The sequence below is a fragment of the Pseudomonas sp. NPDC088322 genome, assembly GCF_044740745.1.
Lineage (GTDB): Bacteria > Pseudomonadota > Gammaproteobacteria > Pseudomonadales > Pseudomonadaceae > Aquipseudomonas > Aquipseudomonas shirazensis.
The window spans coordinates 1-115343 of record NZ_JBIURK010000008.1; the positions used below are offsets into that span (position 1 = coordinate 1).

Genomic DNA, 115343 nt, shown 5'->3' on the forward strand with positions numbered 1-115343 from the left:
AAACTCAAGGAGTTTTCCGCTCCAACTACGCTGGAAGTGGGGCGCATTATAAGCGCTTACAGAAACCCGTCAACCGTTAATTTCAGCTTTGTGCAATATCACTGGAGCAAGCCTCTCACACCGCCCTGCCCCGCCTGCCGATCAACCGCGGAACGCGCCGCGCCACCAGCGGAACCCGCAGCAGCAACAGCAATGCGCCGATCGAGGCATAGATCGCCCACTCTTTAAGGTCCGAACGCACGATCCACAGGAAATGCAGCAAACCCAGCCCAAGAATCACGTACACCAGCTTGTGCAGCTTCTTCCAACGCGCACCCAGGCGCCGCTGACTGTAACGATTGGAAGTCAGCGCCAAGGCCAGCAAGCCGAGGAAGGCCAGCGCACCGACAATGATGTACGGCCGCTTGCGCAACTCAACGCCGAACTGCCCCCAGTCCAGGCCGAGGATGAACACCATGTAGGTAATCATGTGCAGCACTATATAAGCAAAGCTCCAAAGCCCCAGTTGCCGGCGGATCACGATCCACCCCGACCAGCCCGTAAGCCGCTGCAGTGGCGTCATGCTCAAGGTGATCAACAGGAAGATCAGCGCCCCCAGGCCCAACCGGTCCATGATGATCTTGCCCAGGTCGGGGCCGAGCTGGTTGGTCGCCGCCTCATACAGCCACCAGCTGGGGAACAGGCAGCCCAGCACAAAGATGCCCAGGCGCAACCAGGGATAGCGCATCAGTAGTTCTTCCGCAGATCAAGGTCGCTGTACAACGACGCGACTTCATCGCCATAGCCGTTGAACATCAAGGTGTCGCGCACGTTCGGGCTGAACAGGCCACTCGGCAGCCGCCGCTCACGGGCCTGAGTCCAGCGTGGATGATCGACCGTCGGGTTGACGTTGGCATAGAAGCCATACTCGGTCGGCGCCAGGCGCTCCCAGGTGGTTTGCGGCTGCTCCGCCACCAGGCTGATGCGCACGATCGACTTGATGCTTTTGAAGCCGTACTTCCACGGCACGATCAGCCGCAGTGGCGCACCATTCTGGTTAGGCAGTTCACGTCCATACATGCCCACCGCAAGAATCGCCAATGGGTTCATCGCCTCGTCCAGGCGCAGGCCTTCCACGTAGGGCCAGTCGATCAAGGCAAACGATGAGCGCTGGCCGGGCATTACCTTTGGGTCCTGCAGGGTTTCGAAACGCAGGTAGCGCGCCTTCGAAGTCGGCTCGACCTGCTTGAGCACCTGCGCCAGGCTAAAGCCCAACCACGGGATCACCATCGACCAGGCCTCGACGCAGCGCAGCCGATAGATGCGCTCTTCCAGCTGATAGGGTTTGACGAAGTCTTCCAGCGCATAGCGCCCTGGCTTGGCCACCTCGCCATCCACCACCAGGCTCCACGGCTCGGTTTTCAGGCTGCCGGCATTCGCGGCTGGATCACCCTTGTCGGTGCCGAATTCATAGAAGTTGTTGTAGTGGGTGGCGTCCTTGAACGGCGTGATCGCCTCGTTCTCCACCATCACTGCGCCCCACCGGGTAGCGCCGAGCTTGTCCTTGAACCAGCCCGGCGCGGCGCCAGGTTCGACATCGGCATAGCGCGAAGGCTCGGCGCCAAGCGCAACGCCAGGCAATGCGGCCACGGCGGCACCCGCCAGGGAAGCACCCAGCATGGTACGGCGAGAAAGGTAGATACCTTCAGGGGTGATCTCCGACGCTTTGCAGTCGGATGGACGAGCGATCTTGATGAGCATAACGGCTCCACAGTACGGGCAACTGATGTACCCGTAAGACTATGGAGCCGGAAGGTTATTCCGTCATTAAATCAACTTCAGTTTTTTTGCCGACGCACCCGCAGCAGATACTGCACCGGGCCCGACACGGCATAACCGAGGAAGATCAACAGCAGAATGCGCGGCGGGTCGCTGAATACCACGGCAAACACCAGCACAACTGCAAGGATCGCCACGAACGGCACCCGCCCACGCAGGTCGAGTTCCTTGAAACTGTTGTACTTGACGTTGCTGACCATCAGCATGCCCGCAGCCGCCACCAGCAGCGCCACCAGGAACGACAGCTTCGAGCCCTGAATGCCGAAATCGCTGAAGGCCCATACGGTACCCGCCACCACGCCTGCCGCAGCCGGGCTGGCCAGGCCGATGAAGTAACGTTTGTCAGCAGTGCCGACCTGGGTGTTGAAGCGTGCCAGACGCAGGGCAGCACCAGCGACATAGATGAAAGCAACCATCCAGCCGACCTTGCCCATGTCACCCAGTGCCCAGCCGAATGCCAGCAGCGCCGGCGCCACGCCGAAAGCGACCATGTCCGACAGCGAGTCGTACTCAGCGCCGAATGCGCTCTGGGTGTTGGTCATACGTGCTACCCGGCCATCCAGGCCGTCGAGCACCATGGCCACGAAAATGGCGATAGCGGCAAAGGCGAAGTACTTGCTCGCCTCGCGCGGGTCACCTGCGCTCATGGCGCTCTGCGCGCTGATCGAGCTGATGATCGAGTAGAAGCCGGCGAACAGGTTGGCCGTGGTGAACAGGTTGGGCAGCAGGTAGATACCGCGGTGACGGACCTTGCGCCCTTCGGCGTCATGCCCTTCTTCAACGTGCTCATCTACAGGTAGCAGGCTTTCGGCGTCGGAGGGCGTGTTCGGCTCTTCGGGACGTTCGCTCATGAAAATTACCTTGATTGGAAAATGTTCGATACAGGCTTGCGAAGCACAAACTGACGGCAAGCCACTGGTCGCTTTATACCAGAAGCGCGCCGCTTAAACGAAAAAACGCGGCCTAAGCCGCGTTTTTCATCTCATCGCAAAGACTCAGTTCTTGGTCTTGTCGACGATTTTGTTGGCCGAGATCCAAGGCATCATGGAACGCAGCTGCTCACCGATCACTTCGATACCGTGGGCGGCGTTGTTACGACGCTTGGCGGTCATCGATGGGTAGTTGGTAGCACCTTCGGAGATGAACATCTTGGCGTATTCGCCGTCCTGGATGCGCTTCAGAGCGTTGCGCATGGCCTGACGCGATTCGGCGTTGATGACCTCAGGGCCAGTCACGTACTCACCGTATTCGGCGTTGTTGGAGATCGAGTAGTTCATGTTGGCGATACCGCCTTCGTACATGAGGTCAACGATCAGTTTCAGTTCGTGCAGGCACTCGAAGTAGGCCATTTCTGGCGCGTAGCCAGCTTCAACCAGGGTTTCGAAACCGGCTTTGACCAGCTCGACGGTACCGCCACACAGAACAGCCTGCTCGCCGAACAGGTCGGTTTCAGTCTCGTCCTTGAAGGTGGTTTCGATGATGCCGGTACGGCCGCCGCCGACGCCTGCAGCGTACGACAGAGCAACGTTCTTGGCGTTGCCCGAGGCGTCCTGGTAGATAGCGATCAGGTCAGGGATGCCGCCGCCTTTGACGAACTCGGAACGCACGGTGTGGCCTGGGGCCTTCGGCGCGATCATGATCACGTCGAGGTCAGCACGTGGCACGACCTGGTTGTAGTGGATCGCGAAGCCGTGGGAGAAGGCCAGGGTGGCGCCTTTCTTGATGTTCGGCTCGATTTCGGTCTTGTACAGAGTGCCCTGGAATTCGTCCGGGGTCAGGATCATGACCAGGTCGGCAGCAGCGACAGCCGAAGCCACGTCAGCCACTTTCAGGCCGTGAGCTTCTGCCTTGGCAACGGTAGCCGAACCTTTACGCAGACCGACAGTTACGTCTACACCGGAGTCTTTCAGGTTGCATGCCTGAGCGTGGCCTTGCGAACCGTAGCCGATGATGGCGACTTTCTTACCCTGGATGATGGAAAGGTCGCAGTCTTTGTCGTAGAAAACTTTCATGAAATACCCCTGTTAGATCTCGGCCCCTGCGGAGCCATCGCTATTTGTTTAAGTTAGACGCTGAGCACTTTGTCGCCACGGGCAATGCCGGTAACGCCGCTGCGCACGGTTTCGAGAATCGATGCAGTGCCGATCGCCTGGATGAAGCTGTCCAGCTTGTCGCTGGTGCCGCTCAGTTGCACGGTATACACACTGGCGGTGACGTCGACGATCTGCCCACGGAAAATATCCGTGGTGCGTTTGATCTCGGCGCGCTGGGCGCCGGTTGCCTTGACCTTGACCAGCATCAATTCGCGCTCGATGTGCGCGCTCTCCGACAGGTCGACCAGCTTCACCACTTCTACCAGCTTGTTCAGGTTCTTGGTGATCTGCTCGATCACCTCGTCATGACCAACGGTAGTCAGGGTCAGGCGCGAGAGGGTTGGGTCCTCGGTCGGCGCCACGGTCAGGCTTTCAATGTTGTAGTTGCGTTGGGAAAACAGGCCGACCACGCGAGACAAGGCACCGGGTTCGTTTTCCAGCAGCAGGGAAATGATGTGCCGCATATCAGGTACGCTCCGTCTTGCTCAGCCACATGTCGCGCATCGAGCCGTCTTTGATCTGCATCGGGTAGACGTGCTCGGTGCGGTCAATCGCGATATCGATGAACACCAGCCGGTCTTTCATGGCGAACGCTTCTTCCAGCTTGGGCTTGAGGTCCTTGAGGCTGGTGATGCGGATACCGACGTGGCCATAGGCCTCGACCAGTTTGACGAAGTCCGGCAGCGACTCGACATACGAATGCGAGTGACGGCCGTTGTAGGCCATGTCCTGCCACTGGCGAACCATGCCCAGCACACCGTTGTTCATGTTGACGATCTTCACCGGCAGGCCGTACTGCATGCAGGTAGACAGCTCCTGGATGTTCATCTGGATGCTGCCTTCGCCGGTCACACAGGCCACGTCCTGGTCGGGGAAGTTGAGCTTGACGCCCATCGCCGCCGGGAAGCCGAAGCCCATGGTGCCCAGGCCACCGGAGTTGATCCAGCGGTTCGGCTTGTTGAAGCGGTAGTACTGCGAAGCGAACATCTGGTGCTGGCCGACATCGGAGGTGATGTAAGCATCGCCATTGGTCACTTCACACAGGGTTTCGATCACGGTCTGCGGTTTGATCACGCTGCCGTCGCCCTTGTCGTAAGGGAACAGGCCGCGGTCGCCACGCCATTCGTCGATCTGCTTCCACCAGGCATCCAGCGCGGCCTTTTCAGGCTGCTGACCGATTTCCTTGAAGATCGCCAGCATCTCGCTGAGCACGCTGTCGACTGGACCTACGATCGGCACGTCGGCCTTGATCGTTTTCGAGATGGACGCCGGGTCGATGTCGATGTGGATGATCTTGGCATTCGGGCAGAACTTGGCCGGGCCGTTGATCACACGGTCATCGAAACGCGCGCCGACAGCCAGGATCACGTCGGCATGGTGCATCGCCTGGTTGGCGGTGAAGCTGCCATGCATACCGAGCATGCCGAGGAACTGGCGGTCGGTACCGGGGAAGCCACCCAAGCCCATCAGGGTGTTGGTGACCGGCAGGTTCAGCGACTTGGCGATCTCGGTCAGGGTCTCGGAGCCACCACCGAGGATCACACCACCCCCGGAGTAGACGATCGGACGCTTGGCGGCGAGGATCATCTCGGCTGCCTTGCGGATCTGCCCCGAGTGACCACGTACGGCCGGGCTGTAGGAACGCAGCTTGACCTTCTTCGGATAGACGTACTCGAACTTCTCGGCCGGGTTGGTCATATCTTTTGGAATGTCGACCACGACCGGGCCAGGACGACCGGATTGCGCCAGGTAGAAGGCCTTTTTCATGACTTCGGGGATTTCCGAGGCATGCTTAATCATGAAGCTGTGCTTCACGATCGGCCGGGAAATACCGATCATGTCGGTTTCCTGGAAGGCGTCGGTGCCGACCATGGTGCTAGGCACCTGGCCCGACAGGATCACCATCGGAATCGAGTCCATGTACGCGGTGGCAATACCGGTGATGGCATTGGTTGCACCCGGGCCGGAAGTCACCAGCACTACGCCAGCCTTGCCGGTGGCACGGGCATAGCCGTCAGCCATGTGGGTTGCAGCCTGCTCGTGACGAACCAGGATGTGCTCGACTTCCGGCTCTTTGAACAGCGCGTCGTATACATGAAGGAGAGCACCGCCAGGGTACCCGTAGATGTGCTTAACGCCTTCGTCACGCAAGAAGCGGACGACCATCTCAGCGCCAGATAAAAGCTCCACGTTGTTCACCTCTAAAACGCCAGAATACCGTCCCTGATGGACGGGTCTTAATAGGTTTACTGCCAAGCAGAGCACGAGCGAACGTCAGCACTGACTGAGCAAGTATTGGGAGCGCCCCAGAGTGTTGCGGGGTTTTCCCACCCAGCGCGAGGTAACGCGTTGCGGGGTGTTACAAGTCGGCGCGGGTATGCGCCTCATGATCTGCTTAGCGGGTCTGCTTCTGGCAGTCCCTCTAAAGCGGAACCTGATTCTTGTGATTCGCCGAGGTTATGTCAAGAAAAATTATTGCCAATTTTTCCTCGAGATGAATTTGTTCCACCACGAATACAGTTCACAGCAGCAGAAAACCAAACAAAAACCAAAAAAAGAGCCGCAATCTGCGGCTCTAGTCTGAAAAAGAGCAGAAATCAGGCGGATGTGCCGATCAATTGGTCAAATTCAGCCAATAGTCGGCGCAGCTCGCGACCTTGCTCCGGGCGATCACTGAAAACCGTTTCAGCCATGACCAGAATGCCCGAGGCGTTCGGCAGCGGCTGGGCGTGTTCGAGGATGAACGCCATGCGTGGCAGGAAAATCCACTGCAGCCACTGCTCAAAGCTCATCACATCGACCGCAAACGGCGTGACACTGGCCAGTGCTTCGGCACTGGGTGCCTGCTCGCTCCACCAGCCCTGACTGCGCAACTCGTGCTCAATCAGCAGCAAATGGTCGGCGATGTCGAGAATGCGTTGCTCGACCATTACAGATTGACCCGGGCTTTCTGCCGAGCCAGAGCGGCACCGGCGCTGTCACCCTGCTTCTCACGGGCCTGGGCAATGGTGTTCCACAGCTCCGCTTGTAAGCTTGGGCGACCATTGGCGTAGGTCAGCGCGCGGCGTGCGAGTTGCTCGGCCTGGGCCGAATCACCCTGGGCCAGGCGCACCTGGGCCAGGCGGAACAGCACCTGCGGCTCGCGCGGGGCAATGCGCTGGGCGCGCTCAAGGCTCGACGAAGCGCCATTGAGGTCGCCACCGCCTTGTTGCTGCTGGGCCGTGGTCAACAGCGCCAGCACCGGGCCATCGAGCTGCTCGTCAGCCGACAGGCCGCCAGCTGGCGCGCTGCGCGGGATACCGGTAGGCGCACTGGTCGCCGCCGGGGTGCTGTTCATCGAGGCGATGTCGAAAGGCTCGTCGGCAATCGGGTTGGGGTTGGTGGTAATCGGCGTGGTATCGATCGGCGCGCTGCTGATCGGCGCCGCGTTGCCAGCCGGGAAGGTCTGGATCGACGAAGCACCGGCGCCTTGCGGGATCATCACGGTCACGCCGGAGTCCTCAGGCAGCGACTGCGCCTGGCTGGTGCCATTGGCGGTAACCGGCGTGCGCTGGTTGGCGGTGACCCGCTCGCTGTTGGATACCCGGGTGCTCGAGTCGACCACCGGAATGTTGCCGCGTGGAACGCTGGCGCAGCCATGGAGCATGGCCAGCGCGGTCAAGGCAGGAAGCCACCACTTGTTCACTTGTTACCCTCTCTAAATGCGGCTACGGGCCAGTGGGTCATCCCCGCCGGCCCGCAGTGCTCAATTCATCCAACCCTTGACCCAATCCATGACCGAGTCGGCCGGTTGCTGTTCACCACCGCAGGCAGCGCCAGCGGCCGGTTCGCTGCCGCGAATATACGGCATCTGCACTGCTCCCGGACAGCTGCTGTCCGAGCCCTGCCCGCTGTATGGGTCGATCCAGGCCTGGACGATGTTGTCCGGCTGCGGCATGTCCAGTGGCAACGGATCGGCCTTGCGCATGAAGCTGGTCCAGACCTGCAACGCACCGGTGGCGCCGGTGAATGGTGTCTTGCCGTTGTCGTCGCGGCCGAGCCAGACCACCGCCAGCAGATCCTGGCTGAAACCGGAGAACCAGCTGTCGCGCGAATCGTTACTGGTGCCGGTCTTGCCGGCCAGCGTCAGCGAGCTTGGCAGGACACTGTAGACCGAACGCCCGGTACCTTCACGCATGACCCGCTGCATGGCGTTCTGGACCAGATAAATGGCACCTGGGTCGAAGCTCTGCTGGATCTGGAACGGGTAGCGCTTGAGCGGCTCGCCTTCGGCGGTGAGCACACTGCGAATGCCGCGCATCGGCGTGTTGAAGCCACCGTTGGCGATGGTTTGGTACATGGTCGCGACCTGCATCGGCGACATCCCGCCAGCGCCGAGCAACATCGACGGGAACGCCGGCCAGTCGACATTGACGCCGAGCCGACCGATGGTCTTGAGCACGTTCGGCACGCCGACTTCCAGGCCTAGCTTGGCGGTCGACAGGTTGTACGAGTTGGCCAGGCCTTGATACAGGTAGATAGTGCCATGCGCACGGCGGTCGTAGTTCTGTGGACGCCAGACCTGGCCATCCGCACCCTTGACCGAGAACGGCTCGTCTTGCAGCCAACTGGTCAGGGTGTACTTGCTCGGTTTTTCCAGTGCACTGAGGTACACCGCCGGCTTCACCAGCGAGCCGATCGGGCGCACTGCATCGATGGCGCGGTTGAAGCCGGCAAAGCCGGACTGGCGGCTGCCGATCAAGGCCTGGACTTCGCCGGTTTCCGGATTGGTCACGACCATCGCCGATTCGACCGCATCCGAGCCCTTGCGCCCGGCCAGACGCTTGAACGTCTCGCTCATGGCAGTCTCGGCCTTCATCTGCAGGATCGGGTCGAAGCTGGTGAAGATGCGCAGGCCTTCTTCGGTCAAGTCTTCGTCACGATAGTCCTGGCGCAGCTGACGCTTGACCAGATCAAGGAAGGCCGGGAACGAGCTATCGGCGAGGCTGCCGCGCTTGGTCACGCCCAGTGGCATTTTCTTCGCCGCGTCGACTACTTCCTGGCTGGCCACGCCCTGCTCGGCCAACAGGTCGAGGACCAGGTTACGGCGCACCAGCGCACGCTCAGGCGAGCGCCGCGGGTTGTAGTAGGACGGGCCCTTGACCATGCCCACCAGCAAGGCGATCTGGTGCAGCTTGAGCTCTTGCAGCGGCTGGCTGAAGAAGAACTGGCTGGCCAGACCGAAGCCATGCACGGCACGTTGGCCATCCTGACCGACAAAGACCTCGTTGAGGTAGGCCTCGAGAATCTCGCGCTTGTCGTAGTGCATTTCGAGCAATACGGCCATCATCGCTTCGGTCAGCTTGCGCGTCAGGCTGCGCTCGCTGGTCAGGTAGAAGTTTTTCACCAGCTGTTGAGTCAGGGTACTACCGCCCTGGCGCATGGCGCCGGACGAAGTGTTGACCCAGATCGCCCGGGCGATGCCCTTGGGTGACACACCAAAGTGGCTGTAGAAGTCGCGGTCTTCGGTGGCAACCAGGGTTTCCAGCAGGTACGGAGGCACCTGATCGATCTTGATCAGGATGCGATCTTCGAGGTTTTTCGGGTAGATGCCGCCGATCATCAGCGGCTCGAGCCGGACCACATCTAGCTTGCTGCCATTGGCGCCAGTCATGCCGGCCACATAATCGCCCGAGAAGCGCACACGCACGAACTGCGCAGGTTCCAGGCCTTCATAGAATTGGAAGCCGCGGGTGTTGAGGTCGACATTGTTGCCGTTGACCGACGCCGCGCCTGGGCCATTGGCCGCGGTTTCACGGCGGTAGCCAAGGGCGTCGAGTTCGGTGAGGAAGTCGTCCTTGCTCAGCTTCTGGCCGACGAACAGCTCCAGCGGCCGGGCATACACTTTGGCCGGGATGGTCCAGCGCTTGCCGGAGAATTTCTCCTGGACGATGGCATCGAGGTAGATAGCAAAGCCGGCGAGCAGCACCAGGCCGACCAGGCTCAGTTTGAGAGCCCAGCCCAGCCAGACGCGCGAGCGACCAGGCGAGCGTTTTTGCGCAGTACGGGAATTTCGGGATCGAGTCATGGCGGCGGATTATACGCACTTTAGTCAAGGCAGGCCCGGCGGTATGCAGGGACGGCACCATTGACCATAATGGCGCATTCGAATTCCCTTATCCCGGAAGGATTGCCCGTGAGCCAAGCCCTCATCAGTGCCCTGCAGAACCCCGCCCTTTACCCGCACCCGGTCAGCGGCTTCCAGCTTATCGAGACGCACATCTCCTGGGTCCTGCTCACCGGTGAGTACGCCTACAAGATCAAGAAACCGATGAACTTCGGTTTTCTCGACTTCACCGGCCTCGACCAGCGTGAACACTTTTGTAACGAAGAACTGCGCCTGAACCAGCGCCTGACCGACGACCTGTACCTGGACGTGCTGCCGATCACCGGCAGCGCCGAGGCGCCGCAACTGGGCGGCGCAGGTGCACCGATCGAGTTCGCCCTGCGCATGCGCCAGTTCCCCCAGAGCAACATGCTCAGCACGCTGCAGGCCAACGGTGAACTGACCGCCAGCCACATCGACCAGATGGCGCGGCAGATTGCCGAGTTCCACCAGCAGACGCCAAAGGTCGCCGCCGAGCAGCCATTCGGCACCCCGGACAGCGTGATGGCACCGGTCGAACAGAACTTCGAGCAGATTCGCCCGTTCCTCAGCGACAAGGCCGACCTGCAGCAGCTAGACAACCTGCAAGCCTGGGCCCGCAGCAGCTTCGACCGCCTGCATGGCCTGTTCGAGGCGCGCAAGCGTGACGGCTTCATCCGCGAATGCCACGGTGACATCCACCTGGGCAATGCCACGGTGATCGACGGCAAGGTGGTGATCTTCGACTGCATCGAGTTCAACGAGCCATTCCGCATGACCGATGTCTGGGCTGACACCGGCTTCCTCGCCATGGACCTCGAAGACCGTGGCTTGAAGTGTCTGGCGCGGCGCTTCGTCAGCCAGTACCTGGAACTGACCGGCGACTACCAGGGCCTGGAGCTGCTCAACTTCTACAAGGCCTATCGCGCCCTGGTGCGGGCCAAGGTCGCCCTGTTCAGCATGCCGGCCGACGCCGATGGCGTGCAGCGCGCCACCACCCTGCGCACCTACCGCAACTACGCCAACCTGGCGGAAAGCTACAGCGCCATCCCTTCACGCCTGCTGGCGATCACCCATGGCGTTTCGGCAGTAGGCAAAAGCCACGTGTCGATGCGCCTGGTCGAAGCACTGGGGGCGATCCGCTTGCGCTCCGATGTCGAGCGCAAGCGCCTGTTCGGTGAACAACTGGCTCAGGCTGCCGGCCAACTGCAAGGCGGCATTTACGCCGAAGATGCCAGCGCCGCTACCTATAAGCGTCTGCATCAACTGGCCGACGTGATTCTGCGCGCGGGCTTCCCGGTGGTGCTCGACGCCACCTACCTCAAGCGCGAGCAGCGCCAGGCCGCCGCCAGCGTCGCCAACCAGACCGGGGTGCCATTGCTGATCCTCGATTGCCACGCGCCGGATGCGGTCATCGAAAGCTGGCTGGCACAGCGTCAGGCTGAGCAGCTTGACCCTTCCGACGCCACCCTTGAAGTGGTCAAGGCTCAGCAGGCCAGCCGCGACCCGCTGGACGAGCAGGAGCTGCGCGACAGCACCCGCGTCGACACCCAGCAGGGCGCCGCCATGGACGCCGTGATCGAGCAGATTCGTCAGCGCCTGCCCGGCCTGTAACATCTCCAAAGCGCGGGGCAGCAATTGCCCTGCGCTGCCCTGCCCGCCGCGCACGGCGGGCTTTGCGGGCGAATTCGCCAACCCCCGCTACACTCCTGTCTGACCTGCTCACGATTTTCGATATGCCCCCGTTCAGCCATCGCAAGGAGGCTCGATGAACGATGAGTTGCAGCACCTGAAAAATCTCGGCAAGACCTCTGCGCAGTGGTTGCATGCGGTCGGCATCCACAGTGCATCCGACTTGCGCAGGCTCGGCGCGGTCGGCGCTTATCAGGCAGTGAAGAGTAGAGGCTTTCGCGCGTCCAAGGTCCTGCTGTATGCAATCGAGGGGGCGTTGCTCGACATGCATTGGAATGATTTGCCGGCCGAACGCAAGGAAGCACTGAATCAACAGCTGGACGCAAAATGCACGCTGCAGAAAAATCTTAAATAAATTGCAGCGAAGGGATTGACGCAGAAATGAGAATCGTTATGATTATCACAACTGGTCGCGAGACTGGTTGGGTAATTTGAAAGACCTTGGTTCGGACTCTCAGATTATCTCCTCATCAGGCTAATCACGGTTATTGACCCGGCTTTTTGCCGGGTCTTTTTTTGCCTGCGATTTGGGCTCAAGCGCCGCCGCTAGCCGCGGATGATCAATGCTGGCTGCGCAACTGGGCGCAGTAGTCCTGCTCTGGCAGCGCCGCCGTAAACCAGACATAGTCGGCCATGCCCGGCTGCACTTCGCTGCCAACTTCGGCCAGCAACAAGACTTTGCTCGCGCCCTTGGCGCCGAGATCAGCCAAATGCAGCGGCACGCCGAGGTCGTTGCGCACGTGGGCACTGCCGGCGAACAGTAACGCCGGTTGCGCTGCCGCCAGCAACCGCTCGGCGATACGCCGGTCGCGTTGCTGCTGCACCGCGAGCATTGCCGGCAACTGGCTTTCAGGCAGCAGCCCGCAATGCCCCTCACGCACTTGCTTGAGCAGTTCGGCTTTGACAGCAGGCGCACTCGAGCGCTGGCCACTCAGCGCAGCAGGCTGCCGGTAGGCCTGGCGCATTTCGCTGGTGGACAGATTGGCCGCCAGCAGCGGGGTCGACTGCTGCAACGCCTGGCGCACGATCGGGCCGTACAGCGCCCAGTCCCAGCCGTCCTCCCAGGCCAGGGCTTTGCCCAGGTCGGCCGGCAGTTGCGCGGCGCCAGCCACCGCGTCGACCCGCGCCTGCTGCTCGGGCTGGAGCATTTCCAACAGCAGGCTGCCTTGCGCTCGGCGCGCCTGCAGCGCCTTTAGCAGCCACAGCTGCAGCGCGTGGTGATCAGGGTTGTCGTGCTTCTCTCCAACCAGCACCCGCGGCGCCTGCGCCAACTCATCCAGCAGTTGCTCAGGGCTGAGCAGGCGGCCACTGGCGAGTTCGCGAATCTGCCCCAATTGCGCACTGGTGCGGCCCTCGCTGGCTTGCCAGACGGGCAGCGGCGGCAGGCTGGCCTGTCGCGCCTGACAGCCGCCAAATACAACCAGCAAACCAAGCAACAACAGGCGACAGATCATGGGCAAGCTCCTTAGCGCATGATGATCAGCGGGTGGCCGCGTTCAGGATGATCCTGCACCAGCACATCGATGCCGAACACAGCCTTCAGCGCCTCTGGCGTCAGGACCTCGCGCGGGCTGGCCAGGGCGTGGCAACGGCCTTGCTCGAGCAGCATCAGCTGGTCACAGTAGCGCGCGGCCAGGTTCAGGTCATGCAGGATTACCAGTACCGCCGCGCCGCGGTCGGCAAAGCTGCGCACGGCCTGTAAGGTGGTGTGCTGGTGCAGCGGGTCGAGCATCGAGGTGGGTTCATCGAGCAGCAGCGTAGCGCCCGCCTCGCCTGGCCATAATTGCGCCAGCACCCGCGCCAGATGCACACGCTGGCGCTCACCGCCCGACAACGCCAGGTAACTGCGCGCAAGCAGGTGCTGGGCATCTGCGGCGTGCAGCGCAGCTTCGATGATCTCGCGGTCACGCTGCTGGCCGCTGGCATGGGGCAAGCGGCCAAGACCGACCACTTCTTCAACGCGAAAGGCAAAGCCAAGGCTGGACACCTGCGGCAGCACCGCCAATTGCCGTGCCCGCGCCTGCCCGGCCCATTCGGCCAGGCCCCGCCCGCCAAGGCGCACCTGGCCCTGGCTGGGGATCAGTTCACCACACAGCGCGCCGAGCAGGCTGCTCTTGCCAGCGCCATTGGGGCCCAGCACACCAAGGATCTGCCCAGGCTTCACGCTCAGGCTTATATCGTGCAGCACTTCGGTGCTACCACGCTGCAAGTGCAGGCCTTTGGCTTCGAGCATCAGTGGCGCCCCTTGAGCAGCAACAGCAAAAAGAACGGCGCCCCAATGAACGCAGTAACGATGCCGATCGGCAATTCGGCGGGCGCCAGCGCCAGCCGTGCGACCAGGTCAGCGAACAGTAGCAGCGAGCCGCCGGCAAGCAATGAGGCTGGCAGCAGCACCCGGTGATCAGGCCCGGCCAGCAGCCGCACCAAGTGCGGCACCACCAGCCCGATAAAACCGATCAGGCCGGCGGCGGCCACTGCTGCGCCTACGCCCAAGGCGGTGCAGAACACCAGCTCGCGCTTCAGTGACTCGACCTCGACGCCCAGATGCCGCGCCTCCGACTCGCCCAACAGCAAGGCATTGAGTGCCTGCGCCCGCCTGGGCAGCCACAGCGCCACGGCGAGGGTCACCACCAGCAACGGCCACAGCCGGGCATAGCTAGCGCCGTTAATGCTGCCCAGGTTCCAGAAGGTCAAGGTGCGCAGGGTGGCGTCATCGGCCAGATAGGTGAACAAGCCCACTGCCGAGCCGGCCAGGGCAGTCAGCGCGATACCGGCCAGCAGCATCGTGGCGACATTGGTTTGACCGTCACGCCGGCCCAGCCGGTAGACCAGCGCGGTGACTCCAAGGCCACCGGCAAAGGCACATACCGACAGCAGATACGGCGCAAACCACTCCGGGATACCGCCCAGCCAACTGCCGCCGACAATCGCAATAGCGGCGCCGAGCGCAGCACCGCTAGCCACGCCGACCAGCCCTGGGTCCGCCAGCGGGTTGCGAAACAGGCCTTGCATGGCCACTCCGGACAACGCCAGCACGGCGCCCACCGCCAGCCCGAGCAAGGTCCGCGGCAGGCGGATCTGCCCCAGGATCAGCTCGGCCTGCTCCAGCCCATCAGCGGCAATCGGCACGCCGAGCAGGCGCAAGCCGGCGCGCAGGGTATCCAGCAATGGCAGGCTGACCGGCCCCAGCGCCAGCGACAGCCATACTGCGAGCAGGCAGAGCAGGCTCAGGCCGATGAACAAGGTGCGCGGCTGAACCCTCTGTTTCATGGGGCGAAGCTGGCCTTGGCCTGTGGATAGAACTCACCCGCCAGCTGCTGCAGAGTCGCCGGCAGACGCGGGCCGAGGCCGCCCACCAACAGGGTTGGGTCCAGCGACACCAGGCGCTTCTCGCGCACCGCGCGCGAGCTGGCCAGGCCTGGATTTTCCTTGAGCAGCGCTTGCACCGCCTGCTCCCCACTCAAGCTGCGGTCGGCAATCACCACCACGTCGGGGTCGAGCGCTGCCAGTGCTTCGACCGAGAAGTTCTTGTAGCCCTGATGCTCGGCCAGGTTACGCCCGCCGGCCTGGCCCAGCAGCCAGTCCCCTGCCGTAGCCGCGCCGGCGATCAATGGCTTGGCACCGGCATGGCCGACCAGCAGCAACACACCGGGCGCTTTCTGCGCAGCCTGCGCCTTTTTGACCTTGGTCTGTACGGCGTCCAGCTCATGATGGAACTGTCCAGCGAGCAGCCCGGCGCGGCCGTCCTCGCCAAGCAGACGGCCCAGTTTCTCAAGGTTGGCATCCAGCGCCGCCAGCTCAGGCTTGCTCGAGAACACCTCGACCCGCACCCCGGCCTGGCGAATCTGCGCCAGCACCGGCGGCGGGCCCATTTCGTCGGTGCCGACCAGCAGATCAGGACGCAGGCTGAGGATGCCCTCGGCCGACAATTGGCGCTGATAGCCGATGCTCGGCAGCGCAGTCAGTGCCTCGGGGTGCTGACTGGTGGTATCGACGCCGACCAGCCGCTGCTCACCACCCAGCGCGCTGATCCACTCACTCAAGGCACCGCCGGCACTGACCCAGCGCTGCGGTAGTTCGGCAGCCGCCGTCTGAGTGGACATAACAAGTGCAGCGCACAGGGCAAGCAGAGCAGCAGGACGGCGCATAAGCGGATTCCTTTACAGAAGACAGGCCGCGCGCCTTGTGGCACACGACAGAACTGCGCACCATAGTCGGCCAACGCAACAGCGCACAGTTTGATAATTATTCTCATTGAGCGTCAAGCGCTGCCTTGTGCCAACCTTTTACCGCAGGACGATTTCCCGCGATGCAGCTTCTATGTGCTTCCGAGCAACTTGCTGAAGGCCACAGCCGTGCATTCAACGTAGCAGGCCAGGCGCTGTTTGCCGTGCGTCGCCACGGCCAGGTGTTTGTCTATCGCAACCGCTGCCCGCACAAGGGCATCCCGTTGAACTGGGCAGACGACACGTTTCTGGATGCCAGTGCCAGCCTGATCCACTGCGCCCAGCATGGGGCGCTGTTTCTGATCGAGAGTGGCGAGTGCGTGGCCGGCCCGTGCGAGGGCGAGCAGTTGCACGCCCTGGCCTGCCATGAAGACAGCCAGGGCATCTGGCTCAGCGCGTGAGCAACACCGGCAGCGGGCGGTCGATGCGAATCTGCTGGGCATCCAGGCAGGTGCCGTAGGCGATCACCTCGACGCCTTCGGCAACAGCTGCGCGCAGCGCCGTGGCGTAGGCGGCATCGATTTCTTCGGCAGGCCGCACCGCTTCGATCCCGCTGAGATTGACGCAATACAGCTGCACCGCACGAATCCCCTGGCGGGCCAGTGCCGCCAGCTCGCGCAGATGCTTGGCACCGCGCTGAGTGACGGCATCGGGAAACGCCGCCACTGCGCTGTCCGGGTAGCCGAGGGTGACACTCTTGACCTCGACATAGGCAGGCCCACTGGCAAACTCCAGACGAAAATCAATCCGGCTGCGCTCGCTGCCATAGGCCACCTCGCGCTTGAGTGCGGTAAACCCGGCCAGCTCGCTGATCACCCCGGCGTGCAAAGCCTCTTCAACCAGTGCGTTAGCCCGCCCGGTATTGATACAGGCCAGCCGGCCCTGTGGCGTCTCGCTGATTTCCCAGGTGCCGGGCAGCTTGCGCTTGGGGTCGTTGGAGCGACTGAACCAGACCTGCCCGCCTTCGCGCATGCAGTTGAGCATCGAACCGGTATTGGGGCAGTGAATGGTCAGCTGCTCGCCGTTGGCCAGTTCGATATCGGCCAGAAAGCGCTTGTAGCGGCGCAGCAGGCGGCCCTGTTCCAGTTGAGGAAACTGCGCCATCAGCCTTGCCAACTACGCAGGCCGCGGGCCAACCGCTCAACCGCCTGTTCCAGCCGCGGCAAGCTCTGGGTATAGGCGAAGCGCACATGGTGCCCAGCCTGATGGCGGCCGAAGTCCAGGCCCGGAGTAAACGCCAGATGTTCGGTTTCGAGGAAGTGCCGGCAGAAGGCGAAGGCGTCGCCACCGAACTTGCTGATGTCGGCATATAGATAGAAGGCGCCTTGCGGCTCGACGGCAATGCAGAAGCCAAGGTTGCGCAACGCCGGCAGCAAATAGTCGCGGCGCTTGGCAAATTCGCCACGGCGCTGTTCGAGAATGGCCAGGGTGTCATCCTCGAAACAGGCCAGCGCGGCGTGCTGGGCCATGCTTGGGGCGCTGATGTAGAGGTTTTGCGCAAGCTTCTCCAGATCGGCCACCGCCTGCGGCGGCGCGACCAGCCAGCCCAGGCGCCAGCCGGTCATGCCGAAATATTTGGAAAAACTGTTCAGCACAAAGGCGTCATCGGCCACTTCGAGCACACTCGGCGCATCCATACCGTAGGTCAGGCCGTGATAGATCTCGTCCACCACCAGATGGCCATCACGGGCGCGTATCGCTTGCGCCAGGCCGGCCAGTTCATCGCGGTCGAGCACGGTACCGGTGGGGTTGGCCGGCGAGGCCACCAGCGCACCGACGCTGTCCTGGTTCCAGTGCTGCGCGACCAACTCGGCGGTCAGCTGGTAATTGACCTCTGGCCCGACCGGCACCAACTGCGCCGCGCCCTCGACCAGCCGCAGGAAATGCCGATTGCACGGGTAGCCCGGGTCTGCCAGCAGCCAGTGTTTGCCGGGGTCGACCAGCAAGCTGCTGGCCAACAGCAACGCGCCCGAGCCGCCTGGCGTGATCAGGATGCGCTGCGGGTCGATGTCCAGCCCGTAGCGCTTGCCATAAAAGGCAGAGATCGCTTCGCGCAGTGCGGGTAGCCCGCGCGCGGCGGTGTAACGGGTATGCCCCGCCGCCAGCGCAGCCTGGCCGGCAGCCACGATCGGCGCGGCGGTGGTGAAATCCGGCTCGCCGATTTCCAGATGGATCACGTCATGGCCGGCGGCCTGCAGCTCGTTGGCGCGGGCCAACAGGGCCATGACATGGAAAGGTTCGATGGCGCGGCTGCGCGCGCTGTAGGACTGAGCCATTGTGGGCCTTCTATGAAATGCATCTAGACTGGTGAATCAAGCGTCAACATGCCACTGAACGCGTAGCGCGGGCCGCTGTCAACAGTGAGATCGGCCGGGGTAGCGCACCCCCGATCTATCTGGTAAGTTCGGCGGCTCGCAGTCGCAGGGCCGGCGGTCGCCGGAGATGGAGCATCCTGCGCATTGGATCAGATGAGTGAGAGGCGGTCTATTCATGTCCACCCTAGAAAAGCAAAAAGCCAGTCAGAACCTTTATGGGGTTGAGCCCTATCAGGAGAGCAAGGGTGAAGAGTACATGGGTGAACCCATGCGCAAGCACTTCACCAAGATCCTGAGTGCTTGGAAGCAAGAGTTGATGATCGGCGTCGACAAGACCGTTGACCATATGAAAGAAGAGGCGGCCAACTTTGCCGACCCAGCGGACCGTGCCTCGCAAGAGGAAGAGTTCGCCCTTGAACTGCGCGCCCGCGATCGCGAGCGCAAGCTGATCAAGAAGATCGACAAGACCCTGCAATTGATTGTCGACGAGGAATACGGCTGGTGCGAAGCCTGTGGCATCGAGATCGGCCTGCGCCGTCTGGAAGCTCGCCCTACCGCTGACCTGTGCTTCGATTGCAAGGAAGTGGCAGAGAAGAAAGAAAAGCAGGTCGGCAAAGCCTGATCGTGCTTTTCATCGAACGGGGCGCTCAGGCGCCCCGTTTTTCATTGTGAAGATGACGTAAACCATGACTGCCTCCCCCTACGTCGGGCGCTTCGCCCCTACCCCCAGTGGTTTCCTGCACTTCGGCTCGCTGGTGGCCGCCCTGGCCTCGTGGCTGGACGCCCGCGCCGTCAATGGCCGCTGGCTGCTGCGCATGGAAGACACCGACCCGCCGCGCGAGATGCCCGGCGCCCGCGATGCGATCCTGCGCACCCTCGAAGGCTACGGCCTGCACTGGGACGGCCAGGTGGTGTACCAGAGCCAGCGCCATGCTGCCTATGCCGACGTGGTCGAGCACCTGTTCCGTCAGGGGCTGGCTTACGCCTGCACCTGCTCGCGCAAGCAACTGGAGGGCAGCAACGGCATCTACCCTGGCACTTGTCGCAACGCCGGTCACGCCCGCGAGGGCGCGGCGATCCGCTTGCGCGTGCCGGAGCTGAGCTATCGCTTCGATGACCGTGTGCAAGGGCCGTTCGCCCAGCACCTGGGCCGCGAAGTCGGCGACTTCATCATCCAACGCCGCGATGGTTTGTACGCCTACCAGCTGGCGGTGGTGTTGGACGATGCCTGGCAAGGCGTTACCGACATCGTGCGAGGCGCCGATTTGCTCGACAACACCCCGCGTCAGCTGTACCTGCAAGAACTGCTGGGGTTTTCCCAGCCGCGCTACCTGCACATCCCGTTGCTGATCCAGCCCGACGGGCACAAGTTGGGTAAATCGTACCGCTCGCCACCGCTGGCACCTGAGCAGGCCACCCCTCTCCTGCTGCGCGCGCTGCGTGCACTGGGCCAAGCGACCGAGCCTGCGCTTGAGCAGGCCAGCCCGGCTGAGGTGCTGGAGATCGCGCGCCAGCGTTGGCGCCCTGAGGCCATCGCCCGCCAGCTGACCCTGGCCGAGGCTGATCTGCGCTAGTTGCCGGTCCCGCGCCGTGGGCTCGCTGCAGCCCTTGGCGCGCGGTAAAAATCGAGCAAATTCAATTTCTTGCCCACAGCCGTAGAATCCCGCTAGCATCGGCCCGGCCGTTGGCGCCGATTTGCGCCAATAATAAGTGCAAATCCGCAGCGCCCACTCATCGAGGCCCGCATGTACATCTATCGCTTGGTCCTGCTGCTGGTGGTCGGGATCTACCTGTTCTCGCCGGCCATCATGGACTGGTGGATCGAGCCCACCGGCGCCTGGTACCGCCCGTACCTGCTGTGGCTGATCCTGATCGTCGTCACCTTCATCCTGCAGAGCCAACGAGATGCCGATGAGCTTTAGCCTGACCCAGATGATCCTCATCAGCGCCGGGTACCTGCTGGTACTGTTCGGCGTCGCCTGGATCAGCGAGCGCGGGCTGATCCCGCGTTCGGTCATCCGTCACCCGCTGACCTATACCTTGTCGCTCGGCGTCTACGCCAGCGCCTGGGCCTTCTACGGCTCGGTCGGCCTGGCCTATCAGTATGGCTATGGCTTTCTTGCCTGTTACCTGGGCGTGTCGGGGGCGTTTCTGCTGGCGCCGGTGCTGCTCTATCCGATCCTGAAGATCACCCGCACCTACCAGTTGTCATCCCTGGCCGACCTGCTCGCGTTTCGCTTTCGCAGCACCTGGGCCGGCGCGCTGACCACCATCTTCATGTTGATTGGCGTGCTGCCGCTGCTGGCCCTGCAGATCCAGGCGGTGGCCGACTCGATCAATATCCTCACCGGCGAGCCGGTCAAGGCCCGGGTCGCGTTCGCCTTTTGTGCGCTGATCACCCTGTTCACCATCTTCTTCGGCTCGCGCCATATCGCCACCCGCGAGAAACACGAAGGGCTGGTGTTCGCCATCGCCTTCGAGTCGGTGATCAAGCTGATCGCCCTCGGCGGGGTCGGCCTGTATGCGCTGTATGGTGTGTTCGGCGGCCCACACGGCCTGGAAGTGTGGCTGCTGCAAAACCAGACCGCCCTCGCCGCGCTGCACACGCCACTGCAGGAGGGCCCATGGCGCACGTTGCTGCTGGTGTTCTTCGCCTCGGCGATCGTCATGCCGCACATGTACCACATGGCCTTTACCGAAAACCTCAGCCCGCGCGCACTGGTCAGCGCCAGCTGGGGCCTGCCGTTGTTCCTGCTGCTGATGAGCCTGGCCGTGCCGCTGATCCTGTGGGCAGGGCTGCGGCTGGGCGCGAGCACCAACCCCGAGTATTTCACCCTCGGCCTGGGCATTGCCGCCAATAATGAAGCACTGGCACTGCTGGCTTACGTCGGCGGTTTGTCGGCTTCCAGCGGGCTGATCATCGTCACCACCCTGGCGCTGTCGGGCATGGCCCTCAACCACCTGGTGCTACCGCTGTATCAGCCACCAGCCGAAGGCAATATCTATCGCTGGCTGAAGTGGACCCGGCGCGCGCTGATCGTCGCCATCATCACCGCCGGCTTCGTCTTCTACCTGACCCAGAACAACCACCAGAGTCTGGCCAACCTCGGCATCGTTGCCTTTGTCGCCACCTTGCAGTTCCTCCCCGGCGTGCTTTCGGTGCTGTACTGGCCGACCGCCAACCGCCGTGGCTTCATCGCCGGCCTGCTGGCGGGCATGCTGGTGTGGATGGTGACAATGCTGTTGCCGCTGCTGGGCAACCTGCAGGGCTTCTATATCCCGCTGCTGGACATGATCTATGTGCTTGACGATACCAGCTGGCACATGGCGGCGATTGCGTCGCTGGCCGCCAACGTCTTGCTGTTCACGCTGATCTCGCTGTTCACCAACGCCAGCAGTGAAGAAGTCAGCGCCGCTGAAGCCTGTGCGGTCGACAACGTGCGCCGGCCACAGCGGCGTGAACTGCACGCCGCTTCGCCGCAGGAGTTCGCCACCCAGCTGGCCAAACCGCTGGGCGCCAAGGCCGCGCAAAAAGAAGTCGAGCAAGCCCTGCGCGACTTGTATCTGCCGTTCGACGAACGTCGCCCTTACGCCCTGCGCCGTCTGCGCGATCGCATCGAGGCCAACCTGTCCGGTCTGATGGGCCCAAGCGTTGCGCAGGACATGGTCGAAACCTTCTTGCCGTACAAATCCGGCAACGAAAATTACGTAACCGAAGATATCCACTTCATCGAAAGCCGTCTTGAGGATTACCACTCGCGCCTGACCGGCCTGGCCGCCGAGCTCGATGCGCTGCGCCGTTACCACCGCCAGACCTTGCAGGAACTGCCCATGGGGGTCTGCTCGCTGGCCAAGGACCAAGAGATCCTGATGTGGAACAAGGCCATGGAAGAGCTGACCGGGATTGCCGCCAAGCACGTGGTCGGCTCGCGCCTGGTCACCATCGCCGAGCCCTGGCGCGGGCTGCTACAGGGCTTTATCGACCTGCCCGACGAGCACCTGCACAAGCAGCGCCTGGGCCTCGACGGCCAGACCCGCTGGCTCAACCTGCACAAAGCCGCCATCGACGAGCCTTTGGCACCGGGCAACAGCGGCCTGGTACTGCTGGTCGAAGACCTCACCGATACCCAGGCGCTGGAAGACAAGCTGGTGCATTCCGAGCGCCTGGCCAGTATTGGCCGCCTTGCCGCCGGGGTCGCCCACGAGATCGGCAACCCGATCACCGGCATCGCCTGCCTGGCTCAGAACCTGCGCGAAGAGCGTGAGGACGATGGCGAGATCACCGAGCTGTCCAGCCAGATCATCGAGCAGACCAAACGCGTCTCGCGCATCGTCCAGTCATTGATGAGCTTCGCCCATGCCGGCGGCAGCCACCAGAACAACGAAGAGCCGGTGTGCCTGGCCGAGGTCGCCCAGGATGCGATCGGCCTGCTGGCCCTCAACCGGCGCAATTTCGAGGTGCAGTTCTTCAACCTGTGCGACCCGGATCACTGGGCCGAGGGTGACCCACAGCGCCTCGCCCAGGTGCTCATCAACCTGCTGTCCAACGCCCGTGATGCCTCGCCCGCCGGCAGTGCCGTGCGCGTGCGCAGTGAAGTCAGCGAGCACACCGTCGACCTGGTGGTCGAGGACGAAGGCAGCGGCATTCCGAAAAACATCATGGACCGCCTGTTCGAACCGTTCTTCACCACCAAGGACCCTGGCGAGGGAACCGGACTGGGGCTTGCACTGGTCTATTCCATCGTGGAAGAGCATTATGGGCAAATCACCATCGACAGCCCCGCCGATATCGAACGGCAGCGTGGCACCCGGATCCGCGTGACCCTGCCCCGGCATGTCGTAGCGACGTCCCCTGAAATTCGCGACCGTCGAGAGAATTGAATCAATGCCGCATATTCTGATCGTCGAAGACGAAACCATCATCCGCTCGGCCTTGCGTCGTCTGCTTGAACGCAACCAGTACCAGGTCAGCGAAGCGGGCTCGGTGCAGGAAGCCCAGGAACGCTTCAGCATTGCCACATTTGACCTGATCGTCAGCGACCTGCGCCTGCCTGGCGCCCCCGGTACCGAGCTGATCAAGCTAGGCCAGGGCATCCCGGTGCTGATCATGACCAGCTACGCCAGCCTGCGCTCGGCGGTCGACTCGATGAAAATGGGCGCGGTCGATTACATCGCCAAGCCGTTCGACCACGACGAGATGCTGCAGGCAGTTGCGCGCATCCTGCGTGATCGCCAGAACGCCCCGGCGGCCGCCACCAGCAGCCTCGAGCCGCGCAGCAACGGCAAACCGGCTGTTGCCGACAAAGGCAGCCATAATGCCGCCAATGGCGAGATCGGCATCATTGGCACCTGCGCGCCGATGCAGGACCTCTACAGCAAGATCCGCAAAGTGGCACCGACCGACTCCAATGTGTTGATCCAGGGTGAGTCGGGTACCGGCAAAGAACTGGTCGCACGCGCACTGCACAATCTGTCGCGACGGGCCAAGGCGCCGATGATTTCGGTCAACTGCGCAGCCATCCCTGAAACCTTGATCGAGTCGGAACTGTTCGGCCACGAAAAAGGCGCGTTCACCGGCGCCAGCGCCGGGCGTGCCGGTTTGGTCGAAGCAGCTGACGGCGGCACGCTGTTCCTCGATGAAATCGGCGAGCTGCCACTCGAAGCCCAGGCGCGCCTGTTGCGCGTGCTGCAGGAAGGCGAGATCCGCCGGGTTGGCGCGGTGCAATCGCAAAAGGTCGACGTGCGCCTGATCGCTGCGACCCACCGTGACCTGAAAAACCTGGCCAAGGTCGGCCAATTCCGCGAAGACCTTTATTACCGCCTGCACGTGATCGCCCTCAAGCTGCCGGCCTTGCGCGAGCGCGGCAGTGACGTCAACGAAATCGCCAGCGCCTTCCTCGCCCGCCAGAGCGCACGCATCGGTCGCGATGACCTGCATTTCTCCAGCGAGGCCGAGCAGGCGATTCGTCATTACAGCTGGCCGGGTAACGTGCGCGAGTTGGAAAACGCGGTCGAGCGCTCGGTGATCCTCAGCGAGAGCCCGGAAATTTCCGCCGAGCTGCTGGGCATCGACATCGAGCTGAGTGACCTGGACGACGATGACCTGCTTGACGGCATGTCCGCCCTGGGCAGCGTCAGTGCCGGTAACGCCAGCCACGAGCCGACCGAGGATCTGTCGCTGGAAGACTACTTCCAGCACTTCGTGCTCGAGCATCAGGACCACATGACCGAGACCGAACTGGCGCGCAAGCTTGGCGTCAGCCGTAAATGCCTGTGGGAGCGGCGCCAGCGCCTGGGCATCCCACGGCGCAAGAGCAACGCCACCAGCGACAACTGATCGGCGCCCAATAACGGGGCAAGCCGTCTACCACGGGGTTACCGTGGCAGAGGGCTTGCCCCGTTTGCGTTTGTGCAGGTAACACCCAGCGCGCCTGCAAAAATCTGTTACCCATCCCCGCCTGCCGTAACAGCTACCGAGGCGTACGGTAACGAAATTTCTACATTTGCTCCGCTCTCGACCTGAGCAAAACCCGGAAAACCCCCGTATTTGCTGGGTTTTCAAAAGTTGGCACGGCACCTGCTATATCTTTGGTACAAGAACAATAACAAGCATTGCAACTCAGAATAAGAACAAGACGAAACGGCTCACGCACAATAAAAACAAGACGGCGGAGGCGCAGCTAACTGATTCTTTTGGAGAGGAGTTGTGTTTGGGGCTTGCCCCACGACCAGGCAGAGAACAACAAAAACTGCACTAAAGCAGCGCCTACACTGGTTGGATCGACAGATCAGCATCACCTCAGCGGCCAAAGCAATCCGTTTGCTCTTTACCCCCGGTTTGGGGGTCGTCCACAAGTTTCGCGCTTTGTGGGCAGGGCACTCAACAAAAACAAGAAGCCCAGCAGAAAAACAATAAGAGCACGCAACGACTTCTTGGGGAGCTTAGGCTCCCCTTGTCGTTTCCGCCTCCCGCGCAAGCACCCGTGGCATACCGCCTACACCATCCCCGAAGTAAATGCTAGAATCCCCGCCCATCATGCGGCCATTCTCTATCCCTTGGCCGAACATTCCTTCAAACAGTGCATCCCATGCTGAAGAAGTTGTTCCAGTCGTTCCGTCCTCCCGTTAGTGGTCAACACCACAGGCGCACCACGCCTGAAGTGATCAACAAGAGCCAGCACTCGCTGCAGCGCAGCCAGTTCAGCCGCCATGCGGTGGGCATTGTCGATCGCCTGCAGGCTGCCGGATACCAGGCTTACCTGGTTGGCGGCTGTGTGCGTGACATGCTCCTGGGCATCACGCCCAAAGACTTCGATGTCGCCACCAGCGCCACGCCTGAACAGGTCCGTGCCGAGTTTCGCAATGCGCGAATCATTGGCCGCCGCTTCAAGCTGGTTCACGTGCATTTCGGCCGTGACATCATCGAAGTGGCCACTTTCCGTGCCCACCACAGCGATGAAGACGAGGGCGACAGCCACCGTTCGTCGCATAATGCCAGCGGTCGTATTCTGCGCGACAACGTCTACGGCACCCTCGAAGACGACGCCCAGCGTCGCGACTTCACGGTCAATGCGCTGTACTACGACCCGGTCAGCGAGCGCATCCTCGACTACGCCAACGGCATGCCCGATGTGCGTAACCGCCTGCTGCGCCTGATTGGCGACCCGGTCCATCGTTACCAGGAAGACCCGGTGCGCATGCTGCGCGCGGTGCGCTTTGCGGCCAAGCTCAACTTCGGCATCGAAAAGCACACGGTGCAGCCGATCCGCGAGCTGGCACCGATGCTGCGCGATATCCCGCCAGCACGGCTGTTCGAGGAATGCCTCAAGCTTTTCCTCTCCGGCCACGGCGCCATCGCCTTCGAAATGCTGGTTGACCTGCATCTGTTTGAACCGTTGTTCCCAGGCAGCAGCCACGCCCTGGAAGAGCGCCCAAGCTACACCCACACGCTGATCAGCAACGCCTTGATGAACACCGACCTGCGCGTCAAGCAGGGCAAACCGGTAACGCCGGCGTTCCTCTTCGCGGCCATGCTCTGGCCGGCCCTACCGGGCCGTGCACTGTACCTGCAGAGCCAAGGCGTACCGCCGATCCCGGCAATGAACCAGGCCGCCCACGACCTGATCGCCGAACAGTGCCAGCGCATTGCAATCCCTAAGCGTTTCACCCTGCCGATCCGCGAGATCTGGGACATGCAGGAGCGCCTGCCACGGCGCAGCGGCAAACGCGCCGACATGCTCCTGGACAACCCGCGCTTCCGCGCTGGCTACGACTTCCTGCTGCTGCGCGAGAGCGCCGGCGAGGAAACCGAAGAGCTGGGCCAGTGGTGGACCGACTACCAGGACGCCAACGACAGCGAACGCCGGGCCATGATCGCCGAGCTGGGTAGCCGTGATGACGGCAGCGGCGCCGCGCCACGCAAACGCAAGCGCAGCGGTACCAAGCGCAAGCGCAGCGCTGACGAAGCGTTCGACTGAGCATGAGCGTGCGCGTGTACATCGGCCTGGGCAGCAACCTGGCCGAACCTGCCCAGCAACTGCGCAGCGCCCTCGATGCCTTGGACAAGGCCGAGGGCACGCGCCTGGCAGCGGTTTCCGGCTTCTACGCCAGCGACTCGCTGCTGCCCGGCCAGCCGCGCTACACCAATGCCGTAGCCGCGCTCGACACCACGCTCGAGCCGCTGCAGCTGCTTGATGCGCTGCAGGCGATCGAGAACGATCAAGGGCGCGTGCGTCAGGAACGCTGGGGCCCACGCACCCTCGACCTGGATGTGCTGCTGTTTGGCCAACAGGTGCTCGACAGCCCGCGCCTGACCGTGCCGCACTACCATATGCACGCGCGCCCGTTCGTGCTCTACCCGCTGGCTGAGCTGGTGCCTGCCGACTTCGTCCTCGCCGATGGTCGCAGCCTTGCGCAAATGCTCGCCGCCTGCCCGTTCAGCGGCCTCGAACGCCTGTAATTCGGGCGATCTTGACGGCGGTAACGCCAGTAACACCCTTGCCGTAACAATGCGGTAACAGGGTGATTGACTTCCCTCCCCTCGCTCACGACTATAGGCATCCCGTGGCCTCGACGCGCCACACTTAACCTATTTGGGCCCGGGCGGGTCTGAACATCACGAACGATGATGTGCCGCTCCGCATCGCACCTGCGCAAGGTTGTACCCAGGTCGATTGCACAGCGCCTGAACGAGGACTTTCTACATGCCTGAAGTAACCCTGACCACCCTGCATGGCCTCAAGGCCAAGGGTGAGAAAATCGCCATGCTGACCTGCTATGACGCCACCTTCGCCAAGGCTGCCAGCCAGGCCGGGGTCGACGTGTTGCTGGTGGGTGACTCGCTGGGAATGGTCCTGCAAGGGCATGACAGCACGCTGCCGGTGACCACTGCAGAAATGGCCTACCACACGGCCTGCGTCAAACGCGGCAACGACGGCGCACTGATCCTCGCCGATCTGCCGTTCATGGCCCACGCCACGCCTGAGCAGGCCTTCGCCAACTGCGCCAGCCTGATGCAGGCCGGCGCGCACATGATCAAGCTCGAAGGCGCGGCCTGGCTGAGCGAGACCATTCGCCTGCTGGCCGAACGTGGCGTGCCGGTGTGCGCGCACATGGGCCTGACCCCGCAGACGGTCAACGTGCTCGGCGGTTACAAGGTGCAGGGCCGGCAGGAAGCCCAGGCGCGGCAGATGCGCGCCGACGCGATTGCTCTGGAGCAAGCCGGTGCGGCCATGCTCCTGCTCGAATGCGTGCCCAGCGAGCTGGCTGCGGAGATCACCCAGGCCGTGGCCATTCCGGTGATCGGCATCGGTGCCGGTAACGCCACCGACGGCCAGGTGCTGGTGCTGCACGACATGCTCGGCCTGTCGCTGACCGGGCGCATGCCCAAGTTCGTCAAGAACTTCATGCTCGGCCAGGCCGATATCCAAGGCGCCCTGAGTGCTTACGTGGCGGCGGTCAAAGACGTCAGCTTCCCGGCTGCAGAACACGGGTTCAGCGCATGAATACCGTCAAGAGCGTCCGTGAACTGCGCGCAGCCGTGGCCCGCGCCCGCAGCGAAGGCAAGCGCATCGCCTTTGTCCCGACCATGGGCAACCTGCACAGCGGCCACGTCGCCCTGGTGACCAAAGCCACCCAGCGCGCCGACTTCGTCGTGGCGAGCATCTTCGTCAACCCGCTGCAGTTTGGCGCCGGCGAGGACCTCGACAGCTACCCGCGCACCCTTGCCGCTGACCAGGAGCGCCTGCTCGAGGCAGGCTGTCATTTGCTGTTCGCGCCGACCGTGGATGAAATGTACCCCGACGGCACCACAGTGCAGACCCGGGTCAGCGTGCCGCAACTGTCCGAAGGCCTGTGTGGCGCCAGCCGCCCGGGGCATTTCGAAGGCGTGGCCACGGTCGTCAGCAAGCTGTTCAATATGGTCCAGCCCGACTTGGCCGTGTTCGGCGAAAAGGACTACCAGCAACTGGCGGTGATCCGCGCCATGGTGCGCGACCTGAACATGCCGATCCAGATCATCGGCGAGCCGACCGTACGCGCCGACGATGGCCTGGCGCTGTCCTCGCGCAACGGCTACCTGACGCCCGAGCAACGCGCTGCAGCGCCGGCGCTGTACCGCGAGCTGAGCGTGATGGCCGACGCCATCCGCCATGGCCAGCGCGACTTTGCCGAGCTGATCGTGGCCGGTCAGGCCCAACTGCTGGCGGCAGGCTTTCGCCCGGACTATCTGGAAGTGCGCCACGCACTGACCCTGCGCCCGGCCATGGCCGATGACCGCGACGTGGTGGTAATTGCCGCAGCGTACCTGGGCACCACACGCCTGATCGACAACTTGTACCTGCATCTGGACGAGCCCACCGCCTGATTGCAACCCGGGGCCGCCACGCGGCCCCAAATTATCCCCGCCTGACCCCATTCCCCCCGCGCCAGCCATGCCTATAATGATCAACTGCCTGCAACTGCCAGCGGCTGCCAGTTGTCCAAGGCCAGATCATGCATCAAGGAAACCCTTCGCAATGGCGTATTACCGTACCCCCCATGATGTGACGACGCTGCCAGCCTGGCAGGCGCTGCAACAACACCGCGACGCCATGCAGGATTTCAGCATGCGCGACGCCTTCGCGGCCAACCCGCAACGCTTCGATCAGTTCTCCCTGAGCAGCTGCGGGCTGTTTCTCGATTACTCGAAAAACCTGATCAACGATGAGACCCGCAAGCTGCTGGTCAACTTGGCCACCGACGTCGACCTGGCAGCAGCCATCAAGTCGATGTTCAGCGGCGAGATCATCAACGCCTCCGAAGGCCGCCCGGTACTGCACACCGCCCTGCGCCGCCCGGTTGGCGACAAACTCAGCGTCAACGGCGTCAACGTGATGCCCGAAGTGCACAAGGTACTCAACCAGATCACCGAGCTGGTCGGCCGCATTCATGACGGGCTGTGGCGCGGCTACAGCGAAAAACCGATCACCGACGTGGTCAACATCGGCATCGGCGGCTCGTTCCTCGGCCCTGAGTTGGTTTCCGAAGCCTTGCTGCCGTACGCCCAGCGCGGCGTGCGCTGCCACTACCTGGCCAATATCGACGGCAGCGAATTCCACGAGCTGTCGGCCAAGCTTGCGGCCGAGACGACCCTGTTCATCGTTTCGTCGAAGTCGTTCAACACCCTCGAAACCCTGAAGAACGCCATGGCCGCCCGCACCTGGTACCTGGCCCAGGGTGGCTCCGAAGCCGAGCTGTACCGTCACTTCATCGCGGTCTCGAGCAACAAGGCCGCAGCCGTCGCGTTCGGTATCCGCGAAGAAAACATCTTCCCGATGTGGGACTGGGTTGGCGGGCGTTACTCACTGTGGTCGGCGATTGGTTTGCCAATTGCGCTGGCCATCGGCACGGCCAACTTCAAGGAGCTGCTGTCGGGCGCCTACACCATGGACCAGCACTTCCAGACCGCGCCGTTCGAGCAGAACATGCCGGTGCTGCTGGCCCTGCTTGGCGTCTGGTACGGCAACTTCTGGGATGCGCGCAGCCACGCGATCCTGCCGTACGACCATTACCTGCGCAACATCACCAAGCACCTGCAGCAGTTGGACATGGAGTCCAACGGCAAGAGCGTGCTGCAGGATGGCAGCCCGGCGCCAACCGCGACCGGCCCGGTGATCTGGGGCGGCGTTGGCTGTAACGGCCAGCATGCCTATCACCAGTTGCTGCACCAGGGCACCCAACTGATCCCGGCCGACTTTATCGTGCCGGTGGTGAGCTTCAACCCGGTGGCCGACCATCACCAGTGGCTATACGCCAACTGCCTGTCGCAGAGCCAGGCACTGATGCTCGGCAAGACCCGCGAAGAAGCCGAGGCCGAGCTGCGTGGCAAGGGCCTGAACGAAGCCGATGTGGCCAAGCTGGCGCCGCACAAGGTCATCCCTGGCAACCGCCCGAGCAACACCCTGGTGGTCGAGCGGATCAGCCCGCGTCGCCTCGGCGCGCTGGTGGCGATGTATGAGCACAAGGTGTTCGTGCAGAGCGTGATCTGGGGCATCAATGCCTTTGACCAATGGGGCGTCGAGCTGGGCAAAGAGCTCGGCAAAGGCGTGTACCAACGCCTGGTCGGCGCTCAGGAAGAAGCCGCTGAAGACGGCTCCACCCAAGGCCTGATCAATTACTTCCGCGGTCGTCACCGCGGCTGATCAAGCCCTGCTGCAAGCCCCGGCGCGGGGCCAGCTTGTCTCCTGCAGTAGCGTTCGATTGAGCGGTACTGCAGGGGGCAAGCTGGCCCCGCGCTTTGCATTGCGCCGGCAACCCCGGAGGAACACCCGCGCCGACTACACTGTCCATCGAATAGCCGTTGCACTTCATCCTGCCTTGCGCGCCGCGGTGAGGTGCAGTCCCTTGCCACGACAAGAGCAGGACCACCCGCCATGTTCGATCTCAGCAAGTACCCCACCGCCCTCGCCGTCAGCCAGGCCGCCGAGCTCAGCGCCGACGACTATCAACGCCTCTATCGACAGTCGATCGATGACCCGGACAGCTTCTGGGCCGAGCAAGCCAAGCGGCTGGACTGGATCAAGCCCTGGAGCAGCGTGCAACAGGCCGACCTTGCCAGCGGCGATGCCAAATGGTTCGCCGGCGGCAAGCTCAACGTCAGCTACAACTGCATCGACCGCCACCTGGCCAAACGGGGTGAGCAGACCGCGCTGCTCTGGGAAGGCGACGACCCCAAGGATTCGCAGGCCATCAGCTACCGCGAGCTGCACCGCCAGGTCTGCCGCCTGGCCAACGCACTGAAGGCGCGCGGGGTGAGCAAGGGCGATCGGGTGTGCATCTACATGCCGATGATCCCTGAGGCGGCTTACGCCATGCTTGCCTGCAGCCGCATCGGCGCGATCCACTCGGTGGTATTTGGTGGCTTCTCGCCCGACGCCCTGCGCGACCGCATCCTGGATGCCGACTGCCGCACGGTGATTACCGCTGATGAAGGCGTGCGGGGCGGCAAACGTGTACCGCTCAAGCAGAACGTCGACAAGGCCCTGGCCAGCTGCCCGGCCGTCAGCAGCGTATTCGTGGTGCGCCGCACCGGTGGTGAAGTGGCCTGGGACAACCAGCGCGACCTCTGGTACCACACCGCCACCGAGCTTGCCGGTGACGACTGCCCACCCGAGCCGATGGATGCCGAAGACCCGCTGTTCATCCTGTATACCTCCGGCAGCACCGGCAAACCCAAAGGCGTGCTGCACACCACCGGCGGCTATCTGCTGCAGGCCGCGATGACCTTCAAGGTGGTATTCGATTACCGCGACGGCGAAGTGTTCTGGTGCACCGCCGATGTCGGCTGGGTCACCGGCCACAGCTATATCGTCTATGGCCCGCTGGCCAACGGGGCGATCTCGCTGATGTTCGAAGGCGTGCCCAACTACCCCGATAGCTCGCGTTTCTGGCAGGTCATCGACAAGCATCAGGTGAATATCTTCTACACCGCCCCTACCGCCCTGCGCGCCCTGATGCGCGAAGGCCCAGGCCCCCTACAGGACACCTCGCGGGAAAGCCTGCGCCTGCTCGGCAGTGTCGGCGAGCCGATCAACCCGGAAGCCTGGGAGTGGTACTTTCATCAGGTTGGCAAAGAACGCTGCCCGATCGTCGACACCTGGTGGCAGACCGAAACCGGCGGCATCATGCTCAGCCCGCTGCCGGGCAATGGGCAGATCAAACCGGGTTGCGCCACCCAGCCGATGTTTGGCGTGCAACCGGTACTACTCGATGACAAAGGCGCAGTGATCGACGGGCCAGGTTCGGGCCTGCTGGCAATCAAAGCCAGCTGGCCGGCGCAGATCCGCAGCGTCTACGGCGACCAGCAACGCATGGTCGACACCTACTTCAAGCCCTTCGCCGGCTACTATTTCACCGGCGACGGCGCCCGCCGCGACGCCGATGGCGACTACTGGATCACCGGGCGAGTCGATGATGTGATCAACGTCTCCGGCCACCGGATCGGTACGGCAGAAGTGGAAAGCGCGCTGGTGCTGCACGACGGCATCGCCGAGGCGGCCGTGGTCGGCTATCCGCACGACCTCAAGGGCCAGGGTATCTATGCCTTCGTCACGCCGATGAATGGCGTGAGCGCAGACGACGCCCTCAAGGCTGAACTGCTGGCGTTGGTCAGCAAGGAGATCGGCAGCTTCGCCAAACCGGAGATGATCCAGTGGGCACCGGCCCTGCCCAAGACCCGCTCGGGCAAGATCATGCGGCGTATACTGCGCAAGATCGCCTGCAACGAGCTGGACTCGCTGGGTGACACCTCGACCCTGGCCGATGCCAGCGTCGTGCAGGGCTTGATCGATACTCGCCTCAACCAATAGCTAGAGGTAGCCCATGGCGGGCTGCCGCGCATTGCAGGTCGCCATGGAAGCCTTACGCCGTCGTATCGAAACCCAGGTCATGAGCCTGACTGGCCTGGCCCTCGGCCAGCTTGACCTGGAGTCACCCAAGGGTGACCCCGGCCTGTTTGGCCCCGACAGCGTCAGTTGGCAGGTCCACGGCGATTTCCCGAGCATGCTGGTCGGCGGTATCAGTGCCTTGATGCTGCAACTGCTGCACCCGCTGGCCCTGGCCGGGGTGTGGGATCACTCCAACTTTCGCGAAGACCTGCTCGGGCGCCTGCGCCGCACCAGCCAATTCATCTCCGGCACCACCTTTGGCTCGACCCGCGACGCCAACTGGTTGATCGACAAGGTACGCACCATCCACCTCAAAGTCGTCGGCACCGCCGCCGATGGCCGGCCTTATGCCGCCAGTGACCCAGACCTGCTGACCTGGGTGCACGTTGCCGAAGTTAGCAGCTTCATGGCCGCTCACCTGCGTTACCGCAACCCGCATCTGGCGCAGGCTGATCAGGACGCGTACTACAACGAAATCGCCCTGATCGCCGAGCGCCTCGGCGCGCGCGACGTGCCACGCTCCTGTGCGCAAATCGAGGCCTACCTGCAACGCATGCGTCCGCAGTTGCACTGCGATGCGCGCAGTCTGGAGGTGATCGATATCCTGCTCAAGGCACCGGCGCCAAGCCGCTTGGCAGCCCCCGTGGGCAAGCTCATGCTGCGGGCGGGCATCGAACTGTTACCAGGCTGGGGCCGGGATATGCTTGAGCTGCAGCAAGGGCCGCTGAGTCGGCGCTTGATCCGGGTAGGTATCGAGCGCACCGCGCCAGTCCTGCGCTGGGCCATGCGCGACAGCTCGGCGCACCGCGCGCGGCGGCGAATGGGCATCGAATAAGGTCATTCGGCTGATTCTGCGGAACCGATTTAACGTGCCATACTCCAAGCACTCCCGCTCGGACAGACGATGCTGCACATGCCCAAAGGATTGACTCGCGCCCTCGGCGCCATGCTGGCCCTCGTGGCCTTGTACAGCCTGCTCGGCTTCTTCATCCTTCCAGGCATTGGCCTACGCATTGCCAATCAACAGCTGGCCCAATACGCGACGGTGCCGGCGCAGCTGCAACGCATCGAATTCAACCCGTTCAGCCTAGAGCTGACCCTGTGGGGTTTGCAGGTCGGCGAGCCGGGCAAAGAGCAGCTGGGTTTTGAGCGCTTGTACGCCAACCTGTCGCTGGACAGCCTGTGGAGCGGCGCCCTGCACCTGGATGCAGTGGAGCTGGACAAACCGCGCAACGAAATCCTCTTCGGCAAAAACGGCAGCCTCAACCTGACTCAGCTGTTCAAACTGCCGCCCAGCGAAGCCAAGCCAGACGAGCCAGCCAGCGACCCGTTCCCGCTGCGTATCGGCAGCATCAAGCTCACTGAAGGCTACCTGCACTTCCAGGACCTGCGCCCGAGCGAGCCGATCGAGTTTCTTTACGACTCGATGAATTTCGAGCTAAAGAACCTCAGCACCCTGCCCGACGACAGCGCCGACATGACCTTGGTCGCCATCGGCCCCGCCGGTGGGCGGATCGACTGGAAAGGCACACTCGGCCTGGCGCCGATCAGCTCGCAAGGCACCCTGAAAATCACCGACGGCAACATGAAGGCGTTCTGGCCTTACGTGCGTGACGCGGTGCCGCTGGTGCTGGAAGAAGGCGTGATCAGCCTCGATACCCACTACACGCTCAACCTGTCGAAACAGACCGAGCTGCTGCTCGACAACACTCAGGTACGCATCGCGCCGTTCGCCATCAAGGCACCGGACGGCAGGCAACTGGCGCGGCTGGCCAGTCTCGAAGTCAGCGAAACCTCGATCGATCTGGCCAAGCAACTGGTCACCGTAGGCAAGGTCCGCAGCAGCAAGCTGGAGACCTGGGCCGCCTTGGAACAGGACGGCCAGCTCGACTGGCAGACGCTGTTCGCCAGCCAGCCAGCCAAAGCTACCCCCCAGGAGAAAGCCGAACCTGCCGCGGCCGAGCCGACAGCGCAGGAAAAAGCAGCCGCCGCGCCGAGCAAGCCGTGGCAAGTACTGCTCAAGGACGTTCAAGCGCGCGATTACATGATTCACCTGGCAGACCGCAGCCAGAAAGAACCGGTCACCCTGGATGTCGGCCCGCTCAACCTCGACATGCAGGGCTATGACAGCCTCAACAAGTCGCCGTTTACCCTCAAACTGGATACCGCCGTCGGCAAGCAAGGCAAACTGCAAGCCTCCGGCCAGGTCAACCTGGCCCCGGTCACCGCCAAGCTCGATGTCAGCACCCGCGACATCGACCTGCGCATCGCCCAGGCCTACATCAGCCCGTTCATTCAGCTTGAACTGCGCAGCGGCATGCTCGCCAGCGAGCTCAAGGTCGATCTGCAAAATACGGCGCCGCTGGCCTTTACCGTCACCGGTACCGCAACCGTCAACCAGTTGCATACCCTCGACACGATCAAGGACCGCGACTTCGTCAAATGGCAGCAGCTCGACCTCAATGGGTTGTCATACGTGCACGGCGATGCGCTGACCATCGACCAAGTCAAGCTGCTGCAGCCATATGCGCGTTTCATCATCAACGAAGACCGCACCACCAACGTTGATGACCTGCTGATTCCGCAGCCAGCCGGCGCTACCAAAAGCACCGCAGAAAAACCGGTGACTCCCAGCAACAGCAAGCCACTGGGCATTCGTATCGGCAAGATCGACATCAACGACGGCTCGGCCAACTTTGCCGACCTGACCCTGACGCCAAACTTCGCCACAGCCGTGCAGCAGCTCAATGGCCAGGTCGGCACCATCGACAACCGCCAGCCTGCGCCGGCCAAGGTCGATATCAAGGGCAAGGTCGACCGCTATGCACCGGTCACCATCAAGGGCGCGCTCAACCCGTTCAACCCGATGGCCAGCCTGGACATCGCCACCAGCTTCAAACGCGTCGAGCTGACCACACTGACGCCCTACTCCGGCAAGTTTGCCGGCTTTCGCATTCGCAAGGGCCGGCTCAACCTGGACGTGCACTACCTGATCACCAATGGCCAGCTCAAGGCAGAAAACAAGCTGGTGATCGAGCAACTGCAACTGGGTGAGAAGGTCGACAGCCCCGACGCCGTCGACCTGCCGATCCGCCTGGCGGTGGCGCTGCTCAAGGACACCGACGGCACCATCTCGATCGAGCTGCCGGTGACCGGCGACCTCAACAACCCGCAGTTCAGCGTCATGCCGATCGTTTGGCAAACCCTGCGCAATCTGGTCCTGCGTGCCGCCCAGGCGCCGTTCAAGTTCATTGGCGGGCTGGTCTCCGGCGGCAGCTCGCAGGACCTGGGTACGGTCGCGTTCAGCGCCGGCTCCAGCGACCTCAGCGGCGATGCCCAAGCGGCCTTGGACAAACTGGCGACCGCGCTCAACGAACGCCCTGAATTGCGCCTGGAGATCGAAGGCACCAGCGCCCAGACCAGCGATGGCCCGTTGATCGCCGAGCAGCGCCTGGAGCGTGAGTATCAGTCGATCTGGTACAAGATACTGCAGCGTCGCGGCGACAAGGTGCCGGCCAATGCGTCGATGCTGGTGGTGGATGCTGACGACAAGCCGGCGATGCTCGAAGGTATCTACCGCACCCGCCTGAAACAACAGCCGCCTGCTGAATGGCAGCAGCTGGGGCGTGAAGAGCGTAGCGCCAAGTTGCGTGAGGCGGTGATCAAGTCCTGGGCCGAGAGCGCTGCGCTGCTGCGCCAGTTGGGCCAGGCGCGGGCCGGTAACATCAAGGATTACCTGGTCGACAAAGGCAAGTTGGCGGATGACCGGGTGTACTTCATCGATACCACGCTGGGCCAGGCCGAATCGGATGGGCGCGTGATCACGCCGATGCACCTGGATGCTGAATAAGCGTCTGCACTGAGCGCAACAACGAAAAAGCCCCGGCATGTGCCGGGGCTTTTCGTTATGCGTTGGCCAGATCCATCTGGCCTGCGCAGCAATCCTTATTCGGCTTTCAGGCCAGCAGCCGAGACGTCTTTAACGCCTTTGATAGCCTTGGTGATTGCTACTGCACGCTCTTTTTGCGAATCGGTGACTTTCACATCGGACGACAGCGAAACTACGCCTTGATTGGTTTCGACTTTGATATCGCCGCCTGGGATGCCTTTCTCGGTCAGCAGATCAGCTTTGACCTTGGTGGTGATCCAGGTATCGGAGCCATCTTGCTTGGCGCTGTCGACAGTGTTGGCAGCCAGCATAACTGGAGCCTGAACGGCTTGCTGAGCGAAAGCAGCGTTAGCCATGGTCAGAGTCAGAGCGGTAGCAGTAGCGGCAGCAATAGCGAACTTCTTCATACGGGTCACTCCTGTTGTCGAAAGGTCTGCGCCGAGTCAGTTGGCGTCAGATGAATAGACTATTGCAGGGGCTGTGCCAACTTTTCAAAGGCCATAAAACCAATATAAATCAGTAACTTATCAATTTTCTGAAATCCACTCTCTCGTGCATTTTGCAAGCCGGAGCAAAATCCTGCATGCAAGATGCATGTACCCCAGAGTTTTCGCCATCTCGAAATGGGCGCGGAAAATGTAGGAGCGGCCTTGTGTCGCGAAAGGGGTGCGCAGCGCCCCCGGCAATTCTGCGGCGTTGCCTAAATTGTAGGGCCGCTACGCAGCCCTTTCGCGACACAAGGCCGCTCCTACACGGGGCAGTGTTTGACAAATAAAAAAGGCCGCTGTGTGACCCATCGCGACCCAAGATCGCAATGGGCCGCACAGCGGCCCCTATGCGCTGAACATCAGCGCAACCCCGAAGGGTTTATTTCATACCACTACAGCTGGCTTAAACGCCGGAAGCCTTGGCTGCCGCAACGTCTTTGATCGACAGCTTGATACGGCCGCGGTTGTCCACGTCCAGTACCAGTACTTCAACCTCTTCGCCTTCTTTCAGCACGTCGGTGACCTTCTCTACGCGCTCATTGCTGAGCATCGAGATGTGCACCAGGCCGTCTTTGCCAGGCAGGATGTTGACGAATGCGCCGAAGTCGACGATGCGTTCAACCTTGCCGACGTAGATCTTGCCGATCTCGGCCTCGGCAGTGATACCCAGGACGCGCTGGCGAGCTGCTTCAGCGGCTTCTTTGGTTTCGCCGAAGATCTTGATCGAGCCGTCGTCTTCGATATCGATCGAAGCCTTGGTCTCTTCACAGATACCACGGATGGTCGCGCCGCCTTTACCGATAACGTCACGGATCTTGTCGGTGTCGATCTTCATGGCGATCATGGTCGGCGCGTTGGCCGACAGCTCGGTACGCGAAGTACCAATGATCTGGTTCATCTGGCCGAGGATGTTCAGGCGCGCTTCCAGGGCCTGGCCCAGGGCGATTTCCATGATCTCTTCGGTGATGCCGTTGATCTTGATGTCCATCTGCAGCGCGGTAACACCTTTGGCGGTACCGGCTACCTTGAAGTCCATGTCGCCGAGATGGTCTTCGTCACCGAGGATGTCGGTGAGGATGGCGAACTTGTCGCCTTCCTTGACCAGGCCCATGGCGATACCGGCAACTGGCGCCTTCATCGGCACACCAGCGTCCATCAGGGCCAGGGAAGCACCGCAGACCGACGCCATCGAGCTCGAACCGTTCGACTCGGTGATTTCCGATACCACACGGATGGTGTACGGGAACACGTCAGCAGCAGGCAGCATGGCCTGAACCGAACGACGGGCCAGACGGCCGTGACCGATTTCGCGACGGCCAGCACCACCCATACGACCACACTCACCTACCGAGAACGGTGGGAAGTTGTAGTGCAGCATGAACGGGTCTTTCTTCTCGCCTTCGAGGGTGTCGAGCAGCTGAGCATCACGCGCAGTACCCAGGGTCGCAACGACCAGGGCCTGGGTTTCGCCACGGGTGAACAGTGCCGAACCGTGGGTCTTCGGCAGAACGCCGACTTCGATGTTCAGCGGGCGTACAGTCTTGGTGTCGCGACCGTCGATACGTGGCTTGCCGTTGACGATGTTTTCGCGCACGGTGCGGTATTCGATTTCGCCAAAGATTTCTTTGACCACGGAAGCCGAAGGCTGGCCTTCTTCACCGGAGAACTTGGCGATCGCCTGATCACGCAGCTCGCCCAGACGCGCATAGCGGTCGGCCTTGACGGTGATGGTGTAGCCCTGCGAGATGCCTTCGCCGAATTCAGCGCGGATGGCGTTGAACAGCTCGGTGTTGGCAACGGCTGGTTTCCAGTCCCAGGTCGGCTTGGCAGCTTCGGCAGCCAGCTCTTTGACAGCCTGGATGACCGACTGGAATTCGTCGTGGGCGAACAGTACGGCGCCCAGCATCTGGTCTTCGGTCAGCTCTTTGGCTTCCGATTCAACCATCAGCACAGCGCTGTCGGTACCGGCTACGACCATGTCCAGGCTCGAGGCAGCCAGTTGCTCGTAGGTTGGGTTCAGCAGGTAGCCGGTGCTTTCATGGAAGGCAACACGGGCGGCGCCGATCGGGCCTTCGAACGGGATGCCGGAGATTGCCAGGGCAGCCGAAGTACCGATCATCGCAGCGATGTCCGGATCGGTTTTCTTGCTGGTCGACACGACGGTGCAGACAACCTGCACTTCGTTCATGAAGCCTTCTGGGAACAGCGGACGGATCGGACGGTCGATCAGGCGCGAGGTCAGCGTCTCTTTCTCGGAAGGACGGCCTTCACGCTTGAAGAAACCACCAGGGATCTTGCCAGCGGCGTAGGTTTTTTCCTGGTAGTGCACGGACAGCGGGAAGAAGCCTTTGCTTGGGTCTGCGTGCTTGGCACCGACCACGGTCACCAGCACGGTGACATCGTTATCGACGGTGACCAGGACTGCGCCGGTGGCCTGACGGGCAATGCGGCCCGTTTCGAGGGTAACGGTCGATTGACCGAACTGGAATTTCTTGATTACCGGGTTCACGGTTTCCTACCTTTTCAATGGCTCTGGGGGAACTGGTTTCTTGCGAATTCTTGGGCAGAACGGGGAATCGGCCCCATTGACCGTCCAGATACAACTCGAGGCTGGGAGCCTGGTTACCGGGCGGATAAACCGCTCGGCAAGACCAGGCTGCCAACCTCGAAGATACGCATGACGTGCCCGTCGGCAACGCTGAAGCAGCGCTGCCAAAGCTTGCGACCCGCCACGCCCACCACTAGCCAGGCCGCTATTAGCGACGCAGGCCCAGACGACCGATCAGGGTGCTGTAACGGGTGGTGTCTTTGCCCTTCAGGTAGTCCAGCAGCTTACGACGCTGGTTAACCATACGGATCAGGCCACGACGCGAGTGGTGGTCTTTACCGTTGATCTTGAAGTGACCTTGCAGTTTGTTGATGTTGGCAGTCAGCAGTGCAACCTGCACTTCTGGGCTACCGGTGTCGCCGACGGCTTGCTGGTAGTCGGTAACGATTTGTGCTTTTTCTTCAACGCTGAGGGCCATTTGGCATCTCCAGTTAAACGGATCCCGCAAGCGGGGTCCAATAGGCCAGGGACGAACCCTGTATTAATAAAAGAGCTGTGACCGTGCCTACTGACAGCCACCCTCGTGTCTTGCGCTGTCGGCTCATGCCGGCAACGCAAGTATCGGTCATTCCGACCGAATCAAGCGACGTGGCGCAACGCGCCCGTCTTCGCTCACTTCACCGATACCGATGAAGCGACCATTGTGATCCTGCACCCGGACCATGCCGAATTGCGGCGCATCCGGTGCACGTACTGCCTGGCCATGCAGCCAGTAGAACGAGCTGTGCTCTGACAACTGCACCACAGGCCAGTCGAGCAGACCGCTGTCGGACGGCATCAGGAAGCGATCGAGCGCTTCGTTGCCACCGTCGGCGTGGGCTTGCTCGAGCTCTTCGAGCGTCACTGTCTGTGCCAGCTCGAAGGGCCCAGCCTGGGTCCGACGCAGCTCGGCAACATAAGCGCCACAGCCCAACACTTCACCGATATCCTCCACCAGGGTGCGAATATAGGTGCCTTTGGTGCAATTTACCGTCAGACGCGCACGGGTGCCTTCGCACTCGAGCAGCTCCAAGCGGTTAATAGTAACAGAACGCGCCTCGCGCTCCACTACCTCTCCCGCACGGGCCAGTTTGTACAAGGGCTGGCCATCACGCTTGAGGGCCGAGTACATCGGCGGTATCTGGCTGATCGGGCCGCGAAATTGAGGCAGGGCTGCCTCGATGTCGGCGCGACCAACGGTCACCTCACGGGTCTGCAGGACCTCACCTTCGGCGTCTGCCGTAGTGGTGGTCTGCCCCATCTGCATGACGGTTTCGTAGCCCTTGTCGGAATCGAGCAGGTACTGCGAAAACTTGGTCGCTTCGCCAAAGCACAGCGGCAGCACGCCACTGGCCAGTGGGTCGAGGCTGCCGGTGTGACCGGCCTTCTCGGCATTGAGCAACCAGCGGACCTTTTGCAACGCTGCGTTGGAGGTAAACCCCAATGGTTTGTCGAGCAGGATGATGCCGCTGACGTCGCGGCGGATTCGTTTGACCTGGGCCACCGATTACTCCTTGGTGTCCGGCTCGACGGGATCCTGGTGCTGGCGGTCTTCTGCCACGGCACGCTCGATCAGTGCCGACAGGTGAACCCCGCGGCTGACGCTCTCATCGTAATGGAAGTGCAGTTGCGGCACGCTGCGCAGCTGCATCGAGCGGCCCAGGTGCAGACGCAGGAAGCTCGCAGCGTTGTTCAACGCCTTGACCGACTGCTTGACCGCATCAGGTTCCTCTTCCTGGCCCATGACGGTGATGAACACCTTGGCATGGCCAACGTCGCGGCTGACGTCGACGGCGGTGATGGTCACCAGGCCGACGCGTGGATCTTTCACTTCACGGCGGATCAGCTCGGCAAGCTCGCGCTGCATCTGATCGCCAATGCGTTGGGTACGGCTGTATTCTTTTGCCATTCGTTGCTACCTGTAACTTAAAGCGGCAAACGCCCGGCCAGGCGTGAAGCCTGACCGGGCGCTACCTGCAGAGGCGTTGCCAACCGCCCTGGGGCGGGGCATCTGCCAGCTCGACCCTTACAGGGTACGAGCCACCTGGACTTTCTCGAAGACTTCGATCTTGTCGCCGACCTTGACGTCGTTGTAGCTCTTGACGCCAATACCGCACTCCATGCCGGCACGAACTTCGGCAGCGTCGTCCTTGAAGCGACGCAGCGATTCCAGCTCGCCTTCGAAGATCACAACGTCTTCGCGCAGAACGCGGATCGGACGGTTGCGGTACACGGTACCTTCGATGACCATACAGCCAGCGACGGCGCCGAACTTCGGCGAACGGAACACATCACGTACTTCTGCAACGCCCAGGATGTTCTCGCGAACATCACTGCCGAGCATGCCGGTCAGGGCTTTCTTGACGTCTTCGATGATGTCGTAGATCACGTTGTAGTAACGCATATCCAGACCTTCCTGCTCGACGATCTTGCGCGCGCCGGCATCGGCCCGCACGTTGAAGCCGAACAGCACCGCGTTGGACGCCAGGGCCAGGTTGGCATCGCTCTCGGTGATACCACCGACACCGCCACCAATCACACGGACCTGCACCTCGTCGTTGCCCAGACCGCCGAGCGAACCCTGCAGTGCTTCCAGGGAGCCACGAACATCGGTCTTGAGGACGATGTTGAGGGTCTTCTTCTCTTCCTGACCCATGGTCTCGAAGATGTTTTCCAGCTTGCCGGCGTGAGCACGGGCCAGCTTGACCTCGCGGTATTTGCCTTGACGGAACAGGGCAACTTCGCGGGCTTTCTTCTCGTCGCCAACTACCGACAGCTCGTCACCGGCTTCCGGAGTGCCATCGAGGCCGAGGATCTCGACCGGGATCGATGGGCCGGCTTCTTTGACTGGCTTGCCGTTCTCGTCAAGCATGGCACGCACGCGGCCATAGTTGGAGCCGACCAGGACCATGTCGCCCTGACGCAGCGTACCGTCCTGAACCAGGATGGTAGCGACCGGGCCGCGGCCCTTGTCCAGACGCGATTCGACAACCACACCACGACCAGGCGCGGTTGGGGTAGCCGACAGCTCGAGGATCTCGGCCTGCAACAGAACGGCTTCAAGCAGTTCGTCGACGCCGGTACCCATCTTCGCCGAAACCTTGACGAATGGAGTGTCGCCACCCCAGTCCTCGGAGGTCACGCCTTCTACCGACAGTTCGTTACGAATGCGGTCGAGGTCAGCGCCTGGCTTGTCGATCTTGTTCACTGCAACAACCAGTGGCACGCCAGCGGCTTTCGCATGCTGAACAGCTTCACGGGTCTGCGGCATCACGCCGTCGTCCGCCGCCACCACCAGGATGACGATGTCGGTCGCCTTGGCACCACGGGCACGCATCTGAGTAAACGCGGCGTGACCAGGGGTGTCGAGGAAGGTGACCATGCCACGGTCGGTTTCGACGTGGTAGGCACCGATGTGCTGGGTGATACCACCGGCTTCGCCAGCAGCAACCTTGGCACGACGGATGTAGTCGAGCAGCGAGGTTTTACCGTGGTCGACGTGGCCCATTACGGTCACGACCGGAGCACGCGAGGTAACTTCACCTTCGAACTTCAGCGATTCGGCCAGGGAATCTTCCAGCGCGGTGTCGCTGACCAGCGTGACCTTGTGGCCCAGCTCTTCAGCTACCAGCTGTGCAGTTTCCTGGTCGAGGACCTGGTTGATGGTGACCGGAGTACCCATCTTGAACATGAACTTGACCACTTCAGCGCCTTTGACGGACATCTGGTTGGCCAGCTCGGAGACGGTGATGGTCTCGCCGATGCTCACGGCACGGATAACCGGGCCGGTAGGGCTCTGGAAGCCATGCTGATTGCGCTTCTTCAGTTTGCCCTTGCCACGGCCACCGCGACGGAAGCCATCGCTTTCTTCTTCGGTGGTACGCGGAGCAGCACGCGGAGTCGGGGTCTTTTCTTTCTCTTTGACCTTGACCTTGACCGACACGCGCGGCGCTTCGCCACGCCCGCGACGGTCTTCGTTGCGGGCACGGTCTTCGGTGCGGCGCACTTCTTCTTTCTTGCGCTCGGCGGCGCGAACCGCTGCTTCCTCGGTCAGAGGCTCTTGCGGCGCAGCTGCCGGTGCCGGTGCAGCGGCTGCAGGAGCAGCGGCGGCAACAGGCTCAGGCTTGCTCGCAACAGCACCCTGCGGGGCGTCACGCTCGGCGATACGCTGACGCGAATCGATGTTGGCTTTTTCGCGTGCGGCGTTTTCAGCCACGCGACGCTCTTCCAGCTCACGCGCCTGCTCAGCCTGGATTTCTTCCGGGCTGCGCTGAACGAAAACTTTCTTCTTGCGTACTTCTACGCTGATGCTCTTGCTACCGGCTACACGCAGGGTGCTAGTGGTTTTGCGCTGCAAGGTAATCTTGCGCGGCTCTTCCGCTTTAGCCTTGTGGCTGCTCTTCAGATGAGTCAGCAAAGCCTGCTTCTCATTGTCGGTCACTACCTGACCGGCGTCGGTGTGCGGCAAACCCGCCTCACGCATCTGCTGCAGCAGGCGCTCAACCGGTGCAGCGACCTCTTGGGCCAATTCTTTCACCGTGACTTGCGTCATGCACTTCTCTCCTCAGGCCGCGCCTAATTACTCGAACCAGTGGGCTCGGGCGGCCATGATCAACTTGCCGGCACGCTCTTGGTCGATGCCGTCGATGTCGAGCAGGTCGTCAATCGACTGCTCGGCCAGGTCTTCGCGGGTAACCACGCCGCGCACCGCCAGTTCAACCGCCAGGTCATTGTCCATACCCTCAAGAGAGAGCAGGTCTTCGGCCGGATGGGCGTCTGCCAGTTTTTCCTCGGTAGCGATGGCTTTGGTCAACAGGCGGTCCTTGGCACGAGCGCGAAGCTCGTTGACGATATCCTCGTCAAAGCCATCGATGTTGAGCATTTCTTCCAACGGTACGTAGGCAATTTCTTCCAGGCTGGTGAAGCCTTCGTCGACCAGCACCTGGGCCAGTTCTTCATCGACTTCCAGCTCGTCGACAAAGTTGCGCAGGATATCGCCAGTCTCGGCTTGCTGCTTGGCCTGGATGTCCTTCTCGGTCATCACGTTCAGGGTCCAGCCGGTAAGCTGGCTTGCCAGACGAACGTTCTGACCACCACGACCGATGGCCTGGGCCAGGTTGTCCTCGCCAACAGCGATGTCCATGGCGTGGGCATCTTCATCGACGATGATCGCCGCGACTTCAGCCGGCGACATAGCGTTGATGACGAACTGCGCTGGGTTCTCGTCCCAGAGGACGATATCCACACGCTCACCGCCCAACTCGCCGGACACCGCCTGCACACGCGAACCGCGCATGCCGATACAGGCACCTTGCGGGTCGATGCGCTTGTCCTTGGAGCGAACGGCGATCTTGGCGCGCGAACCCGGGTCACGGGAAGCGGCCATGACCTCGATGAGGCCTTCGGCAATTTCCGGCACTTCGATAGTGAACAGTTCGATCAGCATCTGTGGCGCAGTGCGCGACAGGATCAGCTGCGGACCGCGGTTCTCGGTGCGGATTTCCTTCAACAGTGCGCGCAAGCGCACACCGACACGGAAGGTCTCGCGTGGAATGATGTCTTCACGAGCCAGCAATGCTTCAGCATTGTTGCCCAGGTCGACGATAACGTTGTCGCGGGTGACCTTCTTGACGGTGCCAGAGATGATCTCGCCCACGCGTTCGCGGTAAGCGTCGACCACCTGGGCGCGCTCGGCCTCGCGGACTTTCTGCACGATGACCTGCTTGGCGGTCTGAGCGGCGATACGACCGAACTCGATCGAGTCGATCTTCTCCTCGATCACGTCACCAACCTTGGCTTCAGGGTGGGTCTCGTGGATCTTGTCCAGCCAGGTTTCGATCGCCGGATCATCAAGATCCTGCTCATCGACCACGGTCCAGCGACGGAAGGTCTCGTAGTTACCGGTGTGGCGGTTGATTTCCACACGCAGGTCGACTTCGTCTTCAAAACGTTTTTTGGTTGCAGTGGCCAGAGCCACTTCCAGCGCTTCGAAGATCACGCCCGGTGGGACGCCCTTCTCGTTGGATACCGATTCAACAACCAGCAGTACTTCTTTGCTCATCGTACGCCTCGCCTTGCGCAAGCCATTGGGTCCGGTCTAGTCACCGGGCCCGGCACGTCTCAGTCAAAACTGGGAATAATATTGGCCTTTTCGATCGAGTCGATCGGTAGCAGGAACTCTTGATCATCGACCTGGACGATCACATCCTGTTCCTCCACGCCGCGGAGAAGGCCCTGGAAGTTGCGACGCCCCTCGAAGGGTGAACGCAGCTTGATCTTCACTTGTTCGCCGGCATGCGAGGCATACTGTTCAAGCGTGAACAGTGGGCGTTCCATGCCAGGAGAGGACACCTCGAGGGTATATTCGGAAGTGATTGGGTCTTCGACATCGAGAACGCCGCTGACCTGACGACTGACAATTGCGCAGTCATCCACCAGCACGCCGCCTTCCTTGTCGATATAGACACGCAAGACCGAATGCTTGCCCTGGGCGATGAATTCCACCCCCCAGCATTGATAGCCCAGACCCTCGACAACCGGGGCCAACAAGGCCTGCAACTGTTCTAGCTTGCTCGACACCTGAACCCCCTCGTGCATGCTGTGCAAATAAAAAATGGGCGAAGCGCCCATCCCTGAAAGCGCCGTTGGACAACGACGCCAAAACTGTTCGGCTAGCAAAAAGCCCCTGAAAAGGGGCTCCGCTCAAAACTGGTTGCGGGGGCTGGATTTGAACCAACGACCTTCGGGTTATGAGCCCGACGAGCTACCAAGCTGCTCCACCCCGCGACAAAGCTGGGGCGAAAGTATAAGACTGAACCCCTGGCGGGGTCAATCAGACTTCCACCGACAAGAAAGCCCGCTAAAGCGGGCTCTCTTGCTTCAATTGGTACCGAGAAGGGGACTCGAACCCCTACACCCTATGGGCACAACCACCTCAAGGTTGCGTGTCTACCAATTCCACCACCTCGGCAATACTACAATTTGAAACCCGTTACTTCTGCTCTTCGGTTGGAGGAACTACATCACCCGCTGGGGCAGTGTTGCTCTTCTGTTCCTGGAGCACCGGTACATCATCATTAACTGCCGGCTTAGGCTGCTGAACTTCCAATACTGCTGGATTTGGCAAACCTGCTTGAGTCAGCTCGTGAGCCTTCTCCTTTGCGAAGTATCCTAACCCAAGTGCAGTTAAAAAGAAAGTGGCAGCGAGTACAGCAGTGAATTTACTTAGGAAGGTTGCCGAGCCCTGGCTTCCGAACACAGTGTTTGAGGCCCCTGCGCCGAAAGATGCTCCTGCTTCTGCACCCTTACCTTGTTGCAACAAGACCAACGCTACCAACGACAGCGCAGCCAACAGATGAAAAACAACTACGACGGTTTCAATCATTTGATCAGTGTCCTGCGGCGCGACAAATTGCACCGAATTCGTCTGCGTTCAGGGAAGCTCCACCAATGAGCCCCCCATCGATGTCCGGCATGCCGAACAGTTCGGCCGCATTGGCCGCTTTCACGCTACCGCCGTAGAGAAGTCGCATATTATCAGCAACTTCCGCGTCCAGCACCTGCAATTGAGCGCGGATGGCAGCGTGCACATCCTGAGCTTGTTGCGGCGTGGCCGTCAAACCTGTGCCAATCGCCCAAACAGGCTCATAAGCAATTACCGCATTGGCCAAAGCCTTAACACCGCACGCGTCGATGATACTGCTTAGTTGACGCCCAACAACTTCAAGCGTCTTGCCCGCTTCACGCTCCTCGAGGGTTTCCCCTACACAGAGCACTGGCGTTAAACCACCAGCCTGTGCCGCTGCAAACTTGCGATTGAGCACTTCATCTGCTTCGCCAATGATCTGACGACGCTCCGAGTGACCAATCAACACCAACTTGCAACCGACTTCAGCCCACTGACTCGGTGCAACTTCGCCGGTCAGCGCGCCTTGCTCAGGCTGTATAGCAGAATTCTGTGCACCTACGGTAATCCCTTTACCCTGCAGGCCGTTAATCACCTCAGTGACAAACAGCGCGGGTGGAAATACCGCAACTTCGACACCGGCTGGCAGGGACAAATTGCCCAGGCCTTCGGTCAGCTCAGCGACGCTAGCGCGGGTACCATGCATCTTCCAGTTACCAGCTACCATGGGGCGACGCATGCTTTACCTCGTCGGTCAAAGTGGGCGCAGATCTTACCCAACCAGATCTGCGCTGGCAAGAGCCTTTCAAGCACAAACTTCAGCAACCACCTTGGCCAAGGCTTCGGCATGGCCGCGGACCTGACTTTCGTCATCACCTTCGACCATTACCCGCACCAGCGGCTCGGTGCCGGACTTGCGCAGTAACACACGGCCACGACCGGCCATCGCCTCGGTCGCCTTGGCACTGGCTTCGATCACTGTCGGGTGCTCCAGCGGGTCGGCCTGGCCAGCAGCAAAGCGCACGTTGATCAACACCTGTGGGCACTTGCGCAGGGCCTGACGGGTTTGCGCCAGGTTCTCGCCCCGGCGCTTGAGCGCCATCAGTACCTGCAGCGCTGCGATGATCGCGTCGCCAGTGCTGGTGTGGTTGCAGCACACCACGTGACCGGAGTTTTCCCCGCCGATCAGCCAGTCGCGCTCGGTCAGCTCGGCCATCACGTAACGGTCACCGACCTTGGCCCGCACGAACGGGATGTCCAGGTCCTTGAGGGCCAGCTCCAGACCGAGGTTGCTCATCAGGGTACCGACCACCCCGCCCTGCAGCTTGTTACGCTCCTGCAGGTCTCTGGCAATGATGAACAGCAGCTCGTCGCCATCGACGATGGCCCCGGTGTGGTCGACCATCAGCACGCGGTCGCCGTCACCATCGAAGGCAATGCCAAGATCGGCATGACCGACCAGCACCGCCGCCTGCAGCGACTCGATGTGCGTCGAGCCGCAGTTGAGGTTGATGTTGAGCCCGTTCGGCTCGGCATGCAGCACGGTGACATCCGCCCCCAGCTCACGGAACACGCTTGGCGCGACTTTGTAGGTGGCACCGTGGGCGCAGTCGATGACCAGCTTGAGGCCTTCGAAACTGGTGCTGCTGGGCACGCTGCTCTTGCAGAATTCGATGTAGCGACCGGCAGCGTCGTTGATGCGCGAAACCTTGCCCAGCTTGCTCGACTCGACTACCTGCATCGGCTGATCGAGCAGCTCTTCGATCATCAGCTCAACTTCGTCAGGCAGCTTGGTGCCCTGGCCGGAGAAGAACTTGATGCCGTTGTCGTCGTGCGGATTGTGCGAAGCACTGATGACGATCCCCGCCTCGGCGTGGAAGGTGCGGGTCAGGTAGGCGATGGCCGGAGTCGGCATCGGTCCGAGCAGCATCACATCGGCGCCGGCCGCAGACAACCCGGCCTCCAGCGCAGACTCGAACATGTAACCGGAAATCCGCGTGTCCTTGCCCACCAGCACGCGGCAGGCGCCCTGCTTGCGGAAGGCCATGCCGGCCGCCCAGCCAAGCTTGAGCATGAAGTCAGGAGTAATCGGAGCGACGCCAACGCGACCGCGGATACCATCGGTACCAAAGTATTTTTTGCTCATAGGAACTCCAATGTTCTTATTCGGCGTTTTGCACGGCAGCGATCATGCGCACCACGTCGACGGTCTCAGCCACATCATGCACACGCAGGATGCTTGCACCCTTGGTCATGGCCAGCGCGGCCAGGGCCAGGCTGCCATACAAGCGCTCACCGACCGGGCGATTCAAGGCCAGGCCGATCATGCTCTTGCGCGAGACACCGACCAGTAACGGCCGCCCCAGGCGATAGAGCGCTTCCATGTGCTTGAACAGGCTGAGGTTGTGATCCAGCGTCTTGGCGAAACCGAAACCGGGGTCGAGCACGATGCGCTCGGCACTGATTCCAGCCGCGGCACAGGCGGCCATACGCTGCTCAAGGTAACGCGTCACGTCGACGGTCACGTCGTCGTAATGCGGGTTGTTCTGCATGTTGTCCGGGTCGCCGCGCATGTGCATCAGACACACCGGCAGGCCGGTCGCGGCGGCGGCATCGAGGGCCCCGTCACGCTCCAACGCGCGCACATCGTTGATCAGCCCGGCCCCAAGCCTGGCTGACTCACGCATCACTGCGGGCGTTGAGGTATCGACCGAGATCACCACATCGAGGCGGCTGCTGATTGCCTCGACCATGGGCGCAACGCGCTCGAGCTCTTCGGTAACCGATACCGCACGGGCACCCGGACGAGTCGACTCGCCACCGATGTCGATCAGGCTTGCGCCGGCGGCGACCATGGCTTCTGCATGACGCAGGGCCTCGTCGCGCTGGCTGAAGCGACCGCCATCGGAGAACGAATCAGGGGTGACATTGAGGATACCCATGACATGGGTATGCGACAAATCAAGAACCCGGTTGCCGCAAGGCAACCGGGTCGGGTACAGCTGTGAGGTCATGATAAACCTTAGATTTGAGCCGCTGGACCGCCGATCGGCGACTCCGGACGATCATCCTGGGAGGCCGACGTACCCGATGGACCGGTATCGTTGTTATCCCAATCACGAGGTTCACGCGGAGTACGGCCATTCATGATGTCGTCGATCTGATCGGCATCGATGGTTTCGTACTTCATCAAGGCCTCGGCCATGGCGTCGAGCTTGTCGCGATTATCGGTGAGGATCTGCTTGGCCGTGGCGTAGCAGTGGTCGATGATGCTGCGCACTTCAGAGTCGATCAGCTTGGCGGTTTCGCCGGAAACGCTGGTCTGCTGTGCACCGGCACTGCGACCGAGGAACACTTCGCCGTCTTCTTCGGCGTACATCAGCGGGCCGAGTTTTTCCGACAGGCCCCACTTGGTAACCATGTTACGAGCGATCTGGCTGGCACGCATGATGTCGTTGGAGGCACCGGTGGTGACGCCATCGAAGCCCAGGGTCATCTCCTCGGCGATACGGCCGCCGTACAGCGAGCAGATCTGGCTGATCAGGGCACGCTTGGACAGGCTGTAACGGTCTTCCTCAGGGAGGAACATGGTCACACCCAGGGCACGGCCACGCGGAATGATCGAGACCTTGTAGACCGGGTCATGCTCAGGCACGACGCGACCAACGATGGCGTGACCGGCTTCGTGGAAGGCCGTGTTGCGCTTCTCTTTCTCGGACATGACCATGGTTTTGCGCTCGGCGCCCATCATGATCTTGTCTTTGGCCAGCTCGAATTCTTTCATCTCGATGACGCGCTTGCTCGAACGTGCGGCAAACAGCGCGGCTTCGTTGACCAGGTTGGCCAGGTCGGCACCGGAGAAGCCTGGAGTCCCACGGGCGATCACACCGGCATTGACGTTGTCGCCAATCGGCGCTTTGCGCATGTGCACCTTGAGGATCTGCTCACGGCCACGGATGTCCGGCAGACCCACCACAACCTGACGGTCAAAACGACCAGGACGCAGCAGCGCCGGGTCAAGCACGTCAGGGCGGTTGGTTGCAGCAATGACGATGATGCCATCGTTGCCTTCAAAGCCGTCCATCTCGACCAGCAACTGGTTGAGGGTCTGCTCACGCTCGTCGTGACCACCACCCATGCCGGCGCCACGGTGGCGACCGACGGCATCGATTTCGTCGATGAAGATGATGCACGGCGCGTGCTTTTTAGCTTGTTCGAACATGTCGCGAACGCGGCTTGCACCGACACCCACGAACATTTCGACAAAGTCGGAACCGGAAATGGTGAAGAACGGCACCTTGGCTTCGCCGGCAATGGCCTTGGCCAGCAGGGTTTTACCGGTACCTGGTGGGCCTACCATCAGCACGCCACGCGGGATACGGCCGCCCAGGCGCTGGAACTTGCCCGGATCGCGCAGGAACTCGACCAGCTCGCCGACTTCTTCCTTGGCCTCGTCGCAACCGGCGACGTCAGCCAAGGTGGTTTTGACCTGATCTTCTGACAACAGCCGCGCCTTGCTCTTGCCAAAGCTCATCGGCCCGCCCTTGCCGCCGGCACCGCCCTGCATCTGGCGCATGAAGAACATGAACACCGCGATGATCACCAGGATCGGGAAGCTGGCAACCAGCAGTTGAGTCCAGATGCTTTGCTGCTCAGGCTGCTTGCCTTCAACAACCACGTTGTTGTTGACCAGGTCACCGATCAGGCCGTTGTCGGCGATGGCCGGACGCACGGTCTTGAAGGTGTCGCCGTCAGAGCGTTTGCCGGTAATGATGGCGCCGTCGACGGTGACGCGCTCGACCTTACCGTCCTTGACCTGCTGAATGAAGTCAGAATAGTTGAGGGTTTGCGGCTCGTTCGGGCTGGAGAAGTTGTTCATCACCGTCACAAGGACGGCAGCGATGATCAACCACAGGATCAGATTCTTTGCCATGTCGTTCAATTAGCTACCCTCTGAGGCCGGCGCAACGACGCAGCCGTGCCTCGCATGATATTCATCGCCCTAACTTACTACATTACCTGCGCAACCGCAGGCACCGTCTGTAACCCTTTGTGAAACCAGACTACACGAAGTTCGGACGATCCTGACGCAGCGGCTGATTGGATTTACCTATCGGCAGCTGCTCAAGCCGCTATCTCACGCCCCTTTGAAGCCTTTAGCCACCATGTATTGCTCACGGGAGCGATCTCGGGACGAGCTCGGCTTGCGCATCTGTACCTTGTCGAATTTGCGACGCACGTCTTTGAGGAACACATCAAAACCTTCACCCTGGAAGATCTTGATCACGAAATCTCCGCCTGGGCGCAACACCCGGGTGCTCAGATCAAGCGCCAATTCGCAGAGGAACATGGCTTTGGGCATGTCTACCTCAGGCGTACCACTCATGTTGGGGGCCATATCGGAAATCACAAGGTCCACATGCGAATCACCTACCGCGGCAAGAATGCTCTGCAGTACCGAATCCTCGGTAAAATCGCCGTGAATGAAGGTGACATCCGGGATCGAGTCCATCTCGAGAATGTCGGACGCGATCAGGCGGCCCTTGCCACCAATCAGACGACTGGTCACCTGCGACCAGCCACCTGGCGCCGCGCCGAGGTCGATCACGCTCATGCCAGGACGGATCAAACGGTCCTTTTCCTGGATCTCCAGCAGTTTGTAGCTCGCACGCGAGCGGTAGCCGTCCTTCTGCGCCTGTTTGACGAAAGGATCGTTGAAATGCTCTGTCAGCCAGTTCTGGCTGCTTTTGGAACGCTGTACCAAGGGGCACCTCGATGAATAGCTTCGTGATTGACTGGGCGCAGCCACGGGCGCTCGGGTAAAATGGCTTCCAATTTTACAGAATCAGACGAAAAGGGTCAGATTATGCCGCTCAACAACGAGCAGAAGAAGCAGTACAAGTCTATTGGTCACGACCTCAAGCCGGTCCTGATTGTCGCCGGCAACGGTCTTAATGAAGGCGTGATCGCTGAACTGGATCGTGCTCTGGCTGACCATGAGCTGATCAAAGTCGAAATTCGCTCGGAAGATCGCGAAGAACGCAAAGCCGCGATCGCCGGGCTGTGCAAGGCTGGCCGTGCTGAACTGGTGCAGACCATCGGCAAAAAAGCGCTGATCTACCGCAAGAACCCACAGCCAAACAAGCAACTCTCGAACATCCACCGCAACAAGTGACGGTGGCTCCGCTCAGCGGCGCGCCTGGCGCGCCCTGACCGGGACGGGCTGGGCTACCAGCACGATGCCGGAAAAGCCCAATACCAAAAAGCAGAACATCTGCCAGCGCTCACCTACGGATATACCGTAGCGTAGCGTGTAATAGCTGACGCAGGCAGCAAAGCCGAGCAACAACATCTGCCCGCGAAACTGCCGCCACCAGGCCGGCAGGCCATCGACCCTCGCCAGCACCGCCAGCTGCACCATCAAACCCAACCAGGCCACGCCGACCAACCAACGGTCGATCTGCGTTGCGACGTCCTGCACCAGCAACGGCGCAAGCCCGGTGACCTTGAGTGCGGGCACCAGCCCTACATGGAATACCCACAGGCCGCCGACCCAGAAAACCTGGGACAGCTGCCAGAGAATCCCCTCGAGGGAAGGCGCCCGCAGGCGCCGATCAGATGTGTTTGACTTCGACAATCTCGTACTCGACCGTGCCGCTAGGCGTCTTGATCACGACAGTATCGCCTTCTTCCTTGGCGATGATGGCGCGAGCGATAGGTGCACCGACCGAGAGCTTGCCGAGTTTCACGTTGGCTTCATCTTCACCAACGATCTGATACGTCACGCGTTCGTCGGTTTCGGTGTTGGCCAGCTCGACGGTGGTGCCGAAAATGACCTTGCCCGTATGCGGGATGGTCGTCACGTCGATCACCACGGCGTTTTGCAGACGGCCTTCGATGTCGCGGATACGCGCCTCGACCATGCCCTGCTCCTCACGGGCGGCATGGTACTCGGCGTTTTCCTTGAGGTCGCCCAGCTCGCGCGCTTCACCAATCGCTTGGCTCAGGCGCGGACGCTCGGTCTTGCTCAGAAACAGATGCTCTTCTTCCAGGGCGCGCGCGCCCTGGACGGTCATCGGGTATTTGGTAATGCTCATGCTTTGAGTCCTGCATGCAGATCCTGCAAGCGCCGCACGGTCTTTTCAGGGCCGAACTTCAGCGCTTCACAGATGGCTTCACCGGCCGCAATGGTAGTGGTGCAGTAAATCTTGTGCTGCAGCGCATTGCGACGAATCGAGTAGGAATCGGCGATCGACTGGCGGCCTTCGGTGGTGTTGATGATCAGCGACACTTCGTCGTTCTTGATCATGTCGACCACGTGCGGGCGACCTTCGGTCACTTTGTTCACGCGACGTACTTTCAGGCCAGCGGCTTCGATGAGCTTGGCGGTGCCAACGGTGGCAACCAGCTCAAAGCCGAGGTTGATCAGGTCGCGGGCAACGCCAGCCACTTGTGGCTTGTCGTCGTCACGTACGCTGATGAACGCAGTGCCGCCGGTTGGCAGTACTTCGCTGGCCCCCATCTGGGCCTTGGCGAAGGCTTCACCGAAGCTGTCGCCGACACCCATGACTTCACCGGTGGATTTCATCTCAGGGCCGAGGATCGGGTCAACCCCTGGGAACTTGGCGAACGGGAACACGGCTTCCTTGACGCTATGGAAGTTAGGAATGATTTCCTTGGTGAAGCCGATTTCCTTGAGGGTCTTGCCGGCCATGACGCGGGCGGCAATCATCGCCAGCGAGGTGCCGATGCACTTGGACACGAACGGTACGGTACGCGAGGCGCGCGGGTTGACTTCGATCACGTAGATCTTGTCGCCCTGCAGGGCCAGCTGCACGTTCATCAGGCCAACCACGCCCAGTTCCAGTGCCATCTTCTTGACCTGCTCGCGCACTTCGTCCTGCACATGAGCCGGCAGCGAGTACGGTGGCAGCGAGCACGCCGAGTCACCGGAGTGAACGCCGGCCTGTTCGATGTGCTGCATGATCGCGCCGATGACCACGTCGGTGCCGTCGCAGACCGCATCCACGTCCATCTCGATGGCGCAGTTGAGGAAGTGGTCGAGCAGCACCGGGCTGTCGTTGGAAACTTGCACAGCTTCACGCAGGTAGCGCTTGAGCTCGTCCAGTTCGTAGACGATTTCCATGGCGCGGCCGCCGAGCACGTACGAAGGACGCACCACCAGCGGGTAACCGATCACGCCGGCAGCGCGGATCGCTTCTTCTTCGCTGCGCACGGTAGCGTTAGGCGGCTGCAGCAGGTTCAGGCGCTGCACCATCTGCTGGAAGCGCTCACGGTCTTCGGCGCGGTCGATGGCGTCAGGGCTGGTACCGATGATCGGCACGCCGGCTTCTTCCAGAGCGCGAGCCAGTTTCAGCGGAGTCTGGCCACCGTAGTGGACGATCACGCCTTTTGGCTTCTCGACGCGGCACACTTCCAGCACGTCTTCCAGGGTCAGCGGCTCGAAGTACAGGCGGTCGGAGGTGTCGTAGTCGGTGGAGACGGTTTCCGGGTTGCAGTTGACCATGATGGTCTCGTACCCGTCTTCACGCAGCGCCAGGGCTGCGTGTACGCAGCAGTAGTCGAACTCGATGCCTTGGCCGATACGGTTCGGGCCGCCACCGAGGATCATGATCTTGTCGCGGGTCGACGGGTTGGCCTCGCACTCTTCCTCGTAGGTCGAGTACAGGTAGGCGGTGTCGGTGGCGAACTCGGCGGCGCAGGTGTCAACGCGCTTGTACACCGGGAACACTTCCAGCTTGTGGCGGTGGCGACGCAGGGTCTTGTCGGTAACACCCAGCAGTACAGCCAGGCGCTGGTCGGAGAAGCCCTTGCGCTTGAGGCGCAGCATCAGGTCTTTGTCGATGGCCGACAGGGCCAGGGTCTTGACCCTCTCTTCGTCCTTGATCAGGTCTTCCATCTGCACCAGGAACCAGTGGTCGATACCGGTCAGGGCGAAGATTTCGTCGCAGGTCATGCCCGAGCGCATGGCGTCGGCGACGTACCAGATACGCTCGGCGCCTGGCACGGTCAGCTCGCGCTTGAGGATGCTGGCGGCTTCAGGGCTGCTCAGGTCGACTTTCGGGTCGAGGCCGCACGCGCCGACTTCCAGGCCGCGCAGGGCTTTCTGCAGGGATTCCTGGAAGGTCCGGCCGATGGCCATGACTTCACCGACCGACTTCATCTGCGTGGTCAGGCGGGCGTCGGCTTTCGGGAATTTCTCGAAGGCAAAGCGCGGCAGCTTGGTCACGACGTAGTCGATCGACGGTTCGAACGACGCTGGGGTACGGCCGCCAGTGATGTCGTTGGTCAGCTCGTCGAGGGTGTAACCGACAGCCAGCTTGGCGGCGATCTTGGCGATCGGGAAGCCGGTGGCTTTCGAGGCCAGCGCCGAGGAGCGGGAAACCCGTGGATTCATCTCGATCACGACCATACGGCCGGTGTCCGGGCAGATACCGAACTGAACGTTGGAACCGCCGGTTTCGACACCAATTTCACGCAGCACCGCCAGCGAGGCGTTGCGCATGATCTGGTATTCCTTGTCGGTCAGGGTCTGTGCTGGCGCCACGGTGATCGAGTCACCGGTGTGCACGCCCATCGGATCGAAGTTTTCGATCGAGCAAACGATGATGCAGTTGTCCTTTTTGTCGCGGACAACTTCCATCTCGTACTCTTTCCAGCCGATCAGCGATTCGTCGATCAGCAGCTCTTTGGTCGGCGACAGGTCGAGGCCGCGAGCGCAGATTTCTTCGAACTCTTCACGGTTGTAGGCGATGCCGCCGCCAGTGCCGCCCATGGTGAACGACGGGCGAATGATGCACGGGAAGCCGAGCTTCTCGAGCACTGCGTTGGCTTCGTCCATGCTGTGGGCGATACCCGAACGCGGGCACTCAAGGCCGATGGCCTTCATGGCCTTGTCGAAACGCGAGCGGTCTTCAGCCTTGTCGATGGTGTCGGCGTTGGCACCGATCATCTCTACACCGAACTTTTCCAGAACGCCTTCGCGCTCCAGATCCAGGGCGCAGTTCAGAGCGGTCTGGCCGCCCATGGTTGGCAGCAGCGCGTCCGGACGCTCGGTCTCGATGATCTTGGCAACGGTCTGCCACTTGATCGGCTCGATGTAGGTGGCGTCGGCCATGGCCGGGTCGGTCATGATGGTGGCTGGGTTGGAGTTCACCAGAATGACGCGATAGCCTTCCTCGCGCAGCGCTTTACACGCCTGGGCGCCGGAGTAGTCGAATTCGCAGGCCTGGCCGATAACGATCGGGCCAGCGCCGAGAATCAGGATGCTTTTAATGTCTGTACGTTTTGGCATTGGGTGCTCACTCAAATCCGCGGGTCAGTCGGCAAGCCGGCTTGAACATGCTCAGGTCAGGCGCTGCCGGACGCAGCCAGGGCTGGTCCGGGGCCTGGATGGCGAATGCTCAGCGGCGCTTGGCCATGGCATCGATGAAACGATCGAACAGCGGCGCGACGTCAGTCGGGCCTGGGCTTGCCTCAGGGTGACCCTGGAAGCTGAAGGCGCTCTTGTCGGTGCGCTCGATGCCCTGCAGGGTACCGTCGAACAGCGACTTGTGGATCGCCCGCACGTTGCCTGGCAGGGTCGCTTCGTCAACAGCAAAACCGTGGTTCTGGCTGGTGATCATGACAACGCCGGTGTCGAGGTCTTGCACTGGGTGGTTGGCACCGTGGTGGCCGTGACCCATTTTCACCGTCTTGGCGCCGGAGGCCAGGGCCAGCAGCTGGTGGCCGAGGCAGATGCCGAACACCGGAATCTCGGTCTCGAGCACTTCCTTGATCGCCTGGATGGCGTAGTCGCATGGCTCAGGATCGCCTGGGCCGTTGGACAGGAACACGCCGTCCGGATTGAGCGCGAGGACTTCGCTGGCCGGCGTTTGCGCAGGCACCACGGTCACCCGGCAGCCACGCGCAACCAGCATGCGCAGGATGTTCAGCTTGACGCCGTAGTCGAAGGCGACCACGTGGTAAGGCAGGTCGGCAGCGGCGATTTCGGCATGGTCGTTGGTTTTCAGGTCCCACACGCTGGAGCGCCACTCGTAACGCGCTTTGGTGGAAACTTCCTTGGCCAGGTCCATGCCCTTCAGGCCCGGGAAGCCGCGGGCAGCTGCGATGGCGGCTTCTTCGCTGATGTTGTCACCGGCCAGGATGCAGCCGTTCTGAGCGCCCTTCTCACGCAGGATGCGGGTCAGGCGACGGGTGTCGATGCCAGCGATGGCAACCACGTTGTGCTCTTTCAGGTACTCGGACAGCGACTGGGTCTTGCGCCAGTTGCTGGCAACCAGCGGCAGGTCACGGATGACCAGGCCAGCCGACCAGACGCGGTCGGATTCTGCGTCGCCCGGGTTGGTGCCGGTGTTACCGATGTGCGGGTAAGTCAGGGTAACGATTTGCTGGGCGTAGGAAGGGTCTGTAAGGATTTCCTGGTAGCCGGTCATAGCGGTGTTGAACACCACCTCTCCAACAGTCTGGCCGTCGGCACCGATGGCTTCACCGCGAAAAATGCTGCCATCAGCAAGGGCGAGTATGGCTGGCTTAGTCAAGAAGACCTCCCGTAAATAAAGCCTGAAAGGGCGATCGCAGGTTGCAAAAAAGCGGAGTGACGTATGGACACGTCACCCCGCTTCATGTGCTGAATATCTCTGCGCGCTTTTAGTGAACACACTAAAGCTGTAGCTTACAGAAATTGATGATTTTGGTCTACCGCGCATGTGTCGAAAATGCACACCAATGCGACAGGCACTTCAATTCCGAGTTGGACCCTTCGCGGGTAAACCCGCTCCCACAGGGATCGCAGTGGGAGCGGGTTTACCCGCGAAGCAGACGCCGCCGACCTTACTGATCAGTGCAGTTCGAGCACATCCTGCATGTCGTACAAACCTGGCTCACGCCCGTCCAGCCACAACGCTGCACGCACCGCGCCCTTGGCGAAGGTCATGCGGCTCGAGGCCTTGTGGGTGATCTCGACGCGCTCGCCATCAGCGGCAAACAGCACCGTGTGATCACCCACGATGTCACCCGCCCGCACGGTAGCAAAACCAATGGTCTTGCGATCACGCGCGCCGGTCTGGCCTTCACGGCCATACACCGCCACTTCCTGCAGATCACGACCGAGCGCCTGAGCAACCACTTCACCCATGCGCAGCGCGGTACCCGACGGTGCATCGACCTTGTGCCGGTGATGCGCTTCGCTGATCTCGATGTCGACCTCGTCACCCATCACCCGGGCAGCGATGTCGAGCAGCTTCAGGCACAGGTTGACGCCAACACTGAAGTTGGCGGCAAACACGATCGGGATGTCTTTACCGGCTTCGGCCAGCAGCAGTTTCTCTTCTGCCGAGAACCCAGTCGTACCAATGACCATGGCCTTGCCCGCCTTGCGGCAGAACGCCAGGTTCTTCAGGGTCACCGACGGGTGCGTGAAGTCGATCAGCACGTCGAACTCATCGGCAACCTTGGCCAGGTCACCCGAGATGGTCACGCCGATCCGGCCCAGGGCCGCCAACTCGCCAGCGTCAGCGCCGACCAGCGAGCTGTCGGGCTTGTCGATGGCGGCCGTGAGGCCGGCGCTTGGCGCCTGTTGCTGCACAGCCTCGACGAGGATCTTGCCCATCCGCCCTGCTGCACCCATTACCGCAATACGTCGCATAGCCTGTTCCTTGTCAGAGATCGCCGAAGAAGCGCTTCACACCCTCGAACCAACCGTTGGCCTTGGGCGAATGGGAGCTGTCACCTTCGAGCGAGTCACGCAGCTCTTCGAGCAGCTCACGCTGACGACGGCTGAGGTTGACCGGGGTTTCCACCGCGACCCGGCACAGCAGGTCACCAGCACCACCGCCACGCACCGGAGCGACGCCCTTGCCACGCAAGCGGAACTGCTTGCCGGTCTGGGTGCCTTCGGGGATCCTCAGTTTGACCCGACCATCCAGAGTCGGCACTTCCAGCTCGCCACCCAGGGCGGCATCGGTGTAGCTGATCGGTACTTCGCAGTACAGATGCTTGCCGTCACGCTGGAAGATCGCGTGCTCACGCACGTTGATCACCACATACAGGTCGCCAGTCGGGCCGCCATGGGCACCCGCCTCGCCTTCGCCGGACAGGCGAATGCGGTCGCCGGTATCGACCCCAGCCGGGACCTTGACCGACAGCGTCTTGTACTCTTCGACACGGCCTTCGCCGTGGCACGAACCGCACGGGTCGGTGATGATCTTGCCCTGGCCATGGCAGCGCGGGCAGGTTTGCTGCACCGAGAAGAAGCCCTGCTGCATGCGCACCTGGCCGATACCGCCGCAGGTCGGGCAGGTCGACGGGGTCGAGCCCTTCTTCGCACCACTGCCGTCGCACGGCTCGCAGTTGACCAGCGTCGGTACACGGATGTTGACCGTGGTGCCGCGCACGGCTTCTTCCAGGTTCAGCTCGAGGGTGTAGCGCAGGTCGCTGCCGCGTGCGGCGCCACCACGGCCACCACCCCGGCTGCCGCCGAAGAAGTCGCTGAACACATCACCAAAGATGTCGGAGAAATTGGCGCCACCGAAGCCTGCACCGCCGCCACCCATGCTTGGGTCGACACCAGCGTGACCGTATTGGTCGAACGCTGCGCGCTTGCTCGCATCAGACAGCACTTCGTAGGCCTCGTTGGCCTCCTTGAACATGTCTTCGGATTCTTTGTCGCCCGGGTTACGGTCCGGGTGGTACTTCATCGCCAGTCGGCGGTAGGCCTTTTTGAGGTCACCTTCACTGGCGCCGCGCTCGACCCCCAGGACCTCATAATAATCACGCTTGGACATAGGTCATTTGCACTCTTGTGGGCGTTCGGCAAAGCTCTGCGCGTTCCGCGCCGTGCCGCCAGCACCTGCCGCTACACATGACTCATGCGCCCTGACAGATGCTGTAAAAATTCTCGTATTCCAGACACACCAACGCGGGAGCAAGCCCCCGCGCGGCGACATCCTACCAGCTCAACACCAAGCGGCGCTGAGCTGGCCGACAACTAGCAGGGATTACTGCTTGTTGTTGTCTTTCACTTCTTCGAACTCGGCGTCAACCACGTCATCGTGCTTGGCTTCCGGCTCGGCTTGCTGCTGGGCGCCGCCCTGAGGCTGTTCAGCCGACTGCTCGGCGTACATCTTCTGGGCAACTGGTGCGGAGACCTTGGACAGCTCTTCGACCTTGGCGTCGATGGCAGCCTTGTCGTCGCCTTTGACAGCGGCTTCCAGAGCAACCACAGCAGCTTCGATCGCGGTTTTTTCTTCCGCGGTCACTTTGTCACCGGCATCGGCGACCATTTTGCGAGTCGAGTGGACCAGCGCGTCACCCTGGTTACGGGCAGCGGCCAGCTCTTCGAACTTGCGGTCTTCTTCGGCGTTGGCCTCGGCGTCACGCACCATGCGCTCGATCTCTTCGTCGGACAGACCGGAGTTGGCCTTGATCACGATCGACTGAGTCTTGCCGGTGGCCTTGTCTTTCGCGCCGACGTGCAGGATGCCGTTGGCGTCGATGTCGAAGGTCACTTCGATCTGTGGCACGCCACGTGGTGCTGGTGGAATGTCGGCCAGGTCGAATTTACCCAGCGACTTGTTCTGACCAGCCTGCTTACGCTCACCTTGAAGCACGTGAATGGTCACGGCGTTCTGGTTGTCGTCGGCAGTCGAGAACACCTGCGACTTTTTGGTCGGGATGGTGGTGTTCTTCTCGATCAGCGCAGTCATCACGCCGCCCATGGTTTCGATACCCAGGGTCAGCGGGCTGACGTCCAGCAGCAGTACGTCTTTGACGTCGCCGGCCAGTACCGCGCCCTGGATAGCAGCGCCCATGGCAACGGCTTCGTCCGGGTTGACGTCTTTACGTGCTTCTTTACCGAAGAAATCGGTAACCAGCTTCTGTACCAGCGGCATACGGGTCTGGCCGCCAACCAGGATCACGTCGTTGATCGCGCCAACGTCGATACCGGCGTCTTTCAGAGCGATGCGGCAAGGCTCGATGGTGCGCTGCACCAGGTCTTCTACCAGCGATTCCAGCTTGGCGCGGGAGATCTTCACGTTCAAGTGCTTAGGACCGGTCGCGTCTGCAGTGATGTACGGCAGGTTGACGTCGGTCTGCTGGCTCGAGGACAGCTCGATCTTGGCTTTTTCAGCGGCTTCTTTCAGGCGCTGCATCGCCAGCGGGTCACCTTTGAGGTTCATGCCGCTTTCTTTCTTGAACTCGTCGACAAGGTAGTCGATCAGGCGAATGTCGAAGTCTTCACCACCGAGGAAGGTGTCACCGTTGGTGGCCAGTACTTCGAACTGGTGCTCGCCGTCGACTTCGGCAATTTCGATAACCGAAACGTCGAAGGTACCGCCGCCCAGGTCATAAACGATCACGGTGTGATCGCCCTTGGCCTTGTCCATACCGTAAGCCAGCGCAGCTGCGGTTGGTTCGTTGATGATACGTTTTACGTCCAGACCTGCGATGCGGCCGGCGTCTTTGGTGGCCTGACGCTGGCTGTCGTTGAAGTAGGCCGGAACGGTGATGACCGCTTCGGTAACTGGCTCGCCCAGGTAGTCTTCGGCGGTTTTCTTCATCTTTTTCAAGATTTCAGCCGAGATTTGTGGCGGTGCCATTTTCTGGCCGTTTACTTCAACCCAGGCGTCGTTGTTGTCAGCCTTGACGATCTTGTACGGGACCATCTGAATGTCTTTCTGCACGACTTCTTCGTCGAAGCGGCGACCGATCAGACGCTTTACCGCGTACAGGGTGTTGTGCGGGTTGGTGACTGCCTGGCGCTTGGCCGACTGACCGACGAGGATTTCGCCGTCGTTGGCGTAAGCGATGATCGAAGGGGTAGTACGCGCGCCTTCGGCGTTCTCGATAACCTTGACGTTACCGTTTTCCAGGATGGAGACGCACGAGTTGGTGGTCCCCAGGTCGATACCGATGATTTTGCCCATGTTAACTCTCCCGAAACTGAATTAGCTGGCAGCGGCTACATTGGCCAACTGCGGTAATACTTGAATGCTTGACACTAAGATGGGGTCACCCAAACAGATTTCAAGCCTGTTCGTTGATCGAAGGTTGCGCTGCCGCAGGCGCCTTGCTGACCACCACCATGGCGGGGCGCAGCAGACGGCCGTTGAGCATGTAGCCCTTCTGGAACACCTTGAGCACGCTGTTCGGCTCGACATCGGCGCTCTCTTGCATGGCCATCGCCTGGTGATGTTCGGCGTTGAACGGTTCACCGTGCGGGTCAATGGCTTCGAGGTTGTAGCGCTTGAGGGTGTCGCTGAACATCTTCAGGGTGAGCTCGATACCATCGCGCATTGGCTTGATGGTTTCGTCGTCGGCGCTGGACAGTTCCAGGCCGCGCTCGAGGCTGTCGATTACCGGCAGCAGGTCGCTGGCAAACTTCTCCAGGGCGAACTTGTGCGCTTTCTCGACATCCTGTTCGGCCCGACGACGCACGTTCTGCAGGTCGGCAACGGCGCGCAGGGATTGATCCTTGGCCGCGGCCAGCTGCTCCTCGAGCACCTGAACACGGGTACCGAGATCCTCAGAACCTGCTTCTTCGGTGTTTGGGGTGTTTTCGTCCAGCTGTTCGTCAGCCATTGGGTATCTCCTCCGCAATTTCTGTTGTGCGAGCCTTGCTCGCTCCGTTGACGGCTATATGGGGTCGGAAAAATCAGCTTCAAGGGCTGAGGCGGTTTTCCATGGGCGCGAAAGCAATCTACCAATGGATATTGTCAGGCAGGCAAAAAGCACTGTATAAATATCCAGACCTGACCTTTCGGGAGCCGCCCTCATGCTGGTGCACCTGTCCATCCACAACTACGCCATCGTCGAACACCTGGACCTCGAGCTGTCTCGCGGCATGAGTGTGATTACCGGTGAAACCGGCGCGGGCAAATCGATCATGCTCGACGCCCTCGGCCTGGCCCTGGGCGATCGCGCCGACAGCGGCGTGGTCCGCCCCGGCGCCGACAAGGCCGACATCCTCGCCACCTTCGACCTGGTCGACATTCCCGAGGCCAGCGTCTGGCTCAAAGAACGCGACCTCGACGGCGAAGGCCTGTGCATCCTGCGCCGGGTGATCACCGCCGAAGGCCGCAGCCGTGGCTATATAAATGGCACGCCCTGCCCGCTCGGCGACCTCAAGGCCCTCGGCGAACTGTTGATCGACATCCACAGCCAGCATGAGCACCAGTCGCTACTGAAAACCGACACTCACCGCCGCCTGGTCGACGAATACGCCGGTGCCAGCGACCTCTCCCGTCAGGTGCAACTGGCAGCGCAGCGCTGGCGGCAGACCCGCCAGGAGCTGGAGCGGCTGTCCAACTCCGGCGACGAACAACGCGCCCGGCAACAGCTGCTGAGCTATCAGCTGGAAGAGCTGGACAACCTCGCCCTCGGCGAAAACGAGCTGGAGCAACTGAAGCAGGAGCACAAGAGCCTGACCAACGCCGAAGCCCTGTTCGGCATCTGCCGCCAGGTCATCGATCAATGCAGCGAGAGCGACTCGGGCAATGTGCTCAATGCCCTGACCGCCAGCCTCAACCGCCTCAGCGCGGTGACCGGCGGGCCGAAGGCGCTGGACGAAGCGGCGACCATGATTGCCAGTGCGCAGATCCAGGTCGAAGAAGCGGTCGGCGAGCTCAATCGCTTCCTCGACAACTTCGACGCCGACCCGATGCGCCTGCAAGCGCTGGAGGAGCGCCTCGATACTATTTATACGTTGGCGCGCAAACACCGCGTGCACCCGACCGAACTGCCGCACCTGCAACAGCGCTTGATGGAAGAGCTTGAAGGCCTCAACGCCAGTGACGAGTCACTTGAGCGCCTGGGTGAAGAGCTGGCCGCCTATGCCCAGCACTATCAAACCAAGGCCCAGGAACTCAGCGCCCTGCGCAAACAGGCGGCTGCGCAACTGGCCACAGCGGTCGAGCAGGAAGTGCAGCGCCTCGGTATGCCGGGTGGGCGTTTCTGTATCGAGCTGAACCCGTTTGAAAGTGCCGAGCCTTCGCCGCATGGCCTGGAGCAGATCGAACTGCTGGTCAGTGCCAACCCTGGGCAGCCGCTTAAAGGTTTGGCCAAGGTAGCCTCCGGCGGTGAGCTGTCGCGGATCAGCCTGGCGATTCAGGTGATCACTGCGCAGACCTCGCGGATTCCGACTTTGGTGTTCGACGAAGTGGACGTCGGTATCGGCGGGCCCACTGCGGAAATTGTCGGCCAGTTGCTGCGCCGACTTGGCGAACGCGGGCAAGTGCTGACCGTGACCCACCTGCCACAGGTGGCGGCGCAAGGGCATCATCATTTGTTTGTGCACAAGGTGCGCGACAGCGAGACCACGCACACGGCGGTGGCCAGTCTCGGCAAGCGTGAGCGGGTTGAGGAAGTGGCGCGGATGTTGGGCGGGATTGACCTGACCAAAGAATCGCTGGCGCATGCGCGCAAGATGGTCGTTACCAGCAAATAAGTGATTGGGGCCGCTGCGCGACCCTTTCGCGACACAAGGCCGCTCCTACAGATGACCGCGTGCTTTCTGTAGGAGCGGCCTTGTGTCGCGAAAGGGTCGCAAAGCGGCCCCAAAAACACAACTGGCGGGCACGACCTCGAAAGATCGCCCCGCCAGCCGTCAACGATCTAAATCGTTACCGCTTCTTACGCACATAAAGAACCAGATTATGGTCCACGAGCTCAAAGCCATGCTCGGCCACGATCTCTTTCTGGCGCTTTTCGATTTCCGAATCGAAGAACTCGATGACTTCGCTGGTCTCCACGTTGACCATATGGTCGTGGTGACCGCCATCCGCCAGCTCAAACACCGCGTGGCCGCCGTCGAAGTTATGACGAACCACCAGGCCCGCTGCTTCGAACTGGGTCAAAACCCGGTAAACAGTGGCCAGACCGACGTCCTCGCCAGCCTCCATCAGCGCCTTGTAGACATCCTCGGCACTCATGTGTCGCTGCTCGGTAGAATCGAGCATCTGAAGGATCTTAACTCGAGGCAGTGTCACCTTGAGACCAGCTTTACGTAGTTCGCTATTTTCAACCATGGTCAGCTTTCTCGCCGATGCTGCTTCGCAGCTTCTCTTAATACGGGTATGATCGGGGTTTACGTTGTCCAGCCAAGATAGTGGAAGTCGCCCACCGATGCAAAAGTCCAAGCTCTTGCTAACCAGCCTCACCCTAGTGGGACTGCTCGCACTCGCCGGTTGCTCGTTTCCCGGGGTTTACAAAATCGACATCCAGCAGGGCAATGTCGTCACGCAGGACATGATAGACCAATTACGCCCGGGAATGACCCGCCGGCAAGTAAGGTTTATCATGGGCAACCCGCTGATTCAGGATACTTTCAACACCAACCGTTGGGATTATCTCTACAGCTTGCAGCCTGGTGGCGGTAAACGTCAGCAAGAGCGCATGAGCATCTTCTTCAATGAAGGTGATCAGCTGGTCAGTCTGTCCGGTGACTTCATGCCTGGCGTCAGCCGAGATCAAGAGATCCTCGGTGGCAGCGGTGATACCACCGTCAGCCCGGACGCTCAGCCTGGCCAACCCACCCAGCCAGAAGAAAAACCAGCTCGTCGCGGCTCGACCGAAGAATCGATCCAACGCGAAATCGACACCATCGAAGCAACACCGGTGCCGACCCCAGCTCCGCTGGATACCAATCCGCAGTAAGCAGATTGGCTCCAAGAAAAAGCCCGAACCTAGGTTCGGGCTTTTTTTGTGCCTGCGCTTTGCCAAATCGTCAGCCGTTGAGCTGCTTGGCACGCTGGCAGAAAGCATCGACCAGAGTATTCGCGGCCTGGTTGAACAGCGGCCCGAGGGTGGCGCGCACGATCGGCCCGGCATAATCAAACGACAGGTCGAGGCTGATCTTGCATGCCTTGTCACCCAGCGGCTTGAACACCCACACGCCGTGCAACTGGCTGAACGGGCCTTCTTCAAGGTTCATCTCGATCGACTGCCCCGGCACCAGCACATTGCGCGTAACAAAGTGCTGGCTAAGCCCGCCTTTGGCCACTTCCAGCTTGGCGCGCATGCTCGTCTCGCTGCTCTCGAGCACCGTCGAGGCCGAGCACCACGGCAGAAATTCTGGGTAGCTGGCGACGTCGTTGACAAGGTCATACAGCGCCTGGGCAGGGTACGGCAGCAGGGCAGAGCGTTGAATATGGGTAGTCATCCAGGCATCGATTCCAAGGCTGGGCGGCAGCACTTCGCAGCTCACCGAAAACAGGTTCTGTGGGTTACACAGTGTGTCCATTGTCCGGGATTCATCCGGCAGGCTCAAGCGCACCGAAAACCCCGTAGCCGACAACGCCATGACTGCCTATAATGCGGCCCCTATGGCTAAGCAAAAGAAACATCCGACCGGGACCATCGCGCAGAACAAGAAAGCGCGTCACGATTACTTCATCGAACACAAGTTCGAGGCCGGGCTGGTCCTGTCCGGTTGGGAAGTAAAAAGCCTGCGGGCCGGTAAGGCACACCTGACTGACAGCTACGTGCTGCTCAAGGACGGTGAAGCCTGGCTGTTCGGTTGCCACATTGCGCCGCTGACTGCCGCCAGCACCCACGTCATCGCTGACCCGATCCGCACCCGTAAACTGCTGCTGAACAAGCGCGAGCTTGAGCGCGTGCACGCTGCCGTGGCGCAGAAGGGCTACACCTGTGTGGCCTTGTCGCTGTACTGGAGCAAGCACCTGATCAAGTGCGAAATCGCCTTGGGCAAGGGCAAGAAGGAATTCGACAAGCGCGACACCGAGCGCGAACGCGATTCCAACCGCGAGATGCAGCGGGCTGTGCGCAACAAAGGCAAGGAAGACTGATTCCTCGTTGATTTGTGGTGCCTGCTTTGGGGCTGCTTTGCAGCCCTTCGCGGGCAAGCCCGCTCCCACAGGTATCTGAGTGCAGCTTAGTGCCCTGTGGGAGCGGGCTTGCCCGCGAAGGGCCGCAAAGCGGCCCCAGCAATTCCAAGCCAAACCCCATCACCGCCCACTGCGCCGCTCCGCCCGCGCCACCCGATGCGCCTCCTCCTGTGCCTCTTCGAGCACCTCCTGCACATACAGGATATGCCGGCTCGACACCTCCCGCGCCTCCTCCGCCCTACCCTCAACAATCGCCTGATACAGCTCGCGGTGCTGCCCAATCAACATATCCCGCGTCTCGCTACGCTGCTGATACATCCCGCCAATGTTGGTCACCACGTTGCGCTTGAGCAAATCAAACAACCCACGAATGGTGTGCAGCAACACCGCGTTATGGCTCGCCTCGGCAATCGCCAGATGGAACCGCGCATCCGCCGCGCCCTCCTCCGCCCGGCTCACCTCGGCCTTGCGTGAATAACAATCCTGCAGCTCATCAAACGCCGCCTTGAGCCGCTCACGGTCAGGTTCGGTCGCCCGCTGCGCCGCATAAAACGCACACGACGCCTCCAGCGTATGGCGAAACTCGAGCAAGTCCCGCTGCGCCTCCGGGCTGTGTTCAAGCAGCTGCAGCAGCGGGTCACTGAAGGTTGCCCCCAGCGACGCCGCCACATAATTGCCACCACCCTGGCGACTCACCAGCAGCCCCTTGGCCACCAGCTTCTGGATCGCCTCGCGCAGCGATGGCCGCGACACGCCGAACTGCTCGGCCAGGGCGCGCTCGGCCGGCAGGCGCTGACCCGAGGTCAAGGTACCTTCAAGGATCATCCCTTCCAGGCGCTCGACAATGTCGTCGGACAGGCGCCGTTGGCGAACCTGATCAAAAACCATCACTTACTCTCCACAAACCCTCGCACACACAGCGAGGCCTACTATTTTGGCCTATCCAGGCTGCGCTCACACGTATCAGTTGCGTAATAAAAGCTGGGTATTCGTGTGCCGCGCTGGCTTTGGTGCAAGCGAGCATCGCTGGGGGCGCTACGCACCCCTTTCGCGACACAAGGCCGCTCCTACATTTGACCGCGCTGTCTTGGCGTTGCGCGGTCGGCGTAGGAGCGGCCTTGTGTCGCGAAAGGGCTGCAAAGCAGCCCCAGCACCCTCAAGACAAACGCAACGCCCAAAAACACCCCAACCCCAAGCCATTCATCGACATTCCACCAAAGTACAAGCCGAGACAAATTGACACAGGCCCAGCTGCGCTTTTAACCTAGCATCCGCACATTGTAAATTGGTCTTACCAATTACCCAGTGCCAGTGCTGACCAACAACAATTAGGGGCCAACCCATCATGCAAACCTGGCAACAAATCTATAGCCCATTGGGCAGTCTTGGCCTGTCCGCGCTGGCGGCAGTGATCCCGATCGTATTCTTCTTCCTCGCCCTGGCCGTATTCCGCCTCAAAGGCCATGTGGCCGGCAGCATCACCCTCGGCCTGTCGATCCTGGTCGCCATCTTTGCCTTCAACATGCCGGTCGACATGGCCCTGGCAGCTGCCGGTTATGGCTTCCTCTACGGCCTGTGGCCAATCGCCTGGATCATCGTTGCCGCGGTGTTCCTGTACAAACTGACGGTCAAGAGCGGCCAGTTCGAAGTGATCCGCAGCTCGGTGCTGTCGATCACCGACGACCAACGCCTGCAAGTACTGCTGATAGGCTTCTGCTTCGGCGCCTTCCTTGAAGGTGCCGCCGGCTTCGGCGCACCCGTAGCGATCACCGCTGCCCTTTTGGTCGGCCTGGGCTTCAATCCCCTCTACGCCGCCGGCCTGTGCCTGATCGCCAACACCGCGCCAGTCGCCTTCGGCGCGCTCGGCATCCCGATCATCGTCGCCGGCCAGGTGACCGGCATCGACGCCTTCCACATCGGCGCCATGACCGGCCGCCAGCTGCCGCTGCTGTCGCTGTTCGTACCGTTCTGGCTGGTGTTCATGATGGACGGCCTGCGCGGCGTCAAAGAAACCTGGCCTGCTGCCCTGGTCGCCGGCCTGAGCTTCGCCGTAACCCAGTACTTCACCTCCAACTACATTGGCCCAGAACTGCCCGACATCACCTCGGCGCTGGCCAGCCTGATCTCGCTGACCCTGTTCCTCAAAGTCTGGCAGCCAAAGCGCTCGATGGCCGTGGTCCAGGGCAGCGTCGGCGCCGCCGTGGTGCAGTCCAGCGGCAGCCAGCCAACCCCGTACAGCTTCGGTGAAATCTTCAAGGCCTGGTCGCCGTTCCTGATCCTCACTGTGCTGGTAACGATCTGGACCCTCAAGCCATTCAAGGCCGCGTTCGCCCCCGGCGGCGCGATGTACAACTTCGTCTTCAACTTCGCCATCCCGCACCTCGACCAGCTGGTGATCAAGACAGCGCCGATCGTTGCAGCCCCAACCGCCATGCCTGCGGTGTTCAAGCTCGACCCGATCTCCGCCACCGGCACCGCGATCTTCCTCTCGGCACTCATCTCAATGTGGGTCCTGAAGATCAACTTCAAAACTGGTATTACCACTTTCAAAGAAGTGCTATGGGAGCTGCGCTGGCCCATCCTGTCGATCGGCATGGTGCTGGCGTTCGCCTTCGTCACCAACTACTCCGGCATGTCCTCGACCATGGCCCTGGTATTGGCCGGCACTGGCGCGGCGTTCCCGTTCTTCTCGCCGTTCCTCGGTTGGCTGGGCGTGTTCCTGACCGGCTCGGACACCTCGTCCAACGCCCTGTTCAGCTCGCTGCAAGCCACCACCGCGCATCAGATCGGCGTCAGCGACACCCTGCTGGTCGCGGCCAATACCAGCGGCGGCGTGACCGGCAAGATGATCTCGCCACAATCGATCGCCGTGGCCTGCGCCGCGACCGGCCTGGTTGGCAAGGAATCGGACCTGTTCCGCTTCACCGTCAAGCACAGCCTGTTCTTCGCCACCATCGTCGGCGTGATCACCCTGGTGCAAGCCTACTGGCTCACCGGCATGCTGGTTCACCACTAAAGTGACAGGGGCCGGGCGCACTCGACTGCGCCCGGCAGCCACCCCTCACCACCTTTGCAGCGAGCATCCATGATCATTTCTGCCTCCACCGATTACCGCGTCGCGGCCCAGCGCAAGCTGCCACCGTTCCTGTTCCACTACGCCGACGGTGGCGCCTACGCCGAATACACCCTGCGCCGCAACGTCGACGACCTGGCCAGCATTGCCCTGCGCCAACGCGTGCTCAACAACATGTCCGAACTCAACCTGCAGACGCAGCTGTTCGGCGAAACCCTGAGCATGCCGGTCGCCCTCGCCCCGGTCGGCCTGACCGGCATGTACGCCCGCCGCGGCGAAGTGCAGGCCGCCCGCGCCGCCGCCGCGCACGGCATCCCCTTCACCATGTCGACCGTATCGGTGTGCCCGATCGAAGAAGTCGCCCCGGCGATCGACCGGCCGATGTGGTTCCAGCTGTATGTGCTGAAAGACCGCGGCTTCATGCGCAACGCCCTCGAGCGCGCCAAGGCCGCCGGGGTTAAAACCCTGATCTTCACCGTCGACATGCCCGTGCCCGGCGCGCGCTACCGCGATGCCCACTCCGGCATGAGCGGCGCCAACGGCCCGATGCGCCGCGTGCTGCAAGCCATGACTCACCCACAGTGGGCCTGGGACGTCGGCGTGATGGGCCGCCCGCACGACCTGGGCAACATCTCCACCTACCGCGGCAACCCCACCGGCCTGGCCGACTATATAGGCTGGCTGGGCAACAACTTCGACCCGTCGATCTCGTGGAAGGACCTCGAGTGGATCCGCGAATTCTGGGACGGCCCGATGATCATCAAAGGCATCCTCGACCCGGATGATGCCCGTGATGCGGTCAAGTTCGGCGCCGACGGCATCGTCGTCTCCAACCACGGCGGCCGCCAGCTCGACGGCGTGCTCTCCAGCGCCCGCGCGCTGCCGGCGATTGCCGATGCGGTCAAAGGCGACATCAAGATCCTCGCCGACTCCGGCATCCGCAGCGGCCTCGACGTGGTGCGCATGATCGCCCTCGGCGCCGACAGCGTGCTGATCGGCCGCGCCTTCCTCTGGGCGCTGGCCACCCACGGCGAAGCCGGGGTGAAAAACCTGCTGGCCCTGTTCGAAAAAGAAATGCGCGTGGCCATGGTGCTGACCGGCGCCAAGTCGATCAGCGAAATCAGCCGCGACTCGCTGGTCCGCGAACTGGGCGCCTGACGCGCCCTACCCCACACCGCCTGATTGCCCGGGGCACGTTGCGCCACAGATGCGACGGCCCCGCGAGGAGATTGCATGAGCCTGCCTGCCGCGTTCCTCAGAGATGCCGAGCGCCTGATCCCCGCCAACCGCCGCTTCAGCGACCCGACCTCGACCCTGGCCTTTGGCACCGACGCCAGCTTTTACCGGCTGATCCCCCAGCTGGTAGTGCGCGTCGAATCGGAAGACGAAGTGGTGGGCCTGCTGCAACTGGCCCAGCGCGAACGCGTGCCGGTAACCTTCCGCGCCGCCGGCACCAGCTTGTCTGGCCAGGCCCTCAGCGACTCGGTGTTGATCGTGCTCGGCGACAGCTGGAACGGCAAGGAAATCCGCCGCCACGGCGAGCAGATCCGCCTGCAACCCGGCGTCATCGGCGCCCAGGCCAACGCCTGGCTGGCCCCGTTCGGGCGCAAGATCGGCCCCGACCCGGCCTCGATAAACGCCTGCAAGATCGGCGGCATCGTCGCCAACAATGCCAGCGGCATGTGCTGCGGCACCGCGCAAAACACCTACCACACCCTCGCCGGCCTGCGCCTGGTGCTGGCCGACGGCACCCGCCTCGACAGTGAAGACCCGGCCAGCGTCGCCGCCTTCGAGCACAGCCACGGAGCCCTGCTCGCCGAGCTGGCCCGACTCGGCCAGGAGACCCGCGCCAACTCTGAACTGGCTGCGCGAATCCGCCACAAGTACCGCCTGAAAAACACCACCGGCCTGTCGCTCAATGCCCTGATCGACTACGACCAGCCGCTCGACATTCTCCAACACCTGCTGGTCGGCTCCGAAGGCACCCTCGGCTTTATCAGCGCCGTGACCTACGACACCGTGCTCGACCACCCGCACAAAGCCTCGGCGCTGATCGTCTTCCCCACCGTGGAAAGCTGCTGCAAGGCCGTGACCGTGCTCAAGAGCCAGCCGGTGTCCGCCGTCGAACTGCTCGACCGCCGCAGCCTGCGCTCTGTGCAGAGCAAACCCGGCATGCCAGGGTGGGTCCGCGCCCTGTCGGACAACGCCTGCGCCCTGCTGATCGAGTCCCGCGCCGCCAGCCAGACGCTGCTGCACGAGCAACTCGAGCTGATCATGGCGTCGATCGCCGAGTTCCCGCTGGAGCAGAAGGTCGACTTCAGCGAAGACCCGACCGTGTACAACCTGCTGTGGAAAATCCGCAAAGACACCTTCCCCGCGGTCGGCGCCGTGCGTCAGACCGGGACTACAGTCATCATCGAAGACGTCACCTTCCCGGTTGAAGTCCTGGCCGAAGGCGTCAACCGCCTGATCCAGCTGTTCGACAAACACGGCTACGCCGAGGCGATCATTTTCGGCCACGCCCTGGAAGGCAACCTGCACTTCGTCTTTACCCAAGGCTTCAACAACGCCGCCGAAGTCGCCCGCTACCAAGCTTTTATGGACGACGTCGCGCAACTGGTCGCCGTCGAATTCGGCGGCTCGCTCAAGGCCGAGCACGGCACCGGCCGCAACATGGCGCCCTTCGTCGAGCTGGAATGGGGCAAAGACGCCTACCAACTGATGTGGCAGCTCAAGCGCCTGCTCGACCCCAATGGCATCCTCAACCCCGATGTGGTGCTCAGCGAAGACCCGGATATCCACCTGAAAAACCTGAAACCGCTGCCCGCCGCCGACGAAATCGTCGACAAGTGCATCGAGTGCGGTTTCTGCGAACCGGTGTGCCCGTCCAAAGGCCTGACCCTCAGCCCCCGCCAGCGCATCGTCATGTGGCGCGACATACAGGCGAAAAAGCGCGCCGGCGAAGACGTGCGCCAACTGCTGCGCGACTTCCAGTACCAGGGCATCGACACCTGCGCCGCCACCGGCCTGTGCGCCCAGCGCTGCCCGGTTGGCATCAACACCGGCGAGCTGGTGAAAAAGCTGCGTGCCCAGGCCGCCGACCACGGCAAAACCGCCGACTGGCTGGCCGAGCACTTCCAGGCCACCCTGCGCGGCGCCCGCTTCACCCTCGCCGCCGCCAACGGCGCGCGCAAACTGCTCGGTGCACCGCGCCTCGAACGTCTCAGCGCCTCATTAAGTAAGGCCAGCAACGGCCGCCTGCCACAGTGGACCAGCGCCATGCCGCAACCGCTGCGCGCCATCGACTTCGGCCCGGCCAGCAACGACGCCCGCCCCCGCGTGGTGTACCTCGCCGCCTGCGTGTCGCGGGTGATGGGCCCGGCCTACGCCGACCGCGAACAAAGCTCGCTGCTGGACAAAACCCAACGCCTGCTGGAAAAAGCCGGTTACCAGGTGGTATTCCCCGAAAACGCCGACAGCCTCTGCTGCGGCCAGCCATTTGCGTCAAAAGGTTACGCCGAGCAGGCCGAGCACAAACGCCAGGAGCTGATCAACGCCCTGCTGCTGGCCACCCGCGGCGGCATCGATCCGGTGTACTGCGACACCAGCCCGTGCACCTTGCGCCTGGTGCAGGACCTCGGCGAAACCCGGCTCGACCTGTACGACCCGGTGCGCTTCATTCGCACCTTCCTGGTCGACCGGCTGGAGTTCACCCCGCAGGAGGAGCCAGTGGCCGTGCACGTGACCTGCAGCACCCAGCACCTCGGTGAAAGCCAGGCGCTGATTGACCTGGCGCGGCGTTGCAGCAAGCAGGTGGTGATCCCCGAGGGGATTCATTGCTGTGGGTTTGCCGGCGACAAGGGCTTTACCACGCCGGAGCTGAACAACCACGCGCTGCGCAGTTTGAAGGATGCGGTGCAGTACTGCAGCGAGGGGATTTCGACCAGCCGCACGTGTGAAATCGGGCTGTCGAGCAACAGCGGGATCGACTATCACGGGTTGGTTTATCTGGTGGATCGGGTGACTCGGGCGCGGGTGATCTGAATTTGGGTTCGGCGGTGTCCGATTGCGGGTTTTCCGTAGGACATTTCCGAACCTGAAACCAAATGCTTCTAAACCGGGGCTCTTGGGAATTATCCTACGAGCGCTAACGCCGTTTCGCTGTTGTTGATCTTGGCCATCAGGGCTAATTTCCTCCGGTCGTCTTTTAGGCGATTTGGGTGTGAGAGCCCTGTGTCCGGAATCCCGCAGCGCTGCTATGGCAGCTGTGCGTGGGCAGGCTTCTGCCTGGCCGGTATGATCCTGGGCCCGGTCTCTCACCCCGCGTACGGCTGCCACCCTTATCCTGTGAGAGGGATGCTGGAGGTAGCTCCTGTAAATGCCCGGGAGTTACATCATGAAAAAGTTAGTCCCCGATCCACCCCGCTTCAGAATGCTCAACAATCCATTCTTCTCGCTTCATACCGACCTTCCAACGCCTGACGCCCTCGCCCACTCCAGCGAATTGTTACGCGGTGTGATCGAAACCATCGACGAGCACTGCCGCCATCACGCCGGCGAGCCCGGCCTGAACATGCTCAGCAACGCCGCCCACGCCGCCGAAACCGCCCGCGCCCTGGTCGAACACGTCATGCGCCGCGCCACCGTTGAAGAAGGAGCGCCGCAATGACCCACGACCTCGACAGCTGGACCACCGTTGGCACCGAAACCTGCCACGACCTCTACCGCATCAAGCCCGGCGTGCACGTCGAGCGCGCCTTCCAGGAACTGTCCGCACTACTGAGCATGGTCCGCCACCTGACACAGCAAGCCGACAAAAACGACGACCCCGTCGCCCTCGAAGCCGCCCGTTACCTGAGCGCTCTAGCCCGAGCCCTCGGCACCGACATAGAAAGCGGCAAAGCCCTACGCGACGCGATCCAATAACGACAGCCATGTCAGCAGGCCAGCATTTGCATTGAACCCTCGCGGAAACCGCGCAGTCCATCTTTACAGGCCCGCCTTCCAGAGGCCTTCCAGAAGGAGACACCCATGAAAGGTACTGCGCTTTCCGCTCTCTTCGCGGCTGCCACACTGCTGGCCTCGCCAGCGTTTGCTGCCGACGACCTCTGCGCGATCAACCTGCAGAAAATCGACGACAGCATGGCCACCGCCGGCGCCACCTCCGAAGGCCTCGACAAAACCCTGACCGAGCACGTCGACAAAGCCAAGGCCGCCCAGGCAAGCGGCGACACCAAAGAATGCATCACCATCACCAGCAAAGTGCTCCAGCGCCTCGAAAAAACCGACAAAGGCAGCGGCACCGCTGGCGGCAGCGGGACCTAAGCAACACGCGGCAAACGGACGACGGCACCCGCAGTCGACGTCGTCCGCATAAAGGCGTATACTCCGCCTTGCGTGCTGAAAAGCACGCTCAGCTCTAGAGCTGAGTTGGGGCCGATTAGGATTCGACGCCGGTCGCGAAACTCTAGGTGCATGCCGAGTTGGTAACAGAACTCGTAAATCCACTGTTGCAACTTTCTATAGTTGCCAATGACGAAAACTACGAGGGTTACGCTCTCGCTGCGTAAGCAGCTGAGCCCGCTCTCCTGGTAGCTTCGGCTCCAGCAATCACTAGGGGATGCCTGTAAACCCGAAGTGATTGTCATACAGAACAGGATCGTCGTGTAGCACGTTGGGGGCAAAGCGACTAAAACTTACCCAACTCGTCCAAAGCACCCTGCCACTCGGGCGGCTGCGGATTAACTTAGTTGAGATGGCTACGCATGTAGTACCGACAGCGGAGTACTGGCGGACGGGGGTTCAAATCCCCCCGGCTCCACCAAATGATCAATCAAAGACGTCCACGGACGTCTTTTTTTGTGCCTACGACCTAGTAAATACGCGGCCTCCAGCGCTTTTGCGGTCTTTTGAGAGTTTTTGAGTTCCAGCCGTTCGGGTATTCCAGACGGTATTCCGCCTCACCCGGTGCTAATCTTTGGAATACCGAATCAGTGCTTGAGGACAATCTCATGCCTGCTCAAAACCTCCGCCTCTCCGATCGACAGCTCAAGGGAGTCAAACCCGCGTCCAAGGATTACGTCCTCACTGACGGTGATGGTTTGCAGCTCCGCGTACGCAGCAACGGCTCATTGCTGTGGAATTTCAACTACCGCGAACCGGTGACCAAAAAGCGCATCAACATCGGCTTCGGGACCTACCCCGAACTGTCACTGGCGAACGCACGAAAGAAGGCAGTCGAAGCCCGCGAGTTGCTCGCCCAGGGCATCGATCCTAAGGTGCAGCGCAATACGCTGAATGAAGCCAAACGCGCAGAAACGGAACACACCTTTGAGAACGTGGCCACCGCGTGGTTCGAGCTCAAGAAAGACTCGGTCACCCCGGCCTACGCCGAGGACATTTGGCGGTCGCTCACGCTGCATGTGTTCCCCGACTTGAGGACGACACCACTGGTGAAAATCACCGCGCCGATGGTGATCGCATTGCTTCGTCCAATCGAAGCGAAAGGCAGCCTAGAGACGGTCAAGCGTCTCAGCCAGCGGCTAAACGAGATCATGACCTACGGCGTGAACTCAGGCCTAATCCTCGCCAACCCTCTTAGCGGCATCAGGGCAGTATTCAAGAAACCCAAGAAAGAGAACATGGCCGCGCTCCCACCTGAGGAGCTCCCCGAGCTCATGCTGGAGATCGCGAATGCCAGCATCAAACGCACCACCCGCTGCCTGATCGAATGGCAGTTGCACACCATGACTCGCCCGGCAGAAGCGGCGACCACTCGCTGGGCAGACATCGACTTTGAACGGCGTGTCTGGACTATCCCACCGGAGCGGATGAAAAAGCGCCGCCCTCACAGCATCCCGTTGAGTGATCATGCTTTCGCATTGCTGGAGTCGCTCAAGTCTCACAGCGGCCATCGCGAATACGTCTTCCCGGCAGACAGAAATCCACGCACCCACGCCAATAGCCAAACGGCCAACATGGCGTTGAAACGCATGGGCTTCCAGGACCGTTTGGTGAGCCATGGCATGCGTTCGATGGCCAGCACCATCTTGAATGAGCATGGGTGGGACCCGGAGCTAATTGAGGTCGCACTGGCGCATGTCGACAAAGATGAGGTGCGCAGCGCCTACAACCGAGCCGACTACCTCGAACGCCGACGACCGATGATGGCCTGGTGGAGTGAGTACATCCAGAAAGCCGCCACCGGCAGCCTGCTCGCCTCTGCATACGGCCAAGTCAGAGACAAGAACGTGGTGCCGATCCGCTAGCTCTGTACAGTGCAAGAACGGCAGCAGCAACATTTGAGCGATCAAGATTCGCGGCAGGCAGCCTCGCTTATCCGCTTTTAACACGGGTCCATCCAAACAGGGCTGCAAAGCCGCCCTGTTTGGATGGACCTCACTTTGAAGAGCTAAAAGCCACGACTTTGTCCGGGATTTACCACGGAATTCCACCAGTGGATAACCGCTTTTAACGTCCCCAAGAGCGCTGAATTTCGGCCCTTGACCGGGTTTATCCACAGGCGTAGAACTGGCCGTGCAAAGGCTGTCGATGACAGCACCCCAGGTGACCCGAACCTTAAAGGTCACGCCGCTCCCGCGGTGGTTCTCCCCAAGGGCGATTCGCATCCGGCAGCTCGCCCGGTCACCTCCCCGGTGATGGATGCCAACTACATTTCATGGCCCTCGTGCGCCAGACAACACCTCCTACTTCGCTGCCCTGCAGCAACCTATTCGCTTGGCCGAATCTTGCGCCAACCTGTGCCCGTCTCTTTCTCCTGGAAAGAGACGGGCACTTCTACCACTGCTGCAGCCCTGATCGCACATGGCTTTGCGGCAATTCCCCTCGTGACAATCGGCGTGACAAACGCCGATGTCACCAGCAACAGCCATGTAGATGATGGTGCCGCAGACCACGGAATGGACTGCACCTGACTGACAGTCAGGCATGCCCCGGTCATCGCATTGCTGCGTTCACCCGGTTCAGGATCTTCAGGTGCTGGTTTAGTCAGCCAGCACTGCCTCCACCCGCCCACCGGCAACGGTGTTAAGGAGGCCAGATCATGAGATGCCCTTGCTCCCGGATGTAAGGAGCCGCCAGTCCCGCGTAGAGGACATTCCCCACAGGTCGCAGGGGCCTTGATCCCTGATAACACTCAGCATTCTTGGCGGGATGACGTGGGCGAGGATCGGAGAACGGAAGATGAGGTGACGGATATGGCATTGGTGGGTAGACGCGATGGTCGCAATTTCGGCTACGGCAGGCAATTGAGCTATGCAGGGCCGCAGGCGCTGAAGGACATGTTTGGCGGCGGTCACTACGGCACGGTGAGGGCACACTGTGATCGGTGGCAGGCATTCGTGAAGTGGTGCCGCTGCGAACAGGGGCCCGGCATCAATGATGCGCGGCAGATTGGTCGCAAAGTGTTGGCCGACTACGCGGCGTATCTGCTTGAAGTGGTAAGGCGCGGTGACCTCGCCGTCAGCACCGCACAAAACCGGCTATCCAGCGTTAACAGGACCATGGCTGCGCTTCGCGGTGATCAATGCGTGAAGTTGCCAAGCCCGAGCAAGGCGTTGGGCATGCAGCGCATCGGGGTTCGCCAGTCTGTACCACAGGGCCAAAACCGCGAACAGGTGAAGCAGATCGTTGATGCGCTTTGCCGCGATCATCAGCAACGGGCCGCCGCGATCGTTCTGTTGGCACGAGCCACCGGCATGCGCTTGCGTGAGGCCATCTTGGCTGACCTGCCACGGCTGAGCCGTGAGGCTAAAGAGCTAGGCAGGATTAACATTCAGGATGGTACCAAAGGCGGCCGCGCCGGGGCCTCGGCACCCCGTTGGATTACGGTGGATGATCATATTCGTGATGCACTTGCATTAGCGGAGCGGGCGTTGCCTGCGGATAGCCGCAACCTGATTGCGCCACACAAGAGCTACCTAAATCTTCTGCAAGAAACCATCCGCCCCGCGCGGGACATCCTGCATGCGTACAACCTCAAAGGCTTCCATGAGCTTCGTGCGGCGTACGCCTGTGAGCGCTATGAGCAAATCACCCAGCATCGGGCACCTATCAACGGCGGCCAATGTCGCCAGGTAGATAGGAACGTTGATCGAGAGGCCCGACGACAAATCAGCTATGAGTTGGGACACGGTCGGATTGACGTAGTTGCCGCGTACATTGGAGGTCGGTCATGAGCAAGCCATTCGACATGGAGCTGTTCCTGGCTGGAGTGCTGACCGGCTCAAACGCAACCCGGCGACGCCATCTGCGCCAGGCGAAAATCATTCAAACTAAAATTGCAGAACGCTGGCGACAAGAAACGCCTTGGAGTTGGCAGAGAAAACATTTGGCTTGGTTTCTTGAGCATCGTCTGAGCCACCGCAGTGAGGCGACAAGGTATTACTACCTGCTAACGGTCCGGCTGCTCGCTCAACGTCTAGGCACGTCATGGCTTTTCTATCCTTAACTCGGACCTGATGCTATTGGTCACCGCCACCAGCAATTGGCTAGAGGCGGTCCGTCATGTATGGGTTGCTGATTACCTAGTCACTTGCAAGAGCAAACGCTCAAAGTGGCCATGGAGACAACGGTTTCGACTTTATAATTTTCGGACAACCTACGTTGCCTTCTTGCCGTTCCTCATGTGATTTCTCCAGCTTGTGAAACATTGTTTGTGCAAAGCTAACTGTAAGGAGACGGTATGAAGCTGCTGCTACAAGTCTCGCGGGAGCAATCATCTTTTCCGGCGGTCTGACAGTATTGCTTCTGATAGCCCTGATGCTGCACTTCCCTTCGCTGCCGATCACGGCGGTGCTGATTTCCTACTCCCTTAACCGACCCAAAAGCCCCATATAAAACTATTACTGAGAATACGACGGGGCCAGAAAGAGCGGATTGGATGCCACTCTTTCTAACGTGGCCATCTTTTATTTTTTGTTCAAATAAGCTTCCGCAGTCTTACTACCAACTACGCATCTTAGTGTCATACTGCCTCCCCATTAGCGTCGGTTGATGGGAGGCGCTTTTTCACGATCTTGCCGGTCGTATTGTCCATTCGGTACCGTGTGATGCTGCCGTCAATGATCCGATTGATAACCTCTCGGGCCACTTCGAGCGAAACCGCGAACCATTCGCGGGGTCGGTAATGTTTGCCATCCTTTCCGACCAGCTCCACATTCAAGCGCTGTGCTGCAAGAAAAGCATGCACCAAAGCCTCGAAGCGCTGGGGGTTCATATTGAAACACTCAAAGTCCGTGACCTTCTGAACCGGGCTCTCCAGGAAGGCAATATCCCGCTCTGCATTGCGAATCCGCTCATCCACAGTCTGCTCGGTGTAGCCGATCTTGTAGAGATACGGGAACGGCTTCAGCGCGGGATTCTGGCTTAGCGTCTTGACGATGTAGATGCATCCCGTACGACGGTCGCGATGCGTGACTCGAATGTCCTGAAAGGCCTGGGCCAACGCCTCGTCACGATCCTGCAAGATGCGCCGTCCGGTCTCGTCCATGTAAAGTGCCCGGCCCAACGAACGGCGCAGCATGTTCGACTCGGTACCGTTCTCGAAAATCAGCCGTAGCCGGGCATCCGTATGCTCGCCACGCCCATGCTCCTCACCAACCTCATCCACGAAACACATGACGCCGTTTAGGATGAACGCCTCACCAGGTACGATTTGCCAGTTCTCAGCAAAGCGGACAGTCTCGGCTTTGCCGCTTTTGAGATCAGCATGTAGATCATTGAAGATCGACTTGAAGCGCCAGAAGTCCTCGCATGGTGTGCGCTGGGCGACCTCATCCGGGGCTTCTTTCGTCAGCGGGACATGCTTGAGATCCAGGATGCTGGTGTCACCCAGTTCCAGTAGCCCTAGATCATCCCCCCCCAGGATGTCATCGATGCAGATGACATCCTCTGGAGCCGCCGCTGACTGAGGCGGGGGCTCGTCCTTAAGCACATCTTGTATCAGCGAAAAACCGGACAGCAGTCCGTGCCGGTCGAAGGGAATCAACGCCTCATGATCCTCAGTTCTCTCTAGCGTCGCCGCCAGACGCCTGGCCATTTGCCGTTCGGATAGATGGTCGCCATGCACCAGGGGCCGCCGCCCGTGCTGATCGATGAACTGATTGATCTCCTCGAAGCGCGATGCCAGCAAATTTCCCTTACCAGGCGAGGCTGCTCGGGGCTTAACGTTGAGCAAGCCAAACTCGTCCGATGCGCTAAAAACATCTTCCAGCGAACTATGCACTCGCTGCTTCTTGCCATGCAGGTTCATTCCATTGCCCCTCACACTACCTGCGCCTGCTGCTGAAGCTTCTCGCGCTTACGCCTCTTGAGATACTCCAGCCCTTCGGCATAGCGCACCTCAATAGGATCATTCGAGGTCAAGGAAGGCTCCCGACCTTTCTCCTGGCGGAACGTCACAATACGTGGCCAGAGAATCACCGCCTCCTCGTCAGTCATGGTGATTCGAGCGCCCGCTACCACATCCTGAATGGTCTTCAGCATCGCCGGCGTCACGGACTTCGACAGGATCTCGTAAGCTCCATGGAACGGGTTAACTTGGTCAATCAGGTCGATGGTGACATTATCGATATTGATGAACTTGTCGCCCATTTTCACGAATTGACGACTGCCTTCTGGGGACTTGGGCGGCGGAACAGGCATCTTCTGGCCTGCGCCCCCATCAGAATCTTCCAGCGGGATACATACACCACTCGCAGTGCTGCCAGAGGCATCCTCCTCTCCAATGATCACCGCCCCAGGCGGCAAATCTTTTTCATCGAACAGTCCACCTGAGCTACCAATCACGGCCTTGGTCAGCACGCCAACCCGGACCTGCTCAATCTCATCCGGGGTCAGGTCGGGGTACTTCGTTTCGATGATCTTCGGCAGCTCAATCTCGTTGATTACCTCAGGCTCGACACCACCGATCAGTGACTCGCCAACCTTGGGCTTCTGAAGCAAAGCGGCGACAATGTCATCACTGTCCCCGTTAAGAATCTTGATGACCTTTTCGGACACCGGGGCAGTAACGTCATTGATGATGATCGTGCCAGGCTGAACAACCTCACCATCCTTGAGCTGTGAGCGCGCCTTGAAGTTCACGGTTGGTGCCAGAACCTGCTCCATGAGCAACGACAGAGTAATCGCCTTGAGCATGTTATTCACCGACACCTTCACGTCTTCATCTTCGGCGTCCGGCTGGGCGATCAAGTTGGTGAACTGTGCGTGGGTTTTGCCCGGAGAATCGCGGGTGGCACGACCGATGATTTGCACCACCTCGGTCATCGAGGCCCGATAGCCGATGGTCAGGACATGCTCACACCAGGGCCAGTCGAAGCCTTCCTTTGCCATACCCAGCGCAATCACTGCATCGAGATCATCGGCGGATGTGACACCTCGCAGGTACTCCACAACCAGGGGCCGGATAGGACCATCGTCGACCAGATTGGCCACTCTCATCAGCGAGCCATCAGGGCGGCGAACAGTGATGATTCCGGTGTTTGGATCTTGTTTGAGCACGGCCCCCATCACATCGAGTAGGTGGTCAACTTCCCCGTGCTTGTCCTTGGTGGACTCACCACTGTTGACGTTCGGGATGTGAATGATGGTCTTCTTACGGGTATCCAGAACATCCTTCAGAGCATTGATGTAGCGCCCCTGGTAGAAGTGGTAGCCGAGGCCTAACGACTTCAGGTAGCGATAGCCATTGAGCTGTTCGTAGTAGGTGTAGGTCACCTTATCGAACTTGGCCTCGTCTTCCGGCAACAGGATCGGCACCGTGTCACCGCGGAAGTAGGAGCCGGTCATCGCTACGATGTGAGCACTGGACACCTTCATGACGGTATCCAGCAGCGCCCCCAAGCGATTCTCGCCATCGACCGAAACATGATGGAACTCATCGATAGCGATCAGCGTGTCATTGAAGTCGGGCGGGGTCAGTTGCTCGAAGGCAAAGCGCAGCGTCGCGTGGGTGCAAACCAGCGTTTGCTCAGCAGGGTTATCCATAAATCGCTTGAATGCCTGTACCTTGCCAGGCTCACCGCCTGGAACGCACAGGTTATTGTGTGGCAACACTGACCAGTCCGCAAAGAAGCCATCCTTGGTCAGCGCGGTATCCCGGAACGAGGCACCAATGGACATCTCCGGCACCGCCACAATCACTTTGCGGAGCCGTTGGTTGATCAGCTTGTCGAGGGCCAGGAACATCAACGCTCGAGACTTGCCACTTGCCGGTGGTGCCTTGAGCAACAGGTACTTACTGTTACGCGAAGCGAAGGCCCTAGCCTGCATCTCCCGCATTCCCATCTCATTTAGGGTCGCGCTCTTGCCCGTCTGCGCGTACTCAACTGTCAGCAAATCAACCATCGTGAGTGCATCCTTTCAAAGTTGTTCGGCGGTGAATGTCTTGGCTGCCCGCGGCTTGCGGGGCTTCTTGGCGGCAGTTTCAGCTGCTTTCTGCTGGTCTTCCTCCTCGATCAGCCTCTCGTAACGAGAAAATAGGTGCTCAAGGCGCTCGGAGGCATCACGGAACGGCGTGCGTCGGTACAACCGCTCAACAGCCTCATCCAACGCTTTATGTGCAACCCTGAGGTCATCCGGCATGGTATCCGGGTCGTATAGGTGAGCCAGCGACTTGTCCGGATAGTTCTCGCGGGCCATCAGCACCTCTTCGGCCAGACTCTCAATCTGCTTACACTGGGCAGCGGTCACGTCCGGCCAAGGAAAAGTGTTGTAGACCAGTGTTCCAGAATAGCGATAGTCACTCTTCAATCGCCCACCCACAGTACGCAGCCAGTCGTTGTGTGCAGCTGAATTCATCACACCAAACTCGTAGAGGCCCCCTCCCGGAATCATCAGGTTAGCGTTTGAGCAAATAACCGTGGAATCCAAAAACCCAATGGGGATGTAATCCCTATTTTCAGATGTGTGGGCCGGGACAAGAATGTAGCTTCCCGATTCGGGCTGGCTCACCTGCATGAAAATGTGCGGTCTTTTAGCCATCAGCAATGCAGCTGGATGCCCCGCCGCCAAACGCAGCTTTGCGATCTCGCGAGTTCGCTTGGCAACTTCTGGCATTGCCTCAAGGTCGTTTGGCGTCGCGTCAACTAGCCACAGACACCAGCGATCCTTCCCTTTGATAAACTCCTCTGCCCCAAGGATTGGCCTGATCCAACGAGCGGCGACAGGTTCCTTGGCAATTAGTTCATCTCTGTCATTGCGATCCAGCAGGAGGTAACCGCCATCCGTAGGTTTATTCCCATATACCATGGGGGCAACGGGTGCTAAAGGTTTTCGCCTGGCCAATACAGCAAGGTTACTTCCCTCGATCAAATATGGACTGATATTAGTTACCGCTTGGGCGTGCCACTCTTTATTAATTTCCCTGAAAATCAGCTTTTTCTCTGGATGGCTAGACAGACCAATCACAACCACATGGACAGCCGCTTTTGACTTGGCGCTGTTGCTCCAAATAAATGCCTGATAGGCAAAGTGGATGCAGACTCCCTGCTTAAAAATCGACGGCCACAAGGTTGCAACCTGCTCACCTTGGCAAATCGAATTGGTAGAGACTAGAGCCAGCTCAGCCATAGAGTCACGAATGTACTGCGCGCCCTTCCAGAACCAGCAGGCAACAATGTCCAGATAGCCCAAGGGACCGAATCCCTTGAAGACATGTTTCATATCACTGCTCTGATCTGTAGTCCGGTCAGTCGTCCCCAAGAATGGGGGGTTGCCAATGACATACACCTCGTCATCAACCTTCTTCGGACAGATCATATCCCAGTCAAGATGTAAGCTGTTCCCAAGCGCGATATTGCCACTGGACTTCAAGGGCAGCATAGGCTCCACGTGACCGAACACCGCCTCGAATTCCTTGTGCATCTGGTGCTCAGCAAGCCACAACGACAGAAGTGCAATCTCGTGCGCGAAGTCATCGATCTCGATGCCGTAAAACTGCGACAGTTTGATGCCCGTCATGAAGATGACGTTCTGCTTGCTAAGCTCGTTAAGAGCCCGGAACACCTCCATCTCGAAGCGACGCAGCTCCTTGTAGGCAATGATCAAGAAGTTGCCTGAGCCACAGGCCGGGTCAAACACCCTGATTGAGGCTACCCGCTCAAGCAGGGCCTGGAGCCTTTTCTCACTACCGCGGGAACGATCCAGTTCGGCATACAGCTTGTCGAGGAGCAGCGGCTTGATGACCTTCATGATGTTGCTCACGGAGGTGTAGTGCTGCCCCAACGTGCCGCGCTGCTCTTCGTCGATTACCGCCTGGAACATCGAGCCGAAAATGTCCGGGTTGATCTGCGACCACTCTAGGGTGCTGCACTCCAGCAACAAGCGGCGCGATTTGGCCCCAAACACCGGGATCGCAATTGCTTTCTCGTAGAGACCTCCATTCACATACGGAAAGTCACTCAGGTGCTTCGGCATCGACTGTCGTAGGCTGCTCTTCTCAGGCTCATTAAGCACCGCAAACAGCTTGCCCAAGAACTCAGCTAGGTCCTCGCCATCCTCGCGGGTCGTCGACTTGATGGCATCGGTGAACTGGTTCTTGGCGAAGATCCCCGTATCTTCAGCGAAGAAGCAGAACAGCAGGCGGGTCAGGAACACATTGAGCGCGTGAACCTCTTCAGCAGTGCTGATTCGATTGCGCTCACGAATCAGGTCGAACAGCCGCCCCATCTTCTCAGCAGCCTTTACGTCCGCCGCGCTTTCCGTATGGGTGTAGCTTTTCTCAAGGCCCGCCAGCGGTAGGAAAAAAGCGTACTTCTGATGTAGCTCAGTGAATAGTGCTTCCATGCGCTCATCAGCCTTCAAGTCATAGGCCACTAGCTCATTGAAGTTGGTAACGATGACGAAGCGGATCTTCTGGGTCTTGATGACATCGCTGCCCTTCAAATTTTCAGCTGCATCGTGAATATTTCCATCCGCCGGGACTGCGCGGAAATACAGCTGGCCTTTCAGAGCCACATCACCCGAAACCTTCGCTACGTTGCGAGCGCCCCCGTTCCTGATCTGCGTGATGGTGCTCTTGGCAAAGCCATAGGCATCCAGGAAGCCATAAATAAACTCGGGTTGGGCATCAGCCCGCTGGGTCAGAGACTCAAGGGCGTCATAGAGCTGGGCCTGGTTGATCGACATGAAGACTTCCTTTTATCTGTGGCAGACCAAAAACTTTGGCGCCCTAAAGCTTGCATGGGAGGCCGTGCTCGCCGCATCCCTACAAGGTATATGTGATCGATGCCACACCTTAACCGGCTGGATAGCTTTGAGCCAGTATCGGCAAACGGCTAAGGTGCTGATTTTCCACCTTAGTTGGCCGGTGCGCAGTCCTTGGGCATTGGCGTCCTGGTCAGATCGCCGTGACCTGTGAAAATCAGGCTGATGCGCATACCGTCTTGGAACCCTGCTGTGTAGCTGCCATGGGCATCATCGATGCTCGAATTGATGGCTTCCACCACTCCCGCGACCTTAAAACGCTTGCCTTTGTAAAGCTGATCGGCATCGACCGTGTCGCGGTCAGCCATGATTAGAGAGATGCTAAAGGTGATGGAGTAGTAAGCAATTCACCGCTACAAATACGACCTCAGTTCCAGGGGCCACGCAAGCAGCCCCGCAATCCCCAAACCTACTCCGCAACCGCCGCCTCATCCTTAATATTCAACCTAAACGTATCCCGAGCAGTCTTACCCACATACTTAGTCAGCGCATAGTTAGCCGTCCCCCCCACCACAACACCGATCCCAAACGGAATCACCTTCGCTGCAGCCTTCTGGGTGAACGTAATGCCGATCTTCTTGAACAACTCCTTGATGACCTGAAGCGTCGGGCCTTTCAGGTATTGCTTGACCATGCGCACGCCTGCCTGGCTGGCCAGCTTGGTAGCACTGGTCGATCCCATCTGCTCCAAAGATCCATAGAGCGCAATGATGTAAGACATATGCTTGGCGTCTTCATTGGACATCTTGCCGTTAATGGCCACCGCCAAGCACATGGTCATATCGATCTGTAGCTTCATGCACACAGATATATCCGCCAGCCCGCCACCCACAGCGCTCACTGCGGTTCCAATGCCCGGCACAATGCCGGGAAGCGCAGTAGCCGCTCCCGAGGTGGCGGCCAGCTTTGAATACCGGCTGATGATCTTATCAACCACAGCATCTTCAATTTTCTGTTCACTGGCCGAAGGCGAGGCACTGACTGCCTGGGCTTTGTACTGAGCGACCAGTTCTCGCGCGTCTTGGGGGCTGATGGCGATGGCTTCAACCATCTTCATAAGTGACGAGCTGCTTTCTTCTTTGTCAGTGGTCATTCTGGATTCCGTTCGAAAGGTTGTGGGTGTGCTGCCTGCCAGAGGCGGAGCGTAGCTGCCAAGGCTGACATACTAATTACCAAAATTGCGTTTGACTAATGGCTTTTAGCCACTCTCCGACCGATGCATAACCGATCTCAAGGGAAGCCCTCTTTTCACCGCAATCCAAGTGCGGTGCTCATGCATTTACGTCTTTTGCGATGACCAGGTTCTGCAAGATCACGAGCTTCCTTTGAATCTGCTCGATGTAGGCCTTCTCAGCACGCAGCTCCGATCGTAGCTCCCAATTCTCCAGCTCGCAGATTCGCGCCCACCGCGCGTCTTTGCGGCAAGCGAGTGCCATCTGCCAAATGTCCCGCAACCTCATGTACTGCATCAGAAGGAGCACCAGCACCAGACCGATCAACACCAACGCCCCAGTCGAAACCACTTCAGACATAGTCATGTCCACTTCCTTTTAAGACTTCGATTCACTTCGAAGCCAGGAACAGGATATGTAGCAATTAAGGACAGGTCTAGAATGTAGACTTATACAGGTAAAGTAATCGCGCACATGGAGAGGGTGTGAAACGCAAGGAGTCCATCGAGCAGGTACGCTGGGACCCGGCACTTCGCTATCGATTGATCGAGACCGTTGCCTGGTGGGAGGGCCGGCTGACTACGGTCCACCTGATGCAGAGCTTTGGTATCAGTCGCCAGCAGGCATCCAAGGACATCAATACCTACATCACCGAGCACGCGCCCGAAAACTTGACATATGACAAGCAGCTCAAGAGCTACGTAACCAGCAATCACTTCAAGCCGCTGTTAATCGACGACAGCGCCAGCGCATATCTGCATCTGCTTTATCAAAACAATGAACGGGCGCCACACATCGACGGGCTGGCATTGGCCTATGCGCACACCCGAGTACTGGAAGTACCTGATCGCCCGATCCGGCCGGAAGTCCTGCGCCCTTTTCTCAAGGCCTGTCGCGAAGGCCTGCGGTTGGAAACCGAGTACGTATCCTTCTGCACCCCGAACGTAGAGGTGCGTCTGATTGCTCCGCACACGCTGGTGTACACCGGCATGCGCTGGCACGTGCGGGCGTATTGCGAGAAGAATGGCCAGTATCGGGATTTCGTGCTCAGCCGCCTGCGTGGCCAGCCGGACTTGCTCGACCAATCGCCGAACACGCGCGAGCAGGATGACGACTGGAATGTCGAGGTGCCGGTCATCTTCGAGCCAGATGGGCGATTGAGCTCGGCACAGAGAGCGATCGTCGAGACCGACTTCGGCATGGCGCAGGGCCAATTAATGGTGCCAAGCCGCAGGGCATTGGTGAAATATGTGTTGCAGCGGTACCAGATTGATCACCGCAACATGGCGATACTTCCCGAAGCCCAACAACTGGTGGTGAGCAATCTCCAGGAACTGCAGCACTTATCCTGCTGATGACCGGCAGCTGTAGGCGGCGGTTTCAACGCCTACTTCACCATGAAAGTCTGCGACGCGGCCTTCTATCTCTACCGGGAGCGCTTTCTGGCGCACAAGTATGGCGCCGATGTGATTGAGGTGACCGTAAAACCCGCCAAGGACTATGACCCACACTACGCAGAAGCCTCACAAGCAGTGTGAGACGCGGCCACTGAACAGCTGCAGGCTGCGCAGTACAGGCCTGGGATTTGCCAAGATCCCAGGCCTGTACTTTTTGCCTGCCCTGGACAGGCAACTTTCAGTCACTCGCCAGCGTGGTGCTTGCCTGTTTAACCTTCCATCACCTGTTCAAGTGCGTAGGGACCGTTGCGTTTTGGATTTTCCTTTTAGCCAGTAATACCCACCCAACATCAGCAAAAAACCAACCCACTTGTACGGCATCAACTTCACCATGAGCCCTGCTGTGGTCCAGTGCTCCCAGGAGCGGCCCCCGCCGCCCAGAAACAATACAACTGTCAGCAACTGGGTAAACACAACATAAGCACCACCAAATTTCAGCAAGAAAATCCAGACACGCTTGCGTTTAGCGATGTACTCCGCCTCACTGCCGGCGCTTGACCGTATCCCACCCAGCACTGCCCCGATGACCAAAAGAGCGACGGCCCCAGAAACGAGTGAAAGTGCAGTGGACACCTCCTCCAACTCCCCATCACCACCATACAGACAGATGTAATAACCCAAGGAGGCCAAATAGAGGGCGAACCCAATCTTGAAAGGACGGGACATCATCGCAAAGCCGATTAATGCGATGACAATACCAATAACAAACACCATTATCCTCAGCTCCTGTCCATTGGCTGCATAACCAGGCCAACCCTGCTTGGCAGGCAGAAATGCCCGGCTCAGTATTCCTCCCAACGTTTACGCAACGCACGCCCATCTGACCTGCAAGGATTCCAGACGTCGTTTTGAGCGCGCAAAGCAGCGCGAGCCACTCCACGCGGAAGCCGCATAATGGGTGCATCATAATGCCACCACTCGATGATAGGACTCTACAATCCCCTAGACCCAGGCTTCAGGTTGGACGCTAAGGGATTGAGCAAAGCGCCCGATAACGCTTCAAAGGGGTCAACCGATGCGCCATAATTTGTGGCCATATGACATCATTCGCTTTGCCCTGATTTTTGTAGCGCAAAGATGCACTGCTTGGACAGTGATGCGACAGGAGACGCAGACTGATGGATCGAACACAACACATCAAGACGCTGGAGGCGGAGTACCAACTATTCGCCAGCCAGCGCAGCGACGCCGCCCCAACCAAGCCTCGCATTGCCGCCTGGGGCCTTGTGAAAGCGGGGAAAAGCTCTCTGCTCAACATGCTGAGCGGGCATGCCTGCGATGAGCATTTCCAAACAGGTGACATCCGCACGACCCGGACCAATCAAGCACTGGAGCTCAATAACTATGTGCTTATCGATACCCCGGGCCTGGGTATCGATGCAGACGACACGCAGCAGGCAAACGAAGGTCTTGATAAAGCTGATGTCGTACTTTTTGTTCACGCCCCGCCAGGCGAGCTGGATGCGGAAGAAGTGGCCCTGCTCGACCAACTGCGCAATGCATACGGTGAAGATGTCGGAGAGCGCGTAGTGCTGGTAATCAGCCAACTGGACAAGCTTCAGGACGCGGACCTGGCCCAGGTAAAAGAAACGATCGAACGTCAGGCCCTGAGCCATCTTGGTACCATGCCCGAATGCTTTGTCATCTCCAGCACTCGCTTCAAAAGTGGTGTCGAGAAGAACAAGGAAGGGTTGTGCACCAAAAGCGGAATTCCGCAATTGGAGCAGCACCTGCAGGCAGTTTCGAAAAAGCTCGCTCACTCGCTTGAGTTAGCCCGGCAAAAGCGGCTTGCGCGTCGAGCACTCGACCTTTGCGAACGCATCGACCTTGCAATAGCAAAGGAAGTGAAGCTGATCGAGCAGATAACTCAGCCCTATGTGGTGAAAGCTAAAACGTTCGTTGAGCTCATCGACGGCGCTCGGCGGACGTTCAAAACCCATACGTCCGACATGCAGAAAGCGCGCAAAAAAATCGACAGCATTTAAGTAAGGAGACTTGCAATGCCTCTACCTTGGTTGATCGGCGTTGCGGCAGTCGCTGCCGTAACCGCCATTGCCAAAGCTGTTTCTGACGACAGCCCTTCGTCTTCGAGCAGCACGACGACCTCCGACGACAGCGAGCGGCGCCAACAGGAGCAGGAAGCCAGGCGCCAACGCGAGCGCGAGAACCTCAAGGCTCGAGTGCAGTCGCTTGCGGGAGAGCGGCGTGAACAGCTCAAAGCCGAGCTCAGGGGGGCCGCCTCGGCACTGACCTCCTCGTCCGACAAACACAATCCTGTATCCGAAGGCTTGAGCAAAATGGCCAGATTGACACTCGATGGCGTGACGGGGGATCAGCTCGAACAACACATACGCAGCACTGCGTCTTCAACGTCGAATTATGGCAAGACCGTCAAAGCCATTCTTCAGGCGTCCCCAGCGATTGAAGGTGGGCACATCATCCACTTCATGCAGGGCCTGAACCTGCTTGAAACCTTGACTGCACCTGCCGAGGCGACTGCCTGCGATCATGCCGCACTCGCCCAGGCGCAGGTCGCGCAAGAACGCATCGAGCGGCTACAGCAACTCAAACGTCAACTTCTTCCCCAGGCGTAGTCTTCCATGAGCACTGTTAATCGCGATGAGTTGATGCAGGTCTTTCAGCAATTGCAGGGGCAATTTTCCAGCAAGAAACAGGACTTTGCGCAGATCCAGCAGCGCTTCGATACGCTGCGCACGGGCTTTGTGGCGCAAATGCGCCATAACACAGAACGCATGGCTGCCGCAGTCAGCGAGCGAAACCCGCTTGGAAAGGGCGCAGGCCAGCTGGCACAGCGCTTGACGGACCAATTCACCGTCTGGGAAAAACGCGCACAGGTACGCGCGAAGGGCGCTGAGTTTCGCGAAACTTTCAACGACTCGCTGCTAGTGTTCGTCTACGGAAAAGTCAAATCCGGCAAAAGCTCGCTGGGTAACTATGTGGCCTGGGGGCACAGCGCCCCCTCTGCTGAACTGAAAAATCAGGCCGCCCTGAAACCCGTTTACTTTTCCCATGACCGTACCAATGTCGCCAGCGGCGATGAGGAAGGCGAAGCTTGCCGCACGGAGCAGTTCAGAGTCGGTGCCACCGAGGCCACCAGCTCGATCCAGGGGTTCAAGTTGCCGGGGTTCACCTGGGTGGATTCTCCAGGGCTGCACTCGACAAACTCCGAGAATGGTGACCTGGCTCGCAAGTATGTCGATCAAGCGGACTTGATTCTCTATACCATGAGTTCGCAGGCCCCGGCCCGAAGCTCCGACATGAGCGAAGTCAGCACCCTATTGAGCGGCCAACGCTCGCTGATGGTTCTGCTGACCGGCAGCGATATCACCGAAGAAGATGAAGATGACGATGGGCAACTCATCACCGAAGTGCTGATGAAGTCCAAGGAGACTCAGCAGCGCCAGATCAAGGAGGTCTCTGGCAACCTGGTGGCGATGCAACATGATGCTGTGGAGAAAATCAGCATACTGCCCCTCTCTACCCGTTTTGCTGAAAAGCACCCTTCGCACTTGCAGGAAAGCGGCTTGGGGACACTGTTCCAGACACTCAAGACTCTGTCTCAAGGCCAAGGCCTGCAGCTGAAACTGAACACGCCGCTTAATAATCTGCGCAAGGCCGTGGGGGAAACCAACGAGGACCTGGGTCTTATCAAAGAGCTGACCGAGTCATTTGAGCAACAAATTCAGGTTCAGGACCAGGCGGTTGACCGAGTACTGCGTACGCTGGGCCAGAAAGGCACCACTGAGATGCGCAGCTTCGTCAATCAACTGTTCAACGGTCCTCGCCCGGCCAACGTCCAGACCCAGCTTCAAGAACATCTGGGCAAGGTTGTCGGCCAGCTGACCAGCGAGGCCATGCAGACCATTGGTGAAACTCAGCAGAATGCTCTGAAGCGTGCCTTCGACACGAGCCGTCTTGGTGCCATTCCGGAGTACCGAGAAGTTACGGTCGAAAAGGAATACATGAGTGGCACACGAAGCAGCACCAAAACGGCCTGGGGTACGGCTGGGGCCGTGGTCGGTGGCATCGCCGGCTTCTTCGTCGGCGGCCCGGCAGGCGCGGCAGCTGGGGCGTCGCTGGGCAGTGCTGCCAGCATGATCGGGCGAAGCGCAGAGGCCATTTTCGCAAAACACAATGTGGTCGTCGGCGACAATCTGGAAGAACAACGCCAGATCGCTATCGAACAATACGCGAATGCGCTACCCGCCTACCTCAACGAACAGGTGCAGGGCATTTATCAGCCGCTGCGAAACTCGATGCTTGAATACTGTCAGGTTTTGACTATCGAAATGCAGCGCCTGCGCCAGGCATTCAATACCCTTGAAACGAGCACCTTGCAATGACAAAACTAGGTCCAATGACGCAGCTGCTGGGTCTCTATGACGAAGTAGATGCCCTATGTGAAACCTACAACCCGAACGCGGTCGCCAGTATTCGTGAATTGAGCAGGGCAAAAAAAGCCCAGGCCGGCGCAACCATAATGGTTTATGGCGTTTATAACGCGGGTAAAAGCACATTGATCAATGCCCTGCTCGGCCAGGAACTGGCCGCGGTGGCTGACGTACCCGAAACCGCTCGCGTACAAGGCTATCGCTGGGGCGATTTCGAAGTGCTCGATACTCCCGGTATCGACGCTCCACTCGAGCACGAGGAAATCACTCGTGAACAGCTGATCCAGTCGGATGTCGTAATTTTCGTGGTCAACCCGCTGGGCGTCGTCGAGGAAGAGAAGACTCTCGATGTGCTGCTGGAGTTGGTGCTCGCAGGGAAGATGATCTTCCTGGTGCTCAACTGCAAAAACCGTTTCGACCCGATCGACCTGGAGCGTGTCAAAGATGAACTGCGCCAGCGTATCCAGCTAAAAGCTGGCACTCAGCGAGTGCTGGATCATATTCCGATCGTCGAGGTCAATGCCCGCACTGCGCTCAAGGCAAAACTGGAGAACAAGCAGAACCTGCTGAACAGCTCCGGCTTCCCGAAATTCGAGAGCGCGCTGGCCGAATTCTTCGGATCGGTCGAACAAAAGGCTATCGTTGCACGGGTCGCCACTGAACTGAGCAGTTTCATCCAGGAAACTGTGGACGCATTGGATGAACAGCAGGATCAGGCCTCGATCAAGCGTCTGGACACCTTCTACGCAGAAATCGCTCGTCGCGAAATCGATATCCACCGTGGTTTGAAATCGCTGATAGAAGCCAAGGCCGCCTTTATCAGCAAGAGCACAGTCAATGCACTGCACCTGAACAGCGAGGGCGCTCAAGGCAAGATCGAGCAGCTCATTGGTCAAGCCAATCACGAGGTCTGCACAGAGCTTGAAGCCGAGCTCTCCCGCCTGGGCCTGGACGCATCCGAAATGCTCGACGAAGTCATTCGGGAGGTCCGTGTGCAACCTCAGTCCTACGCTGGCCAAGCGACGCCGAACCTTGAAGCCCAAGCAGCTCACGCAGACCAGCTTCCTGCATCGCTTGGTATCGATATGTCCCTGCTCGAGTCGGGTGTGCGCCAAGCAGGCAGCATGCTGAAAGCCGAACACGTGATCAGCGTTATGAAAGTTGGCAAAGAATGGTTGCCTACCCTGTTCAAAGGTATTGGCCCTGCCACGATGGGTAAAGTTGCTGAACAGATTGTCGGTAAGGTCGTCCCGGTCATCGGCATTGCCTTCCAGGTTGGCAGCACGTTGTATTCGGCTTTTGCAGGCGACCCTGAGCAGCAGCGATTGAATGAGCAAGCCCAGCGAGAAGTTCAGGAGCGCGAGCGTCGCGACCAGGCCATCCAGGCTTTCGGTGAAGAGACGGCCTGGGAGTTCTCGCAATCGTTGAACGGCATGGTCGAGACGCACCTGAAAGCCTGCTTCGCAGAGATCAAGGAAAAACTGCAAAGCCTGCGAGGCAGCCTCAACCAGAATGAGCGCCGCCTCAGCGAAGATCGCGAGCGTTTGATCCAATGCCTCGCAGCCATGGGTGAGTATGCCTGACACCCATCAGGCTTTCGCCTGCAGCCGGTGCATGGAGTGCTGCCGGCGCGTTCACTTGCTCCCGGAAACCGGCGCGATGGATCGCGGCGATGGCGTATGCCGGCACCTGGATGAATTGAATAAAGGGTGCAGCATCTATGACGAGCGCCCGGACATTTGCCGTATAGATCTGCAGTACGCAAACCACTATCAGCAAACAATGGCGTGGGAAGTGTTCGTCAGAATGAATGAAGTAGGATGCGAGCAGTTGCAGGTGCTAGCTAGCAGCGAAACAACTTGAGCAGTGCCTGCTGTGTAAGGAAAGCTGTCATCAATCCAAGCCTGCCTATTGGCAGGCCATTACAGACCAAGGTGTAAAACCCTGGCCTCCTCTACTCGATCATACGGACGATATAGCCATCCGCTCAAAATCGCCGCTGTGCCAACAACTCCGCCAGCGCCCCCGCAAGCCAACCGGCAGTACGCACGTTCAACGCCTTGCCCCTACACTTAGGACACTGATCAATCCATTCCCCCGGCGATAACGCATCACTGCGCGGCGCCACTGTTTTCGTCCAACCACAACCTTCACATTCAAAAGTGAAGGGTCTGGGTTTTACCGGCATTTTCAATCTCCTTGGTCGCTACGCAAACTTACTGTGTTCAATGGGTTCAACTCGCGGGATAAGCCAGTTCAATCTGCTGATCAAACGCCCCACCAACCCCGCAATACTCCCGTGGAACGCGCTCGATATCTTCGGCCACCTGCGCAATCACCTGCCGCAGTTCCAGGCGCTCAAGCCAACGGCCAGGAATAGCACCAGCACCATACTGCGCCCCCAGCAAGTTTCCGACGACCAGCCCTGTACTGCTGCTGTCACCACTGTGATTCACCGCCGCAATCACCCCTTCTTCAAGGGACCGGGCTGTCAGCGCACACCACAGCCCAATCGCCAGCACCTGCTCAGCACCCCAACCACCAGCAAAATCGTCAATGCGCTGCGGCGTAGGTGTGTACCCCTCGTAAAAGAAGAACAGCACGCGCTCGATGAGGCTGCGCGTTTCCTCCATACCAGGCACTTGCCCATAGCTGGCCAAACTTTGAGTCACGGCGTGTTCCAGGCTGCCTTGCCTATCGACAACACGCTGAAGAATGTCAGCGAACAACCCAGCCGCCAAGTAACCTGTCGGGTGCCCGTGCGTCAGCCGCCCGGACTGCGATGCATAGTCAAATGCATTGGCAAAGAATGCACAGGGTGCAACACGAACCAAGGCACCGCAGCCCTTGCTGTTGTTTTCGGCAACCATACCCAATCGTCCGCTGACCTTGAGCGCACTCATACAGGTTATGTCTGGCGCACGACGCGACCAGAGCTCCATTTGCCTAATAAGCCAGCCATCGGTGGCGACCGGTATCAGCGAAGGGTAATCCTGGGTCGTCAGCCAACGCTGCAGCGCATGATGAATAATGCAGGGCACATGACATGCCTGCCGCGAACTCCCTAGCACATAAGCCCGCAGCAAGCCTTCTGCGGTAAATAGCATCATCTGGGTAGCGTCGCTGATCGCACCGGTGATGCCAAATGCCGGGGCAAAATCACTGGTGCCCTGCGGCCCGAACCTGGCCTCGATCACAGGCCACTCAAGCAACTCCACGGGAGAGCCCAGCGCATCTCCGACGGCACCCCCCAGTAGGCAGCCGCTGATCCGTTCAATTCTGTTCATATCGCCCCTTAACACCCTTCACCAGAAGCCAGGTCCTGCAAAATCACCAGCTTGCGCTGGAGCTGCGCAACATGTTCTCGCTCTGCGCGCAACGCCGAGCGCAGCTCGCGGTTTTCCATTTCCCAAATCTGCAGCCAGCGCAAATCCCTCTGGCAGTGCTCAACCTTTTTCCCAAGCTCACCGAGCTTCAAAGCCTGCTGAATCAGCACCAGCAGGATGATCCCCATCGCCACCAAGGCCCCTGTCGCAACCACTTCCGGCATAGTCATGCTCATATCCTTTGATGCCCCCGATGTATTCCGAAGACAAATCGAAGATATGTAATGAAAAGCTACACGTCTAGAATGTAGACTTATACAGGTAAAGTAATCGCGCACATGGAGAGGGTATGAAACGCAAGCAATCCATTGAGCAGGTACGTTGGGACCTGGCACTTCGCTATCGTTTGATCGAGACCGTTGCCTGGTGGGAAGGCCGGCTGACCACGGGGCACCTGATGCAGAGCTTTGGCATCAGCCGTCAGCAGGCGTCCAAGGACATCAACACCTACATCACCGAGCATGCGCCCAAAAACTTGACATATGACAAGCAGCTCAAGGGGTATGTACCGAGCAAGCAGTTCAAGCCGCTGTTCATCGACGACAGCGCCAGCGCCTATCTTCATCTGCTCTACCAGAACAATGAGCGGGCCCCGCACATCGACGGCCTCGCACTGGCCTATGCGCACACCAAGGTGCTGGAGGTGCCGGATCGACCCATCCGCCCGGAGGTCCTGCGCCCTTTGCTCAAGGCCTGCCGTGAGGGCCTGCGCCTGGAAACCGAGTACGTGTCGTTCAACACCCCCAACGTCGAGGTTCGCCTGATCGCCCCTCACACGCTGGTCTACACCGGCATGCGCTGGCATGTGCGGGCTTACTGCGAAAAGAATGGCCAATACCGCGACTTCGTGCTGAGCCGCTTGCGCGGGCAGCCGGATTTGCTCGACGCCTCACCGAACACGCGCGAGCTGGATGAAGACTGGAACACCGAGATTCCGGTGATCATCGAGCCCGATGGACGCTTGAACGAGGCGCAGAAGGCAATCATCGAAACGGACTTCGGTATGACCCAGGGGCAGTTAATTGTGCCCAGCCGCAGGGCGCTGGTGAAGTATGTGCTGCAGCGCTATCAGATTGACCGGCGCAGCCTGGCCATGAGCCCCGAGGCCCAGCAGATTGTCGTGAGCAACCTCAAAGAGCTGAAGCCGTGGTTGTTGCATGATTGAAATCGCGAGTCTCTCAGACGAGGGGCTCAATGCCCTTGGTCGATGTTCCGCTCACAGAGGTTCAGCTACGGCTGTAACTGCTGCGGTCTGCACACATCTGCTGCCAGATATATGCCGCGCCCAGGTAGTTGTCGATTTCCCGGATTAACAGCTGCGCCGCTATGTCGTGATGGCCCGCCAGCCTGGCAACGTCTCGGGCGGTGTGGCCCTCGTTGTTCCTCGCGCTCAGGTCCAGGCAGAAGGTCCGGTAGTGGTTGGCGAAGTAGTTCGCAGCCTTGCTGTGACCGTGCGCGGCCAGCCAATGGAGTGGAGTATTACCTGCCGCATCACGGTCATTCAGACTGCGGCCCTGCCGGTATCGATTGGCGAGCGCCTTGATGATGCCGCGTTTGCTGGGCAAACGATTATGGTTGACAGGGGTCAGAAAGCTGCCGAGGCCTTTCCAGTCCAGAAGCGCTTTGTCTCCCTCGGCCCCGAACGCCTCCAACCTGTCGATCCATATCGAGCGGTTGAGCCGGTAGGCGATGTCCAGTGGCGTGTTTTCGGCGCGGTCGCGCTCGTTCATCGCTGCAGGAGCAAATAGCCGCAAGTGCTCGGTGTCGTCGAAAAGCACGGTGGCATGCCAGACTCCTATTTCTAGCGCCAACAGGTCGTCGATGCCGAAGCGCGTCCCCCTGAGCATCTTTTCCATCTCGGCAAGTAAAGCGGGCGGATATGTCATGACACGTTTTCCCGTATACATAGAAACACCAACGCCGCTATTCACACCGGGGCGACTGCTTTTGCTCTCGTCCATGACGGGTTGCCATGCACAAGCCGTTGACTAGGCTCATGTCTTGCGGCGTCTGGCAGCGAATGGCTGTCAGCCCCGGGCTGGCAACGATGCAAGCCAGCGACTTGGCCCGGCTTACCGCCACATTCAAACGGTTTTTCGAGTACAGGAAGCCAATGTCCCTGGGCAGGTAGTCTTCATTCGACGTGGCCATCGAGACGATGACAATTTCGGCCTCCTGCCCCTGAAACTTGTCCACGGTACCGACCCGCGCACCGGCAGGCAGAACCTGCTTCAGCAGTTGCACCTGCAAGTTGTATGGCGCCACGACCAAGATTTTTTCAAGGGTAACGGCGTGTTCCTCGCCGCGGTTATCCACATAGCGCTGGCGCAAAAAATACGCGTAGAGCGCTTTGATGTACGCGGCCTCCTCCTCTGAACTCTGGCCGTTGCCGTCATGTTCGACAGGGCAGAACATCAGCCCGCTGTCTGGTACTTCCGGGCGCTCCCCGTCGAGTCGCAACACCTGCCGCTCGGTACCTGGCGCCGATGAAAGTTGACCTTCGTACACCGCATGGGAAATGAAAGAACAAACGTTCGGGTGCATCCGCCAGGTTTGTGCCAGGAACACCCCTCGGTCAGCAGGAATGGTGGGCGTACCGTCCAGCAGGTAGTCAAGGATGGAGTCACCGGAGCGGCCCGGATGCACGCCTTGTACAGGTTGCGACAGTTGCATCTGGTCGCCCATAAGGACGATGTTGCGTGCCACCATGCCCATGGTGACCAGGTTCGCCACACTCACTTGGCCGGCCTCATCAATGAACAGGTAATCCAACTGTTCAGTGAAGGTCGCATCGGCAAACAGCCAAGCCGTGCCGGCGGTCAGGTTGATACCCGGCCCCCAAGCGTCGAGGAACTCCTTCTTGTTCTCGATGGAACGGATGCAGCGGCCATTGAATTCCGTGCCCTCTCCTTCCGATGATTTTTTCAGTCCCGTGAAAGCAACACCCTCTACTTGTGCACGCACCTCGACAGCAGCCAGCAGGTTGTTGATGGCATGGTGCGAATTGGAGGTCACACCGATGCGCTTGCCCGCCTTGAGCAAGTCGACAATCACGTGCGAGCCGGTATAGGTCTTCCCGGCACCCGGCGGTCCCTGGATGAACAGCACACTGTTCTCGAGGTTGCGTACCACTTGCGTGATGGCATCGGTCGTTGCCAGGCGTAGATCTAGCAGCGGTGCGCCCGGCTCAACACCTTTCACCCTTGGCGCGCGACGATGGAGGAAGTCCGCCACTGCCTGGAAGCGCGGCTCAGCCGCCAAGACGCTGTCTGCATAGCGAAATAGTGCCTCGCGCAGCAAAGTCGACGGGATTGGCCTTCCAGGAATCATGTCGAAGGCAACCGGCGGCGCATTCTTCACGGTCGCTTTGAAAATCGCCAGACACGCGTCATTGTCCAGGCTGACCAGTTGCGCAGTGGCCAGGGACTCTGTGATGACGCCTTGAGAGCCCGAGCGCATCTTGCTTTCCTGGGGATCGAAACTGTATTCAAACAGAAACGACTGCTTGATCGGTTCGGGCGGTGTTGTCGTGCGCCGCAAACCGGCAAGGCTTTCAATATCTTCCAGTAGCTCCTCAGTAGTCATGTCCTGACGGCTGAACAGCTGCCACCACACAGGCTTCTCTGCCCTGCGGTGAAAGTCGAGCAGTTGGAAGGTGAGCAACCTGACCTGGTCTGTTGCGCTCAAGGCGCTGTCGTCGGCATACAAGCCAGCGAGCAATCTATCGCGATAAACTTCCAGTCGAACCTCGATCTCCTGCTGCTCCGCTACCGCTTTCTCGCCTTCAGCTTCCGGCACAAGAACGGAGCCTGCATCCTGCGGCTTGATGCTCAAAAGCCAATTGCGCAGCAGATAGGTGGATAGCACGTCGTCTTCGTTGTAGCGCTCGATCTGCTCGAGCAAGGCCCGCTCGCCAGTCTCTTTCCAACGTTCATAAAACACGATGCTCGCACCGGCATTTGTAACATCGCCGTCGCGCTTGGCCATGTAGAAGTGCTCGATGTTCTTGATCGAGTAGCTGGGCTCGGACACTCGGATCGCTTCGCGCACCACCTTGTAAAGGTCAACCAGCTTGCCGTTGCGCAGCAGCCAGTCCACTTGCGCCTCGCGCGTGCCATGCTGGCTCATCAGGCGCTTGATGGCCGTCTCTTCATAGCTGGCATAGTGGTAAACATGTGCGTTGGGGTAGCGCTTGAGGTGCGCGATGACCCAATCGATGAACTGCTCGAACGCGAGCTTTTCCTCGTCCCGGCTGTGCGCCCAGAAAGGTTTGAAGAATTGTTGACCGCCTTCGTCGATATACAAGCCGAAGAGGTACTCCAAGCCGCCCTCCTCCAGCGGATTGCCCTCCATGTCGAAGAACAGATCGCCCTCGACCGCAGCGGGCATTCGGCCGAAGCCACGCCGTTGTCCCGTGGCCGGCAGCAGCTCGAACAGCGGGGTATCGCTGGAGCGCCCCTGAAACTGCAAACGTGCCTGATGGCGCAACTTGTTCAGTGACTCTACGGGCAACCTGGGGATGCGCAAGTCATCGCCACTACCCGCCAACTGCTGCAATGTGCTCACCCCACCCGCCTGCAGTTTCTTGATTTGCGAACGGCTGATACCAGCGACTGCCGAAAGATGATCATCTTGCAGGCGTTGTTCACTGCAGCGCTCGCGCCACCCGCAAAAGCCACAATGCCCGCATGGCTCGGGGTACGTCGCTTGCTGCCCGTCACTGTTCACGAACGCGTTGAAACGCTGCAGCACGTGCTCCAGATAGTCGGCGTAATCAGCTACCCGAAATGCCTGTTCCGTCCGCGCGGCATCACCCAGCACGATGTACATGAACTGCGGCTGTACGCCCTGAATCGCAATCAGCATTCGCGAATAAAGTGCAACCTGCACCAGAAACTTGGCTTTTGCAGTCTTGGCCAGTTTGGTGTCGATGACTTCATAGCTGTGATTACCCAACGCCGACACGCGCGGCACTTTACGCAGGAAATCGGCGTGCCCGATAAAGGCACCTTCCTGCAACGAAGCCTGGAAGATGATGTCGACGCCAGCCTTCATGGCCTCGATGGTCAGCTCCACCCGCCGTGCGAAACTCGGGTTGCCTTCGGCAATGTCGACGACATGGGCATAACCGCTTTTCAGCCGTTCGAGAAACGCCGACTCATGGGCGAGCCCCTTGTCCTGGATCAAACGGTTCTGCTCGCTTGCCGGCGCTTTCTCCATAGGAACGACAAGGTGCTGCAGGTCCAGCGCTGTCAGATGCTGACATTCCAGAAAGCCGCAGATATCCGAGGCGGAATACAGCTGAATCCCGTTTCGAGTCTGCATGATTGTATTCCATCTCGTGAACGCCCGAAGGCACATGGCACCGCGCTATTGACTGCGTCGTTCAAGCATCGAGCGAGCAACCTTGGTAGAACTGCTTGAACAGGGCCGTCGGCAAGTAATGCAGATCGAGCAGGCCAAAGTGCTTGCCCACGCTGCGCCCTACGGCCATGAGTGTCCTTGCAGAATTTTCGGTTCCGGCGTACCCGGCACTCAAAATGTAGTCGATTCGATCCTTCTCGGTCTGTGCGCTTGCGTAGGCGTTGCCCGTGATCAGTACATCTGTCAGGCAGACACGGACGCGCTCATCCCCCACAGTGAACGGCTCCAGCGTTTCGGTCCCCAACGCTGCCCGCAGCCCGTCCTCGCCACCCGCAACAATGTGCTCTAGTTCGGCAAGTGGGCGGCCGAACAAATCGAACTCCTCGATGGAGAACGGGAAGCAGTAGCCCTGCGCGGTAGCCCGTGAGATTGCGTCATCGTTTCGCGGCTCAGCCACCAGCCAATCAACGAAGGATGCCTTGTTGTCGGGCTCACCGTTGCGACGGAAGGCCAGATAATGATTGAGCACTTGGCCAAAGGGATGCCCCGTGGGTACCCAGCCGGTCTTGCCAAGCTTCCGAGGCGATACCTCGCCCTCTTCTGCATCAACCTTGGGCTCAGGTGCAAGCGGCAGGCCAAAACAGCGAAGGTCATAACCAAGCATGAACAGGCTTGCCTCGAACGCGTGACAACGCGCAGGCATTGCCCCTTGATCAGCAAACCAGCCAGTGCGCTCGAGCAATGCGCGGATAATCCAGCCCAACCGTACTTGCCAACGTGCCCACTCGGCATACTCAATGGACGAAAATTGCGGCGCGGCCAGATTGTTCAAGAACGCCCCAGGATTGCGGGCCTGGTCGCCCCGCGCGCCGCCGGACGGGAACCGCAGCAAGGGTTTTCCACGTCCTGCCCATTGCTGGCGAAACAGCGAGTACAACATGGCAATCGCAGCGCCTACACGGCTGTCATAGATGGGCGAACCAGACAAATCGAGCAAGGCGTGGATCTTGGTCAGGCCAGAATCAAAGCGCTCGACACTGCTCTCGTTGAGTTCATCCAGGTCATTGTCACCGTCGAGCGACATAAGCCCCGCCATCTTCTGCAGGTAACTCGACAACTCACCCTGTGCCGCCAGCCGATGCAAGAACGGAATGGCGCCCGTCACACCACCCCACCGAAGAATCTGCAAGCACGCCTGCAGCGCTTGCTGCTCGTCACCGGCGTTGACCGCAGCGGACAACCACTCACGCAACTGCCCCAGCGAGCGCTGGGTCTGGACCCAAGTCATGGACTCGACCACGCTCCGATTGGCGTCATACCAGCTTGCCTTCCAGCGGTAGTGCTCAACTATCTGCTCGATCCCCTGCACATCAACCGTCAAACCGCCCGGTACGAACTTGCTGGCCTTGAAGCGCAGTTTGAACGTGAGCGCCGGCAAGTTGGCTGCAAGCCACGCAATGAACGACTCCACTTCGGGTTGTACCAGGAACTCTTCACGCTTCATGCAGGCCGCCTTGCGGGTAATGTCTAATGGCCATACCCTAAGCAAAATGGCTGGCGACGTCCACGTTGGCTGTTCATACAGGTAAACAAATGGAGCAGGTTAAAGCGTTCGGATCAGCCAGGCTTCAACACCGGCGGCCAGCAGCGCATGAGCCTGTAAATTTTTCAGACACACGCAACCACTTTACGGACCGCTCACGACCTCAAGGATTAGCACTTCATGGACCATCAAGCACTCAAGACCCGTCACCGCCAAGAGCGTGAGAACCATCACCCCAACCTCACCTTGCGCGTTCATCGCGCGCTGAGCTGGCTAAATCGCGCCGAGCAGACGGATGATCTTGATGGACGCTTCATCTTTTTGTGGATCGCCTTCAATTCGGCATACGCGACGGACATTGATGAAGAGTTCCGCCTGTCCGAGCAAGCCACATTCAAGGCATTCCTCGAGAAACTCTGTGCATTGGACAAAAACAGCCTGATCGAGAACCTGGTGTGGTCCGAGTTTTCTGGCAGTATTCGCGTATTGTTGGACAATCCTTATGTGTTTCAGAGCTTCTGGGACAATCAGAACGGCAAGATTAGCGAGCAACAATGGACCGAACGCTTTGCCAACGGCCGGAGAATCGCACAGCAAGCGCTGGCAAACCGCAACACCGCCGCCGTACTCGGCGTGCTTTTCAATCGAATCTATACCCTGCGCAATCAGATCATGCATGGCGGCGCCACGTGGAACAGCAGCGTGAACCGGGATCAGTTACGTGATTGCGCCAACCTACTCGGCAAGCTAGTGCCGGTCATCATTCTGCTGATGCTAGATAACCCAGAGACGTTGTGGGGTGATGCTTGTTATCCGGTTGTTGTTTAACTAGATGACTGCGGATTGGGGCAGAGGTCACCCGACAGGTGAGACCACTGGTGAATCGGCAGGCGAGCAGTAATTGCCCCGGTATTCCAATTGGTATTCCACTAAAAAATGCAACTCGATTTTAATCTTATAAATTAACAAGTTAATCACACAATTCAGCTCACCCCGGCCCATCAAGTTATCGTTTACACAAAGGCACTTAGCGTTGATCGCGGGTGTTTTTTGTGCCTGATTGGTCCCGATCAGGGCCCTGAAACCGGCAAGTCACGCTACCACCTCGCTCGTCCCCCATTCCCTTCTATCTCTGCCGCCGCTACCGCTACTCCCCTAGCCAAACCAAGCATGCGTCAGGAGGCAAGCCGGATCCCACACACAAAGAAAAACCTGTACAAAGAACTTTCTCTGTACAACACACTCATACGGATTGATATCAAAACGTCACTATGCAAACGCTTCCCGCATTCCCATGCGTGGCAGCCCGCGTAGCACCCCCGCCAGGCCTTGAAAGGTAACACCCGCAATGTTCGACAATTTCAGCATTTCAAAAAAGCTGTACACCGGTTTCGGTCTGGTCCTGATCATAATTGCAGTCCTCGTGCTTTCTGCCTTACGCGGCTTCGACCAGGTCAGCAGCAGCGTCAAACGCAACATCCACAGCTACGACGTGCTCAACAGTTCACACACAATCCTGAACAGTCTCGTCGACATCGAAACCGCCATGCGCGGCTTTGCTCTGACTGGGCAAGACAGCTTTCTTGAGCCCATGCTGAAAGGTGAAGAGAACTTCGCCAACTCGGTTGCGCAGGTCAAAAAAGCGACTCAGGACAACCCAGAGCAACAAGCACGGCTGGATCGCCTGCAGGTGGTTTACCAGCAGTGGCTGCAGCAGGACATGCAGAGCGCCATCACCTTACGCCGAGAAATCAACGCTGATCGCGCATCGCTGACCACCCTCATCAGCCAAATCGGCTCAGGGCAAGCCAAAGCCAAGATGGATGCAATGCGCGCAGTCATCACCGAGTTTCAAGATGCAGAAAAAGCGCTGCAAGAAGAACGCAGCACCCTCATGGACGACTCCAAATCCACGGCTTTTACCATTCTGGTAGTGGGAGGGGTGGCCGCAGCGATCCTGGCAATACTGATCGCAACGCTGCTCACCAAGACCATTACCGGACGCTTGAGCCAAGCGGTCACCCTCGCTCGCAACATTGCTGATGGGCGCTTGGACAACAAGATAGAAGTTGCAGGCAACGACGAAGTGAGTACGCTTCAACAAGCCTTCCAGGCCATGCAAGATCGCCTACGCGCCATGATTCGCGAGATTGGCATCAGCGCGGAACAACTGGTGGGTGCAGCCGACAATATCTCGACCGCATCCCTGCAGCTGTCGACCTCAGTTCAAGAGCAATCACACTCGGCGTCCTCAATGGCTGCCACCGTTGAGGAACTGACGGTGAGCATAAATCACGTTTCCGACAACGCTGTCGAAGCGCATGCCCAGTCCAGCGAGTCAGGCCGCCAGTCCAGTGAAGGCGGCAGCGTCATTCAAGAGACCCTGGAGCGCATGAACCTGATCGCACAAACCGTAGAGGCCTCAGCATCGCAAATCAGCGACCTCGACAATCATGCTGAGCAAATCAGCAGCATCGTCAGTGTGATCAAAAGCATTGCGGACCAGACCAACCTGCTTGCACTAAATGCCGCGATTGAAGCCGCTCGAGCGGGCGAGCAGGGTCGCGGGTTTGCTGTCGTCGCCGACGAAGTCCGCTTGTTGGCACAGCGCACCGGCAACTCGACCCAAGAGATCACCGAGATGGTGAAAAGGATTCAACTGGGTACTCGTGATGCTGTGCAACAGATGGAGGTCGGTGTTACCCAGGTGAAAGGCGGCGTCGATATGGCGCAACGAGCGGGTGATGCGATCGTCGGCATTCGTCAGTCTTCGGGTGACGTGGTTCGCATGGTTGATCAGATTTCTCTGGCCCTGCGTGAACAGACTGCAGCCAGCCAGGACGTGGCTCGCAATGTTGAACGGATTGCGCAGATGTCACAGCAGAATAGCCAGGCGGTGGAGCAGACCACCGAAACTGCTGGCACGTTGCAGCAGTTGGCGCAGGGTCTGCACAGGCAGGTGAGTGTGTTTAGGCTTTGAGTAATTAAGAGTATGTGCGTCTGAGGAGATAGCTTCGAACCTGGCTGGCGCTGCTACTTAGCGCCGACCGCAATCTTCCGGCTCAGGCGCCATTGCGCCGCAACAACGTATGCGGCGCCACCCCAAACGCCTTCCGAAACGCATGACTAAAATGCGAAAAATCCGAAAACCCAAACTCCAACGCCGCCTGCGAAACACTCCTAACCTGCCCACACTCAATCGCCGCCCGGCTAGCATTCAGCCTTTCCTTCCAAATCTCCGCCACCGGCGACTTCTGATGCCGAGCAAACGCCCGTGTCACCGTCCGCGTGGACACATGATGCGCCACCGCAATCGTCTCAATCGACAACTCCGGCTCAGTCAAATGCCGTTGTATGTAATTCATGATCCGCCCATACAGATCCAGCTCTTGATGGGTGGTCTTCAGGTCTTGCAGCTCCAGGCTGAGCACCAGCAAATCAATGATGGTGTTGGAGTAGCGCCGGGAGATGCCTTCATCCTGCAGCAGCGCGACTGAGCTGGCCGCCTGGCCAATCATCTGCCGCAGGGGGATCACGCCGGGGCGGGTTTCGTCCAGCACCAGTGCGGTGAAGTCGCCAATGCGCGGCAGGCGTTGGGCGAGCAGTGGCCGGGGGATGCGGATCAGGTGGTTTTCGGTACCACCGAGGCTGAAGCGGAACGGTTGGGTTGCGTCGTAAAGAAACAAATTGCCGGCGCTGAGGCTGGCTTTGCGGGTGTGTTGCTCGATTTCGCCGTAGCCACCGTGGGTGAATCCGAGCCAGATGTCTTCGGCGGGGTCGCTGCGCAAATGCTGCTCGGAGCGCACCCAGTGGTGCAGCGGCGACGACAGGGTGGTGATGTCCAGGGGGCCAATTCCGTTGACCTGCAGCGCACCTTCGAAATCGCTCTGCGACGAGGGTTTGCTGTCTGCCGACAGGCAATGATGGCAGACCACTTCTCGCCAGTAATCAAAGCGGCGAGCGGGTGGAACGGCAAGGGTGGAATACTGGTTGGTCTCAGCCATGATGGCGCTCACCTTGATGCAACAACGGGAGAAAACGGGGCACTGTTACCGCCGGTGGTACAGGCAATAAACACGCCAGCGGCTTGTGTTGGCGCGAGAGTGTCTACTGCGTGATTGCGCAAACGTGTGGCTGTTAACAGCGTCAACTTCTCTCCCCATTTCAGGGCAAAAGTCCTGTTTTACGTAGTGCGCCGCACCCTCTTGGTTCGTGCTCAAGCGGGTGTTTTGGTGCTGTCTTTTCCAACCAAACGGTTGTCCTTGCGAACAAAGCGGGGCTGGTGAGTCCTGCCTAACTTTGACCTTACGGCAAATCAGCAAACCGTGCCGATGAGGTGAGCCCATGCGATTCGAACAACAACAGCAGGTGGCAGATGAGTTGAGGTGGCTGCATATGCGTGACCTGGCGCCTGAGGAGTTTTTGTCTTGGGTGCTTGAGTGGGGGGGATGTGCAGTGCGGGCTCGGTTGGGGAGGGGCTTGCTTAATGCCATCGCTCTGAAAGCGAAAAATCGGGTTTGGTTTGAGTGCGTTGGGGGCTGCTTTGCAGCCCTTTCGCGACACAAGGCCGCTCCTACACGGACCGCGTCCAACAGGGCTGCTGTTCGGAGGAGTACTGAGCGTGTGCCTGAAATTAAAATAATGAGGAGCCTGTGATGGAGTCTGCAATCGACAAACACCTCAAGTGCCCGCGCACGTTGTCGCGCCGGGTGCCTGATGATTACCAGCCGCCCTTCCCGATGTGGGTGGGCCGTGCTGATGAGCAGTTGACTCAGGTGGTGATGGCTTACCTGGGCGTGCAATACAAAGGTGACGGCCAGCGTGAACAGGCCTTGCAGGCGATGCGTGACATCGTTGCCAGCTTCAGCCTGGCCGACGGCCCGCTGACCCACGACTTGACCCACCACACCGACAACAGCGGCTACGACAATCTGATGATCGTCGGCTACTGGAAGGACGCCGGCGCTTATTGCCGCTGGGTGCGTTCGGCCGAGGTGGAGGGCTGGTGGAGTTCGCCGCAGCGCTTGAATGATGGCCTGGGTTATTACCGCGAAATCTCCGCGCCGCGGGCGGAGCAGTTCGAGACGTTGTATGCGTTTCAGAGCGACTTGCCGGGCGTTGGCGCGGTGATGGACAACACCAGTGGCGAGATCGAAGAGCACGGTTACTGGGGCTCGATGCGCGACCGTTTCCCGGTGTCGCAAACCGATTGGATGAACCCTAACGGCGAGCTGCGGGTGGTGTCTGGCGACCCGGCCAAGGGCGGTCGGGTGGTGGTGGTCGGCCACGACAATATCGCGTTGATTCGCTCGGGCCAGGACTGGGCCGCGGCGGAGGCGGCGGAGCGTTCGTTGTACCTGGATGAGATCTTGCCGACCTTGCAGGACGGCATGGACTTCTTGCGCGATAACGGCCAGCCGTTGGGCTGTTACAGCAATCGCTTCGTGCGCAATATCGATGCGAACGGCAACTTCCTCGACATGAGTTACAACATCGGCCACTGGCGTTCGGTGGAAAAACTCGAACGCTGGGCGGAATCACACCCGACTCATTTGCGCATCTTCGTGACCTTCTTCCGAGTGGCGGCGGGGCTGCAGAAGTTGCGCCTGTACCACGAGGTGTCGGTGTCGGACGCGAGCAGCCAGGTGTTCGAATACATCAACTGCCACCCGCACACGGGCATGTTGCGTGACGCGCAAGTAAACACCAACTAACAACGAACTCCACGTTTAGCCCTGCACCTGCCGTTATTACGGCAGCGGGGCTCTTTTTGCCCGAATTTGGGCTCACAATAAGGACTTGGTCCATGAAACAGCTCCGTTACCTGATGCTCGCGGCGGCCGCGCCGTGCCTGTCTGCCCAAGCGGTTGAAGTTGCGCCGGGGGATTATGAAGTGCTGCCGGTGGGTGCAACCATCGGTGTGGTTTATTACCAGCACTCCACCACCGACAGTCTTTACGCCCAGGGTCACAAGGCCAGCTCGGACTTCAACTTGACCTCCAATGTCGGCATCTTGCGTTTGCTGCATGTGTATAAATTGACCGACCGGCTGACCATCGAGCCGCAGTTTCTGTTGCCGTTCGGCCATGTCTCCAGCGGCGGTGACGCTTCGGCCCTGGGCAGCGCCAGCGGTATCGGTGACCTGACCCTGACCGCGCCGCTCAAGTACCGCCTCAACGAAGCCAACGACACGGTCGGCGCCACGGTTTATCTGGTCGCGCCGACGGGCAACTACGACCGCAAAGACGGGCTCAACCTGGGCGAGAACCGCTGGAAGGTCGACTTGCAGGCGGCGTACATCAAGCACTTCGGTGAGAAGTGGGCAGTTGACTTGGTCGGTGATGCGATCTGGTACGGCGACAACGACGACTTCGGCGCCAATTCGGTTCGGCGTGAACAGGATACGTCCTACGCCGCGCAGTTGATGGGGCGCTACATCATCGACCCGGGCACGTCACTCGCCCTTGGTTTTGGCCACACTTGGGGCGGCGAAAACAAAGTCGACGGCAGCAACCAGGACGACCGCGGCGAGACCACCAACTTCCGCGTCACCGCGACCAAGTTCTTTACCGCTCAGGACCAGCTGCAGATGCAACTGGGGCGTGACCTCGCGGTAGAAAACGGCCCGAAAGAAAACTTTCGCCTGAACCTCAGGTACGCCCGGGTCTTTTAACCGTCTGCCGATCCTCAGCTGAAATGGAGCATTCACATGACTGACCAAAACGCCTCTACCGAACAACAACCTTCGCTGTACACCCGACTGGGCGGCTATGACGTGATCTACCAGTTCGCCGGCGCGGTATTGCGCAAGACCATGGGCCACCCGGCCATTGGGCATATCTGGGCGCATATGTCCGAGTCGACCTTTCAGAAAGAGCACATCAACTTTGTCGACTTCCTCTCCCAGCACTGGGGTGGCAGCGCCAAGTACCGCGGCCGCGACATGGTCACCGCACACCGCGGCATGGGCCTGACCGAGGTGCACTGGCAAGCCACGCTGGATTGCCTGGAGGAGTGCTACAACGACTACAACCTGGCGCCGGAGCTGCGCAAGGAGGTCAACGATTTTCTGGTCAAGTTCAAACCTGCGGTGATCGGCAGCCCGTCCTACCGCGACGTGGTGCTGGCCAACCCTGAGATGGACCCAGCCAAGGGCATGAAGAGCGTCGGCGTGGTCTGGCCCGCACGTGGCGAAGCGGCGGCACAGGCCGCAGTACCCAAGCTCGAGTCGTAACACCGCTCGGCCACCTAGATGAGGCTCAGCACCTGGCGCAAGGCAGTCCTTCTCAACCAAGCGACTGTCCTGTTCAACCAAGTGCCGGCCACGCGCTGGCGCTAGCTTAGTAGCAGGCCCAGCCGCGGCGGGCCTCTCGCACAGCCATTTGCCAGGCCCTGAGGCCTGGCATCGGAAACAGGACACACCATGGCCATCAACCGCCCGACGCTCGAACAACTGCAGGCCCTCGCCGCGCGCCTGCATCTGCAGCTGACACCCGAGCAAGCCAGCGAATACCTGGCGCTCATGCAGCCCAGCCTGGACGCCTACGACCTGGTCGACGAGCTGCCCGACTTCACCCCGCTGGTGCGTTACGAGCGCACCGCCGGCTATCGCCCGTCCAGCCGCGAAAACCCGCTGAACGCCTGGTACTACCGCACCGAGGTGATGGGCGCCAGCTCGGGCAAGCTGCTCGGTAAAACCGTTGCCCTGAAAGACAACATCTCCCTGGCCGGCGTGCCGATGATGAACGGCGCCGCGCCGCTGGCCGGCCATGTACCGTCGTTCGATGCCACCGTGGTCACCCGTTTGCTCGACGCCGGGGTGACCATCCTCGGCAAGGCCACCTGCGAGCACTACTGCCTGTCCGGCGCCAGCCACACTTCGGACCCGGCGCCGGTGCACAACCCTCTGCGCCCGGGCTTCAGTAGCGGTGGCTCGTCGTCGGGCAGTGCGGCGCTGGTGGCGGCCGGCGAAGTCGACCTGGCGGTGGGCGGCGATCAAGGTGGTTCGGCGCGTATTCCTGCGGCGTGGTGCGGTATCTATGGCCTGAAGCCGACCTTCGGCCTGGTGCCGTATACCGGGGTGATGGCGGTCGAGGCGACCTTCGACCATGTCGGCCCGATGACCAACAACGTGCGCGACAACGCGCTGATGCTGGAAGTGATGGCCGGCGCCGATGGGCTCGATCCCCGCCAGGGCACGCCTGAAGTCGACGCTTACAGCCACTACCTTGATCGTGGCGTGCGCGGCTTGCGCATCGGCATCCTCAAGCAAGGCTTCGAGCTGGCCAACCTCGACCCGCGGGTTGCCAAATCGGTGCGCAGCGCCATCACCCAGTTCGAAGCATTGGGCGCGGTTGTCGAGGAAGTCTCGGTGCCCGAGCACACCCTGGCCGGCACATTGTGGGGCCCGATCGGCTGCGAAGGCCTGACCATGCAGATGATGCACGGCAACGGTGCTGGCTTTAACTGGAAGGGGCTGTACGACGTCGGCCTGCTCGACAAACAGGTCGGCTGGCGCACCCAGGCCAACGCCCTCTCGCCGTCGCTCAAGCTGTGCATGCTGGTCGGCCAGTTTGGCCTTGACCACTACCACGGTCGTTACTACGCCAAGGCGCAGAACATCGCCCGCTTCGCCCGCGCCGGTTACGACAAGGCGCTGGAGCAATACGACCTGCTGGTGATGCCGACCGTGCCGATCATCGCCCAGCCGCTGCCAGCGGCGGATTGTTCGATCACCGAGAACGTCTCGCGGGCATTGGAAATGCTAGGTAATACCGCCGCCCAGGACATCACCGGCCACCCAGCCATGTCCATTCCCTGCGGCCTGGTCGACGGTCTGCCCGTTGGGCTGATGCTGGTTGGCAAGCATTACGCCGAGGGCACTATTTACCAGGCGGCGGCGGCATTCGAAGGCGCGGTGGACTGGCGCACGCTGTAGCGCAAGCGACCAGCGCCACAGCCCCGAACAACAATTAGATCAACAACCGTGTTGAACGAGAGGAGTAATCCCATGACGGCAACCTCAACCCCGGGTGAGCGGGCACGGGCACTGTACGCAGTGCTGAAGAACAAAGACCTGATCCCCGAAGGCTACATCGAGCAGCTCACCCAGCTGATGGAACACGGCTGGAGCCCGGACAACGGCGCGCGCATCGTCGCCAAGGCCTGGGTCGATCCGGCCTTCCGCGAGCTGCTGCTCAAGGATGGCACTGCCGCCTGCGCGCAGTTCGGTTTCACCGGGCCGCAGGGCGAATACATCGTCGCCCTGGAAGACACCCCGCAGCTTAAAAACGTGATCGTCTGCAGCCTGTGCTCCTGCACCAACTGGCCGGTGCTGGGCCTGCCGCCCGAGTGGTACAAGGGCTTCGAGTTCCGTGCGCGGCTGGTACGCGAGGGGCGCACGGTATTGCGCGAGCTGGGCACCGAGTTGCCGGAAGACGTGGTGATCAAGGTCTGGGACACCAGCGCCGAAAGCCGTTACCTGGTGCTGCCACAGCGACCAGCGGGCTCCGAGCACATGAGCGAGGAGCAGCTGCGCCAACTGGTCACCAAGGACGTGCTGATTGGCGTCGCCCTGCCGCGTGTCGGCTGAGCAACGCGCCTAACCCCCTACCCTTGCGGAGTGTTCAAAATGGATGGCTTTCACGATCTCGGCGGTTTCCAGGGCTTTGGCAAAGTGCCCCACCGCATCAACAGCCTCAGCTACAAGCAGGTGTTCAAGCAGGACTGGGAGCACCTGGCCTACAGCCTGATGTTCATTGGCGCCGACCACATGGGCAAGTTCAGCGTCGACGAAATCCGTCATGCCGTGGAGCGTATCGATGTGCGCCAGCATGTCGGCACCGAGTACTACGAGCGCTATGTCATCGCCACCGCCACCCTGCTGGTCGAGACCGGCGTCATCACTCAGGCCGAACTGGATGAGGCCCTCGGCTCGCACTTCAAGCTGGCCAACCCGGCCCATGCCCGAGGCCGCGAAGCGATCACCGGGCGCCCGCCGTTCGAAGTCGGCGATCGAGTCATCGTGCGTGATGAATACGTCGCCGGGCATGTGCGGATGCCGGCCTATGTGCGTGGCAAGCAAGGCGTGGTGCTGCACCGCACCACTGCGCAGTGGCCGTTCCCGGATGCGATTGGCCACGGCGACCGCAGCGCGGCGCATCAACCGACCTACCACGTCGAGTTCCGGGTAAAGGACCTGTGGGGCGACGCCGCCGACGATGGCCTGGTGGTGGTCGACCTGTTCGAAAGCTACCTGGACAAGGTCGACAGCCCGCGAGCGGT

The 115343-nt window shown here is 60.3% G+C and carries 97 protein-coding genes, 2 tRNA genes, 1 other RNA gene and 2 pseudogenes (1 of these 102 running past the window's edge); 47 read left to right on the forward strand and 55 right to left on the reverse strand.

All coding sequences use genetic code 11. The annotated features are described in order from the left end of the window. Positions 1-115: 115 nt before the first annotated feature. From msrQ to mrcB, 9 genes are all read right to left on the reverse strand, one after another. Entirely contained in the window at positions 116-727 is a 612-nt protein-coding gene (msrQ, locus tag ACIOAU_RS20040; protein WP_101322122.1) for a protein-methionine-sulfoxide reductase heme-binding subunit MsrQ, read from the reverse strand. Next, on the reverse strand, positions 727-1740 hold the full coding sequence (msrP, locus tag ACIOAU_RS20045) for a protein-methionine-sulfoxide reductase catalytic subunit MsrP (protein ID WP_150571336.1): 1014 nt from the start codon (positions 1738-1740) through the stop codon (positions 727-729). The genes msrQ and msrP overlap by 1 nt, the downstream gene beginning before the upstream one ends. A 77-nt stretch (positions 1741-1817) precedes the next feature. Continuing rightward, complete coding sequence (pssA, locus tag ACIOAU_RS20050; RefSeq protein WP_101322124.1) at positions 1818-2669, reverse strand: CDP-diacylglycerol--serine O-phosphatidyltransferase; 852 nt, start codon at positions 2667-2669, stop codon at positions 1818-1820. 144 nt (positions 2670-2813) lie between these two features. Further along, positions 2814-3830, reverse strand: a complete 1017-nt coding sequence (gene ilvC / locus ACIOAU_RS20055) for a ketol-acid reductoisomerase (RefSeq protein WP_101322125.1) — start codon at positions 3828-3830, stop codon at positions 2814-2816. 53 nt (positions 3831-3883) lie between these two features. Then, complete coding sequence (ilvN, locus tag ACIOAU_RS20060) at positions 3884-4375, reverse strand: acetolactate synthase small subunit (protein ID WP_101322126.1); 492 nt, start codon at positions 4373-4375, stop codon at positions 3884-3886. 1 nt (position 4376) lies between these two features. Further along, positions 4377-6101 carry an acetolactate synthase 3 large subunit gene (locus ACIOAU_RS20065; RefSeq protein ID WP_103438855.1) on the reverse strand — a complete coding sequence of 575 codons (1725 nt, stop codon included), beginning with the start codon at positions 6099-6101 and terminating at the stop codon, positions 4377-4379. A 407-nt stretch (positions 6102-6508) separates the two neighbouring features. Further along, positions 6509-6841, reverse strand: coding sequence for a YqcC family protein (locus ACIOAU_RS20070; RefSeq protein ID WP_401184181.1), 333 nt, complete (start codon positions 6839-6841; stop codon positions 6509-6511). After that, positions 6841-7596: a M48 family metallopeptidase gene (locus ACIOAU_RS20075; protein ID WP_101322128.1), complete on the reverse strand. Its 756-nt coding sequence runs from the start codon at positions 7594-7596 to the stop codon at positions 6841-6843. The genes ACIOAU_RS20070 and ACIOAU_RS20075 overlap by 1 nt, the downstream gene beginning before the upstream one ends. Before the next feature lie 60 nt (positions 7597-7656). Further along, positions 7657-9978: a penicillin-binding protein 1B gene (gene mrcB, locus ACIOAU_RS20080; RefSeq protein WP_181108634.1), complete on the reverse strand. Its 2322-nt coding sequence runs from the start codon at positions 9976-9978 to the stop codon at positions 7657-7659. 108 nt (positions 9979-10086) lie between these two features. Here mrcB and ACIOAU_RS20085 point away from each other — a divergent pair, with 108 nt between their 5' ends. Beyond that, positions 10087-11649, forward strand: a complete 1563-nt coding sequence (locus ACIOAU_RS20085; protein ID WP_401184185.1) for an AAA family ATPase — start codon at positions 10087-10089, stop codon at positions 11647-11649. 154 nt (positions 11650-11803) lie between these two features. Continuing rightward, entirely contained in the window at positions 11804-12082 is a 279-nt protein-coding gene (locus ACIOAU_RS20090) for a TfoX/Sxy family protein (RefSeq protein ID WP_101322131.1), read from the forward strand. A 205-nt stretch (positions 12083-12287) separates the two neighbouring features. On the opposite strand, the gene ACIOAU_RS20095 is transcribed toward ACIOAU_RS20090, so the two are convergent. Genes ACIOAU_RS20095 through ACIOAU_RS20110 form a run of 4 tightly spaced genes read right to left on the reverse strand, consistent with a single transcriptional unit; the run spans position 12288 to position 15875 of the window. After that, positions 12288-13181, reverse strand: a complete 894-nt coding sequence (locus ACIOAU_RS20095; protein ID WP_401184187.1) for a ChaN family lipoprotein — start codon at positions 13179-13181, stop codon at positions 12288-12290. A gap of 11 nt (positions 13182-13192) precedes the next feature. Continuing rightward, the gene (locus ACIOAU_RS20100; protein WP_220632548.1) at positions 13193-13960 is read right to left on the reverse strand and encodes a heme ABC transporter ATP-binding protein; all 768 of its coding nucleotides are present in this window, start codon (positions 13958-13960) and stop codon (positions 13193-13195) included. Next, positions 13960-14943: a FecCD family ABC transporter permease gene (locus tag ACIOAU_RS20105; RefSeq protein ID WP_401184498.1), complete on the reverse strand. Its 984-nt coding sequence runs from the start codon at positions 14941-14943 to the stop codon at positions 13960-13962. The genes ACIOAU_RS20100 and ACIOAU_RS20105 overlap by 1 nt, the downstream gene beginning before the upstream one ends. Positions 14944-14993: 50 nt before the next feature. Next, positions 14994-15875, reverse strand: coding sequence for a hemin ABC transporter substrate-binding protein (locus ACIOAU_RS20110; protein ID WP_401184190.1), 882 nt, complete (start codon positions 15873-15875; stop codon positions 14994-14996). 161 nt (positions 15876-16036) lie between these two features. On the opposite strand from ACIOAU_RS20110, the gene ACIOAU_RS20115 reads away from it, so the two are divergent. Next, positions 16037-16354 (forward strand): Rieske 2Fe-2S domain-containing protein, encoded by a 318-nt coding sequence (locus ACIOAU_RS20115; RefSeq protein ID WP_150571330.1) that lies wholly within the window; start codon positions 16037-16039, stop codon positions 16352-16354. Here the strand turns inward: ACIOAU_RS20115 and sfsA are convergent. Further along, positions 16344-17057: a DNA/RNA nuclease SfsA gene (sfsA, locus tag ACIOAU_RS20120; protein WP_181108643.1), complete on the reverse strand. Its 714-nt coding sequence runs from the start codon at positions 17055-17057 to the stop codon at positions 16344-16346. The two genes, ACIOAU_RS20115 and sfsA, sit on opposite strands and share 11 nt — an antisense overlap. Next, positions 17057-18229, reverse strand: a complete 1173-nt coding sequence (locus tag ACIOAU_RS20125; protein ID WP_401184194.1) for a pyridoxal phosphate-dependent aminotransferase — start codon at positions 18227-18229, stop codon at positions 17057-17059. Before ACIOAU_RS20125 ends, sfsA begins: the two co-directional genes overlap by 1 nt. 214 nt (positions 18230-18443) lie before the next feature. Between ACIOAU_RS20125 and dksA the strand changes: the two genes are divergently transcribed. The 13 genes from dksA to ACIOAU_RS20190 all read left to right on the forward strand — a co-directional run bounded on the left by dksA (position 18444) and on the right by ACIOAU_RS20190 (position 37042). Continuing rightward, positions 18444-18890 carry an RNA polymerase-binding protein DksA gene (gene dksA, locus ACIOAU_RS20130; protein ID WP_101322139.1) on the forward strand — a complete coding sequence of 149 codons (447 nt, stop codon included), beginning with the start codon at positions 18444-18446 and terminating at the stop codon, positions 18888-18890. Positions 18891-18954: 64 nt separating this feature from the next. Beyond that, complete coding sequence (gluQRS, locus tag ACIOAU_RS20135) at positions 18955-19842, forward strand: tRNA glutamyl-Q(34) synthetase GluQRS (protein ID WP_150571327.1); 888 nt, start codon at positions 18955-18957, stop codon at positions 19840-19842. A gap of 171 nt (positions 19843-20013) precedes the next feature. After that, positions 20014-20190 carry a hypothetical protein gene (locus ACIOAU_RS20140; protein WP_003250005.1) on the forward strand — a complete coding sequence of 59 codons (177 nt, stop codon included), beginning with the start codon at positions 20014-20016 and terminating at the stop codon, positions 20188-20190. Beyond that, positions 20174-23149: a sensor histidine kinase gene (locus ACIOAU_RS20145; protein ID WP_178080795.1), complete on the forward strand. Its 2976-nt coding sequence runs from the start codon at positions 20174-20176 to the stop codon at positions 23147-23149. Before ACIOAU_RS20140 ends, ACIOAU_RS20145 begins: the two co-directional genes overlap by 17 nt. Before the next feature lie 4 nt (positions 23150-23153). Continuing rightward, positions 23154-24605 (forward strand): sigma-54 dependent transcriptional regulator, encoded by a 1452-nt coding sequence (locus ACIOAU_RS20150; RefSeq protein WP_101322142.1) that lies wholly within the window; start codon positions 23154-23156, stop codon positions 24603-24605. 751 nt (positions 24606-25356) lie between these two features. Beyond that, positions 25357-26745, forward strand: a complete 1389-nt coding sequence (locus ACIOAU_RS20155; protein WP_103438595.1) for a polynucleotide adenylyltransferase PcnB — start codon at positions 25357-25359, stop codon at positions 26743-26745. Positions 26746-26747: 2 nt separating this feature from the next. Continuing rightward, positions 26748-27227, forward strand: a complete 480-nt coding sequence (folK, locus tag ACIOAU_RS20160; protein WP_401184199.1) for a 2-amino-4-hydroxy-6-hydroxymethyldihydropteridine diphosphokinase — start codon at positions 26748-26750, stop codon at positions 27225-27227. Positions 27228-27471: 244 nt separating this feature from the next. Continuing rightward, positions 27472-28272, forward strand: coding sequence for a 3-methyl-2-oxobutanoate hydroxymethyltransferase (gene panB / locus ACIOAU_RS20165; protein WP_101322146.1), 801 nt, complete (start codon positions 27472-27474; stop codon positions 28270-28272). Next, positions 28269-29132 carry a pantoate--beta-alanine ligase gene (gene panC / locus ACIOAU_RS20170; RefSeq protein WP_101322147.1) on the forward strand — a complete coding sequence of 288 codons (864 nt, stop codon included), beginning with the start codon at positions 28269-28271 and terminating at the stop codon, positions 29130-29132. Before panB ends, panC begins: the two co-directional genes overlap by 4 nt. 151 nt (positions 29133-29283) lie before the next feature. Beyond that, positions 29284-30948, forward strand: coding sequence for a glucose-6-phosphate isomerase (gene pgi, locus ACIOAU_RS20175; RefSeq protein ID WP_150571325.1), 1665 nt, complete (start codon positions 29284-29286; stop codon positions 30946-30948). 231 nt (positions 30949-31179) lie between these two features. Further along, positions 31180-33114 carry an acetate--CoA ligase gene (gene acs / locus ACIOAU_RS20180; RefSeq protein WP_150572256.1) on the forward strand — a complete coding sequence of 645 codons (1935 nt, stop codon included), beginning with the start codon at positions 31180-31182 and terminating at the stop codon, positions 33112-33114. Positions 33115-33157: 43 nt separating this feature from the next. After that, entirely contained in the window at positions 33158-34027 is an 870-nt protein-coding gene (locus ACIOAU_RS20185; RefSeq protein WP_401184501.1) for an oxygenase MpaB family protein, read from the forward strand. A gap of 78 nt (positions 34028-34105) precedes the next feature. Continuing rightward, positions 34106-37042, forward strand: coding sequence for a DUF748 domain-containing protein (locus ACIOAU_RS20190; RefSeq protein WP_401184204.1), 2937 nt, complete (start codon positions 34106-34108; stop codon positions 37040-37042). Positions 37043-37137: 95 nt separating this feature from the next. Here ACIOAU_RS20190 and ACIOAU_RS20195 read toward each other — a convergent pair whose 3' ends face one another. The 16 genes from ACIOAU_RS20195 to rlmE all read right to left on the reverse strand — a co-directional run bounded on the left by ACIOAU_RS20195 (position 37138) and on the right by rlmE (position 53325). Further along, positions 37138-37488: a BON domain-containing protein gene (locus tag ACIOAU_RS20195; RefSeq protein ID WP_101322150.1), complete on the reverse strand. Its 351-nt coding sequence runs from the start codon at positions 37486-37488 to the stop codon at positions 37138-37140. Positions 37489-37972: 484 nt separating this feature from the next. Continuing rightward, positions 37973-40078: a polyribonucleotide nucleotidyltransferase gene (gene pnp / locus ACIOAU_RS20200; protein WP_101322151.1), complete on the reverse strand. Its 2106-nt coding sequence runs from the start codon at positions 40076-40078 to the stop codon at positions 37973-37975. Between the two features lie 247 nt (positions 40079-40325). Beyond that, positions 40326-40595 carry a 30S ribosomal protein S15 gene (rpsO, locus tag ACIOAU_RS20205; protein ID WP_101322152.1) on the reverse strand — a complete coding sequence of 90 codons (270 nt, stop codon included), beginning with the start codon at positions 40593-40595 and terminating at the stop codon, positions 40326-40328. A 147-nt stretch (positions 40596-40742) separates the two neighbouring features. Then, entirely contained in the window at positions 40743-41660 is a 918-nt protein-coding gene (truB, locus tag ACIOAU_RS20210) for a tRNA pseudouridine(55) synthase TruB (RefSeq protein ID WP_101322153.1), read from the reverse strand. A 3-nt stretch (positions 41661-41663) separates the two neighbouring features. Further along, positions 41664-42065, reverse strand: a complete 402-nt coding sequence (gene rbfA / locus ACIOAU_RS20215; RefSeq protein ID WP_101322154.1) for a 30S ribosome-binding factor RbfA — start codon at positions 42063-42065, stop codon at positions 41664-41666. 117 nt (positions 42066-42182) lie between these two features. Further along, a complete protein-coding gene (gene infB / locus ACIOAU_RS20220) occupies positions 42183-44708 on the reverse strand; it encodes a translation initiation factor IF-2 (protein ID WP_101322155.1) in 2526 nt (841 codons plus the stop codon). A 27-nt stretch (positions 44709-44735) separates the two neighbouring features. Beyond that, positions 44736-46217 carry a transcription termination factor NusA gene (nusA, locus tag ACIOAU_RS20225; protein WP_101322156.1) on the reverse strand — a complete coding sequence of 494 codons (1482 nt, stop codon included), beginning with the start codon at positions 46215-46217 and terminating at the stop codon, positions 44736-44738. 59 nt (positions 46218-46276) lie between these two features. Beyond that, positions 46277-46735, reverse strand: coding sequence for a ribosome maturation factor RimP (gene rimP, locus ACIOAU_RS20230; RefSeq protein ID WP_150571338.1), 459 nt, complete (start codon positions 46733-46735; stop codon positions 46277-46279). 130 nt (positions 46736-46865) lie between these two features. Beyond that, positions 46866-46942: transfer RNA gene (locus ACIOAU_RS20235), tRNA-Met, on the reverse strand. Between the two features lie 98 nt (positions 46943-47040). Next, positions 47041-47126: transfer RNA gene (locus ACIOAU_RS20240), tRNA-Leu, on the reverse strand. Positions 47127-47147: 21 nt separating this feature from the next. Beyond that, positions 47148-47540: a preprotein translocase subunit SecG gene (gene secG, locus ACIOAU_RS20245; protein WP_101322157.1), complete on the reverse strand. Its 393-nt coding sequence runs from the start codon at positions 47538-47540 to the stop codon at positions 47148-47150. Between the two features lie 4 nt (positions 47541-47544). Next, the gene (gene tpiA, locus ACIOAU_RS20250) at positions 47545-48300 is read right to left on the reverse strand and encodes a triose-phosphate isomerase (RefSeq protein ID WP_401184212.1); all 756 of its coding nucleotides are present in this window, start codon (positions 48298-48300) and stop codon (positions 47545-47547) included. 66 nt (positions 48301-48366) lie between these two features. Further along, positions 48367-49707, reverse strand: a complete 1341-nt coding sequence (gene glmM, locus ACIOAU_RS20255) for a phosphoglucosamine mutase (RefSeq protein ID WP_401184215.1) — start codon at positions 49705-49707, stop codon at positions 48367-48369. Positions 49708-49723: 16 nt separating this feature from the next. Beyond that, positions 49724-50575, reverse strand: coding sequence for a dihydropteroate synthase (gene folP, locus ACIOAU_RS20260; RefSeq protein WP_150572260.1), 852 nt, complete (start codon positions 50573-50575; stop codon positions 49724-49726). 8 nt (positions 50576-50583) lie between these two features. Continuing rightward, positions 50584-52494, reverse strand: coding sequence for an ATP-dependent zinc metalloprotease FtsH (gene ftsH, locus ACIOAU_RS20265; RefSeq protein ID WP_150572261.1), 1911 nt, complete (start codon positions 52492-52494; stop codon positions 50584-50586). A gap of 204 nt (positions 52495-52698) precedes the next feature. Next, positions 52699-53325 carry a 23S rRNA (uridine(2552)-2'-O)-methyltransferase RlmE gene (rlmE, locus tag ACIOAU_RS20270; protein WP_101322162.1) on the reverse strand — a complete coding sequence of 209 codons (627 nt, stop codon included), beginning with the start codon at positions 53323-53325 and terminating at the stop codon, positions 52699-52701. A gap of 102 nt (positions 53326-53427) precedes the next feature. Here rlmE and yhbY point away from each other — a divergent pair, with 102 nt between their 5' ends. Next, positions 53428-53736 (forward strand): ribosome assembly RNA-binding protein YhbY, encoded by a 309-nt coding sequence (gene yhbY / locus ACIOAU_RS20275; protein WP_101322163.1) that lies wholly within the window; start codon positions 53428-53430, stop codon positions 53734-53736. Positions 53737-53748: 12 nt separating this feature from the next. Here yhbY and ACIOAU_RS20280 read toward each other — a convergent pair whose 3' ends face one another. From ACIOAU_RS20280 to grpE, 8 genes are all read right to left on the reverse strand, one after another. After that, complete coding sequence (locus ACIOAU_RS20280; RefSeq protein WP_101322164.1) at positions 53749-54198, reverse strand: MFS transporter; 450 nt, start codon at positions 54196-54198, stop codon at positions 53749-53751. After that, complete coding sequence (greA, locus tag ACIOAU_RS20285; RefSeq protein ID WP_178080796.1) at positions 54176-54658, reverse strand: transcription elongation factor GreA; 483 nt, start codon at positions 54656-54658, stop codon at positions 54176-54178. The genes ACIOAU_RS20280 and greA overlap by 23 nt, the downstream gene beginning before the upstream one ends. Then, the gene (carB, locus tag ACIOAU_RS20290; RefSeq protein WP_259078863.1) at positions 54655-57876 is read right to left on the reverse strand and encodes a carbamoyl-phosphate synthase large subunit; all 3222 of its coding nucleotides are present in this window, start codon (positions 57874-57876) and stop codon (positions 54655-54657) included. The genes greA and carB overlap by 4 nt, the downstream gene beginning before the upstream one ends. Positions 57877-57985: 109 nt before the next feature. Beyond that, on the reverse strand, positions 57986-59122 hold the full coding sequence (carA, locus tag ACIOAU_RS20295) for a glutamine-hydrolyzing carbamoyl-phosphate synthase small subunit (RefSeq protein ID WP_101322166.1): 1137 nt from the start codon (positions 59120-59122) through the stop codon (positions 57986-57988). A gap of 299 nt (positions 59123-59421) precedes the next feature. Then, positions 59422-60228, reverse strand: coding sequence for a 4-hydroxy-tetrahydrodipicolinate reductase (dapB, locus tag ACIOAU_RS20300; RefSeq protein ID WP_150571317.1), 807 nt, complete (start codon positions 60226-60228; stop codon positions 59422-59424). Between the two features lie 13 nt (positions 60229-60241). Beyond that, a complete protein-coding gene (dnaJ, locus tag ACIOAU_RS20305; protein ID WP_101322168.1) occupies positions 60242-61366 on the reverse strand; it encodes a molecular chaperone DnaJ in 1125 nt (374 codons plus the stop codon). A 213-nt stretch (positions 61367-61579) separates the two neighbouring features. Beyond that, positions 61580-63508 carry a molecular chaperone DnaK gene (gene dnaK, locus ACIOAU_RS20310; RefSeq protein ID WP_101322169.1) on the reverse strand — a complete coding sequence of 643 codons (1929 nt, stop codon included), beginning with the start codon at positions 63506-63508 and terminating at the stop codon, positions 61580-61582. 100 nt (positions 63509-63608) lie between these two features. Further along, positions 63609-64163: a nucleotide exchange factor GrpE gene (gene grpE / locus ACIOAU_RS20315; protein WP_103438610.1), complete on the reverse strand. Its 555-nt coding sequence runs from the start codon at positions 64161-64163 to the stop codon at positions 63609-63611. A gap of 193 nt (positions 64164-64356) precedes the next feature. On the opposite strand from grpE, the gene recN reads away from it, so the two are divergent. Further along, the gene (recN, locus tag ACIOAU_RS20320; RefSeq protein ID WP_401184224.1) at positions 64357-66027 is read left to right on the forward strand and encodes a DNA repair protein RecN; all 1671 of its coding nucleotides are present in this window, start codon (positions 64357-64359) and stop codon (positions 66025-66027) included. Positions 66028-66202: 175 nt separating this feature from the next. On the opposite strand, the gene fur is transcribed toward recN, so the two are convergent. Continuing rightward, positions 66203-66607, reverse strand: coding sequence for a ferric iron uptake transcriptional regulator (fur, locus tag ACIOAU_RS20325; RefSeq protein WP_101322172.1), 405 nt, complete (start codon positions 66605-66607; stop codon positions 66203-66205). Positions 66608-66704: 97 nt separating this feature from the next. On the opposite strand from fur, the gene ACIOAU_RS20330 reads away from it, so the two are divergent. Further along, complete coding sequence (locus ACIOAU_RS20330; RefSeq protein WP_101322173.1) at positions 66705-67235, forward strand: outer membrane protein assembly factor BamE; 531 nt, start codon at positions 66705-66707, stop codon at positions 67233-67235. Between the two features lie 70 nt (positions 67236-67305). Here the strand turns inward: ACIOAU_RS20330 and ACIOAU_RS20335 are convergent, their stop codons facing one another. Continuing rightward, entirely contained in the window at positions 67306-67740 is a 435-nt protein-coding gene (locus ACIOAU_RS20335) for a type II toxin-antitoxin system RatA family toxin (RefSeq protein WP_101323113.1), read from the reverse strand. A gap of 163 nt (positions 67741-67903) precedes the next feature. On the opposite strand from ACIOAU_RS20335, the gene smpB reads away from it, so the two are divergent. Next, positions 67904-68386: an SsrA-binding protein SmpB gene (gene smpB, locus ACIOAU_RS20340; RefSeq protein ID WP_101322174.1), complete on the forward strand. Its 483-nt coding sequence runs from the start codon at positions 67904-67906 to the stop codon at positions 68384-68386. Between the two features lie 159 nt (positions 68387-68545). On the opposite strand, the gene ACIOAU_RS20345 is transcribed toward smpB, so the two are convergent. After that, a complete protein-coding gene (locus tag ACIOAU_RS20345) occupies positions 68546-69313 on the reverse strand; it encodes an FCD domain-containing protein (RefSeq protein ID WP_188036683.1) in 768 nt (255 codons plus the stop codon). Positions 69314-69770: 457 nt separating this feature from the next. On the opposite strand from ACIOAU_RS20345, the gene ACIOAU_RS20350 reads away from it, so the two are divergent. The 10 genes from ACIOAU_RS20350 to ACIOAU_RS20395 all read left to right on the forward strand — a co-directional run bounded on the left by ACIOAU_RS20350 (position 69771) and on the right by ACIOAU_RS20395 (position 80967). Beyond that, entirely contained in the window at positions 69771-71441 is a 1671-nt protein-coding gene (locus ACIOAU_RS20350) for a lactate permease LctP family transporter (RefSeq protein ID WP_401184229.1), read from the forward strand. 69 nt (positions 71442-71510) lie between these two features. Further along, positions 71511-72656, forward strand: a complete 1146-nt coding sequence (gene lldD, locus ACIOAU_RS20355) for an FMN-dependent L-lactate dehydrogenase LldD (RefSeq protein WP_101322177.1) — start codon at positions 71511-71513, stop codon at positions 72654-72656. Positions 72657-72731: 75 nt separating this feature from the next. Further along, on the forward strand, positions 72732-75542 hold the full coding sequence (locus ACIOAU_RS20360) for an FAD-binding and (Fe-S)-binding domain-containing protein (protein WP_401184232.1): 2811 nt from the start codon (positions 72732-72734) through the stop codon (positions 75540-75542). Positions 75543-75894: 352 nt separating this feature from the next. After that, the gene (locus ACIOAU_RS20365) at positions 75895-76167 is read left to right on the forward strand and encodes a hypothetical protein (protein ID WP_150572265.1); all 273 of its coding nucleotides are present in this window, start codon (positions 75895-75897) and stop codon (positions 76165-76167) included. Beyond that, positions 76164-76424 (forward strand): DUF3077 domain-containing protein, encoded by a 261-nt coding sequence (locus ACIOAU_RS20370; RefSeq protein ID WP_150572266.1) that lies wholly within the window; start codon positions 76164-76166, stop codon positions 76422-76424. The genes ACIOAU_RS20365 and ACIOAU_RS20370 overlap by 4 nt, the downstream gene beginning before the upstream one ends. A gap of 105 nt (positions 76425-76529) precedes the next feature. Further along, a complete protein-coding gene (locus ACIOAU_RS20375) occupies positions 76530-76823 on the forward strand; it encodes a hypothetical protein (protein WP_101322181.1) in 294 nt (97 codons plus the stop codon). Between the two features lie 107 nt (positions 76824-76930). Beyond that, positions 76931-77322, forward strand: a transfer-messenger RNA (tmRNA) gene (ssrA, locus tag ACIOAU_RS20380). A gap of 187 nt (positions 77323-77509) precedes the next feature. After that, positions 77510-78766, forward strand: a complete 1257-nt coding sequence (locus ACIOAU_RS20385; RefSeq protein ID WP_401184237.1) for an integrase domain-containing protein — start codon at positions 77510-77512, stop codon at positions 78764-78766. Between the two features lie 948 nt (positions 78767-79714). Beyond that, positions 79715-80695, forward strand: coding sequence for an integrase domain-containing protein (locus ACIOAU_RS20390; RefSeq protein ID WP_401184506.1), 981 nt, complete (start codon positions 79715-79717; stop codon positions 80693-80695). Continuing rightward, positions 80692-80967, forward strand: a complete 276-nt coding sequence (locus ACIOAU_RS20395) for a hypothetical protein (protein ID WP_221596889.1) — start codon at positions 80692-80694, stop codon at positions 80965-80967. The genes ACIOAU_RS20390 and ACIOAU_RS20395 overlap by 4 nt, the downstream gene beginning before the upstream one ends. A gap of 516 nt (positions 80968-81483) precedes the next feature. On the opposite strand, the gene ACIOAU_RS20400 is transcribed toward ACIOAU_RS20395, so the two are convergent. The 6 genes from ACIOAU_RS20400 to ACIOAU_RS20425 all read right to left on the reverse strand — a co-directional run bounded on the left by ACIOAU_RS20400 (position 81484) and on the right by ACIOAU_RS20425 (position 89263). Next, a complete protein-coding gene (locus tag ACIOAU_RS20400) occupies positions 81484-82770 on the reverse strand; it encodes a GIY-YIG nuclease family protein (protein WP_401184240.1) in 1287 nt (428 codons plus the stop codon). An 11-nt stretch (positions 82771-82781) separates the two neighbouring features. After that, positions 82782-84866: a DEAD/DEAH box helicase gene (locus tag ACIOAU_RS20405; protein ID WP_401184243.1), complete on the reverse strand. Its 2085-nt coding sequence runs from the start codon at positions 84864-84866 to the stop codon at positions 82782-82784. Between the two features lie 15 nt (positions 84867-84881). Then, positions 84882-87647, reverse strand: a complete 2766-nt coding sequence (locus tag ACIOAU_RS20410) for a DNA methyltransferase (protein WP_401184246.1) — start codon at positions 87645-87647, stop codon at positions 84882-84884. 170 nt (positions 87648-87817) lie between these two features. After that, complete coding sequence (locus ACIOAU_RS20415; RefSeq protein WP_401184249.1) at positions 87818-88033, reverse strand: hypothetical protein; 216 nt, start codon at positions 88031-88033, stop codon at positions 87818-87820. Between the two features lie 101 nt (positions 88034-88134). Beyond that, positions 88135-88818: an EcsC family protein gene (locus tag ACIOAU_RS20420; protein WP_401184252.1), complete on the reverse strand. Its 684-nt coding sequence runs from the start codon at positions 88816-88818 to the stop codon at positions 88135-88137. A gap of 178 nt (positions 88819-88996) precedes the next feature. Continuing rightward, on the reverse strand, positions 88997-89263 hold the full coding sequence (locus ACIOAU_RS20425; RefSeq protein WP_401184255.1) for a hypothetical protein: 267 nt from the start codon (positions 89261-89263) through the stop codon (positions 88997-88999). 119 nt (positions 89264-89382) lie between these two features. Between ACIOAU_RS20425 and ACIOAU_RS20430 the strand changes: the two genes are divergently transcribed. After that, complete coding sequence (locus ACIOAU_RS20430) at positions 89383-90252, forward strand: WYL domain-containing protein (RefSeq protein WP_401184258.1); 870 nt, start codon at positions 89383-89385, stop codon at positions 90250-90252. 42 nt (positions 90253-90294) lie between these two features. After that, positions 90295-90435 (forward strand): hypothetical protein, encoded by a 141-nt coding sequence (locus tag ACIOAU_RS20435; RefSeq protein ID WP_401184261.1) that lies wholly within the window; start codon positions 90295-90297, stop codon positions 90433-90435. Between the two features lie 147 nt (positions 90436-90582). On the opposite strand, the gene ACIOAU_RS20440 is transcribed toward ACIOAU_RS20435, so the two are convergent. After that, complete coding sequence (locus tag ACIOAU_RS20440) at positions 90583-91068, reverse strand: hypothetical protein (protein ID WP_401184264.1); 486 nt, start codon at positions 91066-91068, stop codon at positions 90583-90585. Between the two features lie 404 nt (positions 91069-91472). Here ACIOAU_RS20440 and ACIOAU_RS20445 point away from each other — a divergent pair, with 404 nt between their 5' ends. Genes ACIOAU_RS20445 through ACIOAU_RS20465 form a run of 5 tightly spaced genes read left to right on the forward strand, consistent with a single transcriptional unit; the run spans position 91473 to position 96629 of the window. Continuing rightward, a complete protein-coding gene (locus ACIOAU_RS20445; RefSeq protein ID WP_401184267.1) occupies positions 91473-92339 on the forward strand; it encodes a GTPase in 867 nt (288 codons plus the stop codon). A gap of 15 nt (positions 92340-92354) precedes the next feature. Continuing rightward, positions 92355-92948 carry a hypothetical protein gene (locus ACIOAU_RS20450; RefSeq protein WP_401184270.1) on the forward strand — a complete coding sequence of 198 codons (594 nt, stop codon included), beginning with the start codon at positions 92355-92357 and terminating at the stop codon, positions 92946-92948. A gap of 6 nt (positions 92949-92954) precedes the next feature. Further along, positions 92955-94718: a dynamin family protein gene (locus ACIOAU_RS20455; protein ID WP_401184273.1), complete on the forward strand. Its 1764-nt coding sequence runs from the start codon at positions 92955-92957 to the stop codon at positions 94716-94718. Then, a complete protein-coding gene (locus tag ACIOAU_RS20460; protein ID WP_401184276.1) occupies positions 94715-96349 on the forward strand; it encodes a dynamin family protein in 1635 nt (544 codons plus the stop codon). The genes ACIOAU_RS20455 and ACIOAU_RS20460 overlap by 4 nt, the downstream gene beginning before the upstream one ends. Next, positions 96342-96629: a YkgJ family cysteine cluster protein gene (locus ACIOAU_RS20465; protein WP_401184279.1), complete on the forward strand. Its 288-nt coding sequence runs from the start codon at positions 96342-96344 to the stop codon at positions 96627-96629. Before ACIOAU_RS20460 ends, ACIOAU_RS20465 begins: the two co-directional genes overlap by 8 nt. A 371-nt stretch (positions 96630-97000) precedes the next feature. On the opposite strand, the gene ACIOAU_RS20470 is transcribed toward ACIOAU_RS20465, so the two are convergent. Together ACIOAU_RS20470 and ACIOAU_RS20475 are read right to left on the reverse strand one after the other, a co-directional pair. Continuing rightward, positions 97001-98053 carry an ADP-ribosylglycohydrolase family protein gene (locus ACIOAU_RS20470; RefSeq protein ID WP_401184282.1) on the reverse strand — a complete coding sequence of 351 codons (1053 nt, stop codon included), beginning with the start codon at positions 98051-98053 and terminating at the stop codon, positions 97001-97003. A gap of 8 nt (positions 98054-98061) precedes the next feature. After that, a complete protein-coding gene (locus ACIOAU_RS20475) occupies positions 98062-98322 on the reverse strand; it encodes a hypothetical protein (RefSeq protein WP_144968035.1) in 261 nt (86 codons plus the stop codon). Positions 98323-98441: 119 nt separating this feature from the next. Here ACIOAU_RS20475 and ACIOAU_RS20480 point away from each other — a divergent pair, with 119 nt between their 5' ends. Beyond that, on the forward strand, positions 98442-99317 hold the full coding sequence (locus ACIOAU_RS20480; protein WP_045487618.1) for a WYL domain-containing protein: 876 nt from the start codon (positions 98442-98444) through the stop codon (positions 99315-99317). A 61-nt stretch (positions 99318-99378) separates the two neighbouring features. On the opposite strand, the gene ACIOAU_RS20485 is transcribed toward ACIOAU_RS20480, so the two are convergent. From ACIOAU_RS20485 to ACIOAU_RS20495, 3 genes are all read right to left on the reverse strand, one after another. Next, positions 99379-100113, reverse strand: coding sequence for an ankyrin repeat domain-containing protein (locus ACIOAU_RS20485; protein WP_401184286.1), 735 nt, complete (start codon positions 100111-100113; stop codon positions 99379-99381). After that, positions 100076-103477 carry a TM0106 family RecB-like putative nuclease gene (locus tag ACIOAU_RS20490; RefSeq protein ID WP_401184288.1) on the reverse strand — a complete coding sequence of 1134 codons (3402 nt, stop codon included), beginning with the start codon at positions 103475-103477 and terminating at the stop codon, positions 100076-100078. Before ACIOAU_RS20490 ends, ACIOAU_RS20485 begins: the two co-directional genes overlap by 38 nt. A gap of 61 nt (positions 103478-103538) precedes the next feature. Further along, positions 103539-105020: a hypothetical protein gene (locus ACIOAU_RS20495; protein ID WP_401184290.1), complete on the reverse strand. Its 1482-nt coding sequence runs from the start codon at positions 105018-105020 to the stop codon at positions 103539-103541. Between the two features lie 219 nt (positions 105021-105239). Here ACIOAU_RS20495 and ACIOAU_RS20500 point away from each other — a divergent pair, with 219 nt between their 5' ends. The 3 genes and pseudogenes from ACIOAU_RS20500 to ACIOAU_RS20510 form a co-directional block, all read left to right on the forward strand. Next, entirely contained in the window at positions 105240-105887 is a 648-nt protein-coding gene (locus ACIOAU_RS20500) for a HEPN domain-containing protein (protein ID WP_115273512.1), read from the forward strand. Positions 105888-106407: 520 nt separating this feature from the next. Beyond that, positions 106408-107184 (forward strand): annotated as a pseudogene (locus tag ACIOAU_RS20505) (CHASE3 domain-containing protein); the annotation flags it as partial. A 267-nt stretch (positions 107185-107451) separates the two neighbouring features. Continuing rightward, positions 107452-108039: pseudogene (locus ACIOAU_RS20510) on the forward strand (methyl-accepting chemotaxis protein); the annotation flags it as partial. A gap of 82 nt (positions 108040-108121) precedes the next feature. Here ACIOAU_RS20510 and ACIOAU_RS20515 read toward each other — a convergent pair. Further along, the gene (locus ACIOAU_RS20515) at positions 108122-109063 is read right to left on the reverse strand and encodes a helix-turn-helix domain-containing protein (protein WP_401184293.1); all 942 of its coding nucleotides are present in this window, start codon (positions 109061-109063) and stop codon (positions 108122-108124) included. A gap of 651 nt (positions 109064-109714) precedes the next feature. On the opposite strand from ACIOAU_RS20515, the gene ACIOAU_RS20520 reads away from it, so the two are divergent. The 6 genes from ACIOAU_RS20520 to nthB form a co-directional block, all read left to right on the forward strand. Continuing rightward, positions 109715-110773, forward strand: coding sequence for a phenylacetaldoxime dehydratase family protein (locus ACIOAU_RS20520; protein ID WP_188036694.1), 1059 nt, complete (start codon positions 109715-109717; stop codon positions 110771-110773). Between the two features lie 92 nt (positions 110774-110865). Continuing rightward, a complete protein-coding gene (locus ACIOAU_RS20525; protein WP_181107829.1) occupies positions 110866-111732 on the forward strand; it encodes a transporter in 867 nt (288 codons plus the stop codon). Positions 111733-111768: 36 nt separating this feature from the next. Beyond that, positions 111769-112293 (forward strand): group 1 truncated hemoglobin, encoded by a 525-nt coding sequence (locus tag ACIOAU_RS20530; protein WP_188036696.1) that lies wholly within the window; start codon positions 111769-111771, stop codon positions 112291-112293. A gap of 189 nt (positions 112294-112482) precedes the next feature. After that, positions 112483-113997 (forward strand): amidase, encoded by a 1515-nt coding sequence (locus ACIOAU_RS20535; RefSeq protein WP_401184297.1) that lies wholly within the window; start codon positions 112483-112485, stop codon positions 113995-113997. Positions 113998-114069: 72 nt separating this feature from the next. Beyond that, the gene (gene nthA / locus ACIOAU_RS20540) at positions 114070-114651 is read left to right on the forward strand and encodes a nitrile hydratase subunit alpha (RefSeq protein ID WP_181088917.1); all 582 of its coding nucleotides are present in this window, start codon (positions 114070-114072) and stop codon (positions 114649-114651) included. 39 nt (positions 114652-114690) lie between these two features. Then, positions 114691-115343, forward strand: the 5' portion of a protein-coding gene (gene nthB, locus ACIOAU_RS20545; RefSeq protein WP_401184300.1) for a nitrile hydratase subunit beta. Its footprint extends 10 nt past the window's final position; the window shows 653 of its 663 coding nt (coding positions 1-653); its start codon is at positions 114691-114693; its stop codon lies off the right edge, out of view.

Bases quoted from the DNA above. Each gene is read 5' to 3' on its own strand.
- ACIOAU_RS20190 (WP_401184204.1), top strand. From the start codon at position 34,106: ATGCCCAAAGGATTGACTCGCGCCCTCGGCGCCATGCTGGCCCTCGTG.
- dnaK (WP_101322169.1), bottom strand. From the start codon at position 63,508: ATGGGCAAAATCATCGGTATCGACCTGGGGACCACCAACTCGTGCGTC.
- ACIOAU_RS20090 (WP_101322131.1), top strand. From the start codon at position 11,804: ATGAACGATGAGTTGCAGCACCTGAAAAATCTCGGCAAGACCTCTGCG.
- ACIOAU_RS20415 (WP_401184249.1), bottom strand. From the start codon at position 88,033: ATGGCTGACCGCGACACGGTCGATGCCGATCAGCTTTACAAAGGCAAG.
- ACIOAU_RS20115 (WP_150571330.1), top strand. From the start codon at position 16,037: ATGCAGCTTCTATGTGCTTCCGAGCAACTTGCTGAAGGCCACAGCCGT.
- sfsA (WP_181108643.1), bottom strand. From the start codon at position 17,057: ATGGCGCAGTTTCCTCAACTGGAACAGGGCCGCCTGCTGCGCCGCTAC.
- ACIOAU_RS20480 (WP_045487618.1), top strand. From the start codon at position 98,442: ATGAAACGCAAGCAATCCATTGAGCAGGTACGTTGGGACCTGGCACTT.
- nthA (WP_181088917.1), top strand. From the start codon at position 114,070: ATGACGGCAACCTCAACCCCGGGTGAGCGGGCACGGGCACTGTACGCA.
- ACIOAU_RS20370 (WP_150572266.1), top strand. From the start codon at position 76,164: ATGACCCACGACCTCGACAGCTGGACCACCGTTGGCACCGAAACCTGC.
- ACIOAU_RS20330 (WP_101322173.1), top strand. From the start codon at position 66,705: ATGCAAAAGTCCAAGCTCTTGCTAACCAGCCTCACCCTAGTGGGACTG.
- ACIOAU_RS20150 (WP_101322142.1), top strand. From the start codon at position 23,154: ATGCCGCATATTCTGATCGTCGAAGACGAAACCATCATCCGCTCGGCC.
- ACIOAU_RS20530 (WP_188036696.1), top strand. From the start codon at position 111,769: ATGACTGACCAAAACGCCTCTACCGAACAACAACCTTCGCTGTACACC.
- panB (WP_101322146.1), top strand. From the start codon at position 27,472: ATGCCTGAAGTAACCCTGACCACCCTGCATGGCCTCAAGGCCAAGGGT.
- secG (WP_101322157.1), bottom strand. From the start codon at position 47,540: ATGATTGAAACCGTCGTAGTTGTTTTTCATCTGTTGGCTGCGCTGTCG.
- pgi (WP_150571325.1), top strand. From the start codon at position 29,284: ATGGCGTATTACCGTACCCCCCATGATGTGACGACGCTGCCAGCCTGG.
- ACIOAU_RS20455 (WP_401184273.1), top strand. From the start codon at position 92,955: ATGAGCACTGTTAATCGCGATGAGTTGATGCAGGTCTTTCAGCAATTG.
- ftsH (WP_150572261.1), bottom strand. From the start codon at position 52,494: ATGGCAAAGAATCTGATCCTGTGGTTGATCATCGCTGCCGTCCTTGTG.
- ACIOAU_RS20360 (WP_401184232.1), top strand. From the start codon at position 72,732: ATGAGCCTGCCTGCCGCGTTCCTCAGAGATGCCGAGCGCCTGATCCCC.
- ACIOAU_RS20125 (WP_401184194.1), bottom strand. From the start codon at position 18,229: ATGGCTCAGTCCTACAGCGCGCGCAGCCGCGCCATCGAACCTTTCCAT.
- ACIOAU_RS20095 (WP_401184187.1), bottom strand. From the start codon at position 13,181: ATGATCTGTCGCCTGTTGTTGCTTGGTTTGCTGGTTGTATTTGGCGGC.
- ACIOAU_RS20515 (WP_401184293.1), bottom strand. From the start codon at position 109,063: ATGGCTGAGACCAACCAGTATTCCACCCTTGCCGTTCCACCCGCTCGC.
- ACIOAU_RS20395 (WP_221596889.1), top strand. From the start codon at position 80,692: ATGAGCAAGCCATTCGACATGGAGCTGTTCCTGGCTGGAGTGCTGACC.
- ACIOAU_RS20435 (WP_401184261.1), top strand. From the start codon at position 90,295: ATGAAAGTCTGCGACGCGGCCTTCTATCTCTACCGGGAGCGCTTTCTG.
- ACIOAU_RS20535 (WP_401184297.1), top strand. From the start codon at position 112,483: ATGGCCATCAACCGCCCGACGCTCGAACAACTGCAGGCCCTCGCCGCG.
- ACIOAU_RS20440 (WP_401184264.1), bottom strand. From the start codon at position 91,068: ATGGTGTTTGTTATTGGTATTGTCATCGCATTAATCGGCTTTGCGATG.
- ilvC (WP_101322125.1), bottom strand. From the start codon at position 3,830: ATGAAAGTTTTCTACGACAAAGACTGCGACCTTTCCATCATCCAGGGT.
- ACIOAU_RS20375 (WP_101322181.1), top strand. From the start codon at position 76,530: ATGAAAGGTACTGCGCTTTCCGCTCTCTTCGCGGCTGCCACACTGCTG.
- ACIOAU_RS20500 (WP_115273512.1), top strand. From the start codon at position 105,240: ATGGACCATCAAGCACTCAAGACCCGTCACCGCCAAGAGCGTGAGAAC.
- ACIOAU_RS20345 (WP_188036683.1), bottom strand. From the start codon at position 69,313: ATGGTTTTTGATCAGGTTCGCCAACGGCGCCTGTCCGACGACATTGTC.
- msrQ (WP_101322122.1), bottom strand. From the start codon at position 727: ATGCGCTATCCCTGGTTGCGCCTGGGCATCTTTGTGCTGGGCTGCCTG.
- ACIOAU_RS20400 (WP_401184240.1), bottom strand. From the start codon at position 82,770: ATGAACCTGCATGGCAAGAAGCAGCGAGTGCATAGTTCGCTGGAAGAT.
- ACIOAU_RS20450 (WP_401184270.1), top strand. From the start codon at position 92,355: ATGCCTCTACCTTGGTTGATCGGCGTTGCGGCAGTCGCTGCCGTAACC.
- infB (WP_101322155.1), bottom strand. From the start codon at position 44,708: ATGACGCAAGTCACGGTGAAAGAATTGGCCCAAGAGGTCGCTGCACCG.
- ACIOAU_RS20405 (WP_401184243.1), bottom strand. From the start codon at position 84,866: ATGGTTGATTTGCTGACAGTTGAGTACGCGCAGACGGGCAAGAGCGCG.
- ACIOAU_RS20100 (WP_220632548.1), bottom strand. From the start codon at position 13,960: ATGCTCGAAGCCAAAGGCCTGCACTTGCAGCGTGGTAGCACCGAAGTG.
- dapB (WP_150571317.1), bottom strand. From the start codon at position 60,228: ATGCGACGTATTGCGGTAATGGGTGCAGCAGGGCGGATGGGCAAGATC.
- dnaJ (WP_101322168.1), bottom strand. From the start codon at position 61,366: ATGTCCAAGCGTGATTATTATGAGGTCCTGGGGGTCGAGCGCGGCGCC.
- panC (WP_101322147.1), top strand. From the start codon at position 28,269: ATGAATACCGTCAAGAGCGTCCGTGAACTGCGCGCAGCCGTGGCCCGC.
- ACIOAU_RS20475 (WP_144968035.1), bottom strand. From the start codon at position 98,322: ATGACTATGCCGGAAGTGGTTGCGACAGGGGCCTTGGTGGCGATGGGG.
- ACIOAU_RS20110 (WP_401184190.1), bottom strand. From the start codon at position 15,875: ATGCGCCGTCCTGCTGCTCTGCTTGCCCTGTGCGCTGCACTTGTTATG.
- rpsO (WP_101322152.1), bottom strand. From the start codon at position 40,595: ATGGCCCTCAGCGTTGAAGAAAAAGCACAAATCGTTACCGACTACCAG.
- glmM (WP_401184215.1), bottom strand. From the start codon at position 49,707: ATGAGCAAAAAATACTTTGGTACCGATGGTATCCGCGGTCGCGTTGGC.
- recN (WP_401184224.1), top strand. From the start codon at position 64,357: ATGCTGGTGCACCTGTCCATCCACAACTACGCCATCGTCGAACACCTG.
- ACIOAU_RS20385 (WP_401184237.1), top strand. From the start codon at position 77,510: ATGCCTGCTCAAAACCTCCGCCTCTCCGATCGACAGCTCAAGGGAGTC.
- ACIOAU_RS20350 (WP_401184229.1), top strand. From the start codon at position 69,771: ATGCAAACCTGGCAACAAATCTATAGCCCATTGGGCAGTCTTGGCCTG.
- msrP (WP_150571336.1), bottom strand. From the start codon at position 1,740: ATGCTCATCAAGATCGCTCGTCCATCCGACTGCAAAGCGTCGGAGATC.
- tpiA (WP_401184212.1), bottom strand. From the start codon at position 48,300: ATGCGTCGCCCCATGGTAGCTGGTAACTGGAAGATGCATGGTACCCGC.
- ACIOAU_RS20195 (WP_101322150.1), bottom strand. From the start codon at position 37,488: ATGAAGAAGTTCGCTATTGCTGCCGCTACTGCTACCGCTCTGACTCTG.
- ACIOAU_RS20445 (WP_401184267.1), top strand. From the start codon at position 91,473: ATGGATCGAACACAACACATCAAGACGCTGGAGGCGGAGTACCAACTA.
- ACIOAU_RS20460 (WP_401184276.1), top strand. From the start codon at position 94,715: ATGACAAAACTAGGTCCAATGACGCAGCTGCTGGGTCTCTATGACGAA.
- yhbY (WP_101322163.1), top strand. From the start codon at position 53,428: ATGCCGCTCAACAACGAGCAGAAGAAGCAGTACAAGTCTATTGGTCAC.
- acs (WP_150572256.1), top strand. From the start codon at position 31,180: ATGTTCGATCTCAGCAAGTACCCCACCGCCCTCGCCGTCAGCCAGGCC.
- folP (WP_150572260.1), bottom strand. From the start codon at position 50,575: ATGACCTCACAGCTGTACCCGACCCGGTTGCCTTGCGGCAACCGGGTT.
- carB (WP_259078863.1), bottom strand. From the start codon at position 57,876: ATGCCAAAACGTACAGACATTAAAAGCATCCTGATTCTCGGCGCTGGC.
- ACIOAU_RS20525 (WP_181107829.1), top strand. From the start codon at position 110,866: ATGAAACAGCTCCGTTACCTGATGCTCGCGGCGGCCGCGCCGTGCCTG.
- ACIOAU_RS20470 (WP_401184282.1), bottom strand. From the start codon at position 98,053: ATGAACAGAATTGAACGGATCAGCGGCTGCCTACTGGGGGGTGCCGTC.
- ACIOAU_RS20465 (WP_401184279.1), top strand. From the start codon at position 96,342: ATGCCTGACACCCATCAGGCTTTCGCCTGCAGCCGGTGCATGGAGTGC.
- dksA (WP_101322139.1), top strand. From the start codon at position 18,444: ATGTCCACCCTAGAAAAGCAAAAAGCCAGTCAGAACCTTTATGGGGTT.
- ACIOAU_RS20485 (WP_401184286.1), bottom strand. From the start codon at position 100,113: ATGGACGAGAGCAAAAGCAGTCGCCCCGGTGTGAATAGCGGCGTTGGT.
- greA (WP_178080796.1), bottom strand. From the start codon at position 54,658: ATGAGCATTACCAAATACCCGATGACCGTCCAGGGCGCGCGCGCCCTG.
- ACIOAU_RS20140 (WP_003250005.1), top strand. From the start codon at position 20,014: ATGTACATCTATCGCTTGGTCCTGCTGCTGGTGGTCGGGATCTACCTG.
- ACIOAU_RS20070 (WP_401184181.1), bottom strand. From the start codon at position 6,841: ATGGTCGAGCAACGCATTCTCGACATCGCCGACCATTTGCTGCTGATT.
- ACIOAU_RS20495 (WP_401184290.1), bottom strand. From the start codon at position 105,020: ATGAAGCGTGAAGAGTTCCTGGTACAACCCGAAGTGGAGTCGTTCATT.
- ACIOAU_RS20420 (WP_401184252.1), bottom strand. From the start codon at position 88,818: ATGACCACTGACAAAGAAGAAAGCAGCTCGTCACTTATGAAGATGGTT.
- ACIOAU_RS20490 (WP_401184288.1), bottom strand. From the start codon at position 103,477: ATGCAGACTCGAAACGGGATTCAGCTGTATTCCGCCTCGGATATCTGC.
- ilvN (WP_101322126.1), bottom strand. From the start codon at position 4,375: ATGCGGCACATCATTTCCCTGCTGCTGGAAAACGAACCCGGTGCCTTG.
- ACIOAU_RS20185 (WP_401184501.1), top strand. From the start codon at position 33,158: ATGGAAGCCTTACGCCGTCGTATCGAAACCCAGGTCATGAGCCTGACT.
- ACIOAU_RS20390 (WP_401184506.1), top strand. From the start codon at position 79,715: ATGGCATTGGTGGGTAGACGCGATGGTCGCAATTTCGGCTACGGCAGG.
- ACIOAU_RS20410 (WP_401184246.1), bottom strand. From the start codon at position 87,647: ATGTCGATCAACCAGGCCCAGCTCTATGACGCCCTTGAGTCTCTGACC.
- pssA (WP_101322124.1), bottom strand. From the start codon at position 2,669: ATGAGCGAACGTCCCGAAGAGCCGAACACGCCCTCCGACGCCGAAAGC.
- grpE (WP_103438610.1), bottom strand. From the start codon at position 64,163: ATGGCTGACGAACAGCTGGACGAAAACACCCCAAACACCGAAGAAGCA.
- ACIOAU_RS20425 (WP_401184255.1), bottom strand. From the start codon at position 89,263: ATGACTATGTCTGAAGTGGTTTCGACTGGGGCGTTGGTGTTGATCGGT.
- ACIOAU_RS20335 (WP_101323113.1), bottom strand. From the start codon at position 67,740: ATGACTACCCATATTCAACGCTCTGCCCTGCTGCCGTACCCTGCCCAG.
- mrcB (WP_181108634.1), bottom strand. From the start codon at position 9,978: ATGACTCGATCCCGAAATTCCCGTACTGCGCAAAAACGCTCGCCTGGT.
- folK (WP_401184199.1), top strand. From the start codon at position 26,748: ATGAGCGTGCGCGTGTACATCGGCCTGGGCAGCAACCTGGCCGAACCT.
- ACIOAU_RS20520 (WP_188036694.1), top strand. From the start codon at position 109,715: ATGGAGTCTGCAATCGACAAACACCTCAAGTGCCCGCGCACGTTGTCG.
- ACIOAU_RS20365 (WP_150572265.1), top strand. From the start codon at position 75,895: ATGAAAAAGTTAGTCCCCGATCCACCCCGCTTCAGAATGCTCAACAAT.
- smpB (WP_101322174.1), top strand. From the start codon at position 67,904: ATGGCTAAGCAAAAGAAACATCCGACCGGGACCATCGCGCAGAACAAG.
- fur (WP_101322172.1), bottom strand. From the start codon at position 66,607: ATGGTTGAAAATAGCGAACTACGTAAAGCTGGTCTCAAGGTGACACTG.
- ACIOAU_RS20145 (WP_178080795.1), top strand. From the start codon at position 20,174: ATGCCGATGAGCTTTAGCCTGACCCAGATGATCCTCATCAGCGCCGGG.
- rbfA (WP_101322154.1), bottom strand. From the start codon at position 42,065: ATGGCAAAAGAATACAGCCGTACCCAACGCATTGGCGATCAGATGCAG.
- lldD (WP_101322177.1), top strand. From the start codon at position 71,511: ATGATCATTTCTGCCTCCACCGATTACCGCGTCGCGGCCCAGCGCAAG.
- nusA (WP_101322156.1), bottom strand. From the start codon at position 46,217: ATGAGCAAAGAAGTACTGCTGGTTGTTGAATCGGTATCCAACGAGAAG.
- ACIOAU_RS20155 (WP_103438595.1), top strand. From the start codon at position 25,357: ATGCTGAAGAAGTTGTTCCAGTCGTTCCGTCCTCCCGTTAGTGGTCAA.
- gluQRS (WP_150571327.1), top strand. From the start codon at position 18,955: ATGACTGCCTCCCCCTACGTCGGGCGCTTCGCCCCTACCCCCAGTGGT.